Source organism: Selenomonas sp. ND2010, assembly GCF_000702005.1.
Lineage (GTDB): Bacteria > Bacillota > Negativicutes > Selenomonadales > Selenomonadaceae > Selenomonas_A.
Map to the genome: position 1 here is coordinate 115344 of NZ_JNKI01000001.1, position 115343 is coordinate 230686.

The 115343-nt window shown below is 47.7% G+C and carries 114 protein-coding genes, 1 pseudogene and 2 riboswitches (2 of these 117 cut by a window edge); of the genes and pseudogenes, 100 read left to right on the forward strand and 15 right to left on the reverse strand.

The annotated features are described in order from the left end of the window. Positions 1-2312 carry the 3' portion of an ATP-binding protein gene (locus tag T504_RS0100560; protein ID WP_033169102.1) on the forward strand. It extends 514 nt beyond the left edge of the window, so the window shows 2312 of its 2826 coding nt (coding positions 515-2826); the start codon falls outside the window, past its left edge; the stop codon is at positions 2310-2312. 108 nt (positions 2313-2420) lie between these two features. Here the strand turns inward: T504_RS0100560 and T504_RS0100565 are convergent, their stop codons facing one another. From T504_RS0100565 to cooS, 4 genes are read right to left on the reverse strand one after another with little or no spacing between them, the layout of a single operon-like run. Beyond that, the gene (locus tag T504_RS0100565) at positions 2421-3194 is read right to left on the reverse strand and encodes an ABC transporter ATP-binding protein (protein ID WP_033169103.1); all 774 of its coding nucleotides are present in this window, start codon (positions 3192-3194) and stop codon (positions 2421-2423) included. Further along, the gene (locus T504_RS0100570; protein WP_033169104.1) at positions 3191-3955 is read right to left on the reverse strand and encodes an ABC transporter permease; all 765 of its coding nucleotides are present in this window, start codon (positions 3953-3955) and stop codon (positions 3191-3193) included. The genes T504_RS0100565 and T504_RS0100570 overlap by 4 nt, the downstream gene beginning before the upstream one ends. Before the next feature lie 29 nt (positions 3956-3984). After that, positions 3985-4935, reverse strand: coding sequence for an ABC transporter substrate-binding protein (locus T504_RS0100575; RefSeq protein WP_033169105.1), 951 nt, complete (start codon positions 4933-4935; stop codon positions 3985-3987). 25 nt (positions 4936-4960) lie between these two features. Further along, positions 4961-7015 carry an anaerobic carbon-monoxide dehydrogenase catalytic subunit gene (gene cooS, locus T504_RS0100580; protein ID WP_081823319.1) on the reverse strand — a complete coding sequence of 685 codons (2055 nt, stop codon included), beginning with the start codon at positions 7013-7015 and terminating at the stop codon, positions 4961-4963. Positions 7016-7427: 412 nt separating this feature from the next. Here cooS and T504_RS0100585 point away from each other — a divergent pair, with 412 nt between their 5' ends. From T504_RS0100585 to T504_RS13545, 15 genes and pseudogenes are all read left to right on the forward strand, one after another. Next, a complete protein-coding gene (locus T504_RS0100585) occupies positions 7428-7712 on the forward strand; it encodes a LysM peptidoglycan-binding domain-containing protein (protein ID WP_051635105.1) in 285 nt (94 codons plus the stop codon). A gap of 87 nt (positions 7713-7799) precedes the next feature. Beyond that, positions 7800-8948, forward strand: coding sequence for a glycerate kinase family protein (locus T504_RS0100590; RefSeq protein ID WP_231473833.1), 1149 nt, complete (start codon positions 7800-7802; stop codon positions 8946-8948). Between the two features lie 183 nt (positions 8949-9131). Continuing rightward, positions 9132-10550, forward strand: a complete 1419-nt coding sequence (locus T504_RS0100595) for an AlbA family DNA-binding domain-containing protein (RefSeq protein ID WP_033169107.1) — start codon at positions 9132-9134, stop codon at positions 10548-10550. A 45-nt stretch (positions 10551-10595) separates the two neighbouring features. Beyond that, positions 10596-12236, forward strand: a complete 1641-nt coding sequence (locus tag T504_RS0100600; RefSeq protein WP_156033427.1) for an ATP-dependent nuclease — start codon at positions 10596-10598, stop codon at positions 12234-12236. Further along, positions 12214-13356, forward strand: a complete 1143-nt coding sequence (locus tag T504_RS0100605; protein ID WP_033169109.1) for a UvrD-helicase domain-containing protein — start codon at positions 12214-12216, stop codon at positions 13354-13356. The genes T504_RS0100600 and T504_RS0100605 overlap by 23 nt, the downstream gene beginning before the upstream one ends. Positions 13357-13473: 117 nt before the next feature. Next, positions 13474-14277, forward strand: coding sequence for a type I restriction-modification system subunit M N-terminal domain-containing protein (locus T504_RS0100610; protein ID WP_231473834.1), 804 nt, complete (start codon positions 13474-13476; stop codon positions 14275-14277). A 219-nt stretch (positions 14278-14496) separates the two neighbouring features. Further along, a complete protein-coding gene (locus tag T504_RS0100615) occupies positions 14497-15078 on the forward strand; it encodes a type IV toxin-antitoxin system AbiEi family antitoxin domain-containing protein (RefSeq protein ID WP_033169110.1) in 582 nt (193 codons plus the stop codon). After that, the gene (locus T504_RS0100620; RefSeq protein ID WP_033169111.1) at positions 15078-15938 is read left to right on the forward strand and encodes a nucleotidyl transferase AbiEii/AbiGii toxin family protein; all 861 of its coding nucleotides are present in this window, start codon (positions 15078-15080) and stop codon (positions 15936-15938) included. The genes T504_RS0100615 and T504_RS0100620 overlap by 1 nt, the downstream gene beginning before the upstream one ends. Positions 15939-16025: 87 nt before the next feature. Further along, positions 16026-16856: an SMODS domain-containing nucleotidyltransferase gene (locus T504_RS0100625; protein ID WP_033169275.1), complete on the forward strand. Its 831-nt coding sequence runs from the start codon at positions 16026-16028 to the stop codon at positions 16854-16856. A 4-nt stretch (positions 16857-16860) separates the two neighbouring features. Continuing rightward, positions 16861-17400: an SLATT domain-containing protein gene (locus T504_RS0100630; RefSeq protein WP_033169112.1), complete on the forward strand. Its 540-nt coding sequence runs from the start codon at positions 16861-16863 to the stop codon at positions 17398-17400. Between the two features lie 35 nt (positions 17401-17435). Next, a pseudogene (locus T504_RS13540) lies at positions 17436-18042 on the forward strand (hypothetical protein). A 123-nt stretch (positions 18043-18165) separates the two neighbouring features. Then, positions 18166-18678 (forward strand): AAA family ATPase, encoded by a 513-nt coding sequence (locus T504_RS0100640; RefSeq protein WP_033169113.1) that lies wholly within the window; start codon positions 18166-18168, stop codon positions 18676-18678. A 105-nt stretch (positions 18679-18783) separates the two neighbouring features. After that, positions 18784-19182, forward strand: a complete 399-nt coding sequence (locus tag T504_RS0100645; protein ID WP_033169114.1) for a (deoxy)nucleoside triphosphate pyrophosphohydrolase — start codon at positions 18784-18786, stop codon at positions 19180-19182. A gap of 164 nt (positions 19183-19346) precedes the next feature. After that, positions 19347-19763, forward strand: coding sequence for a hypothetical protein (locus tag T504_RS0100650; protein ID WP_156033429.1), 417 nt, complete (start codon positions 19347-19349; stop codon positions 19761-19763). A gap of 112 nt (positions 19764-19875) precedes the next feature. Continuing rightward, positions 19876-20289, forward strand: a complete 414-nt coding sequence (locus tag T504_RS13545) for a nucleoside 2-deoxyribosyltransferase (RefSeq protein WP_197018648.1) — start codon at positions 19876-19878, stop codon at positions 20287-20289. Between the two features lie 188 nt (positions 20290-20477). Here T504_RS13545 and T504_RS0100660 read toward each other — a convergent pair whose 3' ends face one another. Continuing rightward, entirely contained in the window at positions 20478-20870 is a 393-nt protein-coding gene (locus T504_RS0100660) for a hypothetical protein (protein ID WP_033169115.1), read from the reverse strand. A 102-nt stretch (positions 20871-20972) separates the two neighbouring features. Between T504_RS0100660 and T504_RS14705 the strand changes: the two genes are divergently transcribed. Beyond that, positions 20973-21308, forward strand: a complete 336-nt coding sequence (locus T504_RS14705; protein ID WP_197018649.1) for a hypothetical protein — start codon at positions 20973-20975, stop codon at positions 21306-21308. Beyond that, positions 21289-24006 (forward strand): type I restriction endonuclease subunit R, EcoR124 family, encoded by a 2718-nt coding sequence (locus T504_RS13550; protein ID WP_197018650.1) that lies wholly within the window; start codon positions 21289-21291, stop codon positions 24004-24006. The genes T504_RS14705 and T504_RS13550 overlap by 20 nt, the downstream gene beginning before the upstream one ends. A gap of 111 nt (positions 24007-24117) precedes the next feature. On the opposite strand, the gene T504_RS0100670 is transcribed toward T504_RS13550, so the two are convergent. Beyond that, entirely contained in the window at positions 24118-24684 is a 567-nt protein-coding gene (locus T504_RS0100670) for a zinc-ribbon domain-containing protein (protein WP_033169116.1), read from the reverse strand. A 216-nt stretch (positions 24685-24900) separates the two neighbouring features. Here T504_RS0100670 and T504_RS0100675 point away from each other — a divergent pair, with 216 nt between their 5' ends. From T504_RS0100675 to T504_RS0100760, 18 genes are all read left to right on the forward strand, one after another. Beyond that, the gene (locus T504_RS0100675) at positions 24901-25716 is read left to right on the forward strand and encodes a zinc ribbon domain-containing protein (RefSeq protein WP_033169117.1); all 816 of its coding nucleotides are present in this window, start codon (positions 24901-24903) and stop codon (positions 25714-25716) included. 137 nt (positions 25717-25853) lie between these two features. Further along, positions 25854-27908: a methyl-accepting chemotaxis protein gene (locus tag T504_RS0100680; RefSeq protein ID WP_033169118.1), complete on the forward strand. Its 2055-nt coding sequence runs from the start codon at positions 25854-25856 to the stop codon at positions 27906-27908. Between the two features lie 353 nt (positions 27909-28261). Then, positions 28262-30388 carry a PTS sugar transporter subunit IIABC gene (locus T504_RS14360; protein WP_081823320.1) on the forward strand — a complete coding sequence of 709 codons (2127 nt, stop codon included), beginning with the start codon at positions 28262-28264 and terminating at the stop codon, positions 30386-30388. A 258-nt stretch (positions 30389-30646) separates the two neighbouring features. Then, positions 30647-32038 carry an ethanolamine permease gene (gene eat / locus T504_RS0100690; protein WP_197018651.1) on the forward strand — a complete coding sequence of 464 codons (1392 nt, stop codon included), beginning with the start codon at positions 30647-30649 and terminating at the stop codon, positions 32036-32038. 2 nt (positions 32039-32040) lie between these two features. Continuing rightward, positions 32041-33441, forward strand: coding sequence for an ethanolamine ammonia-lyase reactivating factor EutA (locus T504_RS0100695; RefSeq protein ID WP_033169119.1), 1401 nt, complete (start codon positions 32041-32043; stop codon positions 33439-33441). Positions 33442-33456: 15 nt separating this feature from the next. Continuing rightward, a complete protein-coding gene (locus tag T504_RS0100700) occupies positions 33457-34854 on the forward strand; it encodes an ethanolamine ammonia-lyase subunit EutB (RefSeq protein WP_033169120.1) in 1398 nt (465 codons plus the stop codon). Beyond that, entirely contained in the window at positions 34851-35627 is a 777-nt protein-coding gene (gene eutC / locus T504_RS0100705) for an ethanolamine ammonia-lyase subunit EutC (protein WP_081823321.1), read from the forward strand. The genes T504_RS0100700 and eutC overlap by 4 nt, the downstream gene beginning before the upstream one ends. Continuing rightward, a complete protein-coding gene (locus T504_RS0100710; RefSeq protein ID WP_051635106.1) occupies positions 35624-36637 on the forward strand; it encodes a nicotinate-nucleotide--dimethylbenzimidazole phosphoribosyltransferase in 1014 nt (337 codons plus the stop codon). The genes eutC and T504_RS0100710 overlap by 4 nt, the downstream gene beginning before the upstream one ends. Next, positions 36634-37392 (forward strand): adenosylcobinamide-GDP ribazoletransferase, encoded by a 759-nt coding sequence (gene cobS / locus T504_RS0100715; RefSeq protein ID WP_033169121.1) that lies wholly within the window; start codon positions 36634-36636, stop codon positions 37390-37392. The genes T504_RS0100710 and cobS overlap by 4 nt, the downstream gene beginning before the upstream one ends. Next, positions 37379-37987 carry a histidine phosphatase family protein gene (locus T504_RS0100720; protein ID WP_051635108.1) on the forward strand — a complete coding sequence of 203 codons (609 nt, stop codon included), beginning with the start codon at positions 37379-37381 and terminating at the stop codon, positions 37985-37987. Before cobS ends, T504_RS0100720 begins: the two co-directional genes overlap by 14 nt. 64 nt (positions 37988-38051) lie before the next feature. Next, on the forward strand, positions 38052-38813 hold the full coding sequence (nagB, locus tag T504_RS0100725; protein WP_033169122.1) for a glucosamine-6-phosphate deaminase: 762 nt from the start codon (positions 38052-38054) through the stop codon (positions 38811-38813). A gap of 48 nt (positions 38814-38861) precedes the next feature. Further along, positions 38862-40373 (forward strand): PTS transporter subunit EIIC, encoded by a 1512-nt coding sequence (locus tag T504_RS0100730; protein ID WP_081823322.1) that lies wholly within the window; start codon positions 38862-38864, stop codon positions 40371-40373. A 228-nt stretch (positions 40374-40601) separates the two neighbouring features. Next, complete coding sequence (locus tag T504_RS0100735) at positions 40602-42059, forward strand: DASS family sodium-coupled anion symporter (RefSeq protein WP_033169123.1); 1458 nt, start codon at positions 40602-40604, stop codon at positions 42057-42059. A gap of 70 nt (positions 42060-42129) precedes the next feature. Beyond that, positions 42130-42228, forward strand: a riboswitch (THF riboswitch). Between the two features lie 65 nt (positions 42229-42293). Continuing rightward, positions 42294-42803 carry a folate family ECF transporter S component gene (locus T504_RS0100740; protein WP_072022676.1) on the forward strand — a complete coding sequence of 170 codons (510 nt, stop codon included), beginning with the start codon at positions 42294-42296 and terminating at the stop codon, positions 42801-42803. Positions 42804-42973: 170 nt separating this feature from the next. Continuing rightward, complete coding sequence (gene infC / locus T504_RS0100745) at positions 42974-43573, forward strand: translation initiation factor IF-3 (protein WP_051635109.1); 600 nt, start codon at positions 42974-42976, stop codon at positions 43571-43573. After that, positions 43560-43757 (forward strand): 50S ribosomal protein L35, encoded by a 198-nt coding sequence (gene rpmI, locus T504_RS0100750; protein WP_033169125.1) that lies wholly within the window; start codon positions 43560-43562, stop codon positions 43755-43757. Before infC ends, rpmI begins: the two co-directional genes overlap by 14 nt. 49 nt (positions 43758-43806) lie before the next feature. Further along, positions 43807-44160, forward strand: coding sequence for a 50S ribosomal protein L20 (gene rplT / locus T504_RS0100755; protein WP_033169126.1), 354 nt, complete (start codon positions 43807-43809; stop codon positions 44158-44160). A gap of 81 nt (positions 44161-44241) precedes the next feature. Further along, positions 44242-45045: a TrmH family RNA methyltransferase gene (locus T504_RS0100760; protein ID WP_033169127.1), complete on the forward strand. Its 804-nt coding sequence runs from the start codon at positions 44242-44244 to the stop codon at positions 45043-45045. Here the strand turns inward: T504_RS0100760 and T504_RS0100765 are convergent. Beyond that, positions 45042-45737, reverse strand: a complete 696-nt coding sequence (locus tag T504_RS0100765) for a thiamine diphosphokinase (protein WP_033169128.1) — start codon at positions 45735-45737, stop codon at positions 45042-45044. The genes T504_RS0100760 and T504_RS0100765 overlap by 4 nt on opposite strands. Before the next feature lie 131 nt (positions 45738-45868). Between T504_RS0100765 and T504_RS0100770 the strand changes: the two genes are divergently transcribed. The 19 genes from T504_RS0100770 to pyrR all read left to right on the forward strand — a co-directional run bounded on the left by T504_RS0100770 (position 45869) and on the right by pyrR (position 62046). Next, positions 45869-46543, forward strand: coding sequence for a metal-dependent hydrolase (locus T504_RS0100770; RefSeq protein ID WP_033169129.1), 675 nt, complete (start codon positions 45869-45871; stop codon positions 46541-46543). Then, positions 46543-47484, forward strand: coding sequence for a tRNA (adenosine(37)-N6)-dimethylallyltransferase MiaA (gene miaA, locus T504_RS0100775; RefSeq protein WP_033169130.1), 942 nt, complete (start codon positions 46543-46545; stop codon positions 47482-47484). Before T504_RS0100770 ends, miaA begins: the two co-directional genes overlap by 1 nt. A gap of 36 nt (positions 47485-47520) precedes the next feature. After that, the gene (hfq, locus tag T504_RS0100780; RefSeq protein WP_033169131.1) at positions 47521-47775 is read left to right on the forward strand and encodes an RNA chaperone Hfq; all 255 of its coding nucleotides are present in this window, start codon (positions 47521-47523) and stop codon (positions 47773-47775) included. Between the two features lie 81 nt (positions 47776-47856). After that, positions 47857-48312 carry a dUTP diphosphatase gene (gene dut / locus T504_RS0100785; RefSeq protein ID WP_033169284.1) on the forward strand — a complete coding sequence of 152 codons (456 nt, stop codon included), beginning with the start codon at positions 47857-47859 and terminating at the stop codon, positions 48310-48312. Between the two features lie 98 nt (positions 48313-48410). After that, complete coding sequence (locus T504_RS0100790; protein WP_033169285.1) at positions 48411-49712, forward strand: replication-associated recombination protein A; 1302 nt, start codon at positions 48411-48413, stop codon at positions 49710-49712. An 88-nt stretch (positions 49713-49800) separates the two neighbouring features. After that, positions 49801-50250 carry an RrF2 family transcriptional regulator gene (locus T504_RS0100795; RefSeq protein WP_033169132.1) on the forward strand — a complete coding sequence of 150 codons (450 nt, stop codon included), beginning with the start codon at positions 49801-49803 and terminating at the stop codon, positions 50248-50250. After that, positions 50247-51398: a cysteine desulfurase family protein gene (locus T504_RS0100800; protein WP_033169133.1), complete on the forward strand. Its 1152-nt coding sequence runs from the start codon at positions 50247-50249 to the stop codon at positions 51396-51398. Before T504_RS0100795 ends, T504_RS0100800 begins: the two co-directional genes overlap by 4 nt. 194 nt (positions 51399-51592) lie before the next feature. Then, entirely contained in the window at positions 51593-52420 is an 828-nt protein-coding gene (locus tag T504_RS0100805) for a helix-turn-helix domain-containing protein (RefSeq protein ID WP_051635111.1), read from the forward strand. After that, a complete protein-coding gene (locus tag T504_RS0100810) occupies positions 52420-54330 on the forward strand; it encodes a YgiQ family radical SAM protein (RefSeq protein WP_051635112.1) in 1911 nt (636 codons plus the stop codon). The genes T504_RS0100805 and T504_RS0100810 overlap by 1 nt, the downstream gene beginning before the upstream one ends. Further along, on the forward strand, positions 54327-54797 hold the full coding sequence (nrdR, locus tag T504_RS0100815) for a transcriptional regulator NrdR (RefSeq protein ID WP_033169134.1): 471 nt from the start codon (positions 54327-54329) through the stop codon (positions 54795-54797). Before T504_RS0100810 ends, nrdR begins: the two co-directional genes overlap by 4 nt. Positions 54798-54817: 20 nt before the next feature. Beyond that, positions 54818-56542 (forward strand): TIGR03960 family B12-binding radical SAM protein, encoded by a 1725-nt coding sequence (locus T504_RS0100820; RefSeq protein WP_033169135.1) that lies wholly within the window; start codon positions 54818-54820, stop codon positions 56540-56542. A gap of 34 nt (positions 56543-56576) precedes the next feature. Beyond that, positions 56577-57398, forward strand: coding sequence for a peptidoglycan editing factor PgeF (gene pgeF, locus T504_RS0100825; RefSeq protein ID WP_033169136.1), 822 nt, complete (start codon positions 56577-56579; stop codon positions 57396-57398). A gap of 13 nt (positions 57399-57411) precedes the next feature. After that, positions 57412-58104: a YggS family pyridoxal phosphate-dependent enzyme gene (locus T504_RS0100830; protein ID WP_033169137.1), complete on the forward strand. Its 693-nt coding sequence runs from the start codon at positions 57412-57414 to the stop codon at positions 58102-58104. 12 nt (positions 58105-58116) lie between these two features. Beyond that, positions 58117-58611 carry a cell division protein SepF gene (locus T504_RS0100835; protein WP_033169138.1) on the forward strand — a complete coding sequence of 165 codons (495 nt, stop codon included), beginning with the start codon at positions 58117-58119 and terminating at the stop codon, positions 58609-58611. A 15-nt stretch (positions 58612-58626) separates the two neighbouring features. Continuing rightward, positions 58627-59421 carry a YlmH family RNA-binding protein gene (locus T504_RS0100840; protein ID WP_033169139.1) on the forward strand — a complete coding sequence of 265 codons (795 nt, stop codon included), beginning with the start codon at positions 58627-58629 and terminating at the stop codon, positions 59419-59421. Between the two features lie 36 nt (positions 59422-59457). Then, on the forward strand, positions 59458-60054 hold the full coding sequence (locus tag T504_RS0100845; protein WP_081823324.1) for a DivIVA domain-containing protein: 597 nt from the start codon (positions 59458-59460) through the stop codon (positions 60052-60054). 7 nt (positions 60055-60061) lie between these two features. Beyond that, positions 60062-60505: a signal peptidase II gene (lspA, locus tag T504_RS0100850; protein WP_033169141.1), complete on the forward strand. Its 444-nt coding sequence runs from the start codon at positions 60062-60064 to the stop codon at positions 60503-60505. 1 nt (position 60506) lies between these two features. Further along, positions 60507-61460 carry an RluA family pseudouridine synthase gene (locus T504_RS0100855; RefSeq protein WP_033169288.1) on the forward strand — a complete coding sequence of 318 codons (954 nt, stop codon included), beginning with the start codon at positions 60507-60509 and terminating at the stop codon, positions 61458-61460. 31 nt (positions 61461-61491) lie between these two features. After that, the gene (gene pyrR / locus T504_RS0100860) at positions 61492-62046 is read left to right on the forward strand and encodes a bifunctional pyr operon transcriptional regulator/uracil phosphoribosyltransferase PyrR (protein ID WP_033169142.1); all 555 of its coding nucleotides are present in this window, start codon (positions 61492-61494) and stop codon (positions 62044-62046) included. A gap of 68 nt (positions 62047-62114) precedes the next feature. Here pyrR and T504_RS0100865 read toward each other — a convergent pair whose 3' ends face one another. Together T504_RS0100865 and T504_RS0100870 are read right to left on the reverse strand one after the other, a co-directional pair. Then, positions 62115-63425, reverse strand: coding sequence for a flagellin N-terminal helical domain-containing protein (locus T504_RS0100865; RefSeq protein ID WP_033169143.1), 1311 nt, complete (start codon positions 63423-63425; stop codon positions 62115-62117). 703 nt (positions 63426-64128) lie between these two features. Then, positions 64129-65886 carry an Rqc2 family fibronectin-binding protein gene (locus T504_RS0100870; protein ID WP_033169144.1) on the reverse strand — a complete coding sequence of 586 codons (1758 nt, stop codon included), beginning with the start codon at positions 65884-65886 and terminating at the stop codon, positions 64129-64131. Positions 65887-66048: 162 nt separating this feature from the next. On the opposite strand from T504_RS0100870, the gene dapF reads away from it, so the two are divergent. From dapF to T504_RS0100960, 18 genes are all read left to right on the forward strand, one after another. Next, positions 66049-66882: a diaminopimelate epimerase gene (dapF, locus tag T504_RS0100875; RefSeq protein ID WP_033169145.1), complete on the forward strand. Its 834-nt coding sequence runs from the start codon at positions 66049-66051 to the stop codon at positions 66880-66882. Between the two features lie 24 nt (positions 66883-66906). Continuing rightward, positions 66907-67785 (forward strand): YicC/YloC family endoribonuclease, encoded by an 879-nt coding sequence (locus tag T504_RS0100880; protein ID WP_033169146.1) that lies wholly within the window; start codon positions 66907-66909, stop codon positions 67783-67785. Positions 67786-67800: 15 nt separating this feature from the next. After that, positions 67801-68091 (forward strand): extracellular matrix/biofilm regulator RemA, encoded by a 291-nt coding sequence (gene remA, locus T504_RS0100885; RefSeq protein ID WP_033169147.1) that lies wholly within the window; start codon positions 67801-67803, stop codon positions 68089-68091. 2 nt (positions 68092-68093) lie between these two features. After that, positions 68094-68696, forward strand: coding sequence for a guanylate kinase (gmk, locus tag T504_RS0100890; protein WP_033169148.1), 603 nt, complete (start codon positions 68094-68096; stop codon positions 68694-68696). Continuing rightward, the gene (gene rpoZ, locus T504_RS0100895) at positions 68696-68932 is read left to right on the forward strand and encodes a DNA-directed RNA polymerase subunit omega (protein WP_231473835.1); all 237 of its coding nucleotides are present in this window, start codon (positions 68696-68698) and stop codon (positions 68930-68932) included. Before gmk ends, rpoZ begins: the two co-directional genes overlap by 1 nt. A 3-nt stretch (positions 68933-68935) precedes the next feature. After that, on the forward strand, positions 68936-70180 hold the full coding sequence (coaBC, locus tag T504_RS0100900) for a bifunctional phosphopantothenoylcysteine decarboxylase/phosphopantothenate--cysteine ligase CoaBC (RefSeq protein ID WP_051635113.1): 1245 nt from the start codon (positions 68936-68938) through the stop codon (positions 70178-70180). Between the two features lie 75 nt (positions 70181-70255). Continuing rightward, positions 70256-71251 (forward strand): ABC transporter substrate-binding protein, encoded by a 996-nt coding sequence (locus T504_RS0100905; protein ID WP_033169149.1) that lies wholly within the window; start codon positions 70256-70258, stop codon positions 71249-71251. An 83-nt stretch (positions 71252-71334) separates the two neighbouring features. After that, a complete protein-coding gene (locus tag T504_RS0100910) occupies positions 71335-72213 on the forward strand; it encodes an ABC transporter permease (RefSeq protein ID WP_033169150.1) in 879 nt (292 codons plus the stop codon). Between the two features lies 1 nt (position 72214). Beyond that, entirely contained in the window at positions 72215-73009 is a 795-nt protein-coding gene (locus T504_RS0100915; RefSeq protein ID WP_033169151.1) for an ABC transporter ATP-binding protein, read from the forward strand. Between the two features lie 174 nt (positions 73010-73183). Further along, a complete protein-coding gene (locus tag T504_RS0100920; protein ID WP_033169152.1) occupies positions 73184-74872 on the forward strand; it encodes a glycoside hydrolase family 13 protein in 1689 nt (562 codons plus the stop codon). A gap of 108 nt (positions 74873-74980) precedes the next feature. Then, positions 74981-76774 (forward strand): methyl-accepting chemotaxis protein, encoded by a 1794-nt coding sequence (locus T504_RS0100925; RefSeq protein WP_051635114.1) that lies wholly within the window; start codon positions 74981-74983, stop codon positions 76772-76774. A 107-nt stretch (positions 76775-76881) separates the two neighbouring features. Then, a riboswitch (SAM riboswitch) is annotated at positions 76882-76986 on the forward strand. Positions 76987-77089: 103 nt separating this feature from the next. After that, complete coding sequence (gene metK, locus T504_RS0100930) at positions 77090-78280, forward strand: methionine adenosyltransferase (protein WP_033169153.1); 1191 nt, start codon at positions 77090-77092, stop codon at positions 78278-78280. A gap of 200 nt (positions 78281-78480) precedes the next feature. Further along, complete coding sequence (typA, locus tag T504_RS0100935; protein WP_033169292.1) at positions 78481-80301, forward strand: translational GTPase TypA; 1821 nt, start codon at positions 78481-78483, stop codon at positions 80299-80301. A gap of 186 nt (positions 80302-80487) precedes the next feature. Then, entirely contained in the window at positions 80488-81036 is a 549-nt protein-coding gene (locus T504_RS0100940; protein ID WP_231473836.1) for a cell division protein SepF, read from the forward strand. 112 nt (positions 81037-81148) lie between these two features. Next, a complete protein-coding gene (gene pepD / locus T504_RS0100945) occupies positions 81149-82597 on the forward strand; it encodes a beta-Ala-His dipeptidase (RefSeq protein WP_033169155.1) in 1449 nt (482 codons plus the stop codon). A gap of 378 nt (positions 82598-82975) precedes the next feature. Next, a complete protein-coding gene (locus tag T504_RS0100950) occupies positions 82976-83722 on the forward strand; it encodes a hypothetical protein (protein WP_033169156.1) in 747 nt (248 codons plus the stop codon). A 49-nt stretch (positions 83723-83771) separates the two neighbouring features. After that, complete coding sequence (locus T504_RS13705; protein ID WP_051635115.1) at positions 83772-84722, forward strand: metallophosphoesterase family protein; 951 nt, start codon at positions 83772-83774, stop codon at positions 84720-84722. Between the two features lie 31 nt (positions 84723-84753). After that, entirely contained in the window at positions 84754-85884 is a 1131-nt protein-coding gene (locus T504_RS0100960) for a hypothetical protein (RefSeq protein ID WP_156033431.1), read from the forward strand. 7 nt (positions 85885-85891) lie between these two features. Here T504_RS0100960 and T504_RS0100965 read toward each other — a convergent pair whose 3' ends face one another. Further along, on the reverse strand, positions 85892-86791 hold the full coding sequence (locus T504_RS0100965; protein WP_033169158.1) for a LysR family transcriptional regulator: 900 nt from the start codon (positions 86789-86791) through the stop codon (positions 85892-85894). 128 nt (positions 86792-86919) lie between these two features. On the opposite strand from T504_RS0100965, the gene T504_RS0100970 reads away from it, so the two are divergent. From T504_RS0100970 to T504_RS0101070, 22 genes are all read left to right on the forward strand, one after another. Then, on the forward strand, positions 86920-87963 hold the full coding sequence (locus T504_RS0100970) for a YeiH family protein (protein ID WP_033169159.1): 1044 nt from the start codon (positions 86920-86922) through the stop codon (positions 87961-87963). A 162-nt stretch (positions 87964-88125) separates the two neighbouring features. Next, positions 88126-89553 carry an AsmA family protein gene (locus T504_RS0100975; RefSeq protein WP_033169160.1) on the forward strand — a complete coding sequence of 476 codons (1428 nt, stop codon included), beginning with the start codon at positions 88126-88128 and terminating at the stop codon, positions 89551-89553. 3 nt (positions 89554-89556) lie between these two features. Then, positions 89557-89721 carry a hypothetical protein gene (locus T504_RS14490; protein WP_156033433.1) on the forward strand — a complete coding sequence of 55 codons (165 nt, stop codon included), beginning with the start codon at positions 89557-89559 and terminating at the stop codon, positions 89719-89721. A gap of 208 nt (positions 89722-89929) precedes the next feature. Continuing rightward, entirely contained in the window at positions 89930-90508 is a 579-nt protein-coding gene (locus tag T504_RS0100980) for a hypothetical protein (protein WP_033169161.1), read from the forward strand. Positions 90509-90558: 50 nt separating this feature from the next. Further along, a complete protein-coding gene (locus T504_RS0100985; protein WP_033169162.1) occupies positions 90559-91770 on the forward strand; it encodes a type I restriction enzyme HsdR N-terminal domain-containing protein in 1212 nt (403 codons plus the stop codon). 30 nt (positions 91771-91800) lie between these two features. Continuing rightward, a complete protein-coding gene (locus T504_RS0100990; RefSeq protein ID WP_033169163.1) occupies positions 91801-92172 on the forward strand; it encodes a DUF6075 family protein in 372 nt (123 codons plus the stop codon). Between the two features lie 127 nt (positions 92173-92299). Further along, complete coding sequence (locus T504_RS13710) at positions 92300-92713, forward strand: hypothetical protein (protein WP_051635116.1); 414 nt, start codon at positions 92300-92302, stop codon at positions 92711-92713. Between the two features lie 155 nt (positions 92714-92868). Beyond that, on the forward strand, positions 92869-93678 hold the full coding sequence (locus tag T504_RS14710; RefSeq protein WP_033169164.1) for a hypothetical protein: 810 nt from the start codon (positions 92869-92871) through the stop codon (positions 93676-93678). Continuing rightward, a complete protein-coding gene (locus T504_RS0101005; RefSeq protein ID WP_033169165.1) occupies positions 93675-94070 on the forward strand; it encodes a hypothetical protein in 396 nt (131 codons plus the stop codon). The genes T504_RS14710 and T504_RS0101005 overlap by 4 nt, the downstream gene beginning before the upstream one ends. Before the next feature lie 181 nt (positions 94071-94251). After that, positions 94252-94818: a hypothetical protein gene (locus T504_RS0101010; RefSeq protein ID WP_033169166.1), complete on the forward strand. Its 567-nt coding sequence runs from the start codon at positions 94252-94254 to the stop codon at positions 94816-94818. A 233-nt stretch (positions 94819-95051) separates the two neighbouring features. Continuing rightward, the gene (locus T504_RS0101015; protein ID WP_051635117.1) at positions 95052-96014 is read left to right on the forward strand and encodes a cell division protein FtsZ; all 963 of its coding nucleotides are present in this window, start codon (positions 95052-95054) and stop codon (positions 96012-96014) included. Between the two features lie 468 nt (positions 96015-96482). After that, positions 96483-97328, forward strand: a complete 846-nt coding sequence (locus T504_RS0101020) for a hypothetical protein (protein ID WP_033169167.1) — start codon at positions 96483-96485, stop codon at positions 97326-97328. A gap of 54 nt (positions 97329-97382) precedes the next feature. Beyond that, on the forward strand, positions 97383-97964 hold the full coding sequence (locus T504_RS0101025; protein WP_033169168.1) for an HD domain-containing protein: 582 nt from the start codon (positions 97383-97385) through the stop codon (positions 97962-97964). Between the two features lie 144 nt (positions 97965-98108). Further along, entirely contained in the window at positions 98109-99173 is a 1065-nt protein-coding gene (locus tag T504_RS0101030) for a restriction endonuclease (protein WP_033169169.1), read from the forward strand. Positions 99174-99211: 38 nt separating this feature from the next. Then, positions 99212-100243 (forward strand): helix-turn-helix transcriptional regulator, encoded by a 1032-nt coding sequence (locus tag T504_RS0101035; RefSeq protein ID WP_033169170.1) that lies wholly within the window; start codon positions 99212-99214, stop codon positions 100241-100243. Positions 100244-100330: 87 nt separating this feature from the next. After that, positions 100331-101053, forward strand: coding sequence for a hypothetical protein (locus T504_RS0101040; RefSeq protein WP_033169171.1), 723 nt, complete (start codon positions 100331-100333; stop codon positions 101051-101053). Positions 101054-101172: 119 nt separating this feature from the next. Continuing rightward, on the forward strand, positions 101173-101676 hold the full coding sequence (locus tag T504_RS0101045) for a hypothetical protein (RefSeq protein ID WP_033169172.1): 504 nt from the start codon (positions 101173-101175) through the stop codon (positions 101674-101676). Between the two features lie 60 nt (positions 101677-101736). Then, positions 101737-102768: a DnaA ATPase domain-containing protein gene (locus T504_RS13715; protein WP_051635118.1), complete on the forward strand. Its 1032-nt coding sequence runs from the start codon at positions 101737-101739 to the stop codon at positions 102766-102768. 155 nt (positions 102769-102923) lie between these two features. After that, entirely contained in the window at positions 102924-103514 is a 591-nt protein-coding gene (locus T504_RS0101055) for a hypothetical protein (RefSeq protein WP_156033435.1), read from the forward strand. Between the two features lie 312 nt (positions 103515-103826). Continuing rightward, the gene (locus T504_RS0101060) at positions 103827-104336 is read left to right on the forward strand and encodes a hypothetical protein (protein ID WP_156033437.1); all 510 of its coding nucleotides are present in this window, start codon (positions 103827-103829) and stop codon (positions 104334-104336) included. A 239-nt stretch (positions 104337-104575) separates the two neighbouring features. After that, on the forward strand, positions 104576-104959 hold the full coding sequence (locus T504_RS0101065) for a hypothetical protein (protein ID WP_033169175.1): 384 nt from the start codon (positions 104576-104578) through the stop codon (positions 104957-104959). Between the two features lie 106 nt (positions 104960-105065). Further along, positions 105066-105887 (forward strand): hypothetical protein, encoded by an 822-nt coding sequence (locus T504_RS0101070; protein ID WP_033169176.1) that lies wholly within the window; start codon positions 105066-105068, stop codon positions 105885-105887. 78 nt (positions 105888-105965) lie between these two features. Here the strand turns inward: T504_RS0101070 and T504_RS0101075 are convergent, their stop codons facing one another. The 3 genes from T504_RS0101075 to T504_RS0101085 all read right to left on the reverse strand — a co-directional run bounded on the left by T504_RS0101075 (position 105966) and on the right by T504_RS0101085 (position 108551). Then, the gene (locus tag T504_RS0101075; RefSeq protein ID WP_197018652.1) at positions 105966-106421 is read right to left on the reverse strand and encodes a transposase; all 456 of its coding nucleotides are present in this window, start codon (positions 106419-106421) and stop codon (positions 105966-105968) included. A gap of 220 nt (positions 106422-106641) precedes the next feature. Further along, positions 106642-107802: an acyltransferase gene (locus tag T504_RS0101080; RefSeq protein WP_072022677.1), complete on the reverse strand. Its 1161-nt coding sequence runs from the start codon at positions 107800-107802 to the stop codon at positions 106642-106644. 35 nt (positions 107803-107837) lie between these two features. Continuing rightward, the gene (locus T504_RS0101085) at positions 107838-108551 is read right to left on the reverse strand and encodes an SIMPL domain-containing protein (protein ID WP_033169177.1); all 714 of its coding nucleotides are present in this window, start codon (positions 108549-108551) and stop codon (positions 107838-107840) included. A 234-nt stretch (positions 108552-108785) separates the two neighbouring features. Between T504_RS0101085 and T504_RS0101090 the strand changes: the two genes are divergently transcribed. Together T504_RS0101090 and T504_RS0101095 are read left to right on the forward strand one after the other, a co-directional pair. Beyond that, positions 108786-109139, forward strand: coding sequence for an ASCH domain-containing protein (locus T504_RS0101090; protein ID WP_033169178.1), 354 nt, complete (start codon positions 108786-108788; stop codon positions 109137-109139). 119 nt (positions 109140-109258) lie between these two features. After that, positions 109259-110116 carry a LysR family transcriptional regulator gene (locus T504_RS0101095; RefSeq protein ID WP_033169299.1) on the forward strand — a complete coding sequence of 286 codons (858 nt, stop codon included), beginning with the start codon at positions 109259-109261 and terminating at the stop codon, positions 110114-110116. 193 nt (positions 110117-110309) lie between these two features. On the opposite strand, the gene T504_RS0101100 is transcribed toward T504_RS0101095, so the two are convergent. Both T504_RS0101100 and T504_RS15010 read right to left on the reverse strand, forming a co-directional pair. Beyond that, on the reverse strand, positions 110310-111224 hold the full coding sequence (locus T504_RS0101100; RefSeq protein WP_033169179.1) for a DMT family transporter: 915 nt from the start codon (positions 111222-111224) through the stop codon (positions 110310-110312). A 224-nt stretch (positions 111225-111448) separates the two neighbouring features. After that, positions 111449-112336, reverse strand: coding sequence for a LysR family transcriptional regulator (locus T504_RS15010; RefSeq protein WP_033169180.1), 888 nt, complete (start codon positions 112334-112336; stop codon positions 111449-111451). Positions 112337-112451: 115 nt separating this feature from the next. Between T504_RS15010 and T504_RS0101110 the strand changes: the two genes are divergently transcribed. The 3 genes from T504_RS0101110 to T504_RS0101120 form a co-directional block, all read left to right on the forward strand. Beyond that, positions 112452-113669, forward strand: a complete 1218-nt coding sequence (locus T504_RS0101110; protein ID WP_081823326.1) for an MFS transporter — start codon at positions 112452-112454, stop codon at positions 113667-113669. Positions 113670-113803: 134 nt separating this feature from the next. After that, positions 113804-114970: an alpha/beta hydrolase gene (locus T504_RS0101115; protein WP_033169181.1), complete on the forward strand. Its 1167-nt coding sequence runs from the start codon at positions 113804-113806 to the stop codon at positions 114968-114970. Positions 114971-115097: 127 nt separating this feature from the next. Beyond that, positions 115098-115343, forward strand: partial view of a flavodoxin family protein gene (locus T504_RS0101120; protein WP_033169182.1) — the 5' portion only. The gene runs 294 nt beyond the window's last position; only the first 246 of its 540 coding nucleotides appear in the window; the start codon lies at positions 115098-115100; the stop codon falls past the right edge of the window.

The following is a 115343-nucleotide window of genomic DNA, read 5'->3' on the forward strand; positions in this document are numbered from 1 at the left end:
CGTGGAAAGATGCGGATACGCTGCTGATGACGGGAGCTATCGATGGGTTGGTAACTAGTGCTTCCTATGATTTGTACGTGGATCATGCGGACCCGGTAGCTAGAATCGGGGCATCGGATTACTATTTTGCCATCAGTACGAAGCGGCCGGAACTCAAGGAAGAACTCGACCGGGCTATGAGTACCATTCTGAGTCAGAATATCTATTACAATCGCGGGCTTAATCAAAAGTATATGAGCAATACCGGCGTACGGCGCTTCTTGACTATGGACGAACGCGATTGGATTACTGGTCATGGAATAATCCGCGTGGGGTATCCGGACAATATGCTGCCGTTTTGTGCGCAGGATCTCTTTGATGGACAGGTCAAGGGCCTTTTGCAGGATTATATCCAAAAGGCGGTAGGCGGGATGAAAAATTCTACCATTCGTTTTGAAGCGGTAGCATATCCTACGTTGAATGATGCCATGCAGGCTTTACAGGCTGGGCGGATAGATTGCGTATTTCCTGCGGAGTTCAGCGCTTATGAGGCAGAACAGCAGCAGGTCCTCGTAACTACGCCGCTAGTGGATGCGATGATCATGGCAATTATACGGCCCGAGAACAGTGCAGATTTTTCGGCTGATGCACCGCTGCGCTGTGCGGTAGTAAGCGATAATTCGGCAATTGAAAGACAGATTAAGGACAAATTTCCTCAATGGGAATTCGTGTACTTTTCCTCCGTGGAGGATTGCTTGAATGGAGTAGCACGGGGGCAGGCTGATTGCTGGGTTATGAACAATTATCGGGCAGGAAATCTGCATGCGTTGTTGGATGAATATCAGCTGACGGCAGTGCCGACAAATAAAAACATTGGTATGGCTTTTGCTCTGCGGCCGGAGAATATCCAGCTGTATGCGATTTTGGAACGTCTCAATCAGGGGATGTCGAGTGCAGAAGTCAATGACTCGCTGACTCGAAACACCCATGCGGGGCATAAGGTTTCCCTGCGGGATTTTGTCAAGGCGAATTTGGGGCTGGCATTTCTGTTGATTGTGTTGGTGTTGACGGTTATTGTGGTGTTGCTGATTAAGAGTATTGGCAATGTGAAAAGGGCCAAAGAGCTTAACAGGCAGCTCAAGGAGCGGCAGCAGGAGCTCGTGACCGCAAAAAAACAGGCGGAGATCGCCAGTGAGGCTAAGACGTCCTTCCTGTTCAATATGTCTCATGATATCCGTACTCCTATGAATGCCATTATCGGTTTTTCAGACCTTTTACAGCAGAATCTCGATGATAAGGAACGGGCGCGGGATTATATCCATAAGATCCAGCAGGCGAATGATTTTTTGTTGTCGCTAGTCAACAATGTGCTGGAAATGGCGCGGATTGAAAGTGGCAAGATGACCGTGGATACGGTTTACGCCGATATACGGGAGCTTATGGAGGCAACTTGTTCGGTATTTGAAGCGCAGATGAGCGGAAAAAGGATTACGTTTGCCTATACGCTAAAGATCGAGCACACCGATATTCTAGTAGATAAGACCAAGGTGCGGGAAATCTTCCTTAATATTCTCAGCAATGCCTGCAAATATACACCGGAAGGTGGTTATGTCACGTTGGAAGTCCGTGAGTTCCCTGGCAAGGAGGAAAACATAGCCGTGTACCAGACAACGGTGACCGATACAGGCATTGGTATGCCGGCGGAGTTCTTGCCGCATCTCTTTGATGCTTTTACCCGTGAACGAAATACGACAGCCAGCGGCATTATGGGAACTGGCCTGGGCATGCAGATCGTCAAGAAACTCGTTGATCTTTTGGGCGGAACCATCACGGTGGATAGTGAACTGGGCAAGGGAACAACTTTTGTGGTTAATTTGCCGCTGCAGCTTGCCGAAAAGAAGCAGGAACAGGAAGCGAAGGCGGAGGTTCCGCTGGATATTGCGGCTTATCAGGGGATGCGCATTCTGCTGGCGGAAGATAACGAACTCAATGCGGAAATCGTCATCACCTTGCTCAGTGAGCAGGGATTCTTGCTGGAACATGCCGAAAATGGCGCTGATTGTGTTGCCAAACTGGAGCAGGCTGAGCCCGGCTACTATGATTTTATCCTGATGGATGTGCAGATGCCGCAGATGAATGGGTATGAAGCGGCGCGTGCAATTCGTGGGCTTAGTGATCCGCACAAGGCAGAAATTCCCATCATTGCCATGACGGCAAATGCCTTTGAGGAGGATAAAAACAGAGCCTTTAAAGCCGGGATGAACGCGCATGTGCCCAAACCCTTCGATGCGGGCAAACTATATGCGGCGATTCATGAAGTGTTACAGAAATAAATAGCAAAAAATCACCGTCGTGCTTATTGGGCCGACGGTGATTTTGGGTTCGAAGCAACTCTTTGCCGCTGCTAGGATCAGTGCCAACACTATGCGGGAGATGTTTTCTTAAATATAATATTCCGTTTTATCCGCTGGTTTTAAGGAGAATTCGGCAAATACGTGGTCGCGGATGCGCAGAAAGTCTGGGCTGGTGCGGTCGCGCTGGCCGTGTAGGTCCACGGGGATGATGGTCTTGATGCGGCCGGGATTTGGTGTCATGATGACGATGCGGTCAGCCAGTACCACGGCTTCGTCGATGTCGTGAGTCACGAAGATAATGGTCTTGTGTTGCCTGCGGTTGATGGCGGAGATTTCATCCTGCAGTTTCATGCGCGTCAAGGCATCAAGGGCGGCAAACGGTTCGTCCATGAAGATGATTTCGGGATCGACCGCTAACGCGCGGGCGATGGCCACGCGCTGCTGCATGCCGCCGGATAGCTCGGCTGGATGGTTCTGGGCAAAATCCTTGAGCCCGACGAGGTCCAAATAGCGGTTGGCGATTTCCTGGCGTTTTTCGGCTGGTACGGAAAGGCTCTCAAGGCCTAGCTCCACATTCTTTTCGACGGTACGCCAGGGCAGCAGACCGTAGTTCTGGAAAATCGTGACATGTTTGATCGATGGTTTTGTTACCGGGGCGCCATGAATGGTGATGCTGCCTGCGGAAACTTTATCAAAGCCGGCCAGTATGTTTAGCAGTGTGCTCTTGCCGCAGCCGGAGGGGCCGAGCAGGCAGATGAATTCGCCGCGGTCAATCCGGAGATTGACATGCTGGAGGGCGTGGAAGGTCTGCCCCTTTTGGGAATAATTTCGCGAGACTTCTTGGATATCAATATAACTCATGCGTTACTCCTTTCTGGGATGCCCCAACGGCGGTAAATGCGTTTTTCGAGTAAGGTGATGCTGCTGTCGAGCAGGAGGCCGAGTACACCAATGGTGATGATGGCCGTCATCAAAAGGTCTGCCCGCAGATTATTGCGGGCGTCAATGATGAGAAAGCCAAGGCCGGATTGCGTGCCGACCATTTCGCCAGCAACGAGAAAGACCCAGGCGGTGCCGAGTGCCAGATGCAGGCCTGTGGCGATGCGCGGGAAAATGGCTGGGAAGATGATTTTCGTCAAGAGTTGTGGCTGGCCGATTCCAAAGTTCTGCGCGACTTTTAAATAGACCGGTTCAATGGTGGCAACGGCGGCTACGGTGGAGAGCAGTACCGGGAAAAAGGCTGCGAGGAAAATGATGACGAGCGATGGCATATCGCCAATGCCAAAGACGAGGACGATAAAAGGCAGCCAGGCAACGGGCGATATTGGCCGCAATACTTGGGCGATGGGATTCAAAAACGCCCAGATGTTTTGATACCAGCCGAGGATAAGTCCTAAAGCCATGGCCAGGATAACAGAAGTCGTGTAGCCGAGCAGAAAACGGTAGAGGCTCGTGCCGATGTCTTTCAGCAATACGCCATCGGCGAGGATTTCGCCGAATCCCAGAAGCGTCTGAAGGGGCGTGGGGAAAAGGGCTTCGTTCCAGCCACCAAGCCAGGCGATGGCCTGCCAGCTGAGGAGTACCAGGAGCAAAGCTCCGCTAAGATGAATTGCATGTTTCATAAAGTCACAGCCTTTCGGAAAGATCTAATTTATTCGTACAAACTGGTATCGACAAAGTCTTCATAGTTCGGCGCTTTGGTCAGAAGATGACTGGTCTCCATGCGCGTGATGAGTTCGTCATAAGCTGGGCGTGGGATGGAAAGGTTGTCGTAGGAAATCCATTCGAGCGACAGGTCAAGGATTTTATCCTTGGCCTTGAGGTATTTGAGCGCTATTGTTTTTTGCGCTTCGGGATGTTCGGTAAGATAGATGCCGGCCTGCTTGTACTGTTGGACGAACTGACGGGTCAGCTCGCGGTTCGCTGCTAAAAATTCGCCATTGAAGACCAATAGGCAGCAGATGCTGTCGGGCCAGAGCTCCTGCGCGGGGATTAGTTCATGACCATTGCCGAGTATCACGGATTTCGCGCCGAAGGGCTCGGCTACGCAGTAGCCTGCAATCTGTTTGGTGGCAAGGGCCGCCGGCATTTCCGGCGGGGACATTTCCACGATGGTAAGATCGCTTTCGCTAAGACCGTTTTTTTCGAGCAGCTGGTCGAGAAGCAGTTTATGGGAGGACTGTTTGTGGGGAATGGCAAAGACCTTGCCTTTGAGGTCGGTAGGTTTTTGAATGTCATTGCTGACGATTAGGGCATTGCCGTCGTGATGTCCAAGCGCAGCGGCTTTTACATCGATGCCTTGTTCTTTGGCTTTGACTGCAAGTTCGGCAAGAACCGACGCGCCGTCGACTTTGCCCGTGTTCAAGGCATCCATAAGTTCGGGCCAGGAGCCGTATTTTATGAGTTCGATTTTTACCGGGCCGTCTGCAGTTTGCAGTTCCTTGGTAGCAAACAAGGGCAGAGCATGGGTGATGGGAAGGTAAGCGATGCGGATGGTTTTTGCGCCGTTGGTTTCGGCGCGTGGGGTAGCGGGTGATTCGCCACAGCCAGCTGTTAAGAAGAGCGTTAGCAGGACAGTCAGGATAGCTAGAAATCGTTTCATGGGCAGTCTCCTTTCGTTAGCCGGTTTAGCTCCAGCCGAGCCGTTGACGTTGGGCTTCGATGTCGGCAACAATTTTGGCGGCCAGTGCTTTCGGGTCCGTATTGACATTCATGACAGCGCCGAGGGTGGCTTTCGTATCGTGTTTGAGGAAACGCTCGACGTTCTCGGAGCCTTGGACTGGTGGTTCCACACAGTGATAGGAGTCGATGCCAAAGAGCCGGAAGGCCAGTGAGGCGTCAAGGCCTTTTTCGTTGGACCATTCGGGGCTGGCAAAGGCATAGGGCATATCTTTGATGGCTTGGCTGCTTGCGGCGGCAATGCCACCGAATACGATCGAGGCGCGCGTGTTGTCGATGCATTCGCCCATGTGCCAGACCGGTGGCAGTTCGTGGGTGGTCAAGAAATCTCGCAGGGACTTTCCAGCCTTGGCGGCCCCTTCCTTGCTGCAGAACCCGAGTTTTAACAGTGGGAAGGAGGCGCAGCCGTTGGTGAAAATCAGGATATTGTTTTTGAGCAATTCCTCGGCCACATCGACGGTGGCTTTTTCATAGACGACACGGGGATTGCTGCAGCCGACCATGTTTACGATGCCGCGAATGGTTCCCTCCTTGAGGGCTTGGGCCAGGGCGTGATAGCCGGGGAACTGCTCAGCGATGTTTTCAGCGGTAAAGCCGACATCGGCCGTGACTTCGTAAGCGGGGATAAACACCGGAATGTCCCGGCGGGCGGCAAAGCTTTCGATGGCGCGGGTGACAATCTTGCGCGCGATTTTTTCGGTGTCGCTGATATTCGAATGATGGTGGTCATAGGCATAGTGCTCGGCACCAGGCAGCCGCGCGGAATCACTGGTCGTAACTACGGTGGTCTTAAAACACTTGGCAACATCCATGATGGATGGGAAGACATCCTGCACATCGGCAACCCAGAGGTCAAGGGCACCGGTGCCAAGTACGAGCTCGGCGCCGACGGCATTGGAGAGGGGGATGACCCCCTCGTAGCGGTACATCGCCGACAGGCAGGAGCAGCAGATGCCGTAGAACTGGATGCCTTTGGCGCCGTTCTTTTGGGCGAGAGCCAAAAATTCCTGGCTGTGGCCAATGCGCACGATTTCGCTGACGAGGGTCGGAAGATGACCGTGAACGGCGATATTGACATAGCCCTTTTTGAGGGCGCCGATGTTGACCTTGGACGTGGCGCGATGGCCCGTGCCAAACATGGCGTCGGTGCCGATATTGGAAGCGACGACGCCGGTAAAACAGAAAGCCAGGCCGCAACGCAGGAACTGTTTCATGATGCTCTGCCAATCGCCATCGGTGCCGACGCCAGTGCGATGGTAGGCATCAAAGACTTCGTGATAAGCGCTGATGGGCAGGATATCCAAATCCTTCCAGACCTTCTGCCGCTCGACAGGTGCCAGTGCTTTGATGGTTTCATAATCAGCGGGTACGGCGCGTGACAGGTCAGCAAGCAGTACATCGGCAAGTTTGCCAGCGAGGCGGCGGGCACTTTGGCCGCGCGTTTCGATGCCAAACGCCTTACAGATTGCGCGCATTTTCTTTTCCCCGAGCAGGGGAAGGTTTAACTTTCCTTCGGCAATGAATTTTAGCGATAAAAGGATTTCCCGTGCATGGACGCCGTGTTGCGCGGCCCCCGCCGCGGCACTTCGCAAGAGATTGCGGGCGACGATGAGATCGGCATCAGCACCGCAGACGCCACGCGGACTCTTCGGAGTAATCTTGCAGGGGCCCATGTTGCAAATCTTGCAGCAGACACCGCCGAGGCCAAACGAACATTGCGGCTTCTGTTGGTCAAAGCGATCAAACACCGTATCATGGCCGAGCTGCTCCAGGCGAAGCATCATCTCGCGCACGGCGGGATCGGGCGTCTGCTCCAAGACATCCTGTTTCGAGGCAAAGGTCTTGCGGTACTCAGCGACGGCTTTCATATAATCCTTGACGCCGCCATGCTCATGGGGATGCTGGGCATCATGATCATGCGTATGCCAGTCGGCATGTTCATGAACGGTATCGTAAGTATGCGGATGATTGTGTGGGTGTTGGTGGTGATGGTTCGTTGACATAGTGACCGCTCCTTTTGACATCTGACATTTGACTTTTGACATTTGAAATTTGACTGTCAATAAAAACTAAACATATAAAACAAGTATGTATATGAGAGATGGTTATTATATTACTGTAAACTTGTAAATCTGTCAACTAAAAACATATAAAAAATATCGGAATTACTTTTTAAGCAAATTTTAAGGGGAACATAATGACTAATACTATGATAAAAAAGTGCGATAAGCCTTGTGTTTATGCGGGTTAAAGCATATCTGGAAAAAACATGTAAAAAATCTGGATTTTTTATGAAAAAACTATTGCCAAGGGGGTAAAAAAGGAATATAATCAAGTCACAAATCAAGGATGTTCACAAAGAAATCCAGTTCATTTGCACTAATTTATTCATTCGTTTTACAGGAGGAACCTAAAATGAAGAAGGCGTTGGTCATGTTGATGGCTGTCGTGTTCGTCGGTTTTACCGGCATGGATTGTGAGGCAGCTGCAAAAAATTACGAATTAGTAGAGACGGTATACACAGTATCCCAGGGAGATACGCTTGACAGTGTAGCCAAGGAATATATGGCCAAGAATAATTATGGCCCGCGTGAGATTCGCGAGTTTACGGCTGGCATCAAAGAGCTTAACGATTGGCTCTTGCATCGTGACATCAAAGTTGGCGATGAACTTCGCATCAATTACTGGATAAAAAAATAAGTTCATAGAGCGAAAGAAAAAGGCTGTGCAGTTGCACAGCCTTTCGATGTATGGGGAAATAATTCGAGGTTATTTCAAAAGGAGTTTATGATGAAGCTTAATCATATTGTCGTAGCGATTGATTCGTTTAAAGGGAGTTTGTCATCCTGGGAAGCGGGAAAAGTGGTCAGAGAAGCTGTGCAGACTGTTTTGCCAACCGCAAAAGTTGCGATATTTCCCTTGGCCGATGGAGGCGAAGGTACAGTGGATGCTTTGGTGGATGGATTGCAGGGAGAAATCGTATCCACTGTGGTCAAGGGGCCGTTGCAAAAGCCGGTAAAAAGTCGCTACGGACTGGTGGCAACCGAGAAGCTGGCGGTTATGGAAATGGCGGATGCCGCTGGATTGCCCCTGGTGCCGGAGGAAAAGCGTAATCCATTATATACGACAACGTATGGATTGGGGGAACTGATCCTGCAGGCAATCGATACCGGCTGTCGGGATTTTATCATCGGGATTGGTGGCAGTGCAACAAATGATTGTGGATTAGGAATGCTGACGGCATTGGGCTGGAAATTTAGGAAGGCAGATGGCACATCCGCTGGCATTTGCGGCGGTGATCTATCCGAAGTCACAACAATTGATGGGAGCCGGGGCGATGCACGCCTGAAAGAGTGCCGGTTCCGCATTGCCTGTGATGTGACCAATCCACTTTATGGACCTAACGGATGCTCGGTGGTATTTGGCCCGCAGAAAGGTGCGACGCCGGAAATTGTCAAGGAGATGGATGAGGCGATTCATCGCTTTGCCGATTTAGCAGAAGGGGAGTTGGGAACTTCCTGTGCAACAGCACCAGGGGCTGGAGCAGCTGGCGGTTTGGGATTTGCTTTTCAGACCTTCTTGGGGGCAGAGCTTATTCCGGGGACGGAGCTCTGTCTTGAAACGATTGGCATTCGTCCGGCGCTGGAGCAGGCGGATCTCTTGATTACTGGTGAAGGACGCATGGATTATCAAACCGCTATGGGGAAGGGGCCGGCCGGCGTAGCCCGCTTGGCCCACGAGCTAAATGAATCGATAAAAACCGTGGCAGTCTGCGGCTGTGCCCTTCCCGATGCCGAGCTGGTCAATCAGCATGGCATCGATGCCTATTTCCCCATCCTGCACATGCCAATGACGCCCCAGGAAGCCATGGAAGAAAAAAACACCCGGAGAAATCTTAAACAAACCGTGCTACAGATCGTGCGACTGATGAAATAATAGAAAGTTGCTTCATGAAGTGTCTACGGTTGTGTGGTGTAATATTGCGTGAAAATATGATAAAATAATAAATGCTGGGAAACCAGCCGTAAGACTTGAAGTCGGCCATACCCATGTGGCCGGCTCTTTATATGCTTGGATTACCTGTGTCGTGAATGAAAGAGTAAGATAAAGGACAGGGTTATGAATATTATAGATTTGATTGGCGAAGCAACGGAATATGATAAAAAGCAATCTTTGGAAGTGAAGAAGCCAAAAAGCTGGTTGAAAAGCATCAGTGCATTTGCCAATACCTTTGGCGGCAAGCTAATTTTTGGCATTCGTGATGACGATGCGATAGTGGGGCTGGAAAATGCCAGAGCTGATGCGGAAATAATCAGTGAGACAATCAAGAACCGCATGAATCCAATCCCAAAATTCAAATTATCGCTTGAAGCGGTGGATGGTAAAGAACTGATAATCGTTGAAGTCATGACCGGTGATGAGACGCCATACTATTATTCTGGTGAAGGGCAGTTGGTGGCCTTTGTGCGTCTGGGAAACGAAAGCGTACCAGCAAATCCCATGCAGCTGCGTGAACTGGTAATCCGAGGAAGCGGGCAGAGCTATGACAGCTTGCCGTCGCGGTTCAAGTTTGAGGATATGGCCTTTACGAAACTGCGCTCTGTCTACAAGCAAAGAACAGGGAAATCCTTTGAAGAGACAGATTTTGAATCCTTTGGCTTGGTTGATTACAATGGCAAACTGACTAATGCCGGCGCTTTGCTGGCTGATGAATCCCCCGTAAGGCATTCGCGGGTCTTCTGTACCAGATGGAATGGATTATCCAAAGCATCTGGTTTGATGGATGCTATCGATGATGAGGAGTATTCAGGTGGACTGATTTCCCTTTATCAAGATGCGCTGAGTTTTATCATGCGCCATAACAGGAAAGCATGGCGGAAAACACCTACTCATAGAATTGAATATCCGGACTATCCTAAGCGTGCTGTGATGGAGGGATTGGTCAATGCCTTGATTCATCGCGACTATCTGATAGTCGGCAGTGAAGTCCATATTGACATTTTTGATAATCGCTTGGAGATTTATTCCCCTGGCGGAATGGTGGATGGTTCCTCACTGGACGGCCGCGACCTGCGGAGCATCTCGTCTCAGCGCAGGAATCCAGTGCTCGCAGACGTCTTCAGCAGACTGCAACTCATGGAACGCAGAGGCAGTGGCTTCAAGAAGATACTGGAAGATTACGATTTCCAAGAGCACACGACAGCAGAACTGATGCCGAAATTCATGGCAGAGCATAGGGATTTTCTGCTGACGCTGTATAATTTGAATTACGTTGAGGGACAGGATACTGGCGATAATATCGAAGATGACGGTGAAATGGCGGTGATTGACGGTAAAATGGCGGTGATTGGCGGTAATATACAGGTGAAGATTATTGAAGCCATAAAAGCCGACAATACCATTTCTGCAACACAATTAGCAGAATTAATAGGCGTTTCCAAGCGGACAGCAGAAAGACATATAAAAGAGTTGCGTGAGAAGGGCTTATTGGAAAGACAGGGCTCAGCTCGTGGTGGATGGTGGAAAGTCACTGTATGAATATTAGCTGTTTTTATACACTTAGTATGCGAGTTTGGGGAAGATTTGAGATTTGATGGTGAAGATATTATGAGAATAAATAAAATTGTAGTAAGAAACTATAAGATATTGAAAGATATAGTCATAGAGCTTAATCCTAAAATTAATATTTTTGTTGGAGATAATGATGCTGGTAAAAGTACAATTCTAGAAGTGCTTTCGATTATTACAACTGGAAAACTAAATGGTTATGCATGGGATAGACAAATGAAAGCAACTCTCTTTAATTGTGATATTAGGGAGAAATATATTGCTGAAGTAACATTAGGGAAAAAGCCAGAACCCCCGCGCATAATAATGGAAGCATATTTTGATGGTGACTCACGATATAAAGGAACGAATAATGAATTCTCTGAAAATACTCCTGGTATACGGGTAATGGCTGGTATTTCAGATGACAACACTGAAGTATACAGGCATATGTTGGCTAATGGTGAAGTTAAGGATATACCTATAGAACTTTATGACGTTTCTTATCATTACTTTAGTGGTGAAATAGTGAACTTTCGCACATCACCTTTCAAGAGCGTTTTTATCGACACTACAAGAAAAGGATATAGTGGCGTTATTGACCATTTTGTCTCTAATAGCATCACGGATAATCTCACGGATGAAGATATTAGAAATCTTGCTTTAGCATATAAGTCAAGTAGAATACAGTTCCATGAGCATGAAGTTGTTAAGAAATTGAATGAAACTGTAAAAAGTAATGATATAGTCAAGGGACATGACATTTCTTTAGATTTAAGAGAAGATGATGTTGAATCTTGGAAGAGACAGATGGCTGTGGTGGTTGATAGTATTCCTTTTGAAAATATAGGATTTGGAACGCAGAATATTATCAAAATTGAGCTTGCAATGAGAAATGCAGAAAATCAAGCTAATATTGTATTGTTGGAAGAACCGGAAAATAATCTATCTTTCTCCAATATGGCGCAGCTTGTGAATCATGTTGTGAAATCAAATGAAAAGCAGGTGTTTATATCTACACATAATAGTTATATTGCAAATAAATTAGACCTTGGAAACGTGATTCTTGTAAAAGAGGGGAAGGTTAGGCAATATAGTTCTCTTCCGGAAGAAACTAAGAAATATTTTATTAAGCTTCCTGGATATGATACATTGAGGTTTGTATTAGCCTCAAAAGTTATACTGGTAGAAGGAGCCACGGATGATTTAATAATTCAGCGTGCTTATAAAGATAAAACTGGCCATTTGCCAGCTGATGATGGTATTGATATAATTGCCGTAGAGGCACTGGCATTTAAGCGCTTTGCTGATATTGCAAATTTAATAGGGAAAGAGATAGTGATTGTCACAGATAATGATGGCAATATTAAGGAGAATATCAAAGAGAAATACCGTGGCTACATTGATAGAGATAACTTGAAGTTCATTTATGAATCAAATATTAATTTTTACACGATAGAACCAAGCGTATTAAATGCAAATTGTGTTGATGGACAACCAACAGAAAATTTCAAAAAGGCGATATCGAAGAATGGGTCTCTTGAGTCCAGAGACTACGATGGAATATTAAATTTTATGGAAGGGAATAAAACGGAATGGGCATTTCGAATATTTGAGTCTGAATTGTCCATTTGTTATCCGGAATATATTGAAAATGTTATCGCTTATTTCAAATAATGTTGCAAAAGTGTCTGCTGCGGGCTCAGGCAAGACATATGGAATTTGCAAGGAGGCATTAGCGATAGCGTCAACTGGGGATAGAGTACTTATTACGACATATACAAATCGTGGCGTAGAAGCTATTAGAAAAGAAATAAAAGCACAAAATGATGGAGTTGTAAATCCTCGTGTTGTTGTTAAATCATGGTTTTCATTTATTCTATCCGATATGATAAAACCATATCAAAATTGCTTAACTCATGTGGTAAATGGTATAAGAGGATACGATTATTCGCAGGTATATGGATATATAAATTACTTTTCTGCTGACAAAAACGAGAAATATATTACTAACGCTAATATGGTTCGTTCAAATGAAGCATCTAGATTAGTATGCAAACTTAATAAAGATAGTGAGGGGAAAGTTATACAGAGATTGGAGGAAATTTATAAAGCTATATTTTTTGATGAAATACAGGATATGGCAGGGTATGATATAGAAATTATTCGTATGCTAATAGAATCTGCTGTGTATATCGTTTGTTGCGGAGATAACAAACAAGCAACATATGCGACGCATAATGCAAAGAAAAACAAGCAAAAGACAGGAAAAAATGTATGGTCGTTTTTTAGTGAACTGGAGAAACAAGGTTTGGTTGATATAGAGCGTAATTTGGTCAGCAGAAGATTCAATAGTCAGATATGTTCTTTTGCAAATAATGTTTTTCCCATTGGTGAGCCTATTACTACTATTATGCATGAAGTAACAGTTCATGATGGTGTTTTCTTAATTGGGAAAGATGATGTGGATGTGTATTACAACACATTTAAGCCTAAAGTATTACGTTATGATATAAAAACAAAAACAGGAAATTATCCTGCTGTGAATTTTGGGATATGTAAAGGGGAAACATTTGAAAGAGTAATGATTTTTCCTAATAATCCTATGGAAAAGTTTGTTGTAAAAAAACAGCCATTAAAAAGTCCAGAGAAATATTATGTGGCAGTGACAAGGGGAAAATATAGTATAGCTATAGTAATGGAAAAATTGCCACGAACGTTAGATGGATATCAATCTATTATGATAAATTGTGAGGGAAATATTATAAAGGCACTAAAATATATTACTGATAAATAAGATAATTAATAATAAAGCCTTGGGGAAAAGTGTATTTTGAAAACAAAGAGTTACTTTAGTATAATAGATACCAATGGTACAAGATTCTGATTAATTAAGGCAAGGAATGATAGAGATATGGCATCACAAGAACTAAATCAAGCGTTATGGAATGCGGCTAATGTTATGCGCAGTACGATGAGTGCGGATGAATATAAGGACTATTTGCTCGGCATGATTTTCTATAAGTATCTGTCTGACCGCCAGCTTTATGCGGTGGTGGATTTGCTTGAGGATCGGAAGCCGGAGAGTTTGGATGAGGCGCAGCTGCTTTATGAGGAAGCGCGGCAGAGTGAGGATTGGGAGGATTTGAAGGCGGAGCTGGAGGAAAATTACAGCTTTGCGATTGAGCCGCAGTATACTTTTACGGCTTTATATAATGAAATCAACAACAAGACCTTTACTACCGACCATTTGCGTCAGGCTATGCGCGATATTGAGCAGGGTGGTGAGGCTATCCGCGGGCAGAAGCTTTATGAGGATTTGTTCGAGGACTTTGATATTGATTCTAAGAGCCTGGGGACGACGCTAGCAAAGCGCAATGCGATGCTTTCGGATGTGATGAAGGAGCTGGCGCATATCGATTTTACGCAGTATGGCGCGGATGCGCTTGGTGATGCGTATGAGTTTTTGATTGGCCAGTTTGCTGCTGGCTCGGGCAAGAAGGCGGGGGAGTTCTACACGCCACAGGCGGTTTCGGAGCTTATCACCCGCATTGTAACCAAGGGTAAAGAAGGGGAACCGGATTTTTCTATCTATGACAAAATTGTAGTTAATTTAATACAAATTAAGAAAATAATAAACACCTTGAAAACCTATGGATTAAGGGCTTCAAGGTGTTTTTCTGTGTTGTGGGGGACGTGGATTGAAACAAGGGGCTGAGATATGGTGGGATTAGCGGCTTTTTTGCTACGAGGGGGTTGCATGACTGGAATTAGCCCGTTTGCAGGGTGTAGTTGCTTGAAAGAGCATCATTTGCAGAGTATGCAAAAAGGAATACATATTGATGTGGTTTTCTCATTTTATCTGACAAGCGATAGTTAAGCTATCGACTTTTATGCTTATTTAATATATAATATAAGCACGAAAGTTGGTGATACTATGGAAGCAATCGCACACTTTGTTGATGAATCGGGACTCCTGCTGACCAAAGAAGCCCTTCGCGGCGGCATAAAAAAGGACAACTTTTATCGCTTTGTCACGGATAACCACTTTGAGAAAGTTGCACAGGGCGTATATCTTTCCCCCGAAGCCTGGGAAGACAGCGCCTTTGTCCTTCACCAGCGGTGCCCACAGGCCGTTTTTTCCCATGACGAGGCACTTTTCTACTACGAGCTCATCGACCGTGAACCTATGGAACAGACCATAACTATCTATTCCGGCTATAATACCCAAAAACTAAAAGCATCTGGAATAAAGGTATTCACAGTAAAAAAGGAATTACTTAACATTGGCCGGACAGAATATAAAAACTCCTTCGGACACATGATTCCCATCTACGACCTGGAGAGAACTATCTGCGACCTTGTACGCAATCGGAGCAGTTTTGAAATCCAGGACTTCCAGACTGCCATAAAAAACTACACCCGCCGTACCGACAGGGACTTAAACAGACTGATGTCCTATGCCCCTCTCTTCCGCGTGGAAAAACTGATACGCCAATACATGGAGGTGCTTTTGTAATGAAACTCACCCCAGCCCAGTTAAAGGGACGACTAAAGAATCTTGCCAACCAGCATCACGCAGATGCCCGCACTCTCATGCGCCTGTATATGATGGAACGCTTCCTGGAAAGAATATCTGCCTCAAATTACCGGGACAACTTCATAATCAAAGGCGGCATACTCGTCACCTCCCTAATTGGCGTGGCCTTGCGTTCTACCATGGACATTGACACCACCATAAAGAATCTTAACCTATCCGATGAAGACATCCGTCGTATTGTAGATGAAATCTGCACCATTGACTTGCAGGACGATGTAAAATTCCAAGTAAAACATCTAAGCCGAATAATGGACGGAATGGACTATCCCGGCATCCGTGTCACACTGAATGCCTTTCTCGGCAATATGCTTGTCCCCATGAAAATTGACATTTCCACCGGTGATGTAATCACCCCACGCGAAATACATCATCAGTATAAGCTGCTTCTGGAAGACCGTTCCATCCTGTTATGGTCGTATAATCTGGAAACGCTGTTATCCGAAAAAATCCAAACCGTTCTTGCCCGTGGACAGCTGAACACACGGATGAGAGACTTCTACGACCTCTACGAACTCTCCAGGATTTACCGTGACAAAATAGACGCTGCCACGCTCAAATTTGCATTCACAGCCACCTGTGCAAAACGCGCTACCCAAAATCTCCTCCAGGATGCTCCCAAGGTAATCACGAAGATACAGCAGGACAATAACCTGATGTCCCTGTGGAAATCTTACAAGAAGAAATACAACTACGCTGCAAATATCTCCTATGATGATATTATGCTCAGTTTGACACAGTTGTTGGAGATCATAAAAGGGACGGAAATACAAAAACTTTAGAATCAAATTCCGCAAATATTTTTGTCGAAGAAAGCGGGCAAATGTATGAGGCCTGTTAGAATAAGATGTACGAAAGGGAAAAATCAGATGAGTTCTCATGTGAAAAGGAACAATCACCCAATAGATAAGGATACGAGATGTTTGATATCTACACGGTACAAGAGAATAACTAAAGCGATTAATATTGAATTTTGGAATACTAATTCAGAAATCGCTCATAGTCGATATGTGGGCTCTTATGGTCGTGGGACAGCAGTAAGCACTAGTGATCTTGATGTGCTTATGGAACTTCCGAATAATGAATATGATCATTTTACATCATTGACTGGTAATGGGCAGTCAAGATTGTTGCAGGCTGTGAAAGATTCAATACTTGAAACATATCCAACTACAGATGTTAAGGGAGATGGACAGGTTGTTATCGTGAAATTCTCCGATGGTATGAAGTTTGAGATTCTGCCGACTTTTCGAAAGATTGATTGGTTTGGAAAATGGGATGGAACATATAAATATCCTGATACCCATATGGGTGGAAACTGGATGACAACAAACCCTAAAGCAGAGCAGGATGCCATGGATGAAAAGGATAATTATGATTATTCAAACGGGCTGCTTAAAGATACTTGCAAACATATTAGATATATTAGGGCAGAGAGTTTCAAGTCATACCATTTATCAGGAATTCTGATTGATAGTTTTGTTTATAGGGCAATTGGCGATTGGCATTGGTTAAGAGATGGCGAAGGACAGGGACGTAGTAATGACATGTGCTTTGAAGAAGTCCTTCTGGATTGCTATAATAGCTATTATCCATATGCATCGTTAATAACCCCAAAGCTAAGTGCTCCTGGTAGCGGCATGGAGGTGTCTGGCGATGATTGGGATGTACTTGGAAAAGTGCTAAATAAAATGGTATAGGATTATGGAAAATAAGAGTGAAAAACTAAAGGATCAGATTATTGAAGCTGCAGGCAATGTCCAGTATACATTTATAGCACATTGGAACATTGTGAATCGACTAAAGGAATATTATTGGTATATCAAGATAGCACAGATAGTTCTTACAGCCGTAGCTGCAGGCGGTTTCTTGACTTCACTTGTCTCTGGTATTCCTCAGCTAAGTTGGGTGGGGGGATTAACCTCGGCAATTGCGCTTGGAATTAATCTTTATATGTTGAATTTTAATTTGCCAGATAACATTAAGCAACATATAGATGCCGCAAATGCGTTATGGGAAGTGAGGGAAAGATATAAATCACTGATTGTTGATTTCGATGATATTGATATTCTTGAAGCAAGAAACAGAAGAGATAAACTTATACAGATTGTAAGTGAGATAAACAAAAAATACCCGGGTACAGATGAAAAGAGTTTCAAAAGAGCACAAGCCGATATTGGAAAATATGAATTCAATGACGGGGAAGCAGAAGTGGTTTTGAACATCAAAAGGAACAAGTCTTAACAGAAATCGTGTTCATTCTGGATAGGAGTGGCTCCATGAGCGGCTTGGAGGCTGATACCATCGGCGGCTTCAACTCACTCATCAAGAAGCAAAGGAAGGAGCCGGGAGAGGTTATTGTTTCCACGGTGCTGTTTGATGATACCTGCGATGTCATTCACGACAGGGTGCCAATGGACAAGGGGGGCAAAGCTGACGGAGGATACCTACTTTGTCCGTGGCTGCACGGCTCTGCTGGATGCTGTAGGTGGTGCTATTCACTATATCGGCAACATTCACAAGTATGCTCGTGACGAGGACAGACCGGAGAAGACTCTGTTCATCATCACCACAGACGGCATGGAGAATGCCAGTCGTCGGTATACCTACAAGAAGGTTAAGAAGATGGTGGAGCGGCAGAAGGAGAAGTACGGCTGGGAGTTTCTGTTCCTGGGGGCCAATATGGATGCCATAGCAGCTGCAGGTAACATCGGCATCCATGCTGACAGGGCGGTTACCTATCAGTGTGATGGGGAAGGGACGGCTCTCAACTATGAAGTACTAGAGGAAGCTATCCACCATGTGCGTAACTTCTCTGAGCCACTGGCACCTTGTTGGATGCGTAAGATTGATGAGGATGTAAAGCGGCGTGGCGGCAGAAAATAAAAGCGACTATGAGGCTGCTCGGCAGATGGCTGGGCAGTCTTTTTGTTCGGTTTTGCTAGAGAACAGCCCCTCTCTGGTGTATAATGGATATTGAAAATTATAGGAACGAACGGGAGATTTACATTGAAGGTACTGAATTTTTATGGCGGCGCTGGCATTGGCAAGAGTACCATCGCCGCTGACATATTTTCGAAGCTGAAGCGCAAGGGGCATAAGACGGAACTGGTGGGCGAATACGCTAAGTGGCTCTGGTATCAGAACGCTACGGACATTGTGCAAGACCAACTGTATCTTTTTGCCGAGCAGGTACATCGGCTGAAAACGCTGGAACGGTACGGCGTAAAGTATGCGGTCTGCGACTCGCCTCTGCCGCTGAACATCATCTACAACAACACGCCGGATGAGCTTTTTGACCAGCTGGTGATGCATGAACACGCCAAGTTTGACAACGTGGAGTACCTTCTGCGGCGCAATGACGAGTTTATCAGCATCGATGGGCGCAAGGAGACCAATCTGGAACGGGCAAAGGTGAAGGATGAGGAAATCAAGGCAGTTCTGGAGGGGGCTGGGATTAGCTATACGGTCATATCTCCTTGGGAGACAGACAAGGTACTGCTGGACTTGAAGATGAAGTGAGGTGCGGGCAATGAAGGTATATTTTGCTGGCTCCATCCGTGATGTGGTGTTGAAATAAGCTCCTTTATTAGAAGTTTAAGTTTTAGGCGATGGAGATACGAGTTGATGAAAAGTATAGAAGTCGTTGCCGCTGCAATATATAAAGATGGCAAGGTATTGGCTGCACAGCGGGGCTATGGTGAATTTAAGGGCGGTTGGGAATTTCCAGGGGGGAAAGTTGAGTCTGGAGAATCGCTTGAGGAAGCGATTGTGCGCGAAATTCAAGAAGAAATGGAAACGATGATTGAAGTCGGTGAAAAGATTGGAACCGTTGAGTACGATTACCCAAACTTTCATCTCAAGATGCACTGCTTCTGGGCAAAGGTAAAAGAAGGAAAATTTAAGCTCCTAGAGCATGATGCTGTTATGTGGTTAGATAAGAAGAGTATCCAAACTATACAGTGGTTGCCAGCAGATGTGGAGCTAGTGGAGAAAGTTGCGAAGAGATTGGATTATCAATCATGACGAATTACTGGCGTTATAGTCAGCGATATATTTTTAGAGGTGATAACTAAATGTCCATATTTTATGTATATCAAAATCAGACGTACCAGCATGAACATGACGGTGGCTATGTATGGTCGCCACAACGTGATAAAAGAGGTTGTGAGAATCAAGGATATAAAATCATGACGGAGATACGTAAGGGTGATTTCATCATCCATCATGCTAGCACAGCTATTCAGGCGGTAGGAATAGCCACTTCTGATTGTTATGAATCACAGCAGCCGCGGGCGCTGAAAGATGCTAAGACGGATGTGGATTGGGATAATGATGGCTATCGCGTGGATGTAGACTACGTTGACTTCGATGTGCCACTCGATATGCGTACGTGTAAGTCGTGGCTGGCAGAGCATTGGACACAGAATAGTGCCTTCAATCGCAAGGGTATGGGAAAACAGCAGTACATGTGCCATGTGTCTAATGAACACGTGCTATTTTTGATGGAACAGTCACTAAAGCATCAACGCCGCACTTCCGTCAAAGAAATTATAGAGCGGGTTATGGTGCAGGCTGGTGGTAGGTTTGCATCAAGGCGTCACTGATTATGCCAAAGTGACATTGTTATTACAATGTGGAGTGTTTGCTGTGTTAATCTGTCGATGAGGTGCTGCTGGATTTGAAGAAGAAATGAGGCTCATAATATGAAGGTGTATTTTGCAGGCTCCATCCGTGGGGGGGCGGCAGGACGCAGAGCTCTACCGCAAGGTTATAGCGGTCTTAAAGGAGAGACACCAGGTGCTTACTGAGCATGTGGGCGACCTGAGTCTGTCTACCGTTGAGGACAAGGGGGATAAGGCCATCTATGAACAGGACACAGCCTGGTTGCGGGAATGTGATGTAGTAATGGCAGAATGTACCCAGGTTTCTTTGGGAGTAGGCTATGAGCTCGCTTACGCTGAATCCCATGGCAAGGAAGTACATATTTTCTATCGTACCCAGGAGATGCAGCTCTCGGCTATACTATCGGGGAATGAACGGTTCCACATCCACAGATATGCTGATGAAAATGAGATATTGGCATGGGCGAGAGGATTTGATGAGGCGCTTACGTGTGTTAAAAGTATATAAGCAGAGCGGATTGGAAGTGCCGGTGCAGACGGATATAAGTGAATAGACAAATGAAATATGAAGTTTTCCGGAGAGGAGCAATGCATAGAAAGGCCTCGAAGCCTTATAAATGAGCGACTTCGAGGCCTTTTTGTATTAATGGGGTATGCTGGGGACGAGCAGGTATGTCTGAGCCTGTTTATGGTAACTCACAGTTTCTCATAATAATCACGTATCTTCTTGGCCATCAACACACGGCGTTCCTTCAAAAATTCAGGGTAATCAGATGAGGTCATTGTGGTAATTCTATGGGGGATATAGTTGGCATCCAGATTTTCCCCCAAAACGGATTCCTCTGCAATTGTACCGCAGGTGAGCTTGTCAGTACCACATTGTGACAGTGCTTGATTGAAATAATCGCTTGGGGCCTTTTTGCCCACGGCAATGTTGACCGTGGTATCGAGATATGTATAGTTCGCCACTTGGTTATAAAGTGATTTGTCGTTATAACCGTTTTGTTTCAGATACTCCTTGGGGAAGATGTGATGAACATCCCCGGCTGCAGTAATAAGGTGCTCCACTTTGGAGGTGGTGGACAACAAGGAATGATCACCGAAGAAAATGAAGCCCCCTTTGCTATATACAAATTATAGCAATAAAATAAATCCTCATCAATGATGAGGTGATAATCGAGGTGCATGAACATGGCGCAGAGCGAGGCTGTGATGGAAAGGGATTTGATACGGCAGTTGACGCAGGATGTGTCGCAGTGGACGTATCGCAAGGATATTCGGGATGAAGCGTCGCTTTGGGCGAATTTCCGCGATAAGCTCAATCAGAACAATCAAGCCGCCCTTGATGGGGAGCCTATTACCGATACCGAGTTCCATCAGATTCGGGAGTATATGCTCGATGTGGCCAAGAGCCCTTATAAGGCGGCACTGAGGCTGGCGGGGGGAGAATGGCGAGGCGGTTATCCCGCTAGCGCGCGAGGATGCCAGCAAGGGGACGATTCATCTTATGGCAGTCAGCAACCGTGAGATTGCGGGCGGCCGTTCGTCCTATGAGGTCATCAACCAGTTTGTTTCCGATAAGCAGGATGCGGATGATCGTGAGCGCCGTTTTGATGTGACGCTGCTCATTAATGGCCTGCCGATGATTCATATTGAGCTCAAGAATCAGGAGCATCCGTTTATGGATGCGTTCCGTCAAATCAAGAAGTACAGTCTCGAGGGCAAGTTCCGCGGGCTCTTTGGCATGGTGCAGATGTTTGTGGTGTCCAATGGCAGTAATACGCGCTATATCGCGGCCGATACGGGCTCGAATCTCAATGAGAAGTTCCTGACGGCTTGGGTCAATCAGCAGAATGAGCCGGTGGAGAATTATCTGGAGTTTGCGCGGGAAGTCCTGCGGATTCCTGCGGCTCATGAGATGATTGGTCATTACAGTGTCATTGATGCCGAGCGCCATAAGCTCATCCTGCTGCGGCCCTATCAGGTCCATGCCATTGAGGCGGTCAAGCGGGCGTCGGCCAGACAGGAGTCGGGCTTTGTCTGGCATACGACCGGTTCGGGCAAGACGCTGACTTCCTATACAGTAGCCAAGAATCTCTCGCTTATCCCGGGCATCGACAAGACGATTTTCCTCATTGACCGCAAAGACCTTGACCAGCAGACGTCGCTCGCGTTCAAGGCCTATGCCGAAAATGACAGCATTGATGTAGACGATACCGATAACGTGCACGAGCTTTTGCAGAAGCTCAAGAACAAAGACCGGCTGGTGATTGTCACGACTATCCAGAAGTTGCAGATCATCATGAAGCGGTACAATGCGGAGGTCAAGAGGGATTCGCCGACGGCGAAGCGCTTCCATGGATTGTGCATCGCCTTTGTTGTCGACGAATGCCATCGCACGGTCACGCCGGAGACCCAGCGGGAGCTGCAGAAGTTCTTTTGCCATTCGCTTTGGTATGGTTTTACGGGAACGCCAATCTTCGACGAGAACAAGCGCCAGCGCAAGGGCGATTTGGCGCGCACCACAGAGGCCCTCTATGGGCCCTGCCTGCATAACTATACCATTAAGGAAGCCTTGCAGAACAAGGCGGTGCTGGGCTTTCAAATCGACTATAAGGACTCCCTGTCGGAGGATACCATCCTGACAATCGGTGAGCAGTTGGGGGCGGGCAGCTACACGGCGCTGGCAGGGCAGGATGCTGTGGTGCGTGAGCGCAGTGTCTTGCAGGCTTTCTATAAAAAGGAAGGGGAAGACGCCTACGATAACGATGCGCATCGGCGTGGTGTGGTCGAATACATCCTCAACAAGACGGCGGGCAAATTCCGTTTGCAGGCACCGCAGGGCGAAGCCTATGAAGCCATCCTCACCGTGCCATCCATCGCGATTGCGCAGAAGTATTATACTTTGTTCCAGCAGTATATTGCGGAGGGGAAGATTGCGGCTTCGGTGCGCGAGAAATGCGTCGATTTCCCGAAGATTGCCATTACCTACACCGTCACGGAGAACGAGGAAGATTCTATCGCTAATCAGCAGGCGATGAAGGCATCCCTTAACGATTATAATGCAATGTTTGGGACGAAGTTCGGGCTGGACAGCCTGGCGGCCTATAATACGAATCTCAATGACCGTCTGGCGCGTAAGAAAGGCCGTTATAAACAGCGAAAGGAGCAGCTTGACCTCGTCATCGTGGTAGACCGCCTGCTCACTGGTTTTGATGCGCCGCCCTGTGCCATTTTGTTTGTCGACCGTCCGCCCATGGCACCGCAGAATATCATTCAGGCCTTCAGCCGTACCAATCGCATCTATGATAAGAGCAAGCGCTATGGTATGATTGTCATCTTCCAGCGCTCGGCGGAGTACAAAGAGGCGGTGGATGGCGCGCTATTGCTTTACAGCCATGGCGGTACCAATGAAGTCAGTGCGCCAGCTTTTGCGGAGCTGGAAAAGGAGTTTCGGAAGGCGCTTAACGAACTTAAGAGTCTGGCGCCGACGCCTGAAAATGTCGATGCGCTGACAGACCGCAGTGCCATGCAGAAATTTGCCAAGGCCTTCCAGAAGGTCGACCGCCTCAGCGGGGAGCTGCAGGTCTATCAGGAGTGGGAAGATCATGACCTTTCGGAGTATGGCGTCCATAAAGAAATGCTTAACGATTATAGCGGCAAATACCGCAATGTTATCGAAGAACTGCGCAAGTCAAAAGAAGATGAAGACGAGCCGATTGCCATCGATATCGGTTATGAGCTCGAGAACATCACCAGCGTGACCATCGACTATCGCTATATCCTTTCACTGATTCAGAGCTACATGCCCGAGGAGGATGTCCTCATCGCTGCGCCTATTGAGGATGAAGCCATCGACAACCATATTACTAAACTTCGTGAGACAAATCCGGCATTGGCTGATGTCATTGGCGGATTCTGGGAGGATATGAAGCAAGACCCGATAAAGTACAAGGGGCTTGATGCGCGGACGGTGATCGAGACGCGCATTGAGGAAATCGTCGCCAACCAAATCAACGATTTCACGGAAGAATGGTGTGCCCGGAAAAAAGACGTACTGGCTATCTTGGATACTTTCAGGAAAGGCGATAAGGTTTCGCTCGTCACCGACTATGATGCCTATAAGCAAAAGCATGAGGGTGTCAGCAAACTAAAATACAACCGCAACGCCAAAGAGGCTGTAATCGAGCTCATAGAGAAAATCCGGCCATTGCGGGAAAAGTGAATGCAAAATGAGGATAATCGCTGATGCGATTATCCTCATTTTTTTATTTGCAGTTTTTTTCGCGTTGCACTTGGACGTCCCCTTTGCCGCTAAACGCTTGCGGTTAAAGATTCAATGGAAGCGGCCCAGGATAATGATGAGGAGGAAGACCAGGACTCCGAAAAGATAGGCGGCGCCAAAGAAATATGAGAAGAAATGACGATGACCGGTCAATTTTTCCCGACGATATAAATAAATTGGCGGGCAGAGGAATATTGCAAGATAATACCATTTGGATAGCGGAAATCCTGCGCGTTCCAAGTAGTTTTTATCAATGCAAAGCAGGGAGGAAGAGAAGAGCGAGATGTAGGGCGGCATAGGTGGCAGATGCAGGGGATTCTGCACGATGCCGTAGAGGAAGGGGAGAAACAAGGCCAGCCGGCAGAGGTTCCAGCCTTTTTGCAGAAGTGCTAAATCCTCAGGCGTAGGGGGGAAAATCATGTTTGCCGGACCGGACGCTGCGCCGCTGGCGGCGTAGTTCATGTTCATAGGGGGAACTGCAGCAGTGGCAAATTCTGGTGCCTTTTGGTCAGTCGTATTTGGATTTGCTGCTGGTCCTGGACTGTTTACAGGCGTGCCGCAGCTTGAACAGAACTTTGAATCATTTTCCAATGGATTACCACATTTCATGCAAAACATAAAAATTCCTCACTTTAAATAATAATTTGCTAAGCTATCAAATATAGATAGTTTATACAATTGTTTCTTATACATACTACGCAGGGATTATTTGCTAAGCGTTAATCTTCGATTAGATATCCATTAAATCGTGCAAATTTTAATGAAATTATATTTTTTACGTGCTATGGTGTCTAGCGGAAAAATTCTTATGAAAAATGGATGGAGGATACGATTATGTTTTGTAAAAATTGTAACACGCAGCTGCCGGATAATGCGACATTCTGCAAAATTTGTGGTGCACGGTTGACACAGGAATCCGCAGGGCCCGCGAAATCGCAGACGGTTATCCAGCCGCCGGAGCCGCCGATGGGGCATACGGCTTCGCAGATGAACAGACAGGGGGGCTATTATCCACAGCAACAGCCGCAGCGAGCTTCGACGCTGAAGATTGTAGGCTTGACGTTGGCGGCGGTAGTGGCAGTTGGGGGCGTTTTCTTTGCCGTCTCGGGCTCAGATGCAAAGGATAAGCCGTCTACGGAGGTAAGCGAGCCGGCAGCACCGGGCGGGAGCAGCACGAAGCAGGATAAAAACCAGCCGTCACAGGCACAGCCCCAGCAGACCCAGAAGCCGGCGGCAGGAACGTTAGCAATTAAGGAGAAAAATTTAAAAGTAAGTCTAAAAGAAACCGGTCAGCAATTGCTGACGATAGCCGATGCACAGATTTCTTTTGATGCATCTGGCCGTCCGCAATTGTGCTTCTTGTACCAAAATGATACTGGCAAGCAGGTGAAGAGCCTCGATCTGCTGGTCAGAGCTGTTGGCCCGAATGGTGAGTTTATGAAAAGCCCTGTAACGGGAGATACGGTTCAGGCTGTGGAACTGAACCGTGTCCTGGCACCGGGCGCAGCTACGAGCGCTAGTGACGTTATTCCTTTGACGGATCTGCCACAGGCTGGCAAATATCAGGTCGTAATCAGCTGCATCAATTATGCGGATTCTAGTTATCTGATGTTTGACTACGACTATCGCCCGACGCTTGTTCTCGAGTGATGAATAAATCCGGTCATTGCGGGATAAGTGATATTCGGCGGTAAAAGTAAATTTATGCAGGAAAATCAAGTCCTCCGTAGAATCCAGTAAGGGAAAGGATGTGATTGTTCAATGGAACAAGGGAGGACGAGGAGATCATGAGGAAACCAGAAGGCAGTATCAAGACACTGTTTATAACATGTATTGTCGTTATTACGGGTGTCTTGCTAGCGATACAGACATTCATCAATGTATCGCAATTCCAAAAAGGTATGGAAGCGCAAGTCAAAGCTACGCTGGAACAGCAGGGGCAGGGGATTGCTGCCAAGCTCGATCAGCGCTTGCTGCAGATTGAGCAGAAGGGCGAAGGCCTTTCCCGTGCGGTAAGCAATATGGCAGGCTATGACAATACGGTTTTGCTCGCGACCGCCAAGAGCTTTATCGAATCGGATAAGCTGGTACTCGGCAGTGGCTATTGGTTTGAGCCGAACGCTTATCAGGAGGGAATGGAATTCTACGGTCCTTATCAGATGCGCAAGGGCAGCCAGATCGAGCTGACGATGGAGTACAGCACGGCCAGCTATAATTATTTTTCTTATCCTTGGTACAAAGAGGCTCTGGCTAATCCTGGCAAGGTTTTCTGGGATGGACCCTATCATGATGATACCTCCGGGACGAATATGCTGACCAGCAGCTGCGGTTTTACCAAGAATGGAAAAGCCGCCGGCGTCATCACGATGGATGTAGGTATCGATGAGCTGGAAAACTATGTACAGAGCATCAAAGTAGGCGAACATGGCTATGCTTTCCTGCTCAGCAAGGACGGTTACTATCTTGGCCATAAGGATAACGACAAGAACATGAAGGTCAAGATGAGTGAAGAGTCCAATCCGTCGGTGGCAGCGCTGGGCAAGCAGGCTGCTGGTATCCAGGAACTGACGCTGGTAGAAAGCGATGCGTTGGGCGAGGACAGCTATCTGATGATGGTGCCGCTTGCTATCGACAATATGAATCTGGTTCTTGTCGCACCGAAATCTGATTATACGGGCCCGATTACGCAGGCGAAATACACGAGCATCGTCATGGCCCTTATCGTCATGCTGATACTCTGCGTCGTGCTCATCGGTATTTTCAACCGCCGGGTAGGCAACCCCATCGGACACTTGATGGAGGAGGCCGGGCAGATTGCCGATGGCAACCTGACTGGTCATGTCAATGTCGCAGCCAATGACGAAATGGGCGCTCTGGGCGGCTCGCTCAACCATATGATCGAGAACCTGCGCAAGGTTATCCGCCATGTAACCGATATGTCCCAGCAGGTGGCTGCGGCCAGCGAACAGCTTACGGCAAGTGCTGACCAGTCGGCACAGGCTTCGCATATGGTCGCAGACAGCGTCGTCAATATCGCCGAAGGCGCCAGCGAGCAGGCGGTAGAGGCTGGCAATATCCAGGCTACGGCGGAAGATGTCACGGCACATGCCAAAGAGCTGGTCGGTGATACCAAGATGGTACTGGATAATGCAGTGGCTGCCAAGGCGAAGATTACCGATGGGCGCCAGTCCATTCAGGAGGCAGTAAGGCAGATGAATAATATCACTGCCAGCACGGACAGCATTCAGCAGTCCATCGAAAAACTCGACAAGAGTTCCCAGCAGATTGCAGACATCGTGCAGATGATTACCGGTATTGCTGAGCAGACGAATCTTCTGGCACTCAATGCTGCTATCGAGGCAGCCCGGGCTGGCGAAGCCGGACGCGGGTTTGCCGTAGTGGCGGATGAGGTCCGCAAACTGGCGGAAAGTTCCAATCAGTCTTCGCAGCAGATTGCACAGCTCGTACAGGCCAATATGCAGGATATGAAGTCGGCGGTTGAGGCCAGTGCCAGTGGGGCGCAGAGCGTGCAGGAAGGCATCAGCACCGTACAGTCTGCCGATGGCGCGTTCCAGGAAATCGTTGCGGTCATCGATCAGCTGACGGATAAAATCCAGACCATCGCCAAGGGCATTGAGCAGATGGCAGAAGAGAACGAAACGATGCTGCAGGCCAGCAACAATATTGCGGCGACCAGCGGCAAGAATTCCGATGAAGCCCAGTCTGTATCGGCGGCAGGCGAGGAGCAGAGTGCTTCCATGCACGAGATTTCCGATGCAGCCCGCAGTCTGGCCCAGCTGGCTGGCGATTTGCAGGCCGAGATGGAGAAGTTTAGATTATAATCCTTAAAACGAAAGCAGCGCAGTCCTGAGGATACCCTCGGAGATGCGCTGTTTTTTGTCGTTTTGTCAAAAGAGGAAAACAACTGTCTTTGGAAATCTGGTATCGGTCACGCAAATGGTTGGCTGATTCATAAAAAAATGCGAAAAGAACAATGATTTTGTAACAGCGTTCCAATTTTAGCTTCGAAAGTCTTTTTTTGCGGTACGTGCCTTGATGTATTTTACGCGGCTATGTTATAATAACTGCGGTAAATATTTTAAGGTGTGTCCGGTAATAAGCATTTATCTGCTATGGTACTCGGGTTAAATAGCAGGTAAATGCTTTTTTTATTGGACGAGAGAGGATGTGTCTAATGAAAGACGAAATTTTCAGCGTGCTGCAGCGCGTTGGCCGCAGTTTCATGCTGCCAGTTGCAGTTCTGCCGATTGCAGGTCTCTTGTTAGGCCTTGGTGCGTCGTTTACGAATCCGACGACCATCAAGACCTATGGACTGGAAGCCATCTTTGGGGATGGAACCGTGCTCCATTCCCTGCTGACGGTTATGAGCGCTGCCGGCGGTACGATTTTTGGCAACTTGCCAATCATCTTTGCCGTTGGTGTAGCCATTGGTATGGCAAAGGCCGAGAAAGAAGTTGCGGCACTGGCTGCGATGATTGCTTTCTTTGTCATGCATGTTTCCTGTAATGCAATGCTCCAGCTGACGGGAAAAATCCTGGCTGATGGCTCGATTGCCCCGGGCGTGCTCGAGGGTACGATTGCCTCGAGCTGCGGCATCATGTCGCTGCAGATGGGCGTTTTCGGCGGTATCATCGTTGGTATCGGCGTTTCTATCCTGCACAATCGCTATCATAAAATTGTTCTTCCGGATGCGCTGTCCTTCTTCGGTGGCTCGCGTTTCATTCCGATTATCTCGACGGTGGTCTTCCTGTTCGTTGGTATTGCGATGACGTTTGTTTGGCCGGTGGTCCAGGACCTCATCTTCGGTCTGGGCAATGTCGTTACGGGCACGGGCTACATCGGTACGCTGATTTTCGGTATCGTAAAACGTGCACTGATTCCGTTTGGTCTGCACCATGTCTTCTATCTGCCGTTCTGGCAGACGGGCGTTGGCGGCAGCATGATGATCGATGGCCAGCTCGTACAGGGTGGTCAGAATATCTTCTTTGCGCAGCTCGCTTCGCCGAATGTCGCTCACTTCAGTGCTGACGCTACGCGTTATTTCTCCGGTGAGTTCATCTTCATGATCTTCGGTCTGCCGGGTGCTGCACTTGCTATGTACCGCTGCGCTCGTCCGGAGAAGAAAAAGGTCGCTGGCGGCCTGCTGCTTTCGGCAGCGCTTACGTCGATGCTCACGGGTATCACGGAGCCGATTGAGTTCTCGTTCCTGTTCGTTGCACCGATGCTCTTCGGTGTTCAGGTTATCCTGGCTGGCGCCGCTTATATGATTGCGCACATGCTCAATATCGCTGTCGGCCTCACGTTCTCGGGTGGTCTTTTGGACCTCTTTATCTTCGGTATCCTGCAGGGCAATGATAAGACGAGCTGGATGCTCATCATCCCGGTTGGTATCGTTTATTTCTTCCTGTATTATTTCGCGTTCTCGTTCCTCATCAAGAAGTTCAACTTCAAGACGCCGGGACGCGAGGATGACGATGAAGAGACGAAGCTTTACACGAAAGCTGATGTCAAGGCCCGCAAAGAGGGCGCTGCTGGTGCTGGCGATGAACTCAGCCCGGTTATTGCCCGCGCGCTGGGCAGCAAGCGCAACATCACGTCGGTGGACTGCTGCGCAACGCGTCTGCGCTGCTCGGTAGCAGATTCGGAGCTCGTCAATCAGAAACTCCTGAAGGCTACGGGGGCTTCGGGCGTTATCGTCAAAGGTACGGGTGTCCAGGTCATCTATGGACCGAAAGTTGCCGTTATCAAATCGAACCTCGAAGAGTATCTGGCTACGGCTCCGGATGTTGAGCCGGAGGCTGATGCTCCGGCAGTAGAGGAGCAGGCAGAAACTACGGCTGAGGCTCCGGCAGCAGCTCATGGTGAGCATGAGTTTTATGCGCCGGTCGCTGGTACGGCCCATGCCATTACGGAAGCTCCGGATGATGCTTTTGCCGGCAAGATGATGGGCGATGGTTTCTTCATTGCTCCGGCTGATGGCAATGTCGTTGCTCCGTGCGATGCCGAGGTCATGTTCGTATTCGATACGAAGCATGCGATTGGCATGAAGGCAGCTGACGGTACGGAGTTCCTCATCCACTTCGGCGTTGACACCGTCAAACTCGGTGGCCAGGGCTTTGAGGTCTTCGTCGAGCAGGGCCAGCAGGTCAAGAAGGGCGACAAGCTCATGCAGGTCGACCTCGACTATGTCAAGGCGAATGCTCCGTCGGATGTCTGCCTCGTAATCTTCACGGGCGGTCAGGCTGTCCATGTAGAAAAATCCTATGGGGTCAAAGCTTTGGATGCAGTAGCTTCCTATTGATTGGATTGCCATAATATTGTGCTGGTCGAGATAAAAGTGTAAAACGTGTTCTTGACAGCAGCTATGTTGTATGATATATTTACTACATCATCAAGATAGCAATGACGCTTGATTGGAGGCTGGGCCCAGCCTCTGGTCAGGCGTCTTTTTGTTTGATGATAAGAATGGAATACTTCAGGCAGAGGAGCCAGTCTGTTTTGCGGATGTCCAAAGGCATCGGCAAAGCAGGCTGGCTTTTGTGCGATAGGAGGAATAAGTATGAGCATGGAACATGGAAGCACAATAACGGTAACACAGGAGATGGCAGGGAAGCGTGAGGAAAATCTTACGCGGGTGTTAAAGCCGATTCATCTTTGGGCTTTAGCGGTAGGACTTGTCATTTCCGGCAATTATTTTGGCTGGAGCTATGGCTTTGCCGCTGGTGGTGTCATGGGCCTCGCACTGGCACTGATTCCGGTAACGATTTTTTATGTGACGTTTATTCTCTCGTATTCGGAGCTCGCGACAGCCATTCCGCATGCAGGCGGCCCGTCGGCATACGCACGCCGGGCAATGGGGAAATTCGGCGGTTATCTGAATGGTATCAGCTGCCTTATCGAGTTTGTCTTTGCTCCGCCGGCTATTGCGCTAGCTGTTGGTGGTTATGTACACGCGTTATTGCCAGCCATTGACCCGATGGTGGCAACCGTAGCCGCATTTTTCTTCTTTATCTTTTTGAACTATTTAGGCATGAAGACTTCGGCGACATTTGAACTGGCGGTGACGGTTATCGCGCTAATGGGACTCGTAATCTATTGGGGGCTTGCGGCACCGCATTTTGATATGGCCCGCGTTGCCACTACGCCGCTTTTGCCGCATGGCTTTGATGGCTTGATGGCTGCCGTGCCCTTTGCGATTTGGTTTTATTTGGCGATTGAAGGCGGTGCGATGAGTGCCGAGGAAATGGTCGATCCGCAGCATGATATTCCGAAAGGTTTTTTGAGTGGTATGGCAACGCTTTTGGTCATGGCGATTCTCACACTGTTTTTGACGGCTGGCGTAGCCGATGTGGATGCCGTTGCTGCGGTTGATTTCCCGTTGCCGCTGGCACTTAGTGCGGCTTATGGAGAAGGTTCCCTGCCGGTACTGCTTATGAGTGGTATTGGTCTTTTCGGTCTGGTGGCGTCGCTGCATGGCATCATCGTTGGCTATTCGCGTCAGACTTATGCGATGGCCCGTACGGGGTATTTGCCGAAATTTCTCGCCCATCTTGACGAGAAACATCATACGCCGGTTTGGGCGCTGATCCTGCCGGGCATTGTCTGCCTGTTTACGGCGCTTACGGGACTTACGGATTTGGTCATTACGATCGCTTGCTATGGTTCCGTGGTCATGTATTTGACGAGTTTGATTTCGTTCTTTATCCTGCGGCATAAGGAACCGGCTCTTTCGCGGCCGTTCAAGGTGCCAAGTCTTTTGATTCCGGTCATAAGTGCCATGATGGCCGTGTTCTGCCTCGTGAGCCTTGTCATGGCATCGAGTGAGGTCCTTCCCTATGTAGTGGGGATTTATGTAGTGGCTATTGCGTATTATTTCTTGTATGGCAACAAGCATATCCGTCCGTTTGATGAGGAGTTTGGTGTGCTCGATGCTCTCGATGAGGAAGCTTGACGATGGCGCAGGAAATTCTCAGTGCAGGCATCGATATTGGAACGACTACTTCACAGGTGATTTTCAGCCGTTTGCGGCTGGAAGATAATTCTTATACGGCGGTGCCTGATGTGAAAATCACGCAAAAGGAAGTCCTATACAAGAGCCCCGTGTATTTTACTCCGCTGAGAGATGATGGCAATATTGATGCCCAGGCATTGGATCGGCTGCTGCTTACCGAGTATGCAAGAGCCAAGGTCAAGCGGGAAGATGTTTCCACCGGGGCTGTCATTATTACGGGTGAGAGTTCGCGCAAACAAAATGCCAGATTGGCGGTGGAAGAGTTATCCGCCGCTGCTGGCGATTTTGTCGTGGCGGCAGCTGGCCCGGACTTGGAGTCGGTATTGGCTGGGTATGGCGCTGGGGCGGCGGATTATTCGGAAAAATATCCGGCAACCGTGGCTAATTTTGATATTGGCGGTGGTACGACTAATGTGGCCGTTTTTTTAGGTGGCGAGCTGCAGGATGCTTTTGCTTTGGATATTGGCGGGCGCTTGGTGCGGCTATCAGCCGACCATTCCGTGACGTATATTTCTCCACGACTTAAGCCATTGATGGCGGCGATGGGGTTGCGCCTGCAGGTGGGCAGGGCAGCCGAGCTGGCCGAGCTCGTAAAATTAGCCGGGCAGTTTGCCGATATCTGCCGGCGAATTTGCCTCGATGAACCGCTGGAGCCTTGGGAACGAGGTCTTTATATCGGTCATGGCAAACGGCTGGGCAAACTGAATGCGGTGATGTTTTCCGGTGGGGTAGCAGAGTATATTCATGACGCCCCTGTGATGTGCTGGGAGGACGTCTTGCGGTATGGAGACATCGGACCGTTGGTGGGGGTGGCCTTTTGGCGGGCTTTTTCGGCACAGCCACAAGTGAAGCTCCTTAATTCGCGGGAACGCATCCGTGCCACGGTTATCGGCGCGGGAAGCTATGCGGTGCGGTTGAGTGGCAGTACCGTCATGCTGGATGATGCGCTGGTGCCGCTTACGAATATCCCGGTTATCCGTTTGGAGCATCTTGAAAGTCCGGTTGCATTGAAAGAGGAGTACCGCTTGAAGCGGGATGTTTATCCCCAAAGACAGCAGGTGGCCATTTCATTGGCTGGACCAGCAGGAAGTTCGTATGTGGATTTGGCAAACCTTGCTGATGGGCTGCTTAGGGCAACGGAGAATGACGCGCAAATCCTGCTCGTTGTCATGGAACAGGACTTTGCTAAGGCACTGGGACTTTTGTTGAAACACCGAGGAAAGGGAAGGCAGGTTATCTGTCTTGACCGCATAAAGGCACAGCCGGGGGATTATATCGATGTGGGCAGGTCCGTCGCCGGAACCGTTCCAGTGGTGGTCAAGACGTTGATTTTTAAAAGTTGAAAGTAGGCAATAGCGATGAAATTAAAGACAAATCTTTTTGGTCAGACGTATTCCTTTAAGGATGTCAAGGAGGTACTGGCCAAGGCAAATGAGGAAAAATCCGGTGACATGCTGGCTGGTATTGCAGCGAGCGGTAATGTGGAACGGGTGGCGGCTAAGGTGGTATTAGCCAATATGACGCTAAAAGACTTGCGGGAAAATCCCGTGGTCGCTTATGAAGAGGATGACATCACACGGGCAGACCAGGATGCTGTGTCCGATACGGTTTATCAGCAGATAAAAGGCTATACCGTGGGAGAGTTTCGTGAATTTTTGCTGCGGGAGACGCCAGAGAAGGTCCGTGCCATCCGGCCGGGGCTTACGGCAGAGATGGTCGCAGGCGTGACCAAGCTTATGTCCAATATGGATCTGGTATATGCTGCCCGCAAGCTTACGGTGGAAGCTACCTGCAATACGACTATTGGCCGGCCGGGAACCATTTCCTCGCGGCTGCAGCCCAATCACGCGACGGATAATCCCGCGGGCATTATGGCCTCCGTCATGGAAGGTATCAGCTATGGCGTGGGAGATGCAGTCATTGGTCTCAATCCGGCAGTCGATACTATCGATAGTGTTGCCAGCATCCTGCGGGAGTTTGACACGTTTACGCAGAAATGGCAGATTCCTACGCAGGACTGCGTACTAGCGCATGTCACCACCCAGATGGAGGTGCTGGAAAAGAACCTTGCGCCGATGGATTTGATGTTCCAGAGTTTGGCCGGTTCAGAAGTCGCCAGTCGGGCTTTTGGCATCAATGTGGCCTTGATGGATGAAGCCTATGCCATCATGCGGGAAAAGAAGCATTCCGCTGGGGAGAATTTCATGTACTTTGAGACAGGGCAAGGCTCGGAACTTTCTTCGGATGGTCATCATGGCGCCGATCAGCTGGTAATGGAAGCCCGTTGTTATGCCTTTGCCAAACGGTATCATCCGTTTCTTGTCAATACGGTGGTCGGCTTTATCGGGCCGGAATATCTCTATGATGGCCGTCAGATGATACGGGCCGGGCTCGAAGATCATTTTATGGGGAAACTCACGGGGGTTCCCATGGGCTGCGATGTTTGTTACACCAATCACATGCGGGCAGATCAGAATGATTTGGAAAATCTGGCGATGATGCTTGCGATGGCAGACTGCAACTACATCATGGGGATTCCTGGTGGCGACGATGTGATGCTGATGTATCAGACGACGAGTTATCATGATGTGGCATCCCTGCGGCGCTTGACGGGCAAAAAGCCTATAGCGGAATTTGCTCGGCGCATGCAGGAACTTGAGATTTTGGATGAAGCGGGAAATCTTACGGCAAAGGCCGGAGACCCGTCCCTGTTCTTTACGGGGGATGCGATGATGTCGGGAGGTATGGCCGTATGAATGAGACAGAAGAATTTGTAAGCGATATATCGCTGCCAGAAGTGAAGGAGCGGGTTCTCGTCGAACATCCGCATAGCCTGGCGATGATAAAGCGGTTAAAGAAGACCACCAATGCGCGCTTGGGCGTCGGCCGTGCAGGAGACCGCTATCGGACGGAAACGTTGCTGAAGTTTCGCGCAGACCATGCAATCGCACAGGATGCAGTATGGACGGATATCGATGAGACGCTGATCGATGAAATGGGGTTCTACAAAGTTCAGACTTTGGTGCAGAACAAGGAAGAATATGTGCGGCGGCCCGATAGAGGGCGGCTTTTTTCGGCAGGAACCATGGCGGCTATAAAACGGGACTGCATCCATAATCCCGATGTGCAGCTCGTGATTGCCGATGGGTTGAGCGGTTTTGCGATAAATGCAAATCTCAAGGATATTTATGCCATCATGATGGATGGGTTCCAAGAAAAAGGGTATCGCGTGGGAACACCGATTTTCGTGCGCTACAGCCGCGTGGCTACCATGGACAAAATCAGTGAAGCGTTGGGAGCAACGGTCACGATCCAGTTGATTGGCGAGCGGCCGGGACTGGCCACAGGCGAAAGCATGAGCGTTTATATGGCTTATGAAGCCAGCAGCAAGAAGCCGGAGTCCCAACGGACGGTGGTTTCGAATATCTATGAGCAGGGCATTCCTCCGTTGGAGGCAGGGGCTCAGGTCGTTCACTTGACGGAAGTGCTTATGAGGGAAAAGAAAAGTGGGGTGGATCTGAAGATATGATGGATGCAGCAGCACGTATGACGGCGAGAATGGCTATTCCGCCAGGGAGTCTTGGGATTTTAGAACAGCAGGCGCGGAAATTGTTTCGTGCCTGGTCGGATTTTCATGAGACGATAAAACCGTATCATTATATCTTTGCGGCCGATAACGGCGTGGTTACCGCTGGCGTAGTTCGGCAGGAACAGGCCATCACGTATCTGCAGGCCAAGAATATGGTTGAGGGACGGGCGGCTATCAGCTGTTTCTGCAAAGCCCAGAACGTTCCGTATGCGGTAGTGGACGTAGGGATAAACAGCGGGGAGGCGGTTGGCCTGAATCGCAAGGTGGCCCGTGGAACCAAAAACTTTTTGGAAAGCCCGGCGATGACGGAGCGGGAATTCTGGCAGGCCTATGACGTCGGCGCCGAAATGGTGCAGCGAGCGCAGGTAGCTGGTTGCAATCTCTTGTCATTCGGGGAGATGGGCATTGGCAATACTACGACTTCGACGGCAGTCTTGCATGCGCTTACGGGAGCAAGCTTGCTGGAAATCACTGGCTATGGGGCAAATCCTGGTCATCCAGAGATCGTTTTGCGCAAACGGGAGGTCATTCACGAAGCGGTTCAAAAATATCGTCCGCTGATGAAAGCAACGCAGGGGATAATCCGCTGTGTGGGTGGTTTTGATATCGCGGCACTTTGCGGTGCGATGATGGCCTGCCACGAACGAAAAATCCCCTTTATGCTCGATGGTTTTATCACAGCAGTGGCTTTGGCCTGTGCGGCGCGCATCGAGCCAGCGGTTTGCGCCATGGCAATTCCTTCTCATATGTCGCAGGAACCAGGGATGCTTTACGCTCTGCAAGCGGCGGGCATTCGGCCTGACGAGGTACCTATACAGGCGGGACTGCGGCTCGGCGAAGGAACTGGGGCAATCCTTGGACTATCCATGTTGCGGACAATGTTGTATACTGTTTATAACATGAAAACAATGGACGAATTATTATTAGAAAGTTGTGGTGCCGCCAAATGAGTAGTTTGCGTTCTTTTGTCTTACTGTTACAATTTTTTACGCGTTTGCCTTTGCCCTGGCAGATCCCCTTTGAGGAGGGGATGCTGTCCAGGGCAATTATTTGGTTGCCGCTGGTGGGGCTTATTATCGGCGGGATAAATGCCCTGGCGTATATGCTGGGAAGTTTCCTCGCGGGGCCGGTGGCAGGCGTGTTCTTTGCTATGGGGGCCAATCTGTTCCTGACGGGAGCGTTCCATCTCGATGGTTTGGCCGATACCTGCGATGGCATTTATTCGAGCCGTAAGCGGGAACGCATGCTGGAAATCATGAAGGACAGTCGTTTGGGGACCAATGGTGCTTGTGCTTTGCTGTTAGTGTTTTTGGCGCGGTATCATGGGCTTTTGCTGTTGCCGGAGACGCTTATACCCGTCGTGATTCTTTTGCTGCCGACTGTTGCGCGGGCCTGTAATCCGCTGTTGATGTTGTCGAAATATGCGCGCAAAGAGGGTTTGGGCAATTTGTTTATTGGAAAGGTTACCTGGGGGCGTGTGCTAGTATCGGTAGGCATGGGGGCGTTCTTGGTATTTATTCTTACAGAAAATATTTGGCTGCTGTTGGCTTATTTGTTAGTGGCTGTTTCGCAACGGCTTTTTACCTATTACATAACAGGGATATTGGGAGGCATGACGGGGGATACCCTTGGCGCTGGCGACGAATTGAGTGAGATGCTTTTTCTGGGGCTTTGCTGTCTGGGGGCTTATCATGGCTGGCTTTGACTCTTATCGGTTAACGGTTTATTTCCTCCGTCATGGCGAAGCCGTGGGGAACGTGCGGGGCGGTTACTATGGACGCACGGATTGTCCGCTGACGGCAAAGGGATGTCAGCAGGCGGTAAGTGCTGGGAAGCAATTGCAAAAATTACGGGAAGAAGCGGGCCGGGAATTGCTGCTGGTTACCAGTCCCTTGGAGCGGGCGCGGCATACGGCGGCTATAGTCCGTGAGACTGCTGGACTTAGGGGGGCGTTTTTCGTTGAGTCGGATTGGCAGGAGATCGATTTTGGCCGTTGGGAAAAAAGACGCTATGAAGATTTGCTGCATGAGGACCCGGCAGCCTGCCAGCGGCTTTGCAACGATTGGCAGAACTTTTGCTATCCGCAGGGCGAAAGTTTTCGCCTGTTTTCGGAGCGCGTCATAGCCGCTTGGCAAAAGTGGCAGCAGCTTGCTGTGGAACGGCAGCAGGATTTGTTGGTGGTCAGCCATGGCGGTGTGTTAAAAGTTATTCGCCTATTCGCTGCGGCGCGTCCTTGGGACGATTTTTGGCGTCTGCGCATTTCGCCGGGAGAATTGCAAGTTATGCCGCATTGCATTTAAGAAAAAATAATAGCATAATTAAGGGTGTAGTGGTAATGGACATTAGGCGGGACGGAGTGATAATATGCGGATAATCGTTACGGATTCTTATGAAAAAATGGGGCAAGAAGCGGCTAATATTGTGGCTGGGCAGGTTTATTTAAAACCGGATAGTGTTTTGGGGCTGGCAACGGGCAGTACGCCGGTTTCGATGTATCAGCGGCTGGTGGCAGTCCATAAGACGGTCGGGCTGGATTTTTCTGAGGTTACAACTTTTAATCTGGATGAATACATCGGCATGAGTCCTGATAATCCGCAAAGCTATCATTATTTCATGCAGGAGAATTTTTTTAAGCACATCAATATTCGTCCGGAAAATGTATATCTTCCAGATGGAATGGCGGCAGATATGATTGCCGAAGGGGAGCGTTATGAAAAACTGATTGAGTCTAAAGGCGGTATCGATTTACAAGTGCTTGGCATCGGGCAGAATGCACATATTGGCTTCAATGAGCCCGATGTGAAATTTGCCGCGACCACGCATAAGGTGGAACTCGATGAGGAAACCATACAGGCAAATTCCCGCTTCTTTGCCAGTGTCAGTGAAGTGCCTCGTTATGCGATCAGCATGGGGATAAAAACCATTATGATGGCGGAGCATGTTATCCTGTTGGCCAATGGGATAAACAAAGCCAAGGCAGTTTATAAAGCAGTATGTGGTGATGTGACGCCGGAGGCGCCGGCATCAATCCTGCAGCTGCACCGGGATGTTGCGGTTATCGTGGATGAGGAGGCGGCATCCTTGCTGCCTGCTGCTATCCGCGGAGTAAATATAACCAGAAAATAATAAGGAGGATCTTTATTTGCTAAGGCACAGCGCTTTGGGAAATCTTTTATGCTCCCGATAGCGGTTTTGCCGGCAGCTGGTATCCTGTTGGGGATTGGCGGAGCTTTGTCGAATCCAAATTCGATTAAGGCGTATCCGTTTCTGGATATTGGCTGGCTGCAGAATATATTTGCCATCATGGCAGCTGCCGGCAATGTGGTCTTTGCCAATTTGGCAATCCTGTTTGCTATTGGCATAGCCGTCGGCCTGGCGCGTTCGGATAAGGGGACGGCGGGGTTGTCAGCGGCACTGGCACTGCTGGTTATGAATTCTACCATCAATGCGCTGCTCAAAATAACGGGGACTTTGGCTGAAGATAATTTGGCTGGTGTTGGCCAGGGCATGTCGCTGGGGATTCAGACTTTGGAAACGGGTGTTTTCGGCGGTGTAGCCGTTGGTATTATGACGTATTTGTTGCATGCCCGCTTCAATAAGATTGAATTGCCGCAGTTCCTAGGCTTTTTTGGCGGTTCACGTTTCGTGCCAATCGTTACTTCGTTTTCGGCTATTTTCCTAGGGATGTTCATGTTTGTGGTTTGGCCGCACTTTCAGCAGCTCATCTTCGGTATGGGCGGCTTGGTGGAGTCGACGGGATATATCGGTACCCTTATCTATGGTTTTGTCTTGCGTATGCTGGGACCGTTCGGACTGCATCATATTTTCTATTTGCCATTCTGGACTACAGCTCTGGGTGGTGCGGAAGTCATTCAGGGCCAGTTGGTAGAAGGAACGCAGCGAATATTCTTTGCGCAGCTTGGCGATCCGAATACTTCGCAGTATTACATCGGTATTTCCCGCTTCATGTCTGGCCGGTTCATCACGATGATGTTTGGTTTGTTAGGAGCCTGCCTGGCCATGTATCATACGGCTAAGCCGGAGAAGAAAAAACTGGTCGGTGGTTTGCTGCTTTCGGCAGGACTCACCTCCTTCTTGACAGGAATTACAGAGCCGATTGAGTTTTCTTTCCTGTTTGTAGCTCCGATGCTCTATGTGCTGCATGCATTCTTTGATGGCTGTGCTTTCATGCTGGCGCATATTTTACAGATTACCGTTGGGCAGACATTCTCGGGAGGCTGCATCGACTTGATTTTGTTTGGTATCCTGCAGGGGAATGATAAAACCAATTGGATGTATATTCCGATGGTGGGGATTCCGTGGTTCTTCCTTTATTATTTCTCCTTCAAATACCTTATCTTGAAGTTTGATTTCAAGACGTTGGGCCGAGAGGATGACGATGAGGCCGCAGAGGGTGTGGATGCTTCGTCAGCAGCTGGCGACAAGGATGCGAAGCGCACAGATCTTATCATAAAGGGCTTGGGCGGTCAGGCTAACATTGTTGAGCTGGATTGTTGTGCGACTCGTTTGCGGGTAACAGTCAAGGATGGCAGCTTGGTAAGCGAGCGGATGCTTAAAGAGAGCGGTTGTCGTGGTGTATTGCAAAGCGGTACTGGCGTTCAAGTCATTTACGGGCCGCAGGTAACGGTTATCAAAAATGAATTAGAAGAAGTTTTGAGTTTTTAAGAATAGCAGGGAACGCAAAAAGGTTCAGCTCTTTATCAAGGGGTTGAACCTTTTTGTTTACGAAGTTACAAATATGACGTTGACATTATTTATCTGTTATTGTATCATATACAAAACAGCATAGAAGCTATAAAAAAACAATATAGCATAAGTACAATGGGGTACATCGTGTAAGGGAAATATTTTCCCGGGCATGATGTGCCCTTTTTTTGAAAGGGCGAATGTAATTTGCGAAAAAAGATAGGTTTGCCTTTGGGGCTGTTGACTTTGTTGTTCATTTTATTATTGCCGACGCCGCCGGATTTGTCGACTGCTGGACATCGGATGTTGGCGGTGCTGGTGTTTTCCGTCGTGATTTGGATGTTTGAGACGGTTTCGTATCCGGTGTCGGCGGCTATCATTATTTCGCTTATGGCTTTTCTGTTGGGAACGGCACCCAATATGATGAACCCGGATAAGACACTGGGAACATCTGGCGCGCTAAAGCTGGCGATGTCGGGGTTTTCAAGTCCTGCGTTGGCACTGGTAGGAGCGGCACTATTTATTTCAGCGGCCATGATGAAAACAGGGCTTGATAAACGGTTGGCATTATTTATTCTCTCGAAAATTGGTGCCAAGACGAAAAATGTTTTGGCTGGAGTTATCCTGGTCGGTTTTATCCTGAGCTTTTTTGTGCCGAGTACCACTGCGCGCGTGTCGTGTATGGTGCCCATCGTCATGGGAATCATTTCGGCCTTTGGAGTGCCGCTCAAAAGTCGCTTTTCAGCTGTGATGATGATTGCGATTGCCCAGGCTGACAGTATTTGGAATGTAGGTATCAAGACGGCAGCGGCGCAGAATATGATTGCGCTGGATTTTATTGAAAAACAGCTGGGAACAACGGTAAGCTGGATGGACTGGTTTATCACGGCCGCTCCCTTTGCGGTAATCATGAGTGTGGTGCTTTACTTCCTGCTGCTGAAATTGGTGCCGCCAGAGATGGATGAAATTGAGGGCGGACAGGCAACGGTGGCCCGGGAGCTAAAGGCGTTGGGCCCTATGTCGCTGAGTGAGAAGAAGCTGCTGGTGGTTTCGTTGATTTTGTTATTCTTGTGGTCTACCGAAAAGATTTTGCATAACTTCGATACGTCCTCGACGACGATGGCGGCGATTACCATTATGATGCTCCCAGGGATAGGAATCATGACTTGGAAAGAGGCGCAGGCAAAAATCGGCTGGGGAACTCTCGTGTTGTTTGGCGTTGGCATAAGCCTGGGATCAGCGGTGCTTTCGACAAAGGCGGCGGCCTGGATTGCTCATGTGATTGTATCGTTGTTTGGTCTTTACCATACGTCGGCTTTTATGATCATAGCGATACTGGCGATGTTTTTGATTGTCATTCATTTGGGGTTTGCCAGTGCTACGGCCTTGGCAGCGGCCATGATTCCTATCGTTATATCGGTGTTGCAGGGAGCAGCGGAACATTCGCAGCTCAATGTGGTGGGGATGACGCTTATCCTGCAGTATGTGATTTGTTTCGGTTTCATTTTGCCCGTCAATGCGCCCCAGAATATGGTAGCCTTTGGCACGGAAACTTTTGAAGCCAAGACCTTCATCAAGACGGGAATCCCCCTTACGCTGATTGCCTACAGTCTTATTTTGCTTATGGCGTCAACGTATTGGAAATGGCTGGGCATTATCCTGTAAAATGCACGTGGGGATTCTTGACGGAATGAATGGTGCGTGCTATATTGAGGGCGTACAGATAAATATCTGTAACAGAGTAAGCGAATGTGCGTTAAGTGCCAGATGGACGGGGAGTTGCCATCCGGACGAAAAGTTTTGACTTGCGGTACATTTGCTGCATCCCGCTGTTGCATCTGAGAATAAGACCTCTCAATCGTGCAACAACGCTTGTTTTTGCATGAAGGAGGTCTTTTCATGTTCCAGGATAAAGTGCGGGCGATGGTCTATGGTGCCTTTAGCATCAGCTTTATCATCTTGCTCACCTATGTGTTTTCCATTCAGACGGTGTTTATCCATATCACCTTTGGTTTTTTGCCGCTGGCGATGTATGGCGCCTGGTTCGGCCCTTGGCGGGCTGGATTGGTTGGTGCTTTGGCCAATTTTCTGGGGACAGCAGTGCTGGGCCTTGGCGTTTTCTTTCCAGGCTTTATGTTGTCGGATTTTCTGACGGGGTGGATTTATGGATTTTTCTTCCATAATAAACCGCCTATGGGGTGGAAAAATACCTGGTTGCCTTTTTTACTGGTGGCGGTCTTTGTTCATCTGGGATTAAATACCTTGTGGCTTACGTTGTTTTACGATAAGGCAGCTTCGGCCATCTTTATGGGACGGCTTGTAAAAAATATCCTGTGCTATCCGTTGGAAATCAGTTTATTCTTGCTGGTATACCGGCCGGCAGCAGCTTGGCGGTTGCAAAAATCGTAAGGAAGCCGAAAAAAGATTTGACAGCTTGGCTGGGGTATGGTAAACTAACAGAGTCGTGAACAAGAAGGAGCCACCGCTTCTCACCTACTGGCATAGGTCAGCTGGGTTTATAGCATGAGTTTTTTAGAGGTGGCTTTGTGCCGCCTCTTTCTTGTTTATAAACATAAAACATCAGGAGGTGTTCTACTATTAGCAGAGATTCGTTACGCATCAATGAAGAAATTCATATTCGCGAAGTACGCGTAACCAGTGCAACTGGTGAGCAGCTCGGCATCATGCCGACGCGTGAGGCACTTCGCATGGCGGAGGAGCAGCATCTGGACCTCGTTGAGGTAGCTCCGAAGGCAAAGCCGCCGGTCTGCCGTATCATGGATTTTGGTAAGTATAGATACGAACAGCAGAAACGGGAGAAAGAGGCTAAGAAAAAACAGAAGGTTATTAGCATCAAGGAAGTTAAGCTTCGCCCGAACATTGAACAACACGATTTTGACGTCAAGTTGAAGAATGCTCTTCGCTTTGTCGAAGAAGGAAATAAAGTCAAAGTGACTATCATGTTCCGCGGACGAGAGCTCTCTCATCCGGAACTCGGCAAAGAGGTATTGGGCCGCGTAGCTGAAAGGCTGGGCGACAGCGTCTCGATTGAGCGCAATGCCAAACTTGAAGGAAAAAATATGACGATGATTGTTGCACCGAAAGTGCAGAAAGCATCGAAACCAAAGAAGTCGAAAGAGACTCAGTCTAAGGAGGAAAACAGTAATGCCAAAGATTAAAACTCGCAGAGCTGCTGCAAAACGTTTTACCGTAACGGGTAGTGGTGAATTCAAACGTAACAAGGCTTTCAAGAGCCATATTCTGGAGAAGAAATCTCCGAAACGTAAACGCAACCTGCGTAAAGCTTCTCTGATCACGGCTGCAGATTATGGCCGCGTTAAGAGAATGATGCCGTACGCTTAATCGCGAAATTTGACTGGATTACGAAACCGATTATTAGGAGGATGAAAACATGCCAAGAGTAAAAGTAGGCGTGACTGCACATAGACGTCATAAGAAAATCCTGAAGCTCGCTAAGGGTTACAAAGGTACGAAGAGCAAACAGTTCAAAAAAGCTAACGAGACCGTAATGAAGGCTCTCTACTACGCACGTGCTGACCGTCGTGCGAAGAAGGGCGATTTCCGTCGTCTCTGGATTGCTCGTATCAACGCTGCTGCACGCGTTAACGGTCTTTCCTACAGCCGTATGATTTGCGGCCTGACGAAAGCTGGCGTTGAGGTTAACCGCAAGATGCTGGCTGACCTGGCAGTTTCCGACGAGAAAGCATTCGCTCAGCTCGTTGCTGTTGCTAAAGAGAACCTGTAATTAATAGGTTTGAAATGAAGATGCAGGGTTGATGGAACCGTTGGTTCTGTCAGCCCTTTTCTTGTATTTGGAGGATAAAGCATGGAGCAGAGAATCGATAGTCCTGCCAACAAAAAGGTGAAGCTGGCCGCCAGTCTCCACAACCGCAAACATCGCGACAAAGAGGGGCTGTTTATCGCCGAGGGGATTCGCTTGGTGGAAATGGCGGCAGCATCGGATTGGAATATCCGCTATGGGTTTTATACGCCGGAGCTCTTGAACCAGGCGCGGGGAAAAGAACTCTGCGCGACGCTTACCAACCGAGGCGTAAGCCTTTATGAACTGCCGGCTGCGGTTTACCAGAAAGCCAGTGCAACAGATACCCCTCAGGGAATTTTGGTCGTGGTAGAGCAAAAGAAAAGCCGCCTGGAAGAATTGGCGGCGGGAGAAAATCCTATCTATGTAGTTCTCGATGGCGTGCAGGACCCAGGTAATGCTGGAACGATTATCCGTACAGCTGATGCGGTGGGAGCTGATGGCGTAATCCTGCTGAAGGGTTCCGTGGATGTATTTGGCGATAAGACAGTCCGCTCGACGATGGGGAGTTTGTTTCATCTGCCTGTCTGCACGGAGGCGACGACTGTGGAACTGCAGGAATTTTTGACAAGTCAAAACGTGACACTTTATGCTACCGCGCTCGATGCCTCTGCTAAGCCGCACTTTGTCCAGGATTTTCGGCAGGGGTGTGCGATTGTATTCGGTAATGAAGGAAATGGTGTATCCGCTGAGCTTCTCCAAACGGCGGTGAAAACCTATATTCCCATGTATGGGGAAGCTGAGTCGCTCAATGTGGGTGTTTCGGCGGCTGTCGTTTTGTACGAAGCCGTAAGACAGCGAAAGTTTTAAGGCGCTTCCCAATAGCAGTAGACGCCGAGTTTGCCAGTTTTTACGCAAATGGATAAGTCCGTTTGACCGGTCAGCAATTCATTGCTAACGGCTTGGGGGAATTGTTGCGTTAAGGTCGCATCAGTCAGCGGCCAGCGGACATTGTTGATGGTCACGCCTGAGCAGCTTTCTGTGAAGGGGAGTAGGGAGATGGCCTTGGGAATGGTCGCGAAAGCCAGAGTTATGGATTGGTCTGGCTGGGCATAAATTAGGGCCTCAGATTCGTCAATCAGTGCACAGGGGATGTCGAGACTGGCACAGCTGAACATGGTGCTGTAGGCGTGGTCGAAACGTCCGCCGAAGGCACCGGTCACGATGATGGCAGGGGCGCCTGCTTCAATCATCAGCTTTAGTGCCAGCTGCGTATCGGTGAAATCCTTGGCTACAGGATATTCTTTGAGGGAAACGCCAAGGGTTTTGGCCCAGTCCCAGGATCGGGGGCTGGCGCTGTCACCGTCGCCTAGCAGCACATCGGGGACAAGGTTTGCCTGCTGGCAGGCATCGATGCCGTGATCAGCAGCCCAGCAACGGTCGAATCCCCGCAATTGGGTGAGCCAGGATGTCGCAGGTGCCCGGCCTCCTGTGATGAGAAGCCAGGGGTTATTGCGAGCAGAATAGGAAGAATAGGATAACGATAATTGTGGAAATTCCATGAGAATACCTCGATACTAGCGTGGAATGGGAAATGATTTTCGGTGAATGGATAAGTATGTTATAATAAGTTTATCGTGTATAGCATAGCACGTAAATTTTTAAGGAGCAACCAAAAGGGGACTGATACATTATGGTAAAGTTCAAATATTATGGACATTCCTGTTTTTTGTTAGATGATGGACAGTACAAAGTGCTGGTTGATCCGTTTTTGACGGGAAATCCGAAGGCCACCATTAAGATGGAAGAGGTGGAGTGTGATTTCATTTTGATTTCTCACGCGCATGGCGATCATTTGGGCGATGCGCCGGAGATCGCGGGCCGCACGGGGGCAGAGCTGGTGAGCACGCCGGAAGTCCTCGGTGTATGCGAGGCTCGGGTGCCAGGACTGAAGCAGCATCCGATGAATCTTGGCGGATCGATTCATCTGCCCTTTGGCAAGGTGCGCATGACTATGGCAAAGCATAGTTCTGGCGTTGCGGGCGGCATTGCCTGCGGTTTTGTCATCTATATGGGCGGCCTGCAGATTTATTTTGCTGGCGATACGGCGCTCTTTTGCGATATGCAGATTATCGGACGTAAGGACGAACTTGACTATGCGATCCTGCCAATCGGGGATAACTACACCATGGGCCTTGAGGATGCGGCCCTGGCCGCGCAGTGGTTAAATGCCCGTCATGTCATTCCGGTTCATTACAACACCTGGCCAATCATTAACCAAGATGTCAAGCATTATGCAGAGATTACTGAGGCGATGTCACGGGCGCAGGTTCATGTGGTTGACCCAGGTAGTGAGATTGAGCTTTAATGGCAAAAGACAAGTTACTGGTAATATTAGGGCCCACAGCTGTGGGGAAAACGGCTCTTTCGATTGAGCTGGCCAAACAATTGGATACGGAAATCATCTCGGGCGATTCCATGTTGGTATATCGCGGTTTCGATATTGGGGCGGCTAAGCCGAGCATGGCGGAACGGCAGGGGGTTGTCCATCATTTGGTAGACATCCTGCCACCGAATGAAACGTTCAACGTCACGGACTTTATCGAACAGGCGCGGCCGATTATCCACGCGCTCAATGAACGGGGAAAAATTCCGATTCTTGCTGGCGGTACGGGTTTGTATGTCAAGGCTTTGCTGGAAGGATACGCGTTTAATGAAACCGCCGGTCATGATACGTATCGCGAAGAGCTGCAGCGGTTGGGAGAGCAGAAGGGGCATGAATACGTTCATAAGATGCTTGCCGAGGTAAATCCTGAGGCGGCAGCGCGGCTTCATCCCAATGATTTTCGCCGCATTGTCCGGGCGTTGGAGGTTGCTCATTTTGGCAACGAAAAGATTTCGCAAAGCAAAGTGGCCGATGAAGGCGAACTTTGCTACGATGCGCTGGTAATCGGCCTTAACCGGGAGCGCCAGGGACTCTATGAGCGCATCAACCAGCGGGTGGAGCTTATGTTTGAAGCTGGCCTCATCGCCGAAGTTCAAGGGCTTTTAGCGACGGGAATAACCCGTGAGGAACAGGCGATGAAGGGAATCGGTTACAAGGAGACTGCGGCGTATCTGGCTGGCGAAATGTCCCAGGAAGAGGCCGTAGAGCTCATACAGAAATCCACGCGTCACTTTGCTAAGCGGCAGCTCACTTGGTATCGGAAGATGCCCTATATCCATTGGTATGCGGCCGATAAGCTTAGCGAAGCGGAACTATTGGCAGATGTTTTGCAGGAGGTTGCAGGATTTTTTCCCGCAGGGTAGAATTTATTACTAGAGAACCATAATGGAGGGATTAATATGCCAGCAAAACCAACAATCAATCTGCAAGATAGTTTCTTGAATCAGGTCCGCAAGGAAAATGTTGCGGTAACGATTCACCTCGTCAATGGCTTTCAGATTAAAGGAAACGTCAAGGGCTTCGATAATTTTACTGTCGTTCTTGATGTCTCGGGGAAACAGCAGATGGTTTATAAACATGCGATTTCCACCATTACGCCGGCACGTCCTGTTAGTGGAGTGTTTGGGGTTGAAAAACGCGAAGGCGAAGAATAAGGAAGATAGATTAGAGGAGGGCCTTCCTTGGGGGAGGTCCTTTTTGGTGCCTGTCGGATGCGCAGGAGAAAGGATGGCAAGATGAAAACAAGAGGATTTGAATGCGTGTCGACGTGGCAGGGAAGGGGGATTCACCTGCCGCAGCGCAAGACTGCGGCCAGCGCTGGTTACGATATCGAAGCTGGCGAAGATGCCGTACTGCCACCGGGCGAGCTTACGATGGTTCCCACGGGCGTTAAGGCCTTTATGCAGCCCGATGAGGTACTGATGATTCACATTCGTTCGAGCATGGCGATCAAACATCAGCTGGTACTTATGAACAGTGTGGGCGTAGTGGATTCGGATTATTATAATAATGAAGATAACGAAGGTCATATTTTTATCGCTTTTTGGAACCGTGGGACAAAGCCTTTTGTCATCCAAAAGGGCGAGCGCATTGCGCAGGGAATTTTCCAGAAGTATTTGACGGCGGATGAAGATGTGGCAGGTCAGGGAGCTGTCCGCCAGGGCGGCTTTGGCTCGACAGGAAAGGCGTGAGTAATATGGCAGAGGAAGGCATGGATTTGTTTGCGATGCCAGCGTCAGCTGACTGGTCAAAAAATGACATGTCAAAAGTTGACCAGTCAAACGTTGACATGTCAACAATGGGGGCGGCACGGCCGTTTGAACCCTTGGCTCAGCGCATGCGGCCGCGCAATTTCAAGGAGTTTATCGGTCAGCAGGAAGCGGTAGGTGCGGGGCGTTTCCTGCGCCAGATGATTGAACGCGACCAGATTTCTTCGATGATTTTTTATGGACCGCCGGGGACGGGCAAGACGACGCTGGCGCAGATGATTGCGGGCATGACAGGGAGCTCGTTTCGCAAATTAAATGCCGTGTCGTCTGGCATTCAGGATATCCGCGCAATCGTCAAGGAGGCTGATGAACAACGCAAATACTATCAGAAGCGAACCATCGTATTCATCGACGAGATTCATCGCTTTAACAAGAGTCAGCAAGATGTGCTGCTGCCCTATGTCGAAGATGGCCGTTTGATTCTAATTGGTGCAACGACGGAAAATCCATTCTTTGAAGTCAACCATGCGCTGCTCTCGCGCGTGCGTATTGTGCGGCTTTATCAGTTAAGCGATGGTCAGCTCGTGAAAATTTTGCGACAGGCGCTTGCGGATACGGAGCGCGGACTCGGTGGCCAGTCACTTGCTGTGAGCGACGAGGTGCTGCTCGGCATTGCCCAGCTTGCAGGCGGTGATGCCCGCATGGCGCTTAACATTCTCGAGGGATCAGCCGCGATGTTGCCGCCCAATGGTGGTACTATCACGATGGATATGGTGCAGGAGATCCTTGGCCAGCGCGTGCAGCGTTACGATAAGAAGGGCGACAATCATTACGATACGGTGTCGGCTTTCATCAAGAGCATGCGCGGCAGCGACCCGGATGCAGCGCTTCATTACCTCGCGCGGATGCTTGCGGCTGGCGAAGATGTCAAATTCATCGCGCGCCGCGTGGTTATCTGCGCATCCGAGGATGTGGGAAATGCCGACCCTATGGCGCTCGTCGTGGCGATGAATGCGGCGCAGGCCGTGCAGTTCATCGGTATGCCTGAGGCACGGATCGTTTTGGGGCAGGCTGTGAGCTATATCGCTTCGGCACCGAAAAGCAACGCAGCCTATATGGGAATCGATGCCGCGCTGCAGGATGTCCGCAGCAAAAATTGCGGGGCGGTGCCGATGCATCTGCGTGATGCGCATTACAAGGGAGCGGCTAAGCTCGGTCATGGCACGGAATATATCTATCCGCACAGCTATCCAGAGCATTTTACCAAGCAGCAGTATTTGCCCCAAGAACTTTCGGGCGCACATTATTATGAACCCACAACAAACGGGAGGGAAAAACAGTTGCGTGAATATCTTCATCGCTGTTGGCCGGAACGTTTTTGACAGATGCAGGGGTTTCTGTTATATTGGTTGCATATTATTGGACAAAACTGCTATTCGTAGCTTCTTCGAGAAGCAAATGAGGTGAACCATGAAGATTTCAACTAAAGGACGATATAGTGTGACGGCTCTTTATGAACTGGCACTTCATTATGGTACGGGGCCGTTGCCACTGAAAAATATTGCCCAAGGGCAGGGGCTTTCCGAGAATTATCTCGAGCAACTGATGCTGCCGCTGCGGCGGGCGGGGCTCGTTAAGAGCATCCGCGGGGCTCAGGGTGGCTATATGCTCGGCCGTGAGCCCAAGGATATCACAATCAGTGAAATCATCACGACGGTGGAAGGGCCGATTGCGGTGGTGGATTGCCTGTTGGCAGAAGCCAGTGCCGAAGATCAGCCGTGCAAACGGGCCTGCGCCTGCGTGACCCGCGGCATTTGGGAGAAGGTCTGCGACAGCATCAGCGAAGTGCTTGGCAGTATCACGCTCCAAACACTGGTGGATAACGATAAGGGAAGCAAACATGTGGGGTGTGCACGATGAACCCCGTTTATTTGGATTATGCTGCTACCACCCCGGTGGATGAACGGGTTCTTAAAGCCATGTTGCCATACTTTTCTGCGCAATTCGGGAATCCGTCCAGTGTTTATTCCTATGGACGGATTGCCAGGGCGGCTGTGGCCAAGGCTCGGGAACAGGTAGCAGGCCTCTTGCAGGCGGAACCGGCGGAAATCTTTTTTACAAGCGGCGGCAGTGAAAGTGACAATTGGGTTCTAAAGGGGATGGCGTTTGCGCTTCGCCGCGCGGGCAAAGGCAATCACATCATCACGAGTCAGGTGGAACACCATGCGGTGTTAAATGCCTGTGCCTGGCTGGAGCAGCAGGGCTTTTCCGTTACCTATCTGCCCGTGGATGAGTTTGGCCGTGTCAAGCGGGAAACTGTGGAAGCGGCTTTGCGCGAAGATACGATTCTCGTCAGCATCATGACGGCCAATAATGAGGTTGGCACCATCGAGCCGATTGCGGAAATCGGCGCTATGCTGCAGGCACGGCAGATTTTCTTTCATACGGATGCCGTGCAGGCTGCTGGACATATTCCGCTTTCTGTTGCGGAGCTGCATGTGGATGCACTGTCCCTTTCGGGGCATAAGCTCTACGGCCCGAAGGGCATAGGTGCGCTCTACCTGCGCCGTGGCTTTATGCCCGATGCACTGGTTCATGGTGGCGGGCAGGAGCGTGACATGCGCGCAGGAACTGAGAATACAGCAGGCATCGTTGGCCTCGGCAAAGCAGCAGCCCTGGCACGGGAAGAACTGGCAACGGAATGGGAGCGGCTGTCCGAACTGCGTGATTGGCTGATGGCGGAAATCAAGACGATTCCGAGGTGCTGGATTAATGGCGATGAAGAGTACCGCTTGCCCGGAAATGTGAATTTCGGTGTGGAGGGAATCGCTCAGGATACGTTGTTAATCCGCCTCGATATGGCGGGTTTTGCTGTTTCGGCAGGCAGCGCTTGCAGTGCGGGTTCCCTTATGCCCTCGCATGTCCTGACGGCAATGGGGCAGTCGGCGGATAGGGCTGGTTCGGCCATTCGCGTGACGTTGGGCCGTTATACGACCAAAGATATGTTGCAGCGTTTGGTGGAAGCTTTGAAGATGACTGTCGCCTCGATACGGAAACAGTCGGTCTGACCGAAAGGCATAATGATACAGTTAGCGATAAACTCCCTCGGAAACGGGGGAGTTTTTGCATAGTGACAGAATGACAAGCGAATGGTAAAAAAATTTGTATTGCCTGTATGAATTATGTATAATGTAGAAAGGTAGTGTTTGTTTTAAAGCATCATTTAGAAAATCAAGACCATATGGGAGGCTTATGATTCAAGATGTTGGGAGATATGCTTCGTTCAGAGAGAGAAAGACAGGGTCTTTCGATTCGTGATATTGAAAAGGGCACGAGTATCCGTGCTTTGTACATAGAGTCTATTGAGACGGGTGATTATTCGCAGCTTCCAGGAGAAGTTTATACGAAGGGCTTTATCCGGAACTATGCAAACTTCCTGAAGATGGATGCGGATGCCATGGTGAAACGATATATGGAAGAGAATCATCCGGAAAAAGTTGCTAGCGAGAGCGAGCAGAACGCAGCGGATCCGCAGACTGCACAGGAGCCGGCTGGAAAGGCGGAGACGTCGCAGCCGTTTTCGACTGGCAGTGACTTCCGCGAACGCGTGGAAAAGTCCCACAAGAATCAGAATCTGCTGTTGCTGGCCGCACTGGTCCTGGTGGTAGCCGTTGGCGCTTTCTATCTGCTGGGTTCAGAGAGTAAGCCGGCTAAGACTTCGGCTCCCGCGCAGACTTCGGCGCAGCAGGCAAAGGCACCGACGGCAGAGCAGCCGGAAAAGAAGGCCGACGCTCCGAAAAAGGCTGAAGGGGTGGAAGTCGTAGCGAAAGTCACAGATGCCTGCTGGACGCAGGTAAAGGCAGACGGCAAGACCGTCTATGAGGGAACGCTGCAGAAGGGCAAGACGGAAACTTGGAAGGCCAAGGAGAAATTGGTCATCGTTGCCGGTAATGCTGGCGCTGTAGAGCTTAAAATCAATGGCAAAGACAGCGGTAAAATGGGCGCAAAGGGCCAGGTGGCAGAGAAAATCTATACGCCGGAAGGTGAGTCGTCTGCTGCCGATCAGAGCAAGAAGGATAGCAAAAAATAATGAACGGATTTTTGCCAATCAGCAAAAAAGATATGGAAGAGCGTGGCTGGGAGCAGCTGGATTTTATATTCGTATCGGGTGATGCGTATGTAGACCATCCAAGCTTTGGCCCGGCTATTCTTTGCCGGCTTTTGGAAAAGCACGGCTATAAAGTAGGAATCATACCCCAGCCGGACTGGCATTCTACCAGGGACTTTGACCGCCTGGGAAAACCTCGGCTGGGTTTTCTTGTCTCAGCGGGCAATATGGATTCTCTGCTGAATAAATTTACGGCGTCACGCAAGGTCCGCCATCAGGATGCTTATTCGCCAGGCGGTAAGGCTGGCTTCCGTCCTGAGCGGGCCACGATTGTTTATTGCAACCGCTTGCGTGAACTTTATCATGATGTGCCGATCATTATCGGTGGCATCGAAGCCAGCCTGCGCCGCTTGGCTCACTACGATTATTGGAGCAATTCGGTGCGGCGGTCGATTCTCGTCGACAGCCAGGCTGATTTGCTCATCTTCGGGATGGGCGAACGGGCCCTTTTGGAAGTGGCGGCGGATCTTCAGCAGGGCGTGGCGATTGAGAACATACAGGATGTAGCGGGAACTTGTTATCGCGTTCCTAATATGGACTATGTATGGGATCATCTGCCCCTGCCGTCCTTTGAGGAAGTGGCGCATTCCAAACAAAAATTTGCCGAAGCGTTTAAAATGGAATATCTGGAGCAGGATCCGATTCGTGGGCGGAAATTGGCTCAGCAGAACGAGGAATGGTGCGTAGTCCAGAATCCACCGGCAAAGCCGTTGGATGAGGCGCAGATGGATGAGATTTACGATCTGCCCTACCAGCGGACTTGGCATCCGATCTATGACAAAGATGGCGGTGTGCCGGCTATTCAGGAAGTACAGTTCAGCCTCGTGAGTCAGCGAGGCTGTTTCGGCGGCTGCAATTTTTGTGCGATTATTTCCCATGAGGGACGCATCATCCAGCGGCGCAGTCACGAATCGCTGTTGCGCGAGGCAAAAATCCTCACGCAGCAAAAGGGATTCAAGGGCTATATCCACGATGTCGGCGGCCCTACGGCGAATTTCCGGCGCACGAGCTGTGATGGACAGCTAGAGCGCGGCACTTGCCGCGGCAAGCCGTGCCTTTCGCCGATTCCCTGCAGAAATCTCGTGGTGGATCATAGCGATTACCTCAAACTTTTGCGTGAGCTTCGGCAGCTGCCGGGAGTCAAAAAGGTTTTTGTACGCTCGGGCGTGCGGTTTGATTACCTGATGCTGGCAAAGGATGATTTCTTAGAGGAACTTTGCAAGTATCATATCAGCGGACAGTTAAAGATTGCACCAGAACACGTTTCTGACCGCGTGACGCGCATGATGGGGAAATCCAATCGCAAGGTCTATCAGGCGTTTGCCGAGCGCTTCCGCAAGATGAACGAAAGGCTTGGGCTCAAGCAGTATCTGGTTCCGTATTTCATGTCCAGTCATCCCGGTTCAGAACTTTCGGATGCGATAGAGTTGGCGGAATTTATCCGCGATATGGGCTATCATCCGCAGCAGGTGCAGGATTTTATTCCTACGCCGGGAACGCTTTCCACGGCGATGTGGTATACGGGAATTGACCCGCTGACGGGGGAGAAGGTCTATACGGCCAAATCTTATGAAGAAAAGCTCATGCAGCGTTCCTTGATGCAGTATTGGCTGCCTAAAAATCAGGAAATCGTGCGCAAGGCATTGCGGCTGGCACATCGGGAAGACTTAATCGGTTTTGATCGAAAATGTCTCGTGCGGCCGGAAGGAAGCGAGCGCAGGAATCAAGCGGGCGGTCAACAGGCGTTCCACCGGAAGAAGAAACGAAACGATAACCGGCAGCCGGCCGGTAAAAATAAGCAGAAAACGAGAGAGAAGAGGGTGCGGCGATGAAATGTCCATATTGCAAGCAGGCAGATAGCCGGGTTATTGATTCGCGGGCGGCTGAGGATGGAACGACCATCCGTCGCCGTCGCGAGTGCAACGGCTGTGGCAAGCGGTTTACGACGTATGAAGTCGTAGAGAAACTTCCCCTGATGGTCGTCAAGAACGATGGCCGCCGGGAAGTGTTTAAACGCGATAAAATCTTAAATGGAGTTATCCGTTCCTGTGATAAGCGGGATATTTCCATGGAGCGCATTGTAGCACTGGTGAACGAAATCGAACGCGACGTGCGCAACACCATGGAACAGGAAGTAAAATCCTCGAAGATTGGCGAATTGGTTATGGAGCGGCTCAAGGATTTCGATGAGGTTGCTTATATCCGATTTGCCTCGGTTTACCGTAAGTTTGCGGATATAACCAGTTTCGTGGAGGAACTCGACAAGCTAAAGGCACATAAGACAGAAGAACAGAAATAAGAGTAGGAGGATAGGCGTAGTTGGATTTTGAACTCAAGCGGGAATTAAAGGAGCTGTTAGCGGGGGAGCGTGGTTACTATCGATATCCGATGGGGACGCGTACTCCTTTTGCGCTGGTATATCCCAATTCGTATTTCGTAGGGATGTCCAACTTAGGCCTTCACATCATCTACGAGTTGTTAAACGAGCGTGATGATGTGGCCTGTGAGCGCGTGTTCCTGCCCGAGCGCAAGGAAATTAAGCGGTATGAGAATACGCGAACGCCGCTCATGAGTATCGAGAATCAGACGCCTCTTTACGAATTTCCCCTGATTGGGTTTGTCCTGTCGTTTGAGATGGACTATTTTAACGTCCTGCAAATGCTGGAACTCGGCAAAGTCAAGGTCAAGGCAGAAGAGCGCACCGCTAGGGACCCTTTGGTCATTGCAGGCGGTCCTTGTGCCACCTTTAATCCCGAGCCCTTGTCTGGGGTCGTTGACGCTTTTATCATCGGTGAGGGCGAAGTGGTTATGCCCGCCTTGATTGATGCTTGGAATGAGGCAAAGCGCCAGGGCCTTGACCGGAAGGAGTTGCTGTGCAGGATTGCTGCGGTTCCTGGCGTTTATGTGCCAGCGCTTTACGAGCATCGCTATGATGAGGCGGGCAGGCTCCTATCCATCGAGCCCCTTGCGGGGGCTCCGGCTAAGGTTAGTCGTCAGTGGGTGCAGGATTTGGATGCACATCCTGCGCATACGGTGGTCATTACGGACAATACGGAGTTTAATTTTTACCTCATCGAGACGGCACGGGGCTGCGGCCGCCATTGCCGATTCTGTATGGCAGGGTATTGCTTCCGGCGTCCGCGCAATCGCTCCCTCAGCGTCATCACGCAGGAGGTAAAAAAGGCCCTGGCCTATAAGAAGCGCATCGGCCTCATGGGAGCAGCGATTTCCGACTATCCGGAAATCAATGAACTCTGCAAGGAAATCCTCGGAGAAGGGTTGTCAATGTCGGTGGCTTCCTTCCGGGCCGATTCGGTCACGCAGGAGCTGGTGGATTCGCTGGCGCAAAGTGGTCTCAAAACGCTCACGATGGCTCCTGAGGCGGGAAGCAAACGCATGCGGGCGGTGATCAACAAAGGCATTGAGGAAGAGCATCTCTTTACGTCCATGGAGATGGGAATCGTTGCCGGGATTCGCAATTTCCGCCTCTACATCATGATTGGCCTGCCCTTTGAACAGGAAGAGGATATCGAGGCGATTATCGACTTAGCCAATCGGCTGAAAGATTACATGGAGGAAAAGGGAGCAAAGGGCACGTTGACCCTTTCGGTAAATCCCTTCATCCCTAAGCCGTTTACGCCGTTCCAATGGAAAGGGATGGCCGACCGCAAATATGTGGAGCATGCTTTTAAACATATGACGCAGAGCTTGCGAAAGCGCAAAAATATTATCGTCAATGTGGAATCCCCCAAGGAAGCCTATGTACAGGGGGTTCTTGCCCGTGGGGACCGTCGGGTCGCAGAGGCACTCTTGCTGGCCCATGAGTTGGGGGGCAGCAAGGCCTTCAAGCGCGCGATGAAGGAATGTGGCTTGTCCATGGAAACGTATTTGTACCGGGAGCGTGAGGAAACGGAGCTGTTTCCGTGGGAACGGTTGGATATGGGATTTACGCGGGAATATCTTTACAACGAATTGAAAAAAGCCGATGCGCAGAAACCGACGATACCGTGTTTTGACGGCTGTCATCGTTGTGGTGTCTGCTAAGGCCAAGCGATAAACATAAAGAAGGTGCATTACGATGAGTTTCGTTCTTGAACATATGCGAAATAACCTTTGGCGTGGGAAATTCTCATCCTTTCCGGAGGATCTCTGCGTTCACGGACTGACGGGAAGACTAGGCGGTGTGAGTAAGAAGCCCTATGACTCCTTGAATATGGCTTTGCATGTCGGCGATAATCCGGACGATGTCTGGGAAAACCGCTGTCGGTTTCTGCATGCGCTGGGACTGAAGGCTGAAGCTATGGTCACGCCTGAGCAGGTTCATGGGCAGCGCATTGTTCGCGTGGGGCGCGATGAAGCGGGGCGCGGTGCAAAGGTTTATGAGGATTCCATTCCGGAAACCGATGCGCTGATAACCGATGAACCAGGCCTTCCCCTGCTGCTTTGTTTTGCCGATTGTACGCCAGTGCTTCTGCTGGACCCTGAGAATCGGGCCGTTGGCATTGCACATGGTGGTTGGAAGGGAACGGTGAAGAAAATTGCCCAGAAGACAGTCATGGCAATGACAAAGGAATTTGGCACGAAACCTAGCGATGTGTTGGCGGCCATTGGGCCGGCCATCGGCCCTTGCTGTTATGAGGTAGGGGATGAAGTGGCAGAAAAATTCCGGGAGGCTTTTCCGTATCACGCCGAGAAAATCATTCTTTCCGAAGGGGATAAGATTCATTTGAACCTTTGGCAGGCCAACCGCCTGCAGCTCATGGACATCGGCGTGAAAAGCGGGAATATCGATATGGCAGATACTTGCACGGCCTGCAAGCACCAATGGTTTTATTCCTACCGTGCGGATGGCGGCACGACTGGCCGCATGGCCGCGGTTATTGCACTGAACAAATACTGACGGGGGTAATTGCATGATAGCAGATAAGTTTCATGAAGTTGAAGCAAGAATCAAAGAAAGCATGCAGCGGCGTACCCGTGTACCAAAGGATGCGCCCGTTACACTGATCGCTGTGACGAAGAATCACGATGTGGCGGCTATGCGTGAAGCCATTGATGCCGGCGCCACGGATATCGGAGAAAACCGCATCCAGGAGGCCAAGGAAAAACATGAGACCTTGGACCGCCCAGTCACTTGGCACCTTATTGGTCATCTGCAAACCAATAAAGCCAAGGTGGCCGTTAAACTCTTTGACTTGATTCATTCCGTGGATAGCATCCATTTGGCGAAAGCGATTGATAAAGAGGCGGGGAAAATCGGCAAGGTGCAGGATATTCTCGTTCAGGTCAATCTAGCCAAAGAGGAAAGCAAGTCGGGAGTCTACAAAGAAGATTTGCGGGAGATGCTCGACTTGGTGGAAGAACTCCCAAATGTCCGCCTCTGTGGCTTGATGTGCATTGCACCGAACTACGATGAGGTAGAGAATTGCCGTCCACTTTTTCGAGAAATGTATGGAATTTACCAAAAAGTAAAGGAAATTCCCTATCAGACGGCGAATATTAAATATTTATCCATGGGTATGACCCATGATTATCCAATCGCGGTGGAAGAAGGCGCGAATATGGTTCGTGTGGGCACCGCTATATTTGGACCGCGACAATACTAAAGAGGTGGCAATATGAGTATTATTGACAAAGTATGTGGAAAAATGGGGCTTATGGACCCTGAAGATAATCTGGATTTTGAAGAGGAAGAAATCTCCCGCAAAGCTGAGCCGAAACGCGAATCCTTTGACGAGGAGATGGATCTGGGAAAAGAGCGTGGGGAGAATTCCCGCAATGTCGTCGATTTCCAGTCGGCAGCATCGGCTCGGGAGAATACCACCAATATCAAGATGAAGGTCATTGTCATTGAGCCGCAGACGTTTGATGACGCTCAGCAGGTCGCCAATAACCTGCGGGAAAAGAAACCGGTTGTCATCAATTTCGAGAAGACCGATGCCGAAGATGCCAAACGCATCATCGACTTTATCAGCGGCACGACGTATGCGTTAAACGGTGAAATCAAGAAGGTAGGACACAACGTGTTCCTTTGTGCACCGAGCAATGTCAATGTCAGCTATACCGAAGAAGAGCGCCGCGTTTCCACGGAAATGCCATGGCTCAAGAAATAAGAGGCTGATAGAAGAATGGCAAGTGAACAGAAAGAAAAATTAATCCGTTTCTACAAGGGCACGGAAGGCGAAGAAACGGTTATTAAGCTCGTCGATTTAGCGGAAGCCGTCCAGCGCAATCAGAAATTCCGTATGAGTGAATTCCTCGATCCGTTTGGGCAGGAGATTGCCGAGACGGTGGCCGCCAACTACGGCAGCCTGCGGGTTGACTTCGCTGGCGGTTATCAGGGGGCGGAACGGAATCGGGCAATGTTTATCCATGAGGATTTCATGGGGACGCCGGCCGGTTTCGATATCGATTGTATTGAGGCCCGCTGGAATGGGCAGTTTGCCCGCCTCTCGCACCGCGATGTGCTCGGAGCACTCATGGGATTAGGGATCGAACGCGACCGCATCGGTGACCTTTTGGTGACCAACGACAGCGTCAAGATTCTTTGCGATCAGAAGATGGCAGAATACCTGCTGGCTAATCTTTCAAAAATCGGTGCTGTCGGGGTGAACTGTGAGCGGACAGAACTATCCTCTATTGCGCCGAAGGAAGAGCGCTGCAAGGAAATCCGTGCAACCGTAGCGTCCTTGCGCGTTGATTCGATTGCTGCCTCGGGGTTCGGCTCATCCCGCAGCCGGGCAGCGGCTGACATTGCCGCAGACAAGCTAAAACTCAATTGGCAGCCAGTCAAGAGTGCCTCGCAAACGGTAAAAGAAGGAGATATCCTTTCCATGCGCGGGCGCGGGCGTCTCGAAGTGGCAGAAGTTCGTGGAACTACAAAAAAAGGCCGTACCGTTGTGGTTTTGAAACGTTACCTTTAATTTCGTATATTAATTATCAGATGGGAGATAATCGTATTGCTTACACCAATGGACATTCACAACAAAGATTTTAAGCGCAGTTTTCGCGGCTACAATGAGGATGAGATAGATGATTTCCTCGACCAGGTAGTCAATGATTATGAAAAGCTGTTCCGTGAAAACGACCGCCTCAAGGAGGAACTTGAGCGGGCACATAAGGACAATGAACAGTATAAGCAGTTGGAGAAGAATCTCAAGGATACGCTGTTAGTTGCTCAGAAGACAGCGGAGGAAGTGACCTCCAGCTCCCGTAAGAATGCGGAAGAGATGCGTAAGAATGCGGTAAAAGAGTGCGAAAACATGCGCCACGAGACGGAGATGGCTGTCAAGAAGCAGATGGAAGATGCCACGGCTAAGGTTCGCAGCATCGTAGCGGAATATGACCGTCTGGTCCGTGAAAAAAATCAGTTCCTGCGCAAGGTCAAGGTAACGATGGAATCCGAGTTGGCTGTCATCAATGAGACGCTGGGCCAGCTCCCTAATCCAGAAGCCGAAGAACAGGCTGCCCCGAAAAAGCAGGAAGAAGTTGTGAAGGTTCCAGAGAATAAGCCTGCTGAAACAGACGATAAGCAGGCGGATAAAACGAAAGAGTAAGAACGCTATGGCATTTTGTTTGTTTGTTGTCCTGCTGGTGCTGGACCAGGCAGTCAAAAGCTATGTCAGTGCGACTATGGCATTGGGGGAGAGTATCCCGGTGATTCCGGGATTTTTCCATTTCACGTATATCCTGAATCCCGGAGCGGCGTTCGGAATGTTTGAGAATCAGCGCTGGTTTTTTATCCTCGCGGGGATAGCGATCATCGCTGCGTTCCTGTACTATTATCCGCGGCTCCGTCGACAGGTAGCCTGGTTCCATTATGGCTGCGTGGCACTGCTGGCTGGTGCAGTAGGCAATCTCATCGACCGTATTCAAAATGGCTTGGTGGTGGACTATTTGGATTTCCGCATCTGGCCGGTCTTTAATATCGCGGATATTGCAATTGTACTCGGCGTTGCCAGTATGATTTATGCACTGATGTATAAAATGAAAGATATGGATGATTGATATGGCAGAACCAATAATATATACGGTAGAAGCTGCTGGGGTGCGGCTCGATGTATTCCTCACCCAAAAGCAGCCGGAACTTTCCCGTTCCCATGTGCAAAAGCTCGTGGCGGATGGAAATGCCTTGGTAAATGATACCCTGCGTAAGGCAAATTACAAACTGCGGGAAGGAGACCGCGTGAGCCTCTTGGTACCAGAGCCAGAAGCTGTGGAGATAAAGGCAGAAGATATACCGCTGGATGTGCTCTATGAGGATGAAGCGATCATCGTCGTAAATAAGGCGCGTGGCATGGTGGTACATCCTGCTTCCGGAGTCAATAGCGGAACACTCGTCAATGCCTTGCTTTTCCATTGTCAGGACCTTTCGGGCATTAATGGCGAGATTCGTCCTGGCATCGTCCATCGTCTCGATAAGGACACGTCGGGAGTGATGGTGTGTGCCAAAAATGACAAGGCGCATATTGATTTGGCTGAGCAGATACGGACCAAATCGGCCCATCGCAGTTATTGGGCGATTGTCCATGGCAATATCAAAGAAGAAGCGGGCATTATCAAGGGGGATATTGGCCGGCATCCTACCGACCGCAAGAAAATGGCTATTGTTCGTGAAAATGGCAAGCCGGCAGTGACACATTTCAAGGTATTGGAGCGCTTTGGAGAATACACCTTAGTCGAGTGCAACTTGGAGACGGGCAGAACGCATCAGATTCGCGTGCACATGGCAAGCATCGGACATCCATTGGTCAATGACCCCAAATACGGACCCAAGAAGCAGTCGCCGTTTGCCATTGCGGGACAGGCACTTCATTCCTTGACCCTCACGCTCCGGCATCCGGATACGGGGGAGGAAATGACCTTTACGGCACCAGTGCCGGAGGATATGAACCGCATTTTGACGGGACTGCGGGATAAACTTGCCAAAGACCGCAAAAAAGCCGCGGCGATGAAGCCGTGATTCAAAAAGGAATTGACGGGAGTGACAGATTATGCCAGTATTGACGGACAAGACCGTACTGATGGATTCCGAAGGAATCCGCCGTGCGTTAACGCGTATTTCCCATGAAATTGTCGAGAAGAATAAAGGCGTAGATAACATCATTCTGGTGGGGATTCGTACCCGTGGCGTGCCAATCGCTGAGCGGCTGGCGGAAAGCATCGAAAGAATCGAAGGGAAAAAGCCGCCGGTGGGGGTTCTCGATATTACCCTGTATCGCGATGACCTCTCAACGCTTTCGTATCAGCCCATTGTGCATCCAACGGAGTTGCCGGTGGATATTACGGGCATGACGGTGGTACTCGTTGATGACGTGCTGTATACGGGACGTACGATTCGCGCTGCGCTCGATGCCGTTATCGACATGGGACGTCCGAAGACGATTCAGCTTGCGGTACTCATTGACCGCGGTCACCGCGAATTGCCGATTCGCGCAGACTTCGTCGGCAAAAACGTTCCGACCTCTTCACACGAAGTAGTCAGTGTTCAGCTTAATGCGATTGATGGTGCGGAAAAAGTTTTGATTCGCGAGTTCAAAGAGAAATAAAGAATATAAGAAAAGACCGATGGAACCCCGTTTAAAAGGAGTTCATCGGTCTTTTTTGAATGGAAGGGTTAACCCTGCAGCAAGCTTAAGAACCAGCCGGCGTTGTGATTGTTTTGGGCCAGCATGGCCTGGGCGGCCTGCAGGAGGATGTTTTCTTTGGTGAATTCGGTCATTTCCTTGGCCATATTCGCATCGAGAATCGTTGACATGGCCGCCGTGAGGTTTTCGCTTTCGGTGGTGAGGTTGCTGATGGTGTATTCGAGGCGCATGCTCATGGCGCCGATGGTCGTCTGCTGGTCAAGGGCGCGTTCGAGCGCGCGGTCGATGGCACTCATCGCGGCATTGGCGCCTTTTTGCGTGGTCACGTCGATGGCATGACCATATTTATCGGACAGCCCGAGGGCATAGGTACCCATGTCGTCGATGGAACCGCGGATGCCGCGATTGGCATCGGCACTGCTGGCGATATAGAAGCTCGAATCGCTCTGTGCATCGCGCGGTGCGATGCTTTCGTTGAAGTCGTTGAGGGCCGTCGTGGCGGTTTTCTTGACCTGCCCCTTAGAATCGGTGATGCTGATCGTGATGCCCGCAACCGCGCCGTCAAGGCCCGTGGCAGCTGTCGTGAAGGAGACGGCATTCTTTCCGTCTGCCGTATGGATGGTTTCGCTATGGGCATCCACGCCAATGGTGGAATCCACCTGCAGTTTTGACGGGTCAAAAATTGACTGGTCAATTGAGTTGAATTCCGTGAGCATATCGGCAAGGGTAGTGGTGCCAGCCTGATAGTTTGCCGAATAGGTCTTGCCGTCTTTGATATAGGAAAGGTTTACGGTATCGCCTTCCTGGATGTTCAGCGAAGAGCCGTCGCGGCGCTGCAAATCGGTAAGTTTGGTATTCGCAGTCGTCGTGGTGGCAAGGCTCTGGTTGGTGAGTACCTGTGCCGTCGGCTCAGCCGCCGAGGCCATCGACCCATCGAGCAGCAATTGGCCGTTGTAGGTGACGCTGGCGTTGTCATTGATTTGATCGCCGAACTGGTCAAAGAGCTTTTGAATCGTGCGGCGATCGGTATCGGTGCAGGTGTCGCTCGCGGCTTCGATGGCCTTTTCCTTGAGGTTGCGCAGGATGTCGATGGTAGAGCTTATACCGCCTTCGGCGACTTTCAGCATGCTGAGCGAAAACTGCGCGTTGCGGCTGGAGGCATCCAGGCTGCGGATGCGCACATCCATGCGCTGGCCGATGGCCCAGCCCGAAGGATCATCGGCAACGCTGGCAACGCGCTGGCCTGTAGCTAGATGATGCATATGATTGGACAGTTTGAATTGATGCTTGTCCATGATATTTAAGATATTCGTCGACATGACCGAATTGCTGATCATCATATTTGTCACCTTCCTTGTGCATAAAAAGAAATCCGTATCCAATACTATTATACTACTCTTAATACTATTATACGTAAGTATACATAAATTACAGTTTATCGGTTCGTGGAACCTTATTCGAAGCAGCTCTTCGCCGCCGCTAGGGGCAGTGCCAACACTACGCGGGGAGATGTTTTCCTAAACGAAATTTTTATCTTAAATTAAGCATCGAAAAAGTTGCAAAACGCGCTTCGCTTGAACGGTAGCAATTTTTCGACGAACGGTGAGGATAAAAATTTCGTTCTTCACGGAAAACATCAAACGCTTCGTTTATGGCACTGCCCCTAGCGGCGGCTGAGTCTGTGGCAAGTTTCGCAGGGCTCTCCCCTCCGAGGGCGCAGCAATTCGTGCCGGCTCGAACCGAGGCGGCGGGGGCCCCAGTACCATAAGCGCAGCCTTGACGTTCCGCGTGAAGCAAGAAATTTTTGCCTGCGTTCTCGTTGGAAAAGCAGTTTCGTCCAAGCGAAGCGCGTTTAACTGTTTTCCAACTCTTAATTAAAAGGCAAAAATTTCTTGTAGCGGGTTGTCACCGAGTGGAGCGTTGGTACTGGGGCTCCCGCCGCCGGCGACTTACCTCGAACACGAACTGGGTACTACTCCCCTGCAAACTGTAATTTTATGGCAAAATGGCCCGCTGACTTTGGTGTGTCAGCGGGCCATTATTTTATTTTTTCTTTAGAAGGAACGGACGCAGTTCTTCTTCGTTGGGGGTGATGTATAGTGTCTTTTGGTTGGTGAAGATGACAAAGCCTGGCTTGCTGCCGGAGGGCTTTTTGACGTAGCGGATTTCGGTGTAGTCGACGGGGACTTTGGATGAGCCCTGGGCTTTGCTGAAGTGGGCGGCAAGGCTCGCGCAGAGCAGGATGGTTTCCTCGCTTACAGGAGCGCCGCCGTTGCGCAGGATGACGTGGGAGCCTGGGATGTTCTGCGTGTGGAACCAGGTGTCGTTGAAGCTGGCGGTCTTGCAGGTCAGCTTGTCGTTCTGGTAGTTGTTCTTGCCGATGAAGAGGTCAAAACCACCGTCCGGCGTCTGGAAGTGGAACGGATGCGAAGGCTTGTCGTTGTTCTTGCGCTTTAGTTTTTCGCGCAGGTAGCCGCCTGCCACGAGCTCGTTGTGGATTTCGGCGATTTCACCGAGGCTTTCCGAGGCGAGCAGGGAGGCTTCGATGCTTTCCAGATACGTGATGTTGTCTTCGCATTCACGGCGCTGGACGCGCAGGAGTTCTTGGGCACGTTTTAATTTGTCGTACTTCTTGTAGCAGGCCTGCATGTTCTGGATTAGCGTATAGCGCTGGTCCAGCGGAATCGTGATGGTTTCGCCGGCCTCGCTGTAGATGTTGGCGACGGTGATTTCGCTGTCGACATGGTCCTGGAACTGATACTGATAGGTCATGAGGTTGTCGCCGCGAATCTTGTATTCCTCGGCATTTTCGGCAGCCGCGATTTCCTCATCGAGTTTCACGAGTTTGTTTTCGGCGCGGCTTAGTTCGTTCTTGACGAGCTTCTTGAACCGGTCTTTATCGGGGAGCACATAGCTGCCAGCCAGCTGGTCAGCCTTTTCGAGCATGGCGCTGATGGTGGGGAACGCAAGGCTCGTGCCCTCCGTCAGATAGTGGAGCGAAAACGAGCTCATAGCCAGGATTTTTTTGTTTTCATCTAGTACGAGAACGGGCGAAGCGGTTTCGCTGCTGGCGGCGATGCGGATTTCCGTCAGGGCTTCGCGTATGGCGGAAAAGTCGATTTCCTCCAGTGCATGGATGCGCGTGCTCGGCGCAAGGCCAGCCGAAAAGCAGGTCTCCTTAGCCGATACGGGACCAAAGCCCATGCAGGTTGCGAGCAGGGCTTTATCGAGCCGCTGCTCGCCGTCTTTTTTGAGGCTGGCGATAATATCCGCGAGGTCAGCGGTAAAGAGGTCGAGCTTATCCTGCCCCGGCGGCAGCTCGTAGGCATCACCGGGCAGAACCGTGCGTACGCGGCTGCTGTTGGCTCCGATCTTGCGCAGGGCGTCGATAATCGTGCCGTCCTGCACGAGGATGATATTGCTGTATTTTCCCATGAGCTCCAGGACCAGCGTCTTGGTGACAATCTTGCCGCCAGCGGCCAGCGAATCGACATCCATGAGCAGCAGGCGGTCGAGGCCGTGCTGGCGGATGGCGGCGATGCGGCCGGTTTCGAGTTGCTTGCGCAGCACCATGCAGAAGACCGGTGGTTCTGGCGGGTTTTCCAGATTGCGTTCCAGCAGATGCGCCGAAGGATTTTGCGAATTGATGGAGATATGCAGCAGGTAATTCTGTCCCGGCTGCCGAATGGAAAGGATGATGGATTGTTTGTTGGGTTGGGTGATTTTATCGATGCGCCCGCCGGCAAGCGTCGCGTTGAGCTCGCGGGCGAGAGCATGCATGGAAAAGCCGTCAAGACTCATGATAATGCTCCTTTATAAATCGTAGGGTATAACTTCTAAATTATATCATTAATGCCAGAGCGGGGCAATTCATTGACGCAATGCAGGGGAAAGGTATTGCATAAGATTACAAAAAACAATATAATACTATAATGAGTAACTAGAATTGGGAGGCTGTAAGCGATGAAATTTACGAAATGGCAGGGCTGCGGCAATGACTTTGTGCTCATTGACTGCCGCGAGCAAGAGCCGGAGGATTATGCGGCGCTTTCCCAGAAGGTTTGTGATCGTCATTATGGTATCGGTGCGGATGGCATTCTCGTCGTATTGCCGTCGGCTAAAGCGGATTTTCGCATGCGCATCTTCAATACAGACGGCAGTGAGGCCGAAATGTGCGGCAACGGCATCCGCTGCTTTGCGCGCTATCTTTACGACTATAAATTGACCAGCAAGACGGAATTTACGGTCGAGACTGGTGCGGGCATCCTCGTACCGAAAATCATCCTGGATGGCGGCAAAGTGACCGGTGTCCAGGTAGATATGGGTGAGCCGCATCTGCTGGGCGAGGAGATTCCCGTCGTGGGCTTCGATGGCAGGAGGGTTATCGCTGAGCCGATTACGGTGGAAGGCAAAACCTATGCGATGACGGCCGTCTCGATGGGCAATCCGCACTGCGTCGTCTTTGTCGACGATGCGGAAAATTTCCCGATTGAGGAGCTTGGCACGCAGTTTGAGCATCACGAGTTCTTCCCGCGCAAGACGAATACGGAATTCGTCGAGGTCAAGGACCGCAGCCATGTGCGCATGCGCGTCTGGGAACGCGGCGCAGCGATTACGCTGGCCTGCGGTACGGGATCGTGTGCTACGGTGGTAGCCGGCGTCCTCAACGATAAAATCGATCGCAAGGCCGAGGTTCAGCTCGACGGTGGCAAACTCATCGTCGAGTGGGCCGCAAACAATCACGTGTTCATGACGGGCCCCGCTGAGCTCGTGTTCACGGGCGAGTGGAACGGTTGAGATGACAGGGAAAGAGGCGGCTTTATGCTAAAGAGCATGACGGGATTTGGTGCAGCAGCCCTCGAAACGGACGACTACAAAGTCTCAGTGGAAATAAAGGCTGTAAATCAGCGATTCCTGGAAATCAATTTTCATATCGGACGGCAGTTAAATGCCTGGGAGGATGCCTTGCGGAAGGCTATCAAAGGTGTTGTGGCCCGTGGCAAGGTGGATGTATTCATCAATTATGTCGACAAGCGTGAAAATCAGACGGAGATTCGTATCGATAAGGGATTGGTATTGGCCTATCAGCAGGCGCTTAACCATATGAGTGATGTGCTCCACGTAGCTCGTCCCGATGATGTGCAGATCTTTGCCGGTTTCCCCGATGTGTTGCAGGTTGATACCTCGGTGAATTTGGAGGGGATGAAGCCGGTTTTGTTGCAGACCATGCAGGAAGCACTGCGGGCTTTTGACAAGATGCGGTCGGTAGAAGGCGAAAATATCCGGGAGGATTTCTGCGCGCGGCTGGAGAAGCTTGAGGTAATGCGCAATAAGCTTGGTGAAATTGCGCCAGGAATTGTATCTGCTTATCGGGAACACCTGCGGCAGACCATTGCCCAGGCCTTGGCGTCTCAGACGTTCGATGAAACCCGCCTGATACAGGAAACCGCGATTTATGCCGATCGGGTGGATATTACGGAGGAGATTGTCCGGCTCGAAAGTCATTTCGGACAATTTCGCCGGATTGTTGAGGATGCGGCAGAACCTGTCGGCCGTAAACTCGATTTTCTCATTCAAGAAATCAATCGGGAAACCAATACCATCGGTTCGAAAGCGAACAGCACGGAAGCTGCGCAACTGGTTGTGGACATGAAGAGCGAGATTGAAAAACTTCGCGAGCAGGTCCAGAATATCGAATAAAGAGGAGGATGCCTCATGGATATCAAACTCATAAACATTGGCTTTGGCAATATCGTATCAGCAAACCGCATCGTGGCTATTGTAAGCCCCGAATCGGCACCAATAAAACGCATCATTCAGGAAGCCCGCGATGGCGAGCGCCTTATCGATGCGACGTATGGCCGCCGCACCCGCGCGGTCATCATCATGGACAGCGACCATGTTATTCTGTCGGCGGTTCAGCCCGAGACGGTGGCGCATCGTGTCGATGTGGATGATGATACTGAGGCAAAAGCAGAAATAAAAGAGAAAGAAGACGAAGCGTAAGAATGAGCAGAGGATTATTGATTGTAGTTTCCGGCCCGTCAGGAACGGGGAAGGGAACGGTCTGCGGGGAACTTCTCGCGCAGACTCCAGAGCTTGCCTATTCTATTTCCGCTACGACGCGCAAGCCGCGTGAGGGCGAGGTTGATGGCAAGAATTATTACTTTATGGACAAAGCAGCCTTCGAGAAAATGATCGAGGAGGGTGGTTTTCTCGAGTATGCCAACGTCTATGGCAATTACTACGGTACCCCGATAGGAAAGATTGAGGAACGTCTCGCCGCTGGGGAGGACATTCTGCTGGAAATCGATACCCAGGGGGCCCTCAATGTCATGAAAAAGTGCCCGGATGGGCTCTTTATCTTCCTGCTGCCACCGTCCATTGGCGAACTGGAACGCCGCATCCGCGGACGCGGTTCGGAGACGGCAGAGTCCCTGGCAAAACGTCTGGGGGCAGCCAAGGAAGAGATTGCCATTGGCCGTCAATATGGCTATGTGGTAGTAAATGACACGGTAAAACGCGCGGTGGAGCGCATCAAGAGCATCATGGTTGCCGAGCACTGCCGTGTCGACAAGAATTACGATATATTTGAGGAGTTGGAACAGTAATGAAAGCAAATAACAATCCAGAGATGAGCATGGTAAATCCGTCCACGGATACGCTGATGAGCCAGGTGGACAGCCGTTATGGTCTCGTAGTCTGCGCATCCAAACGCGCCCGTCAGCTGCTCGATGGCGAAGAGCTCAAAGAGCTCAAATCCAAATCGACGAAGAATGTTACCAATGCGTTGGAAGAGATTGCCGAGGGCAAAATCAACTATCGCATTTCCAAAGCGGACCTTTAAGCTATGGAACTCGCAGGTAAGAAGATTGTCTTGGGCGTAACGGGCGGAATAGCCGCTTATAAGGCCGTAGAGATTGTCAGCCGCCTGCGTAAAGCAGGGGCCGAGGTTCATGTCATAATGACCCGGGAAGCCACTGAGTTTGTCACGGAGCTTACCTTCCGCGAAATCAGCGGCCAGCCCGTGGCCGTCGACATGTGGGACAAAGTCACGCATTTTAACGTGGAGCACATCGCGCTCGCGCAGCTTGCTGACCTCATGCTGATTGCACCGGCTACGGCGAACATCATTGCCAAGGCGGCGGTTGGCATCGCCGATGATATGTTATCGACGACGCTGCTGGCGACTAAGGCACCCATTTATATAGCGCCCGCCATGAATACGAATATGTATGAAAATCCCATCACGCAGCGCAACATCGCGGAGCTAAAGAATCGTGGTTTCCACATCATCGAACCAGCGGCTGGGCATCTGGCCTGCGGTACGAGCGGCAAGGGGCGTCTGCCTGAGCCCGTGGATATCGTGCGCATCGTAAGGGAAGCGTTGACAAGTCAGAAATTGACAAGTCAAACTTTGACCGGTCAAAAAATCCTGGTCACAGCTGGCGGTACGATTGAACCGCTTGATCCCGTGCGCTATATCGGCAACCGATCGACGGGACGCATGGGGTATGCCGTGGCAGCAGAAGCTGCGCGTCGTGGTGCGGACGTCGTGCTGGTTTCGGGACCATCGGCGCTGGCAGATCCCGTGGGAGTTCGTGTCATTCGCATCGAGACGGCTCGGCAAATGCGTGAGGCTGTTTTGCGGGAATTCCCGACGGCAGCGGCTGTCATCAAGTCGGCGGCGGTGGCGGACTATCGCCCAGCTGTGGTGGCGGACCAGAAAATCAAAAAGAGCGATGAGGGTTTGACGCTGAAGTTTGTGCGCAATCCCGACATTTTACTGGAGCTCGGTCAGAAAAAGGAGCATCAAGTGCTCGTTGGCTTTGCGGCTGAGACTTGTCAGGTCGAGGAATATGCGCGCAGGAAACTTTCCAAAAAGAATCTTGACTTTATCGTAGCGAATGACGTATCGGAGGCAGATGCAGGCTTTGGCGTTGATACCAACCGCATCAAACTCATTGACCGGTCAGGAAAGATGACGGCATATCCGCTCATGAGCAAAAAAGAGTTGGCTGGGATTATTCTCGATCATGTTGCGACTGTCTTGAATAACACGCAACAGATGTCTGCTCAACAAAAACAAAACTAGACTTTATTTATGTAACACTGTATAATAATATTTGTTATTGTACAGTGTTACATTTTTTTTGAGGGTGGGGATTATATGAAATTGTCAAGAAAAGCAAAAGTGTTGGCCCTGGGGATTGCGACGATGCTGGCAGCTGGTGCTATGGCTGGCTGTGGTTCGGAGCAGTCGGCGGGCAATAAGACCTATAAGATCGGCGTGGTCCAGCTCGTAGAGCATAGTGCTTTGGATGCCGCCAATAAGGGCTTTGTCGACGGGTTAAAGGAGCGTGGATTCGAGGAAGGAAAGAACGTGACCTTTGATCAGCAGAATGCGCAGGCAGATCAGTCCAATCTACAGAATATCGCGCAGCGGTTTGTCAGTGGCAAGATGGATTTGATTTGTGCGATTGCCACGCCGGCTGCACAGACCATTGCTAATGCCACGAAGGATATTCCCATCCTGGGCACGGCCATCACGGACTATGTGGGAGCAAAACTGGTGTCGAACAATGACCGTCCGGGGACCAATGTGTCGGGAACTAGTGACATGAACCCCATTAAGGAACAGATTGATTTGCTCATGAAGATTTGCCCGAATGCTAAAACGATTGGAACCATCTATTGTTCCAGTGAGGTAAATTCGGAAGTTCAGGTAAAGGCCATGAAAGATTATGCCGAGTCGAAGGGACTCACGGTAAAAATCGCTACGATTTCCACGGTCAACGATATTCAGCAGGCGGCTCAGAGCCTGGCCAGTGAGGTCGACGCTTTCTACGTGCCGACGGATAATATTCTCGCATCGGCAATGCCGAATCTCGTAGCAATCACGGATGCGGCCAAGAAACCGGTATTCTGCGGCGAGCCGAATATGGTCAAAGCAGGCGGCCTGGCTACGTATGGTATCGATTATTACAAATTAGGCGTACAGACGGGACACATGGCTGCCGATGTATTGGAGGGCAAGGCGAAACCAGCCGAGATGCCAATCCAGACCGCGCAGGATCTTACGGTCGTAATCAACAAAAAGAATGCGGCCGCTCTGGGGATTACGCTTCCAGCCGATGTCCTCAATGGTGCAGAAGTCGTAGAATAACAGCCGAGATTGACGCAGAGGGGCGTTTCGGATGCTGCTGCATTCGCTGCGCTCCTTTGTCATAAGTAATAGGAGATGCAAATATGGATTTAGTAATTGCTACGGTCTCACAGGGCCTGTTATGGGCACTGCTGGCAATCGGTGTGTATTTGACCTTCCGCGTCCTCGATATCGCGGATTTGACGGTCGAAGGCAGTTTTCCGTTGGGGGCTGCAACTGCCGCGACGCTCATTGTGGCAGGATATCATCCCCTCGTGGCTATTCTCGCTGCTTGCGTGACTGGTATGCTGGCTGGCGTAGTCACGGGCATTCTTTGCACAAAGTTCAAGATTCCCGCCCTGCTGGCTGGTATTCTTACGATGATTGCCCTTTATTCGGTAAATCTTCGCATTATGGGAAAAGCCAATCTGCCGTTGTTGCAACAGGATACGATTTTTACAATATGGAATTTGGGCATGGATAAGATGATGACTACTTTGGCGATTGGTGCTGTCATCGTTTTTGTGGTGGCGCTGCTGAATTATTGGTTCTTTGGCACGGAACTTGGGACCGCTGTCAGAGCTACGGGATTCAACCCGCATATGATTCGCGCCAATGGCATCAATACGGACAATATGATCGTATTGGGGCTTTTGCTGTCCAATGGCCTTGTGGCGATTTCGGGAGCCCTGGTCGCGCAGAGCAATGGCTTTGCCGATGTCGGGATGGGCGTTGGTACCATTGTCATTGGCTTGGCCTCGGTCATAATCGGGGAAGTGCTCTTTGGCACGCGCAGCTTCAAGAACTGCCTAATTTCCGTTATTCTGGGATCGATAGTCTATCGTGCCGTCATTGCCATCGTGCTGCAGATGGGAATGCCACCTAATGATTTGAAACTCTTCACGGCAATTCTAGTGGCGCTGGCACTTTCAATGCCACTTTTGCAGGCGCGTTGGAATAAAATTAGGAAAGGAGGCCGCTGAGATGCTTCATATCGAAAATATATCGAAGACATTCAATCCTGGAACAATCACCGAAAAGCTGGCACTGCATAACGTGAGTCTCCATCTTGCACCAGGAGATTTTGTTACCGTTATCGGCGGCAATGGCGCCGGTAAATCGACGCTGATGAATTCCATTGCGGGGACCTATCCCGTAGATGAGGGGCGTATCACTATCGACGGAACGGACATCACCAAATGGCCGGAGCACAAACGGGCAAAATACATTGGCCGGGTATTCCAGGACCCGATGATGGGAACGGCTGCTGGCATGATGATTGAAGAGAATCTGGCAATTGCTGCCAGACGCGGCAAATCGCCGACGCTTAAATGGAGTTCTTCGGCAGACAGCCGGCAGCATTTCCGGGAATTGTTAATGAGCTTGAACCTGGGATTGGAAGACCGGTTGGAATCAAAAGTAGGCTTGCTTTCCGGAGGACAGCGGCAGGCGCTCACGCTGCTCATGGCGACGATGGCACAGCCAAAACTATTGCTGCTCGATGAACATACGGCAGCGCTCGACCCGAAAACAGCCGAAAAAGTTTTGTCGCTTACGGATAAAATCGTCAAACAGCAAAAACTCACGACATTGATGATTACGCATAACATGCGCGATGCGCTTAAGTATGGCAACCGGCTCATCATGATGTATGAGGGGCATATTCTTTTCGATATTGATAGCGAGAAGAAAAAGAATCTTGGCATTAAGGATTTGCTGGCAATGTTTGAAAAGGCAGCTGGCAGTGAATTGAATAGCGATAGTTTGCTGCTCAGCTAAGAAGGTTAAGAAAACGAGTCTTGAGATATTCCAAGGCTCGTTTTTGCTATATGTACCGGTTACCGGATTTTGTACCAGTATCCGTATCTTGTACCAGCGTTCACAGGAAGTCATCACAGTTAAGAGGAATAGTAAAAGAGATAGAAAAGAATCGATTGGTGGGAGGTAGGTTCTATGAGCCCTGAGAAGCATGCATGGTGGAAAGAAGCCGTTATTTATCAGATTTATCCGCGGTCCTTTGCCGATAGTAATGGGGATGGCATTGGCGATTTGAATGGGATTACTGCGCATTTGGATTATTTGGCAAAACTTGGCATCGATGTAATCTGGTTGTCGCCGATTTATCAATCCCCCAATGATGACAATGGATACGATATTTCCGATTATCGGAATATCATGGCCGAATTTGGCACCATGGAAGATTTTGATCGGCTGCTGCGCGAAGCCCATGCACGTCATATTCGAATCGTGATGGATTTAGTGGTCAATCATACTTCGGATGAGCATCCTTGGTTTATTGAAAGCCGCAAGTCCAAAGATAATCCGTATCGGGATTATTATATCTGGCGGAATCCTACGGAAACAGGGGAGGCGCCGAATCACTGGGAATCCTGTTTCAGTGGTTCGGCCTGGCAGTACGATGCGTTGACCGGTCAATATTATCTGCACTGTTTCAGCCGCAAACAGCCGGATTTAAACTGGGAGAATCCCAAAGTCCGTGATGAGGTTTTTGATCTCATGGACTTTTGGTGCCGCAAGGGCATTGATGGGTTTCGGATGGATGTCATCTCGATGATCAGCAAAGACCAGTCGTTTCCCGAGGGACCTTTAAATGCCGATGGGTATAGCGATATGTTTTCCTATGTCTGCAATGGGCCGCGGGTCCATGAATACCTGCAGGAAATGAATCGGCGTGTCCTTTCCCAATACGATTTGCTGACGGTGGGAGAGACGGCTGGTGTTACCGTAGAGGAAGCCAAGAAATATGCCAACAGCGAAGGAACGGAGCTCGGGATGGTCTTTCACTTTGAACATACCGATGGGGCAGCCAACTCAGACGCTGTCTTTGGCAAATGGACGTATACACCACCCAAGCTCGCCTATGTTCGCAAAATCCTGAATAAATGGCAGCTTGAACTGGAGGGAAAAGCATGGGGGAGTCTTTACTGGGATAATCACGACCAGCCGCGGGTGGTATCGAGATTTGGCAACGATTCGGAGAAATGGCGCGTGAAGTCGGCAAAAATGCTGGCCACCGTCCTTCATCTGCAAAAGGGAACGCCCTATATCTATCAGGGAGAGGAAATCGGTATGACCAATCGTCATTTTTCCTCTGTTGACGATTGTGCGGATATCGAGGAGAAGAATGCTTGGCAACAGCTGGTGGTTGAGCAAAAACTCATCGATGGGAAAACCTTGCTGAAATGTTTTGACTGTGTGGCCCGAGACAATGCACGCACACCGATGCAATGGGATGATACGCCGAATGCAGGCTTTACGACCGGGAAGCCATGGCTGGCGGTGAATCCCAATTATACGGGCATCAACGTCGAGCAGGCGCTGGCAGATAAAGAGTCGGTCTTTTATTATTATCAGCGTTTGATTGAACTTCGGCATACCTTGCCCATCATCGTTTATGGCAGGTTTAAGCCACTGCTGGAGGATAGTGAGGAGATTTATGCCTACCAGCGGCTTATGGATGGTCAGGTTTTGACGGTAGCGGCAAACTGGACCGACAGGGAGGTAGCATGCCCGCTGTTTGCAGCCGATTCCTGTGAGGAGTTGATTTCCAATTATGACGTACATAAGGAAGGATTCTTGCAGCCCTATGAAGCACGCGTTGTGTGGGAGGCACGTCGTTAATCCGTCACAGCGAAACTTTTTTCGGTTATAGGCAGGAATATGTCGCAATTAGACGAATCTTTCAATTTATAAGGGAGTGAGTTTCGGAAGCGTAAGGGAGGGAAAACTATGTTTTTTATGAAATCCGTTCGGGGCAAATTGACGGCACTGTTCGTGCTGGTCAGTGTAACGGCTACTCTGGCGGTAGGCGGCTATTTCATTTACACGACGATTTCGGATAATGAAAAACTCGTAAATCAATATCGGCAGGAACTATCGGAACATTACGACCGCGAGTTAAAGTTACAGACGGAAGGCATTGTTTCGTCACTCAACGGCATCTATGCCCGCCAGCAGTCGGGGGAATTGACGGAAGAACAGGCAAAAAAATTGGCAAAAGACGTGATCCGTTCGGTTCGTTACGATGAGGGGAAAGGCTATTTCTTTGCCGATGAAAAAAACACCGGGATTTGTGTGGTGCATGCCGGCAATCCGAATGCAGAAGGCAAGATGCGCCGGGGCGAAAAAGATCCCAATGGTGTGCCGTATATGGAAAATATGTTGAAGGAAGGCCAGAAAGATGGCGGCGGCTTTGTGGATTTCTCCTATCCGAAACCGGGAGAGAGCCAGTCGCTTCCCAAACGCAATTATGTTTTGGAATTCAAACCGTATCAGTGGATAATCGGCACGGGCTCCTGGGTGGATTATATCGATGCGGAAGTAAATAAGTATATGGAAGAAAACAAGGAGGCTCTTTACCATAAGATTTTAATCTCGGCGCTTATTATCCTGGCTGTATCGGCCATCATGGCGCTGCTTGGCGTAAAGATTGCCCAGACTTTTGGCGATCCCATCAGCTTCGTGACGGGACGTCTGCAGAAATTTGCCAAAGGCGATTATCGCCAGGAAGCCGTAAAAGCGGAGTATGCAGAACGTGAAGACGAAATTGGTGAGATGATTGAGATCCTAAAGGTTCTCGGTGGCAATATGCGAACCCTCATGGGGTCAATCCGGGCGTCGTCGGAACATGTATCTTCGGATGCGGCAAATCTCAATGAGATGACGGCGCAGTCGGCAGCTGCCAGCCAGCAGGTGGCTGAATCGATTACCGATGTAGCCAGCGCCTCCAATAAGCAGCTGTTAGCGGTCGATGATGCCTCGAAGTCCATGGATACGCTGATGGATAAAATTGGCGGCATGGCCCATAACGCTCGCCGGGCGGCTGTTGAGACCAAGCAGGCTACGGAGAAGGCCCAGAATGGTAATGCCGTAGTTAACCGTACGGTCAAAGACATGGCCCGCCTCAGTGAGGTGGTGGGTGAGTCGGCCCGCATGGTTAATAATCTCGGGGAGCGTTCGGATACGATTGGCCGCATCACCGATACGATTTCGGGGATTGCGGAGCAGACGAATCTCTTGGCACTCAATGCAGCAATCGAAGCAGCCCGGGCTGGTGACGCTGGTCGTGGCTTTGCCGTAGTCGCTGAGGAAATCCGTAAACTGGCCGCACAGTCGGAAGAAGCTGCCAGCCAGATTGCTGAGCTCATCGGACAGATTCAGAAAGACACGCAGCAGGCGGTTGACAGCATGCATGAAGGTACGGACAATCTCGTCACAGCAAAAGACAGCGTCGAAGAAACGGGACGCGAATTCAACGATATTGTCGCCTTGGTTGAAAAAATTGCCAATCGCTCGCAGCAGATTGCGGACGCATCGAAAGAGGCTACCGATAGTGCTGATAGTTGTCAGTCGGCTATCCATGACATTGAGGGAATGAGCCGCAGTGTCGTAGCAAACTGTGAGACCGTATCGGCAGCAACGGAAGAGCAGACAGCATCGGTGCATGAAATGAATTCGAACAGTGAGCAGCTTGCCGAAATGGCCAAAAACTTGCAGCAGGAAGTCGAGAAATTCAAGGTTTGATGCTTGGTTTATGGTTACGATTGATGAGAATTATGAATTGGGTTCATAAAATTACCTTGACATTATGGTCCAGGTATCGTATGATGGAATCAATAAAGCTGAATATGAACTCATCCAGAGCAGTGGAGGGAATGGCCCGATGAAACTGCGGCAACCATTGACGTAAGTCAAAACGGTGCCAATTCCTTTAGGTTTTACCTATAAGATGAGAGTTAGGAAATCAAAGCTCTCGTTTTAACGAGGGCTTTTTCTTATGAATCGGAACGTTTGAGGCTATTCAGCAGAGATTAAGGAACTACTAGGGAGGTAGATTTAATGAGTAAGAAACGTATGCTTTTTACTTCGGAGTCGGTTACTGAAGGTCATCCGGATAAGATGGCAGACCAGATTTCTGACAGCATCCTCGATGCCATCCTGGCTGAGGATCCCATGGGCCGCGTTGCCTGCGAGACGATGGTAACGACGGGACAGGTACATGTAGTCGGCGAGATTTCGACGAAGTGCTATGTCGATATCCCGAAAATCATTCGCGATACGGTAAAGGAAATCGGCTATACGCGTGCAAAATACGGCTTTGATGCCGATACCTGCGGCATTCTCGTATCTCTTGACGAGCAGTCGCCGGATATCGCGCAGGGCGTCAACGAGGCTATCGAGTCCCGTGAGGGTGAGATGGATGCCGCTGAGGCCATCGGTGCTGGCGACCAGGGTATGATGTTCGGCTATGCGACGAACGAGACGCCGGAATTCATGCCGCTGCCGATTGCACTGGCGCATCGTCTGGCCCGCCGCCTGACGGAAGTCCGCAAGAACGGCACGCTGCCGTACCTGCGTCCGGACGGCAAGACGCAGGTCACGATTGCCTATGAAGACGGCAAGGCTGTAGCTGTCGAGACCATCGTCATTTCGACCCAGCACGATGAGGACGTAACGCTGGAGCAGATTCGCAAAGACCTCATCGAGCAGGTCATCAAACCGGTGGTTCCGGCAGAACTCCTCAAGGACGATACGAAAATCTTCATCAACCCGACGGGCAAGTTCGTCATCGGCGGCCCGCAGGGCGACTCGGGCCTCACGGGCCGCAAGATTATCGTCGACACCTATGGCGGCTGGGCTCGTCATGGCGGCGGTGCGTTCTCGGGCAAAGACCCCACGAAGGTTGACCGCAGTGCTGCCTATGCTGCCCGCTATGTAGCCAAGAACGTTGTTGCTGCAGGTCTTGCGGACAAGTGCGAGGTTCAGCTCGCTTACGCCATCGGCGTCGCTTATCCGGTATCCATCATGATCGATACCTTTGGCACGAATAAAGTGGATGAGGAGAAGATCGAGGAAATCGTAAGCCGCAACTTCGATTTGCGTCCGGCTGGCATCATCAAGATGCTTGACCTGCGCCGCCCAATCTACAAACAGACGGCTGCCTATGGTCATTTCGGCCGCACGGATGTCGACCTGCCGTGGGAGCACACGGATAAGGCGGATACGCTGAAAAAAGAAGCAGGACTCTAATCGGTTCTTTATTGATAGAAACGCCTTTTCTCCGATTGCTGGGAGAAAAGGCGTTTTTATTAAAAAAACATTGACAAGCCAACGGGTCTATACTAGAATTTATATTGTTACTTTGTATGTAGACAGCGTATATCTTGAGTTTTATGGATACCAACGTGTATCCATTTTGTTTATTAGGAGGCAGATTACACAGAATGAGTATGATGACCAATGACAAGCTGAGAAATATTGCAATTATCGCCCACGTCGACCATGGTAAGACGACGCTGGTCGATGCAATGCTCAAGCAGAGTCACGTTTTCCGTTCCAATGAGCAGGTTGCTGAGCGTGTCATGGACTCCGGCGATATCGAGCGTGAGCGCGGTATCACGATCCTGTCCAAGAACACGGCAATCATGTACAACGACATCAAAATCAACATCGTTGATACGCCGGGCCATGCGGACTTCGGCGGCGAGGTTGAGCGTGTCCTGAACATGGTTGATGGTGTCGTTCTGCTCGTCGATGCATTCGAGGGCCCGATGCCGCAGACGAAATACGTTCTGCGCAAGGCACTCGAGCAGGGCCTCAAGCCGATCGTTGTCATCAACAAGATCGATAAACCGAACCAGCGCGTAGACGACGTTTACGATGAAGTCCTCGAGCTCTTCATGGAGCTCGATGCCGATGACGATCAGCTCGACTTCCCGGTCATCTATGCTACGGCCCGCGATGGTGTCGCCAAGTACAAGATGGAAGACGACAATGCAGATCTTACGCCGCTGATGGAGACCATCGTCAAAGAGATTCCGGCACCGAAAGGCGATCCGGAGGCTCCGCTGCAGATGATGGTCACGACGCTCGAGTCTGATTCCTTCGTTGGCCGCGTGGCTATCGGCCGCATCATCCGTGGTACGGCGAAAACGAACCAGAACGTTGTCCTCATCAATGGCGATCAGACGATCAAAGCCAAAATCGGTAAGGTATTCGTTTACCAGGGCCTCAAACGCGTGGAGACCGAGTCGGCCAGCATGGGCGACATCGTTGCTCTGACGGGCCTCGGCGATGTTTCCATCGGCTACACGGTTGCCGATGCCGAGAATCCGGAGGCTCTGCCGACGATCAACATCGACGAGCCGACGCTTTCCATGACCTTTGGTGTCAACACGAGCCCGTTCGCAGGCCGTGAGGGCGAGTTCGTTACGTCCCGCCATCTGCGCGATCGTCTGTTCAAAGAGATTGAGACGAACGTTGCCATGAAGGTCGAGGAGACGGATTCTGCCGATGTCTTCAAGGTTTCCGGCCGTGGTGAGCTGCATCTTTCCATTCTCATCGAGACGATGCGCCGCGAGGGCTATGAGCTGCAGGTCGGTAAACCGGAAGTTGTTTACAAGACCATCAACGGCCAGCTCTGCGAGCCGATCGAGAACCTGACGGTCGAGGTACCGCAGGAATTCATGGGCGCTGTTATGGAAGGCCTCGGCACGCGTAAGGCTGAGCTCGTCAACATGACGGAGACAGCTGGTTACATGCGCCTTGAGTTCACGATTCCGGCCCGCGGCCTGATTGGTTTCCGTTCCGAGCTCCTCACGAGCACGAAGGGCAACGGCATCATGAACCATGTCTTCCACGGCTATGCTCCGTACAAAGGCGACATCCCGGGCCGTACGCGCGGTTCCCTCGTTGCTTTCGAGCAGGGTGAGACGACGGGCTATGGTATCTTCACGCTGCAGGATCGCGGCACGATGTTCGTCGGCCCGGGCGAGGCCGTTTACGAAGGCATGATTGTCGGTGAAAACTCCCGTGAGAACGATATCGACATCAATCCGTGCAAGAAGAAGAACGTATCCAACATGCGTACGTCGTCTTCGGATGAAGCCATCCGCATCACGCCGCCGCGCATCCTGTCCCTTGAGCAGGCTATCGAGTACATCAACAGCGATGAGCTTGTCGAGGTTACGCCGGAGCACGTCCGTCTGCGCAAATCCATCCTTGACCGTACGGTTCGTGGCCGTAATGCCAAGAATGCTCGCAAAGGCTGAGATTAAAATCAAATAGTTACAACATAGCAGTCCTGCTGGAAAAATAAAATTTTTTTCAGCAGGACTTTTGCATTTGAGCGCGAAGTATGTTATCATGTTGATAGTTGAATTGTGAATTATGTTGATAACATGGATAAGTCTCCGCAAGGCACGTCTAATTCGTGTGAATTAATTGAAGCTGTAAAATTGGAAGGACGAGATGATATGGGCGTAGGCGCTATTTTGGAAGAGAAATTCTCTAAACTTAGAGATATACTGATGCCGATTGAGGATTTCGGCGAAATTGAGGAAGATTACGCTGAAATGAAAAAAACTTCGGCAGTAAAGGAAGCACCAGCAGCTCAGAGTTACGCTGAGGAACTGAAGGTATCTAATGGTGGTACGGTTCGGTTTGACCGTTCGGGTTATCAGACGGGATCTTATCAGCATCATGAGTCGAATCGTCCGCAGTTGACGGTTCATACGACGAAAACGCCGGCATTGAAAGTGCAGATTTATGCACCGAGCACCTTTGACCAGGTGGCTGCCATTTCGGATGATTTGAAGGCAGGCAAGGCTTGTGTCGTAAACTACGAAAAGGTCGAAGATGCTGAGCAGCGCCGCATTTGTGATTTCGTCAATGGTACTTGCTATGTCTTGGATGGCTGCGCGAAGCGCATCTCAGACAAGATTGTTCTTTACGTGCCGCAGGGTGTGGATGTAACAGAAGCCATGACGGTTGCGTTGACGGATTGATTTGCCCGTATTGCATTGTTGATGATGGGACCAGGCAGACGCTTTGACTGCCTGGTTTTATTTTTATGTTTACCTATTATAACCGGTTATGTTAAATGAGTGAGGGATTCCTATGGAACAGAACAATGAGATTTTGGAAGGCGTACTGAGTGAATTTGAGAAATTGGCTGCGATTCCACGCAAATCCGGCCATGAACAGGCAGTCAGTGACTTCCTGAAACAATATCTGACCGAGGCAGGCTTTACGGTCGTGCAGGACGAGAAGAATAACATCATTGCCGATAGGCCGGCCAGCAAGGGCTTTGAGAAGGCACCGCTGACAATCCTGCAGGGCCATATGGATATGGTCTGTGTGGCCGAGAAGGGCTATGATTATGATCCTCTCAAGGATCCCATCAAGCTCGTGCGTGGCGAGAAATATCTGGAAGCCGAGGGCACGAGCCTCGGCGCCGATGATGGTATCGGCGTAGCGGAAGCTATGTATATCATGAAAAATGCCAAGGAGCACGGCCCGCTGCGCATGATCGTAACAGTCGATGAGGAGCAGGGCATGACGGGGGCCATCCACCTCAGTGCCGAGCACCTGAAAGATGCCAGCTTCCTCATTAACTGCGATTCGGAAAATTACGATGAGCTGACGGTCGGCAGCGCAGGCAGCATCAACCTGGATTTCTCGCGTGAGCTTATGCGTGAGGCAGCAACGCAGATGAACAGCTGGAAAATCGAAGTCAAGGGGCTGCTCGGCGGTCACTCGGGTGAGCGCATTGGCGACGGCCGCGGCAACGCTATCCGCACGCTGGCGTTGGCGCTGCTGGCCCTGCAGGCTAAAGGCAAGGTGGAATTGGCAGATTTCCAGGGCGGCAAGGCACGCAATGCCATTCCCGATGATGCTACGGCGGTAATCGTCACGAATCTTGATGAGACGGCAGTAAATGAGGTGCTCGCCGCTGAGAAAGCACGCTTTATGCAGAACTATGGCGCAGTCGATCCGGGCATGGAGTTCGTCCTGACAGCGGCTGACAAGCCAGCTCAGGTACTTAAAGCTGGCGATGCGCAGCGCCTGCTCCGTCTGCTGACTATCCTCCATACGGGCGTCTATGCGATGTCGACGGTTATCCCGGGCCTTGTCGAGACCTCGGCGAACCTCGGCGTCGTAGCCATGGACGAAAAGAGTGTCAATGTCCAGTTCTTCCCGCGCTCGGCTATCGATGGCAAGAACGATGAATTTGCGCTGATGGCGCAGGAATACGCAGCACTGACGGGCTTTACGGCTCATATCGGCACGAAATCACCAGGCTGGAAGGAAAACAAGGACAGCAAGCTCGCCAAGATCATGGCCGAGACCTTCAAAGCCCAGAATGGCAAGGAAATGAAAGTCGAAACTATCCATGCTGGCCTTGAGTGTGGCTGGCACTTCCTCAAGAATCCGAACCTCGATATGGTATCGATTGGCGTTACGACCATCGACATCCACAGCCCGAAAGAGCGACTGTTGCTCGAAACGGTAAAACCGCAGGTAGATCTCATCGTCGAGACCTTGCACAAGATTGCAAAAATGTAATACAATAGAATAGATTTATAATTAACGGCCTTCCCTTAGTGGAAGGCTGTTGCTTTATGGGAAAATTTTATAGGAGAAGGGGATTTGATGAAAAAAGAATTACAGACACGATATGGAAGTCCAATTAAAAGCAGTGAAGGGGGGATATAAGTGGGCGTTGGTATTATGATAGGAGCGGATATCCCTGTACGACACCAATTGCGAAATTGAAAGAGGTATATAATTATAAGGGAAATAGCTCCTATGTTCAATTAGAGCATAAGGAATTTATATTGTTAAAAAATGGTCGGTTGATTTTGACCAGCTATGTTCCCGGTTGACGTTAGAAATTCTGTGACTGTCGTAAACAGTATCGATATGTTTTTTAGAGGGAGATAGATGATGAAACGATTAACATGGCTAATGGCCGTATTGACGATTATGACTACCAGCGTTTGTAGTGCGATGCAGATGCAACAGCCAGTGGAAATAGGAGCTGTATCCTTGCTGCCTATGGGTTATTATGAAGTCAAGGGAGCGACAGCGCATGAAGGGGTTCCGTTTAAGAATGTGAAATATCTGACGTCTTATCCGTCATTACGAATGGGTAATGTTAGTAAAATATTTGATAAAGGCGTGGCCTGTTTTGGCAATGGAGAGGATTGTATTTACGTCCATTATGATGCGCGCGATGGAAGGGCAACGTATCTGCCTAATAAAAGCAACAGTTTCGTGTCTAAGATTGGCGGTAAAGATTTTACAAATAGCATCGATATAACGGTATCCGTAATGACACATATCAATTGCATCAAAACGGATTCAGATGAAACGATGTACCTGCTGGTTAACGAAGACGCAAGCGCTCTTACAGGCATAACGTATACGCTGATTGGCAGGCGTAGTGATGGCAGTTATGTAAAATATTTTGACACCGATGATATAATAGGCAGATATTATGCGAAAAAACGAGAGATTAAAATGCAAAGCATAAAAATCGAAAACGATGAAATTATTTGTGATTACACCGTAAACCGATACGGTTATGTAGGGCCAAATTATAGGAAAACTTATGAAGGGTATGGGAGGCTTTGTTTTAAATGGGATGATAAGGCAAAATGGTTTGGTGTTGCAAATAAGACATGGTGAGTTAATCATTCCGTAATGGTGATTTGTCTTGGGTAAAGGAAGCGATATTATGCTAAGCCGGCGTTCGTTTATGCGGGGGTTGTTTATTGGCCTTGGTGCTCTGGTCTTTGGTGGCTGGCAAAAGTTGTTAGGGGCAACTGGGCAGGGCTATTACCGGATCGTGGTGCTCGGCGATCCGCATCTTCCAGTGCGGGTGGCCAAACATCCTGATTTTGCCGAGCAGCAGGCGATCTTGTTGGCCAAGAATGACGTTATTGCTGACATCAATAGCTGGGACGATGTGACGGCTGTTGCTGTAGTGGGGGATATCGTTGAACAGCGGGGCGTAAAGTCAGAATACGATTACATCCAGTCCTTCTTTGGGAAATTAAAAAAAGAGCTTTGGGTGATTAACGGCAATCATGAATTCCTTTATGAAGATGAACTCTCATCGAATGGTAGGATAAAACCAGCTAGCTCCGAGGTTCGTCAGCAGAAGCTGGATGCTTTTGCTAGGTTTTGGCAATTACCGCGGCGCTGGTATGCCAAAGACCTAGGCGGCTATCATCTGATTTTCCTGTCGACGGAAGGTCCCCTGCCGACACAAATAGGAGAAACGCAGCTGGCCTGGTTTGAACAGGAACTGGCGGCGCATCGCGACCAAAAGACGCTGGTCTTTTTCCATGGTCCTTTGAATCATACACTGCTGACGTATCATAAGTCCGTCAACACCGAGCGTTCGATTGCCATGCCGGCGGACAAGATCGATGCTATTCTCGCGAAAAATCCCCAGGTAAGACTGTGGGTGTCGGGGCATACGCATACCCCTAGCCACAATCCAAGCTTTGCCAATAACGAAATCAATTTCTATAACGAGCATACCTGCAACATCCATAACGACTGTATGGACAAAAAGAAGATAACGACCAACTCGATATACCTGTACCCGGATCATATCGAAGTGCGTACCTTTGACCATCATAAGAAATGCTGGCTAGAGGAAATAGATCGGTCATTTTGACCAATGTCATATAAAGGAGTAGAAATATACTGTGAACAAGAGTTTAATATTAGGAGCAGCAGTTGCCCTGACTTGTGTAACTGGTTCGGTTGTGCAACAGCCCACGGTGGAAGCTGGAAGTATATGGTGGCAGGGAACGAAAAGCCAAGAGGAGAATGCCCACCGCCTTATCGTCAAAAAATTAGGTGGCGAGGAGCCGGTAGCGGACTCAGAGAAAGCCAAGGAACAGGCTCGCGTCGTTCATCACCTGCAAGAGCGGATTTGCAACGTGAATGGCATTGAAATCACTAGCGATAAATTTACATCCGATAAGGATTTCAAAACCAAAATTCACCCAATCGAGGTCATTGACAATTATCATGAAGGCGGATACTCCGTGGGGGCTGGTTATATTTACCTCGGCGTTGATTGCTTCCGCATGTCTCCCGATAACAGCCATTTTGACAATATGGCAACCTCGATGACCATTGCTCATGAGATTGTCCATGGCATTAAGGGGCACAGCCAGCCCTGTTTTATATGGGAAAGTGATTCTCATGAAATCAATGCCGAAAAGGGGAGTATTGAATTGACCGACAAACTCCCGGAGGGCGGCTGGGGGATGTACCTCGTTGACCGGGTGAATCATGGGAATGCTTATCCTAACTCGAACAAGAGTATCATGAAATCTTTGGCGAAAAAGACCAATGGTAAAATCACGATTAAGGCGCCGGAGGAACTTTACTACAACGCCAGCGATGGCAAGCCATACCGCCTGGTAGTGGGCAGTCGGACTACCGATACCGAAGATGCTTACTTTGGTGGCCAGCTTGCCTACTGCATCGCCAAAGACGCATTGACGCTCAACAGCATACAGATCATGGAAAATAATCTTCGCGACGTAATCAATTTCGATGCCGACTATTTGCTCGTCTGCAAGTCCGATAAATTGCCGAATGGCTATCGGATACTGGCGGGAATCGGACGTAAAGGATACACCGTGGCGTATAAAAACGATGTGTATTCGGATTTGGACACCTTAAAGGACTATGTGCGAAACGACAGTCCAATCGGCAAATACGAAGAGCTGGAAAAGAAAGGTATTCCGGCAGGTGGGCCATTTGTCTGGAGAGCTTGGCTCGCTTGTGCGGTAGCTCATGACGTGGAGAAAAACAAAAAATGACTGGAAGCTACTTTGGTTGGGGGCAGTTTGTGCGAAGTTCCTGGCAGATTTGCTGATATTGGGCAGTGTAGAGACTGTCTTTCTCCCAAATAAAGGTGAAATCGTGTTGCATGGTAAAGCCTTTCAGGGGGATTTCCTGTAATACCCCCTGAGCGAGTTCGGCTTCGACTGCGCGACGATATAGAAAGGAAATTCCGCAATCATGAGAGAGCAGACCGATGATGGTATGCATGTTTTCAACTTCCATGTTGTGGATGAAATCTTCGGTTCGAAGACCATGTAAGGCCAGATTACGCTCGAGAATCTCACGGGTTCCTGACCCTTTTTCGCGCAGCAGCAGCCGTTCTGCGAGCAGGTCGTGGAACGTAGTGGGCTGGCCACAGGCAAATACATGTCCGCTGGCACAAACGCCGATGTAGTCCTCGGTGCTGTAAGGAAGACAGAAGTAATCGTGTGGCGGGAAATACCCCTCGACAAGTGCCATCTGGATGCGACCGGCGGTGAGTTGTGCCAATAGTTCCTTCGTGTTGCCAAAGCGCAAGCGGATGTTAACCCCTGGATGCGCAGCTTGATAGGCGGCAAGTGGAGCGATGATGGCGTATTCGCCGACCGTCATCGTGACTCCGAGGGACAATGTGCGGATGCCGGACTGCTCACTTAAAAGCTCTGCGGCGAGAGCTACCTCGTCGTTTTCCATCGTCTTGCAGCGTTCATAGAGAATGCGGCCTGCGGGGGTTAGTTCCAATTTTTTATTGGCGTAAAGAAAGGCTTTGATTTGGTAATAGTCTTCCAAATAACGGATGTGTTGCGAGACGGCAGGTTGGGTTATGTTTAATCGTTTTGCGGCTTGGGTGTAGTTCATGGTTTGACAGACGCATAGAAAGGTTTTGATGCGAAAGTCGAGCATAAAAAGCCCTCCTTATTCATAAGAATATTTTATAGCTGTATCATAACATATAATTTTACATTTTCAAAAGAACCTTTTATAATTTTCTCATCAGCTGAAATCAAGGGCCCGTTTTTATGAGGGATACGATGACTTTTTTACGCAATCATTCACTAGGTATTTTTATTTGTTTTTGGGTGGCACTGCCGGCCTGGCTGCTGGGGCAGCGTTTTCCTATTATCGGTGGTGCGGTGCTGGCAATTCTTTTTGGGATGGGCATCACTTCGGTTTGGAAGGATCATGGCACGGCGCAGCCGGGCATCAATTGGACGTCAAAGATTATCTTGCAGTCGGCTGTTGTTTTGTTGGGTTTTGGCATGAACCTTGGGGTCATTGTCAAAACGGGTATCTTTTCGCTGCCGATTATCATCAGTACGATTACGACATCGCTGGTGGTGGCGTGGGGCTTGCATCGTCTGCTGAAAATACCTCGCAATACTTCGGCGCTTATCGGCGTTGGTTCGTCAATCTGTGGCGGCTCGGCTATTGCGGCGGCAGCACCTGTTGTCAAAGCGGACAGCAATGAAATCGCGCAGTCCGTTTCGGTTATTTTTCTGTTTAATGCAATGGCGGCACTTTTATTCCCGCTACTCGGGCATGTGATTGGTTTCGATACGACGGCGGGAGAAGCCTTTGGTATTTTTGCCGGCACGGCGATTAACGACACATCCTCGGTTACTGCAGCCGCTGCCACCTGGGACAGCATGTGGGGCTTAGGCACGCAGACACTCGATGAAGCTGTGACCGTAAAGCTCACGCGAGCACTAGCCATCATTCCCGTTACGCTTATGCTTGCCGTGTTCGTAGCGAAAAAAGAGGCAAAGCCGACGGAAGGCAGTTGGCTGGCGACGTTTCGCTTCAAGCGGGCCTTTCCCATGTTTATTTTGTACTTTGTTCTGGCGGCCGTATTCACGACCGTTTGCCTGCAGGCTGGCGTGAGTGGAGAGGTGTTTCAGCCGCTCAAGGAGCTAGCGAAATTCTTCATTGTCATGGCGATGGCGGCTATCGGGCTTAACAGCAATATCGTAACGCTTATAAAATCGGGAGGGAAACCGATTCTTTTAGGTGCTTGCTGTTGGGCTGGCATTACGGTAGTCAGTCTTTTGGTACAACATGTATTGGGAATATGGTAATTGTTATAGTAGCAAATAGCAGATCTGTGGCGCGTGGTAAAACGTGTCACAGATTTTTTTTGCCCTGCGAGGTGCTTCCTTAGGGCAGTAGTTGGCAGGTTTATCGAGGGAGAGACGCGAATAAAGAGAATAAGAATCGCAAAGCAGGAGAGAGGGACACATATGTTCAAATGGGTAAGGCAGCATTGGCAGAAAACTTTGGGGATAATCAGTGCTGCGATTTTGCTGGCAGTTTTTCTAGTCTTGGAAATCTTTAGTCGTGGAGCGGCAACGATTTTCAATCAAGCCATGGTAGAACAAGATATGTTGAAGGGAACAATCACCGCGGAAAAAATCATTGCCCATGTAACCGGCGATGTGGATTTTACAGGTCTTGAGTGGCGCGATGGAGAAGGGCGTTTGATCTTGCGGGTACCGGAAGGTCATTTTTATGTGCGACTATGGGACGTGGTGACCGGACATATAAAATCAACAACCCTTCAGGAACTGACCTTAAAAGATGCCGAAGTGTCGATTCATCTGGCCGATGACATGACGGTGGATTTCGTTCGCAATTCCAAAGATCTGCAAAAACTTCAACTCGAAGATGAGGATTGGCAGAAAAAGGTTAGTTTGGTGGGGAAAAGTGAGGAAGAACGCAAACGGATCGGAGAATTCCACCGGCGGAAGCGCGCCGAAAAAATGGCGACGCAGTGGAAAAATTTCGATCGCACGGGCAAGAAAATCCGTATGGACCTAAAGCTCGAAGATTGCCGGCTGGAGGTCTTTTATAAAGATCGGCATTATTTGTTGTCGGGAGTAAATCTAAAGACCGCGATCAATACGGACAAACGAATGGACCTTGAGATTAATACCGGACGGTTTGGCGGTACGATGATTGGCAGCAATATGAATTTAAAAGGGACGGTAGATTTTCAAGATAGCGAAGTGCCGATAGGGGATTTGAAATTGAGCTTTGTCGATGTAGATCCTTCTTCGTTAGGACTAGGCGTTCACGTGCATGATAAAATGACCCTCGATAGTCATTTAACGGGCCCGCTTAATGCGATTCATGGGGATGGAAATTTAAAAATGGCAGAACTTCATATCCCTGGCCTCTATTTTCAAGAAGTCAACGGCAGCATAAGCTACGATGGCGAGAAGCTGGATTTTAAAAACGTAACGGGCAATGTGTATGGCGGCAAATTACAGGCGGAAGGCACGTACGACCTTGATACCCGCTATTATCAGATTCATGCGTTAGGGAAAGATTTGCAATCGTCCAAGGCCTTGCCGAATAGTCACTTGTACTGCAATGTCATGGTGGATATCTATATGCAATCGAAAGGCAGTGCCAAAGACGCAACTGCATCGGGGAATTTTACCTCTGGCGAAGGACGCTATCGAAGGCTTCCCGTCAAGCGCATCACGGGGGCTTTTCAGCAGTCCTATCGCGATTTGCGATTTTATGATGTCATAATAGAATTTGCAGGATTTAGTGTGGCTACCGACGCATTGGAGATTAAGGACAAAAAACTAAGTCTTGGCCCGATTTTCGTAAAAGACAGTAGTGGCAAGGATATCCGTACATTAGACCTTGGGCGAAGATAAAAAATGGCGCAGTGGATAGCGCAGATGGAGGGCGAGGGTGAAGTGCGCCCAGGCGGCTATGTAGTTGCCATGACCAGCTCCGGCACCAGTGTCACATCAGATATTCTTATCCTGAAGAAACGAGAAACACCTCTTAATATCACGCATGATAAAAACGGGGAAATCTAAGGAACGGAATATCCTTTATTGAAATGCATTTTTCATATAGCTTACACATAAGAAATAAATATATATATCCATATTTAGTAAATCACAAATTCAGTGGTAAAAAATCAGTTCATCCTGATGATATATCTATGATGATAATATGCAATATAATAAAAAGTTGGTGGTAAAATTACAGATATAATATAAATTGTAGTAGTGAGGTTTAATTATGTCTAATTATATTTATAACATGATAGTATGTTCTAAAGTAGACTTTTATAGATTATTTAGATATACATCGTATAACAAAGGAGAGCCAATACCAAATATATCATTTAATAAATTATTCGATATTCATTCTTTGGATGATGATTATGATAAAATAGGAACGCCGATATCCTATGGTTGGGGATATAATTATATAAGCCGTTCTGATGATAAGTGTATTCTAAAATTTCTAACACGAAATTACTATCCAATAGAAGCAATAATAAAGGCTATTGAATTATCAAATGATATAGAGTGGTATGTAGTAGAGGAAAATCAAATTTATGTATCTAAATTCTATTGGAATAATAATGTAAAAGAGGCGGTTTTATACATAGAAAAAGATTACAGTGATTGGTACGATAAATATATAGAATTTGAGGATGCTTTATTCGAAGAAAACGAAGCAGATTGCGGAGTATGGTATTTTTTGAAAAGTAGAAAAAATAAATGGGCAGAATGGAATAGTAATGATAATTTCTCTCGATATAGGGATAATTGTGCATATAATGTAAAATATCCCTTCTCAAAAGATACATAACTTAGCAATAAAGCTGTTGATGTATATGATGTGAAAATGGAAGGATAATTATGAGAGTAATTGATATATGGCCAAAATGGAATAGTGTAAAGTTACCACCAATTTATAAACGACACGGACGTGAATGCTACCTTGACCCCATTAGAAAAAAACTAATCTACATTACCCCCGAAGAAGAAGTAAGACAACGTGTGATTTCTTACCTCTCTGAAGTATTGCATGTCCCATTAAGGGTAATTACTTGTGAGACACATTTATCGAAGTATGGATGTAAAACAAATAAAAGAGCCGACCTTATCATACATGCGTTTAATAGTGAAGATAAACTTTTTTATCCGATAGCAGTTATAGAATGCAAAAGTCCAGACGTTTATATTTCTGACAAAGAAGTACATCAAGTTGTAGAATATGCTGATTATCTTGAAAGTGATTATGTAGTAATTGTAAACGGTGTAGATATTATTTGTTGGCACTATGATAAAAATACAGATGAATATGTTCCAATTAGCGATTTACCTGATTATATAGAACTTTTACATGGTGTATATGATGTATTGCCAGAAATAGGGCCACTTCCTCCGCGTACACCATATGATGAACTTCAAAACGTACTTGAAGATTACTATGATTTCAATACTATTGGTGAAAGTACTGATATAGAAAAAGCAATTCCTATGGTCAATTTATGTGTGTGTTATTTAGATACTACACACAAAATGACAGCAAAAAAATATAATAATTTTTCTTTGATAGAAGATTACGGAATCAGACGGGTAACATACGGAAACGCATCAGGAGGAACCTTTAGCGGTGATTATCGGTCTTTTCTTATAGAATACAACGGAAGTACTGAAATGGTTTCGGTTGCATTAAGTACTTACGTTACTTATGCTAAGCCAGATATTGTGAAGACTTGCTTAAATGTCGCAATTGATAATGAAAAGGTAAGCCATCATGCTTTACAATATGTTATTGACGAGAACATGGTAGTAGGAAAAGATGAATATAAATTCTATCATCATGGAAGAATTGCAATTGGAAGAATAGGTTCTGGCAAAGTCAATGAGCTAAAAGAGTTCGTCCGTTCAAATTGCCCTGAGCTGATTGATTCCAATCAATTTTATTTAGGTTCTTTACCTAAAAATCAACTATGGTACCTAGATAGCCCTGTTGTGGCTAATTTCTTTGCCAACCTAATTGCTTATTCTTTAATTCGGGATGCTTATCGTGAATATGTAAAGAACAGAGCAAACAAATTCTGATGTAACTGGTTCACACGGAGGACGATAAAATTGGTTAATTTTAACAATTACAGCAGTGAAGCCCATGCCAATTTTGTCATGGACTATGGTTACTGGCACAAAGCAGACCCTAAACGCGCTGCCTTTGTATATCTATTAGGTATATTGAAAGTAACAAGAGAACATATTAGATATATTTTCAATTTTGAAACCGAGGAAATAAATACTGAATGCCTTTCGTATGCTTGGATTACTCCTCTAGCACGACGAACTATCATGCTGGCATACAACCTTTACACAAATTGGATACCTGAAGAATATCCTGAAGACTGTTCACCATCAGCGATATTTGACCATGATAAGATTCGAGAATTTCTTATTGAAGGGGTCAGACTCAGATATAAAGAGAAGTTAGGCGGATGAAATAACGCAACAATTTTCTTTGTAGGTTTACAATGATACACTCGTCATATTGCGACAAAAAGTTCTTTTGTGGTAGAATTTTTCAGGGAATACTAGCAATAGCGAATTTTTGGGGGAGGAATTCTATTTGGCTACTACGAAGAAAACGGCTGCAGTAAAGAAGACCGCAACTGCTGCAGCTAAGAAGGCGGTTAAGACTGTTGCTGCCAAGGTGGCAGATGCCGCGGTGACAACTGCTGTTACAAGGGCGAAGACAACCACTAAGAAAGCCACCAGCAAGAAGTATGCATATATCTTCTTCAACTGCAATGACAATAAGGATGCGCATTCCATGAATGCCCGTTACAACAATGAGGTTTTCGCAGATACGACATCCGGCAGAAAAGCATTGTTGGCAAAGGTTGAGGCAGAAGTAGTTGCTAGTTGCGTAAATATTGCGGACAAAGATGCAGTGGAGCATGATATTCTCAAGGGTGATCCCACTGAAGCCAGCAGCAAGATTCAGTATGGCGATATTGAACGCATGATATTCATGGCATAAATCATAGTGACTCTTTGCAAAAGAGGGCCACTTTTATAATACGAACCTTCCAAGAAGCTGTCTTTGACGGCTTATTTTTTTGCGTTGAGTAAAATATTGTATAGTTTTTCAACCCCTAATCAGATTTACAATACCCTCATAGGAGGCGATAAATAATGCTATATGTTGCAAGGGACGGTGTCGGGGAAATTACGGCTATCTGTAATAACTCGACCACCGCCGAAAACTTACGGGCACTCATTGACGATAGTATCGAGGAAGTGCCAACTGCCGGAGCGGCAGAGGATTATGTTTTTACCATTGACGGCAGGGCTGGCTCCCAGCACATTGCCACCAGTGGAGCGGAGGTAGTGGATTTCATAACTTCCACACCGGGCATCGAGTTCAAGAAGGATAGTCAGTTTTACGGCTTGCCGCAGGATGAAGCCATGGCGGCTATTCAGATTTGGCTGGATGATGGCCACATGGCCAACGAACTAACCGAAGAGCTAAACGGTGCCTTAGTAAGTGAGTATAGGATAAACACCATATATTCCAAGGCTGCCCCTATGCTGGAAGGGCGAGATATTGACACTGCATTTAAGGAAATGTATGGCCGAGATTACCATGAGACAGCAGAAAAGGAGAAACCCACTATGAATCAGTACATGAATGAAGAACCGGAGATGGATGAAGCAAACATCGCCAGCATGATTGCTTCCATGGAAGGTTATATGGAAGATGTTAAGGAAGCGGCCCCGGCAGAGGCTTATGAACAAGTTGCTGCACCTGCAGAGGAACTTAAACAGCACATTGAAGATTGCCGAACCGCAGAAGAATGCTTTGGGCCTGAGCCTGCAATTCGGGAGGGGTATCAGCCCAAGCATGAGGAAGTATGCGACAGTTTAGATAATCTTTCCAAAACCTACCAATCTGAAAACACCTCTACGGAAGCCAAAGCCGTAGCCTTAGACCACAGTCTATGAGTGATGTGGTACAGGTCAATGAGCGTTACTTTTATGTAGACAGCGTAGGTTTTCAGGAACTTAACGTCAAGCCCTTCAAGGATATGGAGCTTATGACCCCGGTTTCCAACGAGAAAATCGAAAAGACCATAACTGCAGACCGGGAAGCCATAGGTGCAGACAAGCATGATGCCTACCAGAAGAGCTTCAACGAAGCGTATTTTGCCGGTTCCCCGGTAAATTTCTCGAATTCCGGTACGGTAGAGGACGATTACAACAAGTTTATCTTCAATAATGCCCAGAAATACAGTCTTTCCAGCCTCCGCTCTGCGGATCAGAATGGATGGGAAAAAGCAGACGAGGCTTTTTTAGAAGAAGTTGCCCATAAGAGCTGCAAAAAAACGGATATGTAGATAAAACCGACATTGACCGGCCACCATAACCCTCTTCAAGTTAAGCCCCAGAATGGCTGTGTTGGAAGGGGACAAGCAGGAATATACCAAGAAACTCAAAGATAACGTACTGGCAGGGAATTTCTGCAAGACGCATCTGGCATCCCAAGAGACTGCTGTAGCAAGATAAGAGGTGTACCCCATGAGAAGCATAGTAACAGACATAGACGTAGAGCGCCCTTGTGATGGCGAGTACTATACCATCTACTTACGGCAGGGAAAGCTGGTAGGGAATATGCTAATGCCACAGGAATCTTTAGAAACAGGAAAGAGCTATATGGAGGCCGCGCAGGCCTATCTCGATGCCCATGCAGAAGAAATTCCCAATCTGGCAGATTTGCCCAACTTGGAAGATGCTGGAGCCGTTACCCAATACCTTGTAGAAGTATCTCAGGACAGCGATTCAGGCATGGTATTCATTGGAAATGACAGTGAGAAACTTGTAAGTCTCATAACAGAACTGCATGAACGAGATAACCGCATCCATACCTTTGACGATGTAATGAAAAAACTAGAAGAGGCCTTCCAAAAAATTCCTTCCATTCGGGACTATATAGAATGTAGTAGCCTAGATGAGTACATTCCCCGCGGAGAACCACTGCTCCACAGCTATACAGGCCTAGCAAGTGTCTTTGCCTGTACTGTGGCCGTGGCGAAAGGTAAAGCACAAGAGGCAGCTAAGAAGGCCAACACGACCATCAGCAGATAGAAATAAGCTCCGACCTACATCGTTCGATGTAGGTCGGAGCTTATTGGGATTTAATATTCTATTGGTGTACAACGTGATATGGCGCTTATTGCCGTTTTTGTAGAACATTACAACTCAAGCTAAAGCTGATAACAATATTTTGAGGGATGTGCAATTTTTTATACATGCTTATTTATATAATGAAGGCATAGAATTAGATAAAGTACCATTGCAAAACTTTTGGAGGTTGCCTAATGGACAATAAAGCAGATATAAAATCGCCTGAAATTAGAATGAAAATCATTGGCATAGGTGGTGCAGGAATCAGTGCACTTGAGCGACTTATAGAGGATAATATCACTAATCAGGAACTGATTGCCATTAATACTGATGCAAGGTCATTGCGATATGCACAGAAATGTGGGGCTAGAACTATCCAGATTGGTAAAAATGTAACAAACGATTATGGCACTGGAGGGGACGCGAAAATGGGGGAGAAGGCAGCCCGTGATGACATTGAAATACTTAGGGATGCATTTCGAGAAACTGACATAGTATTCTTGACAGCAGGACTGGGGGGAGGCGCAGGTACTGGTGCAATGTCTGTCATTGCGGAAATAATTAAAGAAATGGGCATACTTTGTATAGGTATAGTTACCATGCCGTTCACCTTTGAAGGAGGAAAACGCCACCGAACGGCCAAAGAAGGGCTGGCTAAAATCAAGGACAAGATGGATGCCCTAATTGTCATAGAAAATGACCGCCTCCTAGCACCCAAGATTATGAAGATGAGTCTAAATGCAGCATTTCACGAAGCGGACAGTGTTTTGCGCCAAGGTATTAAGTTAATCGTTGATTTGATATTAGATTTTGGGGACATAAATACTGATTTTGCCGATATCCGAACTATGCTTCGCAGTAGCAGCAAATCAGATGCAATTCTGGGTATTGGTGAAAGTGAAGACGGTTCTGTCATCGAGGCGTTGCAAGAAACAATTAACAGTCCATTCTTTAACCATAGTCTGAAAGGCGCTAAGTCCATTATCTTCAACGTTACAGCAGGTGAAAGTCTTGAGCTATATGCTGTTAATGAAGCCGCGGAGTATCTGCATGAACAAACACAGAATGAAGAAACAGAAATATTCTTTGGTACTGTTATCGACAATGAAATGGACACGAAGGTTAGGACAATGCTGATTGCTTCGGGTTTTGAGTAAAAATGCATTGTTTGACATCAGTTGGATTTTATAAAAATACGATTATCTATGAAAACAGAGGTGGAGATCATGGATAGACAAGTCATCTGCACGAAAAAACAATATTATTGAAGAATGTCGGACACGCTATATTAATAATCACGAGTACTATGAAAAGCTAGTGGACTTCAATATTGATAATAAATTGGCAGAATTAGATGCGAAATTAATTTAATTTCAGGAAAATAAAGGATGAGTACATAATTCATAATAAATAGAGATAAAGATGCAAGCAAATTAATATATAGTCCTAGAATAACGTCAACATAGGAAGGAATCGGCAAAGCAATGGAGAAATAAGCTAACATAAACGAGAAAAGATTAATTATCAATGGATAAATTCCCATGACCACAAGGGATGGGGGATTCAAGGTGCTTGGGTAAGATAGTTGTTCACCGTAGAAGGTAATGATGCTAGGAGGGATATAGGTGAATGAAAAAGAAGCTATTACTTCAGTAGTTGCAATAGGTGCGAATACACATAGGTATTTAGAAAAGATAAAAGAGCTCATGACCCTTGAAGAAACGGATGTACTTGATTGGAATGAGATGTTTGAATATGGATTGAAAATAAGTCAATTCAATTTTATATCAACAAATGTAGACTTAAATTCCAGTGTAATCAAAGAGATTATAAATGACATTCCTGTGTGCTTTCTTATAATAGATGCTGGTGATAGTAAGTCTCTAAATTATACAAGACAATTGGGGGATTATATACGGACTCTAGATTGTGGGTTGAGCATTGCATTGGTACTCGGTATTTACAATAACACATTACCGTCTAAAGATATTATTAAGGAATTGTATTCTCATGTTGATGTAATTATTGAGCTGGATACTTTAGCAACCGACGATAGCGGTAAGGTCATTGCTGCATATAATATTATTCGAGGCATTAATAGTACTCTAGTTAAACCTCTTTTATGTGGATTTGATTTAGCTGATTTGCATTTACACCTAAAGTCTTCAGGTCTACTTCAGGTTGCATGGGCCATAGAAAATTCTGAATTAGATAGTTCATATAGTGAAACATTACAGATAGCTACACAATCAGCATTAGAAGTATTAAAAAAACGTGTTATCGTTGAAGAAGTAAGAAGTGTATTCCTATTTATTGAAGGTAGGGACACTGCTTTGGATATTATAGACATAGAAAAATCAATTATGATGGTGAATAATACTTTTCCTGAGTCAGTTATGGAATGGGTGGGGTCAACTAGCAAAACTATAGGTAATGAGGTTAGAGTTTTGCTTGGGGCCGCATACGCATAGAAAAACATAATATAAGATATATGGCGACATAATAAATTATAGGAGGGCTGGTAAATGGAGTTGATGCATCGATACCAAAAATTAAAGGATAAGGTGATTATAAGAAGGCAAGAGTTTATAGAATTGATGGATTATGTAGAAACTAAAACATCATACTTAACATCTCCTGCTTCAACAAGATTTCACTTATGTATAGAACGTGGATTGTTAGAGCATAGCGTAAATGTGGCGGAAAATCTGTTAAAAATAAAAGCAGCAATAGCACCTGAAATCAGTGATGAAAGTTGCGTAGTTGTAGCATTGTTACATGACTTAGGTAAAGCAGGGATGCCAAACCATCCACAATATATTAAAAATGAACCTACTGAAAAACAAAAAGCGTATGGGTATCGAGCCAATCCTCCCTATCGTTTTAATGACGAATTAACATATCTTAGTGTACCGCTAAGAAGTCTATATCTCATTCTACGACGTTTTCCGCTTACGGAAGAGGAAGTACAAGCTATAGCATATCATGATGGCCAATATGTAGAGGATAATAGAAGTGTAGCAACCCATGAAGAGAAACTAACCTTGCTTCTACAATATGCGGATAGCTGGAGCTGTTTTGTCGATGAAAAAAACAGCTCCAATTAAGGATATTATGATGATAAGATCCTTTTGATACAACAGAGTATTAGTCAGCTCTTATGATAAATTGCGAAATGAACTTCGATTATCGCTCTGTTTAAAAGGACAAACAAAAACGGCATATTTAAAGAGAGAAAGGAATGAAAATTCATGTCATCGAATGTCAATTATTTTGTTTTTCGCATCAACTATGATAAAGAATTTGAATTTATTCGCAATGAATTATTGAAAGGAACGCTTCGTCAAGGTTGGGGCGCATCGGGAATGGATGTAACAAAATCTGTGGATGAATTCTCCGTAGCGTGGCAAAAGAACTGGGGGGAGGAAGACAGCGAAAAGAAAATAACCCGCAAGTACAACAATATTTGCATTATGAAGGAAATTAAGCTCGATGACATTATCATTATTCCCAAAGTCAGCATATTGCATGAAGATAGCGGACGATTCTTCACCGTTGCGAGATGCAAAAAGCCCTACTCTTTTTCTCTGCCATATAATGAAAAAAACGATTTTGGGCATTGTATAGGTATCGAACCGTTGTTTAGCGTTCCTTATGACTTCAATGGAGAATCGCAAAGTGTCAGCAATAAATTCGGCGTTTATCGTTCAGCTTTAAACCGAGTCTACATTAGCGATTTTTGTTTAGCAGTAGATAGCTTGATTAAAACTTACAATAATGGAGCCGATTTTTTTTCAGAACAGAGCGGCAACTATCTTAAAATTCTATCCGATACGACAATGGACGCTAGAGAATCTTATTTAGATAAAATGGTTGGCGAGATGCAAAAATGGCAGAATAAAACTTTGGAAAATATTATTGAGCAGCTTTTTAACAAAAATGGATATGCAACTAAGAAACAAAATCACTATGACGGGGAGGGGGGAGACATCGATTTAGTGTTTCAAAGTTACAACGAAAATACTTTGCTAAGTAATATTTACGATTTGACCGACAAAGATAATGCGCCAGATATTTATGTACAGGCAAAAAAGAAAAGACATACAGACTACAATGATATAAATGGAATTGAGCAGCTTTTACAGATGGAATCTAAATCTGGTAAACACAATATTTTAATTGTTATAAATTTAGCAGATGATTTTACGAAAGATGCCAAGCAACGTGCCGAAGATGACGGTGTAATTTTACTAAATGGAAAGAATTTTGCTTCCCTCTTAGTTCGTTACGGCATTGATGTTGATGACATGGATTAAAACAATAGAAATATTGCCCCAAACTAGAGGTGTACAATATGGAGAAAACTTTCATTCCTGGCAATAAACGTATGCTAGGTATACAGATTTTAGGTGTTCTAAGTCGCTATTCTAGTAAAAAATCTCCATTAACCCATAAACAAATTATTGATAAGCTAAATAGCCAATATCAAGTGACTTGCACACGCAGCACACTGGCAGCTCATATCACGAATTATCAGACCACTGAATTTCATAATATACTTGGCTATAATGTAAAATGTGATAAGCCGGGAAAAGGATACTATTTGGAACGAGAATTCAGTGATGGGGAATTAAAACTGCTGATAGACAGTGTAATGTCTATTCGTTCTTTACCTGAAAATGATGCAAAAGTTCTGATAGGTAAGCTTCTTCGACATGGGAGTCAATCATTCCAGCTACGAACGAAAAGCTATACTTCAGCAGATATGCGAGGATTGCCCCATTCTCCGAACCAAGAAGTACTTGCAAGCATTGCCGTCATAACTGATGCTATAAATGATAATCATAAGTTGAGTTTTATCTACAATGATATTGCACTCAATTCTAATAATGAATTAGTGTTACATCCACGAAGCAAAGAGAGGTATTTCGTAAACCCTTATCGGATAATGCTTTATAGTGGTCGTCTATATTTATTATGTAACACAGATCCCCATGAGAATTTATCAACATATAGAATTGATAAAATGTCACTAGTACGGGAGGAGCCCTCTAGTATTAAAACTTGGCGCGATATAGACAAAGCCTATAATCCACCTAAAACTATGTTAGAAAGTCTACATATGTTTTCATCGGATATCATTGACATTGAGTTTTGGATAGAAGAAGATTGCCTAAAAGACGTAGTAGATTGGTTCGGCTGGGGATATTTCAAAATTGATGACAAAAAGGACACCCGGCTACTAATCCGGTTGAAATGTAACGAAACTGCTATGTTGTTTTGGGCATTGTCATTTGGAGAGTATATTGAAATAACAAAGCCTAAAGAGTTACGTTTTAGAATAAGAGAATTAGCACAAGAAATATACAAGAAACATAAAATTTGAGTATATAGCCATTAGATAACAATAATATTATAAATTGTAGGATATGCCTGTTATTATAGTATAGATAAATAAGGAGATTATTTTGATATGGGTTTTCGTATGTCTAAATCTAAGGTGAGATATGAGCAATTAGATAGGGCGATGAAACTTAATAAAGTGGTGGATAAGACCATCCCTTTTTATGATGGCAAAAATAATACTTGGTGTCTTGTTGATGGTACGGACAAATATAGTGATATGTATTTGGATAGACTGATACAGAAATTTGCTGGGTACAAGATGCAGTACCGCTACACATGGTTAGGTGAGACTGTTACACGTAAAGTATTTGCTGAAGTACTTGAAGACGTGATTACTAGATATGAGGACTTGAACATCGATGGATTTGAGGTGGATTATAACAGTCAGCAACTAGAGTGGCTGACTGTTATTAAAAATAAATTAATAACGGAACAAAAGAGAAACGCTGCTGAGATACCTCATTATTGCAAAAAAAATAAAGAATGGCAATGTATGATAAAAATTTCTTCAAAAGTAACACCATATAAAGAATGCGGTAGTATTGAGTATGTTTTTGGCGAATATTCAGGATTCGGAGAAAAATATAATTTTAGGCATGATGATATATCAAAAGATGAAAAATGGCCGGACCATGAACATGATTTTGCAGGGGTAGTATACGCTCTCATAAGTTCCCCTAATCATTTTTCAGTGAATGGCTTTGAAGGACAATACAGTATTCAGCAACTTGAACTATTAAAACTTGTGAAGGAAAAGCTGCTCACTAGAAGAAAGGCTAATTATACTTGAATAATTCTGGTGTTTATGAAATGAGATAAAGCATTATTGCACATGTATAAAATTTTGTACATGTACTGATATATAATTTATTAGAAAGATTAATATCAGTAATATAGGAGGACATCAAGATGTATAAACCAACTCATGTAAAAAATGCTTTATCTGCTATCGAAAAAAGCAATCAGATAAACTTGATTGTAAGCAATTATTGTCGAGTGTTTTCAGATACAAATGATAAGTCTATACGAACGGAGCATATAGCTAAAACTTTATCATTACTAAATATTTCTCCCTATATAATTGTGGTAGCGTTTCAGCGTTTAAGTATGACTCAAAATGAAATGCCAACACTCAATCAAGTTCTTAATGTTATACGAAGTGTCGAGAAAACTGCTGGTGTAATCGCTCACAATGCACCTAAGCCGATAAATGCATGGCATGAAGTTATTCGTCATTTATCGGCCATTACTCCTCCAGCATGGTCACACCCCTTTATTGAAGAAGCTGTCTATAGTATCGGGAAAAGGTATATAATGGAGAATGAATGGGAGGCTCGTGATTTATTTATCAACGTATACAAAGAATTATGTGAAGATGAATTAAATAGAACACTTATATGTTTTATGGAATAAAACATATAATATCTTTATACTAGTTCGATATGATGGCAGAACTAAATAGGGGAATACAGTATGTGTAATCTAGAACTTGAAAATCTTTGGCATCAAATTTATATTAAAGGAGAAAGATATTTTTCATCAGGTTTTTGCGACATATTTTTGACGGATTTAAAGCCGATATCACTGAAACCGCCAATTTTTACCATTGGCGCAAGATGTAGTGCTATTTATATGAGAAAGTATAACCCTTATATAAAAATTATAGAAACTTTGGTAAACGAGCTTATAAATAGTCAAGAACATATAAGTGTAAAAGTGGTTTCAACTGATTTAGAGGTAACGAAAAGACAATACCCTATTGACCAAATATGTGCTAAGTCGTTACCAATTAATCATGAATGTACATTTGAAAGCTTTATTATTTATCAAGCAAACCGTATTGCATACAAAGCTGCTAATTCTTTAGTGGATAGCTCTGGAGATATTATAAACTATATTTTCCTTTACGGAAGTATGGGGGTGGGAAAGACACATCTTTTGAACGCCATAGCCAATAGTGCTATGGCTAGTACCAATAATAAAAAAGTTCTATATACATCTGCTGAACAATTTGTGGATGAGTATCTTTACTTTAAGAGAGAACAATGTGGTAGTTTTTACACAAAATATAATGATATTGATATACTTATAGTCGATGATATTGAAGGTTTATATGCTGACCGTGATGCACAAAGAGAATTTTTCTTACTATTTAATAAACTATATGATTCAAAAAAGCAAATAGTAATTAGTTCATATTATGCCCCTGATGAATTGTTTCGATTGGATGATAATCTTAGGTGCTGCTTAAAAAGTGGCTTTATAACAGATATCCAAAAGCCTGATTATAATGCACGTATTGCCATTTTGGAAAATATTGTTGCAATAAATGGTCTTGTCATTCCACAGATTGTCTTGGAGTACATTGCCCAACATATTGATAATAATATAAAAAAACTCATAGAAGCACCAATGGCGGTTCTTAATTATGCCTCTTATAATAAGCTTAACTTAAACCTTGATATCATGCATGGTGCAATCAATTATATATATAGCCTAAGATAACACTTTCAAATATCACGACATATTTTATAAGTCTGTATTAAGTTGTAATATGTAAATATATAAGGTGTATATATGCATTGTATTCGCAATTAGGAGTGAGAAATATGGAGGGATTCCTCAGTTCCATCAATTTTCATAGATATAGGTGTTCTATCATGGATTACGATTATACATTTACTTATAATAATATAAAATTTGGTGTTATAACTGGGGAAAAGGGGTTGTTAATAGTAAAAACGGGTAGCGGAGGGAATATTTATGGTTATGAAAATAAGTATTTACTTTTATCAGAACATGTAAATCAAAGATATAATTTTTCTGTTATTGTTTCAGATAATCCTCAAAACATAAGCCCGTTGGAAAATTTTAATACAACACTATTAGTAGCTGAAAGGTATAATCTTAGTTTCAATTGTCACGATATTTACTATTTTGGCGTAAGTAAAGGGGCTAGTTATGCTGCAATGTATGCATATAAATATAACTGGGTCACTAAATGGCTGGCAGTAAATATGCCAATTTTTATTAACTGGCATCTATTAAAAGATGGCTTAGATAAATTGAATGCACCGCAGAAAATGTTTGTGCTATTTGGAACTAACGACCCTTCATATCGTTATAATGAAGTATTAGATTTAGTAAAAGGTAATGTTAGTAAAGGTTTTATTCCTGATATCGATCACAATTTTAATAATTCTACTGATAAATTTATAGAGATGCTAGATGAATATATTTTTGCAAATTAAATTGTTTATTTTTAGTACGTATTTAATGAATGATAACAATATCCACGAATTTTCCAAAAAATTTTTACAATGAATATTTTCGTACTTCTGCATCCGATAGTGAAATGGAGGTCATTAGTAGGGGATGGCTGTGCGTGAAAAAACTAACTGGTATGGATTATAAGTTGGAAAGCAGGGGTGAAATAAACACATTTGAACTAGCAATAGAAATGTTTGAGTAACAAATGATGCAAGGAGACACGAATAAGATATGGTTATATTATCATGGCAATAAGTTTTGAGTCAATAAAAAACAATATATGTGAGGGATTATTGAGTGTTGATATCCTAATGGAAAACTTTGAAGAAATAGCTTTCCTTGCAGAAGATATATATTATATTCGACTTAGTAATGTTGATATTGCTTTTCCATCTTCGCCCTATCCAAATCATGCACAATTTTACAAAGCTTATGATAGGGTAGAAATTATCATAAATGAACAGGCAAACAATTGTCGGCGTAGTCCTTTTCATCGACCATATTCTCACAGCATGAATCCCTTTGATAGATTGATTGATGGTTCAGATATTGTAGCTTTAACTTTAATATATGATGATTACATAGATATTCCTGCCGTTCTAAACTATTCAAAAAATATTAATGCATTAACAATATATGTTCCATATCAAGAATGTGATAATGATAAACATATAAATAAACTGCAAAATACTATGAAAGATTCAAATGGTAGGTTAAAGTCTTTCTCAAGTTTCAATGACAGATTACCGATTATCATAGCTCCAACACCCTCTTTACATATAATTTACGTCTTTTGTTGCTGAAATAGTCAGTTTATCCGAAAGGCTTGCTGATATCAATACCCGCTTCGCTTGCTGTATGGACATCAGCAAGCCTTTCGGATCTGGAACCAAGAGCAGCAACAACCTGGAGTCTGATGACTCCAATTACTACACATACAACCACTGGAGTTAGTAGTCATTAACATTTCAAGTAATTAGCTTCTTTTATATGTAGGAGGTTACATTATGAAAATTACTTTCTTCATTTAAGGAGAATTAGCATGGACAGATTTTATAATGATGTATTGCACCATAATGCTAAAAAATGCATATTAGCTTATAATTTAAGTTCAAAAGAGATGAATGCAGTTGAAAAAATAGTTGATGAAAAATTTACTCTTATTAAAACTAATTTATTTACTGATTTACTAGCTGTGCCATCAGTAGGAGTTTTTATTAATACAAATATAATAAGTGAATCTGAACTAACTCGTTTGTTCGAGTATTACTTTGAGGGGCATTTTGATGATAAAAGCTGGATTATGGTATTCATGCAACCCGTCATAATCCCTATAGTATTAAAAGAGTCTTTTATTTATGTTTATAAAGAAGATAATATAATGCAAATTTATGAGCAACTATGTCATATTGCAGATGTGTATTGATAATTAATATTGAATATATCCCTCAGCATAAAGGAGTTATATATAAACAATTATAAACGGTGTTAAGCAAAATATAAATGTGGAATCTGAAAGGCAGGTGAAAATTTTGGACGTTTTTTCCTATGTTAATTCAAAAGACATTCGCCAGTATCTTCATGATATAAATTATCAATGTAATACTATTCAAGCAGCATGGCTCGTTTACCAGAGTGCCAAAATGTCAATGGCCGAGAAGTATGAGGCTTATCGCTGGATAATTGATAATATGCCCGACTTGCCTATGCCTAAGTATAGGGACTTAATTAAACATGATAGCATCCATGAGTATTTAAATCAAAATATAGAGTTTTTCGAGAAACATAAAGCAGAATACGAAGATAAAGGAAATATCGATTATCATATTACAGATGAGGAGGATTTTGATTACCTTTGGTGCTATTTTCCTACGCCATTCAAAAAAGGAGATATTGTTTGTTCATGCTTAAATTATCCTCATAATCATTCTGATTTATGCACTGGTATGTTTGTGTTGGATGAAATTAACAACACAGAAGAAGACTATAAAAGATATATGTACTGTGGGAAATATATTGATATGAATGCCTACGGTTGGTTTCAAGATTTTGATGGTACGATATACTATGAAAGTATGTCTAATTACATGAATCTCGAACGATATACCGGAGAATTATATGGACAGGAACGTATACTTATTGCTGTTAGCAATTTTGTTCAAGATAAAATTGGGTTTGAACTTTTACTTCAATCACAACGAACAATGATGATGCGTGATTACGGAGAATACTTGATGCCTAAGACATATACGGACGAGGGACTGGAACTTGCTGGTCTGACCAATTTACCAAAATTAACCAAAGCACAAAAGAAAGCAAACAATTTGCGAAGGAAGAAATTTCGCGATATATAACCTATTCAAAAACGACTTCATAGAATCGCCTGTAAGCCCCGGCTGGAAGATTTTGCTTATAAAGTATTGTGTATACACCTAAAAACGCTCAAAATGACGCTGCTGAGGTGTCTTATGATGGCCTCGCCCGTGAACGAAGCTGTTTTCATCGATATTCTGTATTTGGGTATATCGATCTATTATCTCGTCAAAATAGGCAGGAACATATTCCGTGTTTGTTTCGATTTTGATGACAAAGCCAGCCAGTTCGTCATGCTGCTCGGCAAATATTTTTTTGTTGATATCGCTGAACAATTCTTCCACTGACGGTTTTAGTATTTCGTTGATAAAATAGCCAGAGGTACGGTAAGATGGTGTTTTGTGTTCCATGAGATACATGAAACGCAGGTTGACCTTGCAGTTATCCTCCAACTCGCGCAGTGAGATATAACCGTAGGTCATGAATCCGAATAGCACTGTTTTTAGCATGCTGGCCGGGTTGTACCTGATGCGCCTGGCAACATGAGCCGGAATCTGATTCAGATACTTCTCCAAGTCGATTTCCTCCATAAATCGGTCGAAAACCAGCACTGGATCACAGATATCCAGATAATCTGAAATAAATATTGGCAAAACAGCCTGTTTGGGTTTAGAATAGTTAGTGGTTGAATTTTTCAAGGTAAGAAAATTTTACCACAAAAGGCGGTTCGTTGACTTGTTTTTAGTCTATGAACCGCCTTTATTTTTGACTGTGTTATTTCACAGCCCAATTTTTTTATTTTTTTCTCGGATATACGCCAATGGTCAATTTGTTGAGAATTGGCAGCTGTTCGCCGATTTTGCGGCAGACGATTGCGCCCAGCATGGCAAGGCCCAGCGTGGCAAAATAGAAAGCGATGGCGATTGGTGCGGTCATGATGCGGCCACTGTGCTGGAGCATCAGCGCAAGGTAGGTGATGGCAATTGGGTGCGCCAGATAGGCGAAATAGGAATGTTTGCCGAGCTGATGAAGCAACGGATTGAGGAAGGATGGATACTTCTGATAGGTAAATATCGTAAAGAAGAACAGCGATGCCGTAATGGTGTAGAAGATACCAGCTGGGCAAAGCTGATGGGCAGTGTTTATCGCCTCAAGCGCCGTGTAGCCATCGACAGCAATCAACTGGTAGTAGTAGGCAAGCAGTGCGGCTAGACTAGCCCAGAAAAAGGCCGTGATGCCAAGACGGTGGGTTTTCATGAATTTCATAAAGGCATTGATATGGACTGCCAAATAACCGCCGAGTACGAAAATGAACACATAATGCATGACCCAGTAGTTTAAGCGATACATCAGGAAAGGCTTGAGGATTGATGTGTCAGGCAATCCATAGACAAAGAGGTTGAAGCTCGTAGCAAAACTGGACCAATAGTCAAAGCCCAGCTGAGCGAGCAATAAAAGAGTGAGGCTTACGAAACCAGCACGTCGTACTATCCAAATCCATAGTGGCATCAAAAGATAGAACCAAAGCAGAATGACAAGGAAGTACAGCTGATACTTCGCATTGCCGAAGAACAGCAGTACGAGAAGATGCAGCGGGTCAGGAAAGCCCACGCCGTAGAGCCAGCCATCGTGCAGGAGATAGAAGAACGACCAAACAAGATAAGGGACGAGGACGGTTTTGAATCGCCGCTTCATAAAATAACGGAAGTCAAAAGGGGCTGTTAAATCCAGATTGTAGAACAGGCCAAAGGCGGAGATGAAGAAGAAAATCGGCACGCTGAAGCGGGTGGCAACCTCAAAAAGTGCAACAAGATCGACGTTGGCGGCGGTGTTGCTGAGGTATTGGGAACCGACATGGATACCGATAACACCCATCATCGAGATTCCACGAATATATTCGATGGCGGCCAGCCGTGGTTTGCGTGGCTTAGCTGCTGGGACTGCTTGTTCTTGCATGAGATAGAAAACTCCTTATTACGTAAATGGTGCGATTAATTTTCGAGAATGTAGTCGATATGGACACGGGCGGTAAGCGATAAACTGCCCGGTTCAATCGTCGTGGCGGCTGCGGTCTTAGCGGCGACCAGCATCGCGTTATCATAGCGGCGCGATTCAAGATAGCCGGTGCTCTCCGACACATTTTTTATGCCGATGATGCGTTTGCCGAGTCCCTGTGCCAGAATGTCAGCCTTGTCACGTGCGTCTTGTACGGCCTTCATCAGGGCTTCCTTGCGGACCGCCTGCGTGTTGCTGGCCGTAAAGTCGAGGGAGTGGATTTCATTGGCACCAGCTCCAAGAGCGGCGTCGATGACTTTGCCTGTTTGGTGGATATCGCGAACCATGACGATGATGGAATTGTTTACGGTGTAGCCACTGATTTCGTTGCGATGGTTATCCGACGTGCGATAATTGGGGCGGAAAGAATAGTTATTGGTTTGGATATCTTTGTCATCAATGCCCAAGGCTTTGATGGCCTTATTGACTTGTTCGGTGGTCCAAGCATTGTTGTTCTGGGCTTTGCCAGCATCGGCCGCCTGTGAAGTTACGCCAATAGTAATGGTTGCGCGGTCGGGTGCGGCAATGCCTGTTCCTTCGCCATCCACGGACAAAGTTGGAGCATTACTAGCTGCTGGTGCAGCTGCGGCAACACTGGATACAAACAGCGTGAGAGCCATAAAAACAAAAGCAATACGCTTGCAGTTCATAATAAAACCTCCTCAAGAAGCATGAAAAAAATTTCTTGTTCTATTCTATCATATTTCCTCCGTAAATACATGTTGGGTTTTTTACGGAAGATAGGGAGAAATGTTTACAAGGTTACAGAAAAAGTTTTCTTTCTAGCAGGAGATTTGCTATAATTAAAAGAACATATAATAATATTCATAGATTATATGTAATAAGTGACAACTAGGAACAAGGGTAGATTGGAGTGCTTTAGTATGATGGCATTGAACTTCCAGGCAGCAAAACATAAGAAAATGCTCATGGAACGCACGAAAAACTGTACGGTACGTCTCGGTGATGTATCCAAACTTTATCCAGAAGGCTCTGTCGTATGGATTACCACGGGCAAAAAAGGCGAGCCAAAACACAAGCTTTATTCCGCCTATCTTGATAAAGTACGGGTAAAGACCATGGGAACGCTGACGTCGAATGATTTAGGTCATCAGAATCCGGAAATCAACTCGAAGGAAGAATTGGTAGCAGATTTCGAAAAAATCTATCAGCGCCGCATCCTTATGGAAGATACCGTAACGGTAATTTATTTCACCGAGGTACACGAAGATTTGTGATGAATAGAAGAAAAGCTCTAGGCTGTAATGATCCTAGGGCTTTTTTATTGAATACGTTATTGTTTAAAGGGCATCATCGATATCCAGTAGATATTTCCCATAAAGCATATTTTTTTGTAATGCAATACTATGCCGAGGTCTGCCGCCAGGAGAATGTGACCAAAGCGGCTGCTATATTGCATATGTCCCAGTCAACCTTGAGCCTGGCCATGAAGAATATCGAAGAGGATACGGGGCTTAATCTGTTCCGCCATGTGGGGCGCAATATCCAGCTTACGGAAGACGGACAGGCGCTGTTTCATGAAGTGGAAAAGATGCTCAAGCAGGTCAAACGCTTTGAGTCAAGCGTCAAGGAGATTGCCAAACGGCACAATCGCCTGCAACTGGCGGTGCCTTCCCAGATTGCTACCGTAATCTTGCCGTTGCTGTTAGGGGAGTTTCGCCAGCTCCATCCAGAAATCCAGCTCGAAATCACGGAGCCTGCCGGTGGGGCGGCTCTGGATATGGTGGAGCGGGAAGAGGTCGATTTGGCCTTTGTCCATGATGCGGAAGGTCGTCCGAATCTTAGCTTGCGCAAGCTATCCTCCTGGCCCATCTGTCTCTGCGTGCCTCGTGAGCATCCGTTGATCAGTCAAAAAAGCGTCACCTTAGCAAAGGTCGCTGATTATCCCTTGGTATTGCTGAGCCGTAATTACATTTTGACCCGTCAGGTATTGGCTGAGTTTGCCAAACAAAAGCTCCAGCCACAGGTCTTGCATTATTCGCCCAATCTTTCCAGTGTCTGGAATATCATCCAGCAGGGCATAGCGCTCTCCATTTTGACTGGCAACGGCGTTTTGCCGGAAAGCGGCCTTGCAGCCATTCCCATCGAGGGACTCCGGCAGAAGGGATTTATTGTCACGAAAAAAGGACGGCAAATCTACGCCGATGAACGATGTCTTATCGACTTCGTCCGGCATAAATTTGCCGCTTTATAACTATCAAATCCCAAAAGTCAGCAGGATGTGAGAAGAGTGCGGGAGGGATAGGATTTTCGTATCTTGTCATTTTTGGCTCTCCTACCTATATGGCTTCAGTCACAGCTAAGATGAAGACTTGGCTGGAGGCGAACTGGCAGAAGATGAAACTGGATTATAAGCTGGGCGGTGCTTTTACCAGGTGGTGGGAGGATTATTCTTCCGCGTGTATCAACAGTTCTTCGGTGGTAGTATTGCCACCGCGCATGGCGAGCACTACTCCGCAGGCAATCAAGGCAAAGCCGGGGATGAAGTAACTGGTGATGGCTTCGTCGAGGAAGAGATAGCCTAGGAGCGTTCCCACAACTGGCTGGAAGAACATGAAGAGTCCGCCGATGGAGGCGTCCATGTAGGTCAGGCCTTTGCACCAGAGGACGAAACCGGCGGTAGTGGAAATCATGCCCACATACAGCACGGAGCCCCAAACTTGCGGCGCGGCCAAGGCGGCAAAATCCGCTTCGGTGGCAAGCCACCATACCCCGTAGGGCGTCAGTGTGAGAAAGGAAATCAGCACGCCGTAGAAGGTGAGAGTGAACACCGAATAGTGGTTGAGCAGCTTCAAGAGGACAGACATCAGCGCCCAAGTGATGGCAGCTATAAAAAGATATATTCCGCCCAGCAGGCTGCCTCCCTGCAGATTATCCGGGTCAATGACGATAAGCAGGACCCCGACAGTAGCCATGATTACGGAGAGCAGGCGGCTGAAACTGAATTTTTCATGCAGCAGCAGGCAGCCAAATACCACCATAAAGGCTGGCGTTGCCGCCGTGATTATGGAACCCATCTGCGCCGATGTCAGCATGGTGCCAGATTCTTGGGTGACAATGGACAATGTTTGACCGGTCAAGGCCGCAAGCAATAGTAGCTTCCAATCCTTGCGCGCGATTTTCCAGGAGGTTCTTTGGTACAGCATGATGAGGACAAGGGGGATAAGGGCAACGCCATAGCGCAGCCAGACCAGGGCTGTAGGCGTGATGACGCCGACCGTCAGGCGGACCGCAATGAACATGGCACCCCAAATGCTCCCTGCCAGGGACAGCAGTACCGAACCGATAAGTAAGTTTTGCAATGTGTGCTCCTTTTGAGACCGAGATAAAATAAATGAATGCTTGATATTATAGCGCAGTTAGCGGGATTCGGCAATGCGTGAAATCACACGGGGGAATTTTGACAAGTCAAGTCCAGTGTAATACGAGTCCATATTACAAAAAAGCATAGATAATCATTATATGTAAGTATTGGTAATCCAAAATCCCCCTGCAAAGTTTTAGGTTTGCAGGGGGATATTTTGCGTCAGAGGGTAAATCTTTCCTGCAGTGCCGCCAGGAATGCTTGGGAGGCTTTGGAAAAGACGGCATTTTTCTTCCAGGCGATTGAGGGCTCGGCAAAAATGGCAGGCTCCAGAGGGCGTGTGCAGAGATTGGTGCCCGTGGTGTTGATGAGTTCATCAAAGGAGATGGCATAGCCCAGCCCTTCTTTTACCATTAGGGAAGCGTTGTAAACCAGTGTATAGGAGCCTGCTATCGTGAGTTCTGCCAAGGGCTTTTGTAGCCAATCCAGCAGTTCATCGCCATGGGTGCTGGCCGAAAGAGTTTGCCGGGAGAAAAGCAAAGGGCGCTGCCATAAATCCTCTGCCCGGATGACATCTTGTTGCGCCAGTTCATCATCTGCGCGCAAGAGCAGTACCCAGCGGTCGCGGACAGGCAGGGGCAGTTCCTGATATTTAGCCGGGTCCAGTTTGCCATAGACAAAGGCAAAGTCAATCAGGCCGCGGTCAAGGCGTGTCATGGTGGTGCTGCCGTCGCCGCTGACAATATGAAAGCGCAAGCCCGGATATTTCTGGCGCAGTTTTTGCGCAACGTTCATCAGCAGGCCGAAGTGGATGGACTCCCCGGCCCCGATGCGAATATCGCCGCTGATCTCTTCGTTGCGTAATAGTTCTCCGGTGGTTTTGTCTACCAGTGACAGGATCTCCTCTGCCCGGCGGCGCAGCAGCTGCCCGTCTTCCGTAAGCAGGATGCGCCGTGGCTCACGGACTAGCAGCTGTTTGCCAAACTCGTCTTCCAAATCTTTTAGCTGACGGGATAACGTAGGCTGGGACAGATGCAGCTTTTCTGCTGCCCGGGAAAAGCTTTCTTCCTGCGCCACGGTAAGAAAGTATTTGAGAACCCGCAATTCCATGATATTCAACTCCTTGGTCTGAATTTGACTCTATAATACTATGAAAAACTATTACTGTAAAGCATAGGTAATGATTATGTATAAGTATTGGTATTGCATATATGGAGAATTTATAATGGGATTGAAAGGACGTGAACTTATGGAGAAGGAAAAAGGGATAAACAAACAGCTGCTTCTGCTTATCATGGCCACTGGTGTTTTTAGTATCCTGAATACGGAAATGGGCTTTATCGGCATTCTACCTTATATTGCCGAAAACTATCAGGTGACGGTGGTGCAGGCTGGTTGGCTCATCAGTCTCTTTGCGCTGGGCGTGGCCGTGGCGGGGCCAACGATGCCGCTACTTATGTCCCGCTTTAATCGCAAGTGGGTTATGGTCTTTATTTTGGGACTGTTTACCGTTTGCAGTACGATTGCTGTCTTTGCCGAAAATTTCTATGTGCTTTTGGCCGTGCGGGTGCTGCCGGCTTTCTTCCATCCGGTCTACTGCGCTATGGCCTTTACGGTGGCGGCAGGGCTGGCAAAGACCGGTGAAGAGCCAAAGATGATCGCAAAAATCAATATGGGTGTAGCGGCTGGTATGGTGGCCGGTGTGCCCATCAGCAACTTTTTGGCGGAGCAGTTCAGTCTGGCATTCTCGATGGCGTTTTTTGCGCTGGCCACCTGGCTGGTCATGTTGGCCACGTTATATTTTATGCCTTCGATGCCGGTCAAGGAAATGCTGGGCTATGGAGAGCAGCTTGCCGTGCTGAAAAAGCCCATGGTCTGGGCATCAATTGCAGCGGTGATTTTCCTTAACGGTTCGATTTTCGGTGTATTCAATTATCTGGCGGAGTATCTGGGCGTGGTTTCCGGTATTGCACCTTCCTTAATCAGTATATTGCTGTTAGTCTATGGTCTCTGCAATGTTGGCGGCAGTATGCTGGCGGGAAATCTGCTGACTATGCGGCCGTTGATGGTGGTCAAAATCTTTCCGCTGGCAGTTGCGGTAATCTATATTGCCCTGCTGGGCGGTGGCAGCATTTGGCCGGTAATGGGACTTATCGTGGTACTCTGGGGATTACTTGGGGGCATCAATGCCAATATCAATCAGTATTGGATTGCCAGTGCCGCCCCGGAAGCCCCGGACTTTGCCAATGGCCTCTTTTTGACGGCGGCCAATATGGGCTGCGTGCTGGGGACAACGGTCAGCGGTCAGTTCATTGATGCTTTGGGGACGCAATATGTGGTGCTGGGCGGGCTGCTGTTCTGCCTGCTGGCGGGCTTGACGGTTTGGGTGCAGTGTTATCGTCAGCGCAGCAATCCGCAGCTGTTGGTTCAGACTGAGCATTGACGGATGAGGTTTTGTATGCTTGATAAGCATAATACTGTATTTTTTATAAGTATTGGTAATTTAAAAACATAATCGCTATAATGAACTCAAGTAAAAGAGTAAAAGATGCAAGTGATGTAAAGGAGAGATGCGAAATGATGAAGAAAATTGGCAAAAACAAAAAGATGGTTTTGGCAGCCCTGGTGGCAGGTGTGATGTCTTTTGGTCTTATGGGGAGTGATGTGACAATGGCCGCAACTCCGGCTAAAGCATTGGCAGCGGCTTCGCAGATGCAGCGTTCATCTATCAGAGAACTGAACAATGACACCCGCGTATTCAAGATTGACAAGTCAATCGAAGCCAAGAAGGTGAAGTTTGAAAACCGCTTTGGCTTTGAAGTGGCCGGCCATATGTATCTGCCCAAGGATTTTGATGCCAGCAGGAAATATAAGGCGGTCGTGATTACGGGGCCATTTGGTGCGGTGAAGGAGCAGTCCTCCGGACTTTATGCACAGGAATTTGCCAAGCATGGTTATGTGGCCGTAGCCTTTGATCCTTCCACCACAGGTGAGAGCAGTGGCAGCCGCCGCAATATGGGCTCCCCGGAAATCTTCACGGAAGACTATCATGCCGCCGTGGATTTCGTTTCCAACTTGAAATTCGTGAACCCGGATCAGGTGGGGGCCATGGGCATCTGCGGTTTGTCTGGCATGGCCATCACTGCCGCTGGCAGTGACAGCCGCATCAAGGCGGTGGCAACTTCGGCAATGTATGATATGAGTGAAAGCATCAGCGACCATTATAATGGTGCTTACTACACGCCGGAGCAGCGGGAACTCGTGAAACAGCATCTGGCCAAGATGCGTGATGAAGAAGCCAAGACCGGCAAAGCCATCCGCGGAGCCCATGAACTGGGGGTGGATGTCAGTGGTAATGTGGAGACCTTCGATACTATGTTCCCGGATAAACTGCCTGCGGATGCCAGCCCTGTCATCAAGGATTTCTTCGGCTACTATGTAGGCCGCGCCTTCCATCCGCGCGCCATCAACTCCAATAAGCTGGCCTGGGATTCGGTAACCCCATATGGCTTCTTTGACTTCAAGCTTATGAGCAATATTGATGAGTTGGGCAAGACGCCGGTCATGCTGATTACCGGGGATAAGGCGCATTCCAAGTATTTCTCCGACAATGTTTATGCCGCCATCAAAGGGGAGAAGGAAGAAATCGTCGTTCCTGGTGCTACCCATGTAGACCTTTATGACCAGATGGACAAGATTCCGTTTGACAAGCTGTTTGCCTTCTTTGATAAGAACCTGAAGTAAAAAACAAGAAATGCCGCCCGGAAAATCGTGCAAGAATTTGCTGGGCGGCATTTGTATTATATGGCTTGACTTTGAGTATACTCCAAGTGATAGAGTAAAAGAGGATAATGTGTATGGAGGAGAGAATATGAGCAAGAAAGTAGTGATCATTTCCACGAGCCTGAGAAAGAACAGCAATTCTGAGGCATTGGCCAAGGCTTTTGCTGAAGGTGCCAGGGAGGCAGGACACGAGGTGGAGCAGATTTCCCTGCGGGATAAGAACATAAACTTCTGCAAAGGATGCCTTGCCTGCCAGAAGACCATGCAGTGCGTGATCAAGGACGATGCCAATGAAATCACGGCCAAAATCGGTCAGGCAGATGTGGTGGCCTTG

Bases quoted from the DNA above. Each gene is read 5' to 3' on its own strand.
- T504_RS0100630 (WP_033169112.1), top strand. From the start codon at position 16,861: ATGGAAAATAAGAGTGAAAAACTAAAGGATCAGATTATTGAAGCTGCA.
- hfq (WP_033169131.1), top strand. From the start codon at position 47,521: ATGCCAGCAAAACCAACAATCAATCTGCAAGATAGTTTCTTGAATCAG.
- T504_RS0100700 (WP_033169120.1), top strand. From the start codon at position 33,457: ATGAAATTAAAGACAAATCTTTTTGGTCAGACGTATTCCTTTAAGGAT.
- pepD (WP_033169155.1), top strand. From the start codon at position 81,149: ATGGAACAGAACAATGAGATTTTGGAAGGCGTACTGAGTGAATTTGAG.
- T504_RS0100620 (WP_033169111.1), top strand. From the start codon at position 15,078: ATGAAACTCACCCCAGCCCAGTTAAAGGGACGACTAAAGAATCTTGCC.
- T504_RS0100925 (WP_051635114.1), top strand. From the start codon at position 74,981: ATGTTTTTTATGAAATCCGTTCGGGGCAAATTGACGGCACTGTTCGTG.
- coaBC (WP_051635113.1), top strand. From the start codon at position 68,936: ATGGAACTCGCAGGTAAGAAGATTGTCTTGGGCGTAACGGGCGGAATA.
- T504_RS14360 (WP_081823320.1), top strand. From the start codon at position 28,262: ATGAAAGACGAAATTTTCAGCGTGCTGCAGCGCGTTGGCCGCAGTTTC.
- T504_RS0101040 (WP_033169171.1), top strand. From the start codon at position 100,331: ATGGGTTTTCGTATGTCTAAATCTAAGGTGAGATATGAGCAATTAGAT.
- T504_RS0100915 (WP_033169151.1), top strand. From the start codon at position 72,215: ATGCTTCATATCGAAAATATATCGAAGACATTCAATCCTGGAACAATC.
- T504_RS0101045 (WP_033169172.1), top strand. From the start codon at position 101,173: ATGTATAAACCAACTCATGTAAAAAATGCTTTATCTGCTATCGAAAAA.
- T504_RS0100965 (WP_033169158.1), bottom strand. From the start codon at position 86,791: ATGCTCGACTTTCGCATCAAAACCTTTCTATGCGTCTGTCAAACCATG.
- eutC (WP_081823321.1), top strand. From the start codon at position 34,851: ATGAATGAGACAGAAGAATTTGTAAGCGATATATCGCTGCCAGAAGTG.
- T504_RS0100790 (WP_033169285.1), top strand. From the start codon at position 48,411: ATGTCAACAATGGGGGCGGCACGGCCGTTTGAACCCTTGGCTCAGCGC.
- metK (WP_033169153.1), top strand. From the start codon at position 77,090: ATGAGTAAGAAACGTATGCTTTTTACTTCGGAGTCGGTTACTGAAGGT.
- T504_RS15010 (WP_033169180.1), bottom strand. From the start codon at position 112,336: ATGGAATTGCGGGTTCTCAAATACTTTCTTACCGTGGCGCAGGAAGAA.
- T504_RS0100765 (WP_033169128.1), bottom strand. From the start codon at position 45,737: ATGGAATTTCCACAATTATCGTTATCCTATTCTTCCTATTCTGCTCGC.
- T504_RS0101005 (WP_033169165.1), top strand. From the start codon at position 93,675: ATGAGTGATGTGGTACAGGTCAATGAGCGTTACTTTTATGTAGACAGC.
- T504_RS0101090 (WP_033169178.1), top strand. From the start codon at position 108,786: ATGATGGCATTGAACTTCCAGGCAGCAAAACATAAGAAAATGCTCATG.
- T504_RS0100855 (WP_033169288.1), top strand. From the start codon at position 60,507: ATGGCAGAACCAATAATATATACGGTAGAAGCTGCTGGGGTGCGGCTC.
- T504_RS0101115 (WP_033169181.1), top strand. From the start codon at position 113,804: ATGATGAAGAAAATTGGCAAAAACAAAAAGATGGTTTTGGCAGCCCTG.
- T504_RS0100615 (WP_033169110.1), top strand. From the start codon at position 14,497: ATGGAAGCAATCGCACACTTTGTTGATGAATCGGGACTCCTGCTGACC.
- T504_RS0100835 (WP_033169138.1), top strand. From the start codon at position 58,117: ATGAGTATTATTGACAAAGTATGTGGAAAAATGGGGCTTATGGACCCT.
- T504_RS0100760 (WP_033169127.1), top strand. From the start codon at position 44,242: ATGGAGCAGAGAATCGATAGTCCTGCCAACAAAAAGGTGAAGCTGGCC.
- nrdR (WP_033169134.1), top strand. From the start codon at position 54,327: ATGAAATGTCCATATTGCAAGCAGGCAGATAGCCGGGTTATTGATTCG.
- eat (WP_197018651.1), top strand. From the start codon at position 30,647: ATGAGCATGGAACATGGAAGCACAATAACGGTAACACAGGAGATGGCA.
- T504_RS14710 (WP_033169164.1), top strand. From the start codon at position 92,869: ATGCTATATGTTGCAAGGGACGGTGTCGGGGAAATTACGGCTATCTGT.
- lspA (WP_033169141.1), top strand. From the start codon at position 60,062: ATGGCATTTTGTTTGTTTGTTGTCCTGCTGGTGCTGGACCAGGCAGTC.
- T504_RS0101065 (WP_033169175.1), top strand. From the start codon at position 104,576: ATGGACAGATTTTATAATGATGTATTGCACCATAATGCTAAAAAATGC.
- T504_RS0101110 (WP_081823326.1), top strand. From the start codon at position 112,452: ATGGGATTGAAAGGACGTGAACTTATGGAGAAGGAAAAAGGGATAAAC.
- T504_RS0100865 (WP_033169143.1), bottom strand. From the start codon at position 63,425: ATGATGATCAGCAATTCGGTCATGTCGACGAATATCTTAAATATCATG.
- T504_RS0100695 (WP_033169119.1), top strand. From the start codon at position 32,041: ATGGCGCAGGAAATTCTCAGTGCAGGCATCGATATTGGAACGACTACT.
- T504_RS13550 (WP_197018650.1), top strand. From the start codon at position 21,289: ATGGCAGTCAGCAACCGTGAGATTGCGGGCGGCCGTTCGTCCTATGAG.
- T504_RS0100740 (WP_072022676.1), top strand. From the start codon at position 42,294: ATGTTCCAGGATAAAGTGCGGGCGATGGTCTATGGTGCCTTTAGCATC.
- T504_RS0100830 (WP_033169137.1), top strand. From the start codon at position 57,412: ATGATAGCAGATAAGTTTCATGAAGTTGAAGCAAGAATCAAAGAAAGC.
- nagB (WP_033169122.1), top strand. From the start codon at position 38,052: ATGCGGATAATCGTTACGGATTCTTATGAAAAAATGGGGCAAGAAGCG.
- T504_RS0100905 (WP_033169149.1), top strand. From the start codon at position 70,256: ATGAAATTGTCAAGAAAAGCAAAAGTGTTGGCCCTGGGGATTGCGACG.
- T504_RS0100575 (WP_033169105.1), bottom strand. From the start codon at position 4,935: ATGAAACGATTTCTAGCTATCCTGACTGTCCTGCTAACGCTCTTCTTA.
- T504_RS0100570 (WP_033169104.1), bottom strand. From the start codon at position 3,955: ATGAAACATGCAATTCATCTTAGCGGAGCTTTGCTCCTGGTACTCCTC.
- T504_RS0101080 (WP_072022677.1), bottom strand. From the start codon at position 107,802: ATGCAAGAACAAGCAGTCCCAGCAGCTAAGCCACGCAAACCACGGCTG.
- T504_RS0100800 (WP_033169133.1), top strand. From the start codon at position 50,247: ATGAACCCCGTTTATTTGGATTATGCTGCTACCACCCCGGTGGATGAA.
- T504_RS13705 (WP_051635115.1), top strand. From the start codon at position 83,772: ATGCTAAGCCGGCGTTCGTTTATGCGGGGGTTGTTTATTGGCCTTGGT.
- T504_RS0101055 (WP_156033435.1), top strand. From the start codon at position 102,924: ATGGATTACGATTATACATTTACTTATAATAATATAAAATTTGGTGTT.
- T504_RS0101030 (WP_033169169.1), top strand. From the start codon at position 98,109: ATGTCATCGAATGTCAATTATTTTGTTTTTCGCATCAACTATGATAAA.
- T504_RS0100645 (WP_033169114.1), top strand. From the start codon at position 18,784: ATGAAAAGTATAGAAGTCGTTGCCGCTGCAATATATAAAGATGGCAAG.
- T504_RS0101010 (WP_033169166.1), top strand. From the start codon at position 94,252: ATGAGAAGCATAGTAACAGACATAGACGTAGAGCGCCCTTGTGATGGC.
- T504_RS0100795 (WP_033169132.1), top strand. From the start codon at position 49,801: ATGAAGATTTCAACTAAAGGACGATATAGTGTGACGGCTCTTTATGAA.
- T504_RS0100670 (WP_033169116.1), bottom strand. From the start codon at position 24,684: ATGTTTTGCATGAAATGTGGTAATCCATTGGAAAATGATTCAAAGTTC.
- pyrR (WP_033169142.1), top strand. From the start codon at position 61,492: ATGCCAGTATTGACGGACAAGACCGTACTGATGGATTCCGAAGGAATC.
- T504_RS0100720 (WP_051635108.1), top strand. From the start codon at position 37,379: ATGGCTGGCTTTGACTCTTATCGGTTAACGGTTTATTTCCTCCGTCAT.
- T504_RS0100920 (WP_033169152.1), top strand. From the start codon at position 73,184: ATGAGCCCTGAGAAGCATGCATGGTGGAAAGAAGCCGTTATTTATCAG.
- dapF (WP_033169145.1), top strand. From the start codon at position 66,049: ATGAAATTTACGAAATGGCAGGGCTGCGGCAATGACTTTGTGCTCATT.
- gmk (WP_033169148.1), top strand. From the start codon at position 68,094: ATGAGCAGAGGATTATTGATTGTAGTTTCCGGCCCGTCAGGAACGGGG.
- T504_RS0100605 (WP_033169109.1), top strand. From the start codon at position 12,214: ATGTTATCGCTTATTTCAAATAATGTTGCAAAAGTGTCTGCTGCGGGC.
- T504_RS0100730 (WP_081823322.1), top strand. From the start codon at position 38,862: ATGCTCCCGATAGCGGTTTTGCCGGCAGCTGGTATCCTGTTGGGGATT.
- T504_RS0100710 (WP_051635106.1), top strand. From the start codon at position 35,624: ATGATGGATGCAGCAGCACGTATGACGGCGAGAATGGCTATTCCGCCA.
- T504_RS0100980 (WP_033169161.1), top strand. From the start codon at position 89,930: ATGTCTAATTATATTTATAACATGATAGTATGTTCTAAAGTAGACTTT.
- T504_RS0100680 (WP_033169118.1), top strand. From the start codon at position 25,854: ATGAGGAAACCAGAAGGCAGTATCAAGACACTGTTTATAACATGTATT.
- T504_RS0100675 (WP_033169117.1), top strand. From the start codon at position 24,901: ATGTTTTGTAAAAATTGTAACACGCAGCTGCCGGATAATGCGACATTC.
- T504_RS0100970 (WP_033169159.1), top strand. From the start codon at position 86,920: ATGACTTTTTTACGCAATCATTCACTAGGTATTTTTATTTGTTTTTGG.
- T504_RS0100610 (WP_231473834.1), top strand. From the start codon at position 13,474: ATGGCATCACAAGAACTAAATCAAGCGTTATGGAATGCGGCTAATGTT.
- rpoZ (WP_231473835.1), top strand. From the start codon at position 68,696: ATGAAAGCAAATAACAATCCAGAGATGAGCATGGTAAATCCGTCCACG.
- T504_RS0100625 (WP_033169275.1), top strand. From the start codon at position 16,026: ATGAGTTCTCATGTGAAAAGGAACAATCACCCAATAGATAAGGATACG.
- miaA (WP_033169130.1), top strand. From the start codon at position 46,543: ATGGCAAAAGACAAGTTACTGGTAATATTAGGGCCCACAGCTGTGGGG.
- T504_RS0100880 (WP_033169146.1), top strand. From the start codon at position 66,907: ATGCTAAAGAGCATGACGGGATTTGGTGCAGCAGCCCTCGAAACGGAC.
- T504_RS0100810 (WP_051635112.1), top strand. From the start codon at position 52,420: ATGAACGGATTTTTGCCAATCAGCAAAAAAGATATGGAAGAGCGTGGC.
- T504_RS0100565 (WP_033169103.1), bottom strand. From the start codon at position 3,194: ATGAGTTATATTGATATCCAAGAAGTCTCGCGAAATTATTCCCAAAAG.
- cobS (WP_033169121.1), top strand. From the start codon at position 36,634: ATGAGTAGTTTGCGTTCTTTTGTCTTACTGTTACAATTTTTTACGCGT.
- T504_RS0100805 (WP_051635111.1), top strand. From the start codon at position 51,593: ATGTTGGGAGATATGCTTCGTTCAGAGAGAGAAAGACAGGGTCTTTCG.
- remA (WP_033169147.1), top strand. From the start codon at position 67,801: ATGGATATCAAACTCATAAACATTGGCTTTGGCAATATCGTATCAGCA.
- rplT (WP_033169126.1), top strand. From the start codon at position 43,807: ATGCCAAGAGTAAAAGTAGGCGTGACTGCACATAGACGTCATAAGAAA.
- cooS (WP_081823319.1), bottom strand. From the start codon at position 7,015: ATGTCAACGAACCATCACCACCAACACCCACACAATCATCCGCATACT.
- T504_RS0100870 (WP_033169144.1), bottom strand. From the start codon at position 65,886: ATGAGTCTTGACGGCTTTTCCATGCATGCTCTCGCCCGCGAGCTCAAC.
- T504_RS0100770 (WP_033169129.1), top strand. From the start codon at position 45,869: ATGGTAAAGTTCAAATATTATGGACATTCCTGTTTTTTGTTAGATGAT.
- T504_RS0101025 (WP_033169168.1), top strand. From the start codon at position 97,383: ATGGAGTTGATGCATCGATACCAAAAATTAAAGGATAAGGTGATTATA.
- T504_RS0100595 (WP_033169107.1), top strand. From the start codon at position 9,132: ATGAATATTATAGATTTGATTGGCGAAGCAACGGAATATGATAAAAAG.
- T504_RS0101015 (WP_051635117.1), top strand. From the start codon at position 95,052: ATGGACAATAAAGCAGATATAAAATCGCCTGAAATTAGAATGAAAATC.
- T504_RS13715 (WP_051635118.1), top strand. From the start codon at position 101,737: ATGTGTAATCTAGAACTTGAAAATCTTTGGCATCAAATTTATATTAAA.
- T504_RS14490 (WP_156033433.1), top strand. From the start codon at position 89,557: ATGGCGCAGTGGATAGCGCAGATGGAGGGCGAGGGTGAAGTGCGCCCA.
- T504_RS0100910 (WP_033169150.1), top strand. From the start codon at position 71,335: ATGGATTTAGTAATTGCTACGGTCTCACAGGGCCTGTTATGGGCACTG.
- pgeF (WP_033169136.1), top strand. From the start codon at position 56,577: ATGAGTTTCGTTCTTGAACATATGCGAAATAACCTTTGGCGTGGGAAA.
- T504_RS0101095 (WP_033169299.1), top strand. From the start codon at position 109,259: ATGCAATACTATGCCGAGGTCTGCCGCCAGGAGAATGTGACCAAAGCG.
- T504_RS0101085 (WP_033169177.1), bottom strand. From the start codon at position 108,551: ATGAACTGCAAGCGTATTGCTTTTGTTTTTATGGCTCTCACGCTGTTT.
- T504_RS14705 (WP_197018649.1), top strand. From the start codon at position 20,973: ATGGCGCAGAGCGAGGCTGTGATGGAAAGGGATTTGATACGGCAGTTG.
- T504_RS0100950 (WP_033169156.1), top strand. From the start codon at position 82,976: ATGATGAAACGATTAACATGGCTAATGGCCGTATTGACGATTATGACT.
- T504_RS0100585 (WP_051635105.1), top strand. From the start codon at position 7,428: ATGAAGAAGGCGTTGGTCATGTTGATGGCTGTCGTGTTCGTCGGTTTT.
- typA (WP_033169292.1), top strand. From the start codon at position 78,481: ATGATGACCAATGACAAGCTGAGAAATATTGCAATTATCGCCCACGTC.
- T504_RS0100590 (WP_231473833.1), top strand. From the start codon at position 7,800: ATGATGAAGCTTAATCATATTGTCGTAGCGATTGATTCGTTTAAAGGG.
- dut (WP_033169284.1), top strand. From the start codon at position 47,857: ATGAAAACAAGAGGATTTGAATGCGTGTCGACGTGGCAGGGAAGGGGG.
- T504_RS0100650 (WP_156033429.1), top strand. From the start codon at position 19,347: ATGACGGAGATACGTAAGGGTGATTTCATCATCCATCATGCTAGCACA.
- rpmI (WP_033169125.1), top strand. From the start codon at position 43,560: ATGCCAAAGATTAAAACTCGCAGAGCTGCTGCAAAACGTTTTACCGTA.
- T504_RS0100840 (WP_033169139.1), top strand. From the start codon at position 58,627: ATGGCAAGTGAACAGAAAGAAAAATTAATCCGTTTCTACAAGGGCACG.
- T504_RS0100985 (WP_033169162.1), top strand. From the start codon at position 90,559: ATGAGAGTAATTGATATATGGCCAAAATGGAATAGTGTAAAGTTACCA.
- T504_RS0101035 (WP_033169170.1), top strand. From the start codon at position 99,212: ATGGAGAAAACTTTCATTCCTGGCAATAAACGTATGCTAGGTATACAG.
- T504_RS0100975 (WP_033169160.1), top strand. From the start codon at position 88,126: ATGTTCAAATGGGTAAGGCAGCATTGGCAGAAAACTTTGGGGATAATC.